The sequence below is a fragment of the Pseudomonas cannabina genome (genome assembly GCF_900100365.1).
Taxonomy (GTDB): Bacteria; Pseudomonadota; Gammaproteobacteria; order Pseudomonadales; family Pseudomonadaceae; genus Aquipseudomonas; species Aquipseudomonas cannabina.
On sequence record NZ_FNKU01000001.1, the window covers coordinates 1 to 115,343 of the forward strand.

The following is a 115,343-nucleotide window of genomic DNA, read 5'->3' on the forward strand; positions in this document are numbered from 1 at the left end:
TGTGTCCGCTGACGCTGCGTTGAAAGACCGAAGTGACAGTCGGGTTATGTTGATGGGATCGCTAGATTCGTTCACGGATGGCAGGGTAGCCGGCCACGGTTACCTCAAGCCAAAAAAACGAAATCTACCTGACCTCGTAGTTACAGAGCCTACTCTTCGCAGGGCGGCGATGATCCTTCAGAAAATAGCGAACCGTTTTCGCGACTATCAACATCGGGTTTCCGTCGCTTGTGTTCAGGTCGGGTACGCGCGCAAGGCTCTCGGTGAGGAAGAAGGCCGGCTAATACGCTCGGTATTTGAAACTAGCAATTGGGCACCCGCTCGGCCAACTCTGGTATTTATCGGTGAGCTAGCAATCGGCCTCACGATCTATGAGCAAACGGCCGACAAAGAGGTCGTCTATATCGACGGTAAGTACCTGCCTGTAAGCGAGGCTAGAAAGCTCAAGCCCGGACTATGGAGCGGAACCAGAGCTGCGCGCTACCGGGTGATTACTGACCGGGCTCCAACTAAACGACTCTGCCTCAGAGCATACAGCCCTTACGCTTTGGTCGATTGGACACAGACTTGGACGGAGCAAAATGCCAGCCTCTCGAAGCAGATCGATGAAATCATACATTCGTTGATTAGCAGCGCTACTTCCCTGGGCCCCAAACTTGCTGAGGCTCATCGAGAGGCAGATTTGGAGCGGAAACGTTGGGAGGAAGAGAGAAGAGTTGCTCGGCTGAAGAATCAGCGCTCACTAGTAATCAAAACTCGGAAAGATGCGTTACACGAGCTCCTAAGGAGACGCTGATTTATTCTAAAGCACAGCTGTTGCCCCCTGATAAATCAAGGCCTCCAGAGCGTTGCAGGGACGAAAAATCGAATAAATCAGCGGCTCCCTAAGCATCATCGAAAAGTGGAGCGCGGATAGTAAGGTTGAGGATTTTTTCGATGACATAATCAATCGTTCAACCGACCTGAGTGATGAGGCTCGATCTCAGCTCATTAATAAGGTTCAGGAAGCAAGAAACCTCATCGGTAGAGTGGACAGTGTCGATGCGCTCATGTCATGGGTATCTCCACCGCCGTTGCTGAGTGAATAACTGACGTCGGGCGTTATGCTAGGGAAGGGCGGTAAAGCCAATCTATGCTGTGATTGAGTCTTTGATTCTCATCACGGTTGTAGTTGAGCAGTCAGCGTGCCGGGCAGTGGCACGGATACCCAGCCCGGCCTTCAGCAACTCTTTCACGCGTTTGTGCAGATCGGCGTCGACCGGGCGGCCCTGATACTTGCCCTCGGCCTTCGCCTTCTCGATCCCCTGCGCCTGGCGTTCGCGTCGCTGCTCATAATCCTTGCGGGCAATTGCGGCCATCATCTCCACCAGCATCGAGTTGATTGCGCCCAGCATCCGTCCGGTGAACTCATCGCCTTTCGTGTCCTGCATCCCCTGGTGGCTGGTCGGCAGATCGAGTGCAACGATGCGCAACCCCTTGGAGTCAATCGCGGCTTTGAGCTTCTTCCAGTCATCCACCGGCAGGCGTGAGAGGCGGTCGATTGATTCCACCAGCAGCACATCACCCTTGCGCGCATCTTTGAGCAGGCGAAGCAGCTCCGGCCGGTCAGCAGCCGCTCCGCTGGCATTCTCCAGGTAGATGCTGGCGATTACCTTATTGTGGTCCGTAGCGAACTGCTCGAGCGATGCCCGTGCGCGGCCAGCGTCCTGCTCGTCGGTCGATGCTCTGAGGTATGCGCGGATGAACATGAAGTGCTTCCCGTATCAGTTTAGATGTCTCACTGATACTGTTGCACTTTGGGTGTAACATATCAAGCGAAAAGACCTAAGGAGACGCTGATTTATTCTAAAACCCAGCTGTTGCCCCCAGATAAATCAAGGCCTCCAGAGCGTTGCAGGGACGAAAAATCGAATAAATCAGCGCCTCCCTAATATGCGAAGATATGCTCGTATCAGCTCAGGCATACCTTTGTTTACACCGCGCTAAGCTTGCCCCGAGGTCCTAGCAAGGTGCCGAACGATTCGGTGTAGCTCTCTCGCATCTGTTTCGTGAAAATCTCGGTCAGCTCGACAACCTCTGGTCCGACCTCTTCGCCGCAGTGGATCACCGCGATAAATCGGCCCATGACGTCAGCGTTCAACTGCGCGCGCTCCCGCCATACATGGGGAGGCGTTTCGGCCTCCATGTTCTTGAAGATTACCGGTACCAGAGCCTGGCTTAGCGCTTCGATCAGTTCCGGCATATTGATATCGCTAATTTTCATCGCTTACCCCTGATAATTTGCATTGCCGGACGATTTCGCTGGAAGTCGCGCAGCATCATCTCGTAGGCACCCTTCATGCCCCGGCTTGCGCCATCGTCAGCCGCTTGCTTCTACTGCTGCGCCATGTTTCCGTCAGCGCCCCCCTGAAAGTAAAAGTTCTGTTCGATCGTTGGCATGCTTACCGACGCGGAAGAGCTGGACGCCTTGGATGTGGATGCAGTACTGCCGACATACCCGCCGTCGGCGTAGCCCTTCTTGTTGGCGTTCATGCGCTCCAGGAAATCACGCGCGCCGGGCTGGCTGACCACTTCTTTTTTCACGACAAACTCGCCGCCATGCACCACGCCTTTTTCTTCGTACTTGCCACCGATGCCAGTAAAGCCGCCATCCGAGAATTCGGTTTTGGAAATGGTCTGGCTTGATCCGGTCATGACACCCTGGCCGAGCGTGGATGCACCACCGGTCATGAATCCGAATGCAGTGCTCAGGAAGCCCGCGGCTGCCTGGCGCAACTGAATGCGGATGAGGTCGGAAACCACACCGTCGGCAAAGTCGCTGAATGACGCTTTGCCGGTCTTCACGAAGTTGATAACCGCGTCCTCCATGTTGCCGAAGGCACGGGTGAACAGTTGGTTTGTCTGTCCTGCGACGTTGCGCGACTGCTCCAGGTAGGTCTGCATTGCTGAACTCGCGCCCAGCGTCCAATCCTGCTCTGCCCGGTCGACGTCGGTGTAATACTGACGCTGCATCGCCAGTCGGCTTTGCAGTGCTGCGTTCAGTGCTGCGGTCTGCTTGGCGTACAGCTCCGGGGTGATCTTGTCTTCGTTGCGCTGCGCTGCGAGAGCATCCAGTTGCGACTGGTACTGCTCCTGAATGCCGAATTGCTCCTGCATCCTGGCGCGCTGCTGGTCGCCCATGACCAGCCCGGAAAGGCTGTTGTTCAGTCCGGTCCGGTCTTTGACGAGCTGGCTATTCAGATTCGCCTGAAAGGAAAACAGCTTTTGGGTTTCCTCGGTGGCCAGCTTGCGCAGTTCGTTTTCTTTCTCCAGCGCCGCGTTCTGCTTCTGCTGTGCGAGGTTCAGATCGGCCATAACCAGAACCTGCTTCTGCGCAGTAGTGAGCGTTTTCTTTTCCTTGAGCTGGGCGATCTCTGTTTCCAGTTCGACCAGCTTCTTCTGCTCGGCACCGATGGACCTGGTTGTGCCGTCCTGTATCAGCAACTCACGGCTTTGCTGCTGCAGGACCGCATAACGCTGCCTGGCGTCATCGAGTAGCTTCGTGCCGGCGTCCTCCTGGAAGGCCTTCGTCTTGCCGGCGTTCTTGTTGACCGTAGAGCTCCCTGTAAGAAGGGCGGCACCGGTCAGGGCCTGCTGTTTCGTCTGTGGCAGCAAAAGCAGGTTTGTGCCCTTGCTCAGAGTGAGCGCTTTGTCTATGACGCGCTGCATCTGGTTTATCTGCTTGTTGGCGCTGGCCTCGGCGGCCTTGGCTGCCTCTTCGTGACTCTTCTTGACCGCTGCAGTCGCGTCCTCTGCTGCCTGCTGCTGGGTGTACAAGGCGACAAGCTGGGCCTTAAGTGCGGCCTGCTGGACCTTGTCCGCCTCCTTGACCGCGCTTTCATACTTTCTCAGAAGGTCGGTTTGCTCGGCCACAATGCTGGATTGAGCGGCCTGCGCCTTGGTCAGCCCCATTTTCTGGGCCAGAAGGGCGGCTTCGGCCTTCGCGTTTGCACCGATCAGGTCGCGTGATTCAGTCAGTTTTGCAATGTACTTTTCCCACTCAGCGACTTGCGCCTTCGTCTGAGAGCCTGAACCGCTCTGACTTATCGTGAGATTCCCAGTGCTTTGCGATATTGCCTTCGTGGCTGCATCGACGGTGCCCAGCTTCGTGGCCAGGTCTGCGGCCGAGGCCGTATTCGTTTGTTGCGTCGCGGCCAGCTCGGCCAGCTTACGAATGAAGTCAGGGGTCGCGTTGCTGTTCGTCTGAATCCATTGCGTGACGCTGTCGAGGCTTCGCTTTCCTGATTCGACCTCGACAATCATGCTGCGGAACTGATCGGCAAACGGCCCGAGGGTGATGCCCCGTTCTACCTTGTAGGCGTAGTCGTCGAGGGCAGATGATGCCTTGTCCAACGCTGCTGCCTGCTGGTCGGCCCAGGTGATTTTTTGCAGGCGCTGCTGCTCAGCCGACAGGGCCTTGTATGCGCTTACCGTCTCGCTGACGGTGGCGTTATGGCTGATCAGTGACTTGGATGCATCGTCAGCTCGATCGCCGACGCTCAGGAATGAGTAGGCAACCGCGCCGGTCATGGCAATCAAGCCGACAGGCCCGGTCAGAAGCCCCAATAAGCCGCGTCCGGCAGCGCTCGCGACAAGCAGCGCCTTGCTGGCCGTCGTCACTGCCGCTGTGGCTGTCTCTGAGGCTCGTATGGCGGCATTGGCGGCCAAGGTGGTCTCAGCTACCCCCGCTGCTGCTGCAGACCTCACGACGTAGGCCTGCTGAATCTCGGCAGACGCAGCGGTCGTGGTGGCTGCCAACTGGATTTCGGCGGCCTGGATCTGCTTGATTATTTTGATTTCGTCGAGCCTCGCTACAGCCATTCTGTTGCGTGCTGCAGCTCGACCCTGTTCGGATATCTGGCTCGACAGCTTGGACACTTCAAGCTCGCGCTCGGCAACCAAAGCCGCTTGTACAGACCTCATATTGTTGAGTTCAGACTCCTGGCGCATCCTGTCTGCAGCCAGCTTTTGTTCTGCTGCTACCAGTTCGGCATTTGCCCGGGCGAGCGTGGCATTTGCGTCGGCCTGCTTTGACTGTGCACTCAGCACCGCCTGTTTCGCTGACTCCGCCTCAGCCTTGTTTGCAGTCAGCGTTGCAGCGGTAGCGCTGTAAAGCGCGGCGGCCTGCTGGATAGAAGCCTTGGTCGACAGTGCTAAATTGGCGATGGCCTGGCCCGTCGACAGAACCAGTCGACCGCCGATGATGTAGGCGAGCGTTTCCGCTGCATTCGACACCCGGGAAAGCATGAGGTAGGTGGCTGACGAGTCGCTGGTCAGCGCATCCATGGACTTGGAAGCGGCAACGAATGCAGATGATATGGTTGCGCTGACACCGCTGGCCTGGTCCATCTTGCCGACCAGCTGCGTGAACGAGTTGTCCAGCGCAGTGATGCTGTTGCCGATCGTCACGGCAGTCCTGGCGAAAAGCTGGTCGACGGCCTGCTGCTGAGCCTGGAGCGCCTTTACAACCGAGTCAGCCGTCAGAAGCCCAGCGGCACCGAGCGTGCGCAGCTCCCCGACGGTCTTACCCATGCCAGCCGCGATAGCCTGCGCCAATGCTGGGGCCTGCTCCATGACACTGTTCAGCTCTTCGCCTCGCAGTGTTCCGGATGCAAACGCCTGCCCGAGCTGCACCAACGCTGCGTTGGCCGACGATGCCGATGCGCCGGAGATGGCCAAGGTTTTGCTGATGGTACCGACGACGCCGGCAACACCTGCCCCGGTCAGTTTCAATTCTTTCTGGTTCGTCGCGATCCGCTGATACAGCTCGGCCGTGGCATTGAGCGGCTGATGGGAGCTTTGCGCGATATCGAACACAGCCTTTTGTGCCGTGGCCAGCTCACCAGCACCATCGGTCACCAGCTTCATGCGGTTCGTGAGGGTGCTGTAGGCCTCGGCTGCGTCGTAAAACGCTTTCGTGCTGACTGCCGCAACAAGCGGTCCAGCCAGGCCAGCGGCCGCCGATGACAGCGAGCGCACGCGCCTTTCGAGCGCTTGAACCTGGGCACCTGCTGACGCGGAATTGCGACCAGTGTCGCTCACTGCCTTGGAAGCTCCGGACAGTACCGGCCCGCTGCGCAGGCCTGCATCATTGAGGGCAATCAGGCCCCGGCGAAGATCGTCTACTTGCTGCTGTGCGCTCCGGCTGTCGACCTCAAGCGCTAAACGGGATGTAAGGGCCATCAGAAGCTCCTGAGCGCGACGTACAGTCCCGCTATGTGTTCTTGCGTAATTAAGCCGGCAGGCGCGTTGGCGACCAAGAAGTAGTCGAAAGATGGGTTGGTTTGCTGGATGTCAGTTTTGAGGTGTTTTAAAAGCATTGGCATAGGCCGTCATGAGCTCGGTGAGCGTCATCTCATGGGGTGGATGCCAACCGACAGCGTCCACTGATAGTTCGCCATGGCCTGATGAGCTAAGTCGTGATTTCATGCAGTGTTAACTGCTCCTGGTGCTCGTTTTGCTTAGGCGTGCACGCCAAGCACCGGCTTGTTTTCAGTCAACGCGATGAGCAAAGCACTCGCCTGAACGTTACCCTGGTCAGCTGCTGAACGAAGACGACTCCAGGCTGCTTTGACTTCTGCACGGGTTGGTTTGGCTTGTTGTCCACGCTGCTTACTGGTTGTTGACATGGATTGTTCCTCTGCTGGCTGGATGAAGCCTTACAGAGTCGACATTAGAGCTAATATGCGCATATAACCAGTATTTTTAGGGTGCACTTAGAGTGATACATAAAACGAGGCAGTAATAGACTAAAAGAACCCCAGAAAGCGGATGGGCGGTGAAATTTTGAAGGGCGTTTTTGTCGCAGTAAGTCGCCGATAGGCAAAGTGATACAGGGGTGAATTTTCGGCTCAGCGGTTCAGCCTCAGATTGAGGTTGGGCGAGGGCCGCCCTAATGGGAGAGAGTTGTTCCGCGCCACGAAACGACAGTACGTGAAATTGTGGCGCGAGATTCTATGAGCTTAGGGAGACGCTGAACAATTAACCCGTTCGCACCGTCCCCATTTCCAAGCCGGTTTTTTTCAACCTGCCGGCCTTATTTTACGTTTCTCGAGCAGATTTCTGCCCTCATTTTGCTGAAAGGCGGGCCAGTCCCGCCTTTCAGACGGATTTATCCTGCCGTCTGTTGTAAATACCGCTTGGCCAGCATCAGATTGGCCAACCCAAACAAACTGAACAACTGCGCTGTATTCTTTTCCAGCCCACGGTAGCGAACCTTGCGATGATTGAAGCGCACCTTGATTACCTGGAAGGGGTGCTCGACCTTGGCACGCAGTTGCGCCTTGGCATATTCAATTTTGCGCTTGACCCGATACAGCACGCTGCCTTCGCCGTGCTGCTTGTAACTGCTTGGCCGTTCTGCAATCGACCAGATAACGTCCCGTTCAGCATGCTCCGGTCGCTTGGCCGCACCGGTGTATCCAGCGTCACCCGAAACATAGGTTTCGTCACCGTGAAGCAACTGGCCAACCTGGGTGACATCCGCCACGTTAGCGGCCGTCCCTACTACGCTGTGCACCAGCCCCGACGTGGCGTCTACACCAATGTGGGCCTTCATCCCAAAGTGCCATTGATTGCCTTTCCTGGCCTGATGCATCTCAGGATCACGCTTGCCTTCTCGGTTCTTGACCGAGGGCGGCGCGGCGATCAGAGTAGCGTCGACGATAGTGCCTTCCTTGAGCAGCAGCCCCCGGCTGGCCAGATGCTGGTTAATCGTTTCAAACAGCAGCCGGGTTAGCTGATGGACTTCCAGCAAGCGGCGAAAACGCAGCAAGGTGGTGGCATCCGGTGCAGACTCGCGACCCAGGTCGATACTCATAAAACCGCGGATGGCCTGGCTGTCGTAGACGGCATCTTCGCAACCTTCATCGGAGAAACCGAAACACTGCTGCACGACGTACATGCGCAACATGCGCGACACCCCTATCGCAGGGCGTCCGCGCTTGCCTGCGGTGTTGCTATAAAACGGCGCCACTTGCGCCTCCAGCAGGGCCCAGGGCACCAACTGTTCAAGGTCAGCCAGGAAGCGATCTCGGCGAGTCTGCTTTTTCTTGCCGGTATATTCGAGTTCGGAGAAGGTCTTCTGCACGCGCGTAACGCTCACGGAGAGGGAGGCTGTTGAAGGAACTTAGTGTGCCAAGGGTGGGGACAGTTGGCTATTTTTGCAGCGCCTCCTTAGCGGCTTGGTGGTTACCACCTTGGTTACCTCCGTGGTAGCCATTACGCCAAACGTTGACAATTGTTGACATATCGCTCGATCTCATAGCATGCCAAAGCTACGTTAGGCCTCATTCATGGGGTGTTTCGCGAATGAATGGTCATTCAACCATTGGAAACAGCTGCAAAAGCGTGGATACCAAGCTGGATACCAGTGCGAGCTGCTTATGTGAATCTGGCCGCGAGCTTCGCATCGACCTCTTGAATGTCAGGTTTTGTCAGGTTCCGCGCGCGGGAAATCGATCTTGACGGACGGTGCTGATCAGGCCTTGGGCTTAGCTGGGTCAACCTGGTGCGACGGAGATATTTGAGTGGCCGGCTCTCGGCTAGATCCTGCGCCAACGTTGCTGCGCACGGTGTGCATGTCGCCACATTCCTTGGCGGCCTGCTCCAGCAACTTCGCTGCTTGAGCAAGATGCCCACGCTCCTCAGCATTCTCCACCATTCGCCCGAGCGCACGCAGGCGATAGGCCCGATTCGCTACTGGAACCTCTGCAATAGCTTCGCGAAAGTTAGCCCGGGTGTCTTCAAATAATGTCACCCAGCGCTTAGCCAGCCCCTTGCTAGAGCGCTTGGTCGGGTCGTTAATCTCGACCTGCTGGCGGGACACAGTCACCCCGAAATTAGTCTTTACGGCCTCAGCGACCTGCGAGGGCGAATCGAAACAAGCCAGCGCCTGGACGATAAAGGTTTTGATTTCGGGAGTCAGCGCGGCCATAGGGTCGATTCTGTCTAGGTTCTGTCAAGAATTGACCGCATGGTCTCGCAGATCATTAGGGAGACGCTGATTTATTCTAAAACCCAGCTGTTGCCCCCAGATAAATCAAGGCCTCCAGAGCGTTGCAGGGACGAAAAATCGAATAAATCAGCGCCTCCTTAGCCCCGCGCCATGCCCGTCTGTCAAGGTTATCGGATCAGCGCATGTAGAACGGCCCAATGCCGCCAAATAGACTTAAGGAGACGCTGATTTATTCTAAAACCCAGCTGTTGCCCCCAGATAAATCAAGGCCTCCAGAGCGTTGCAGGGACGAAAAATCGAATAAATCAGCGCCTCCTTAAGGAATCGTAGCGGAGTGACAGTGAAGCGCTTGATTTCACAATGGCTGGTATATACACGGCAAAACTGAATTCTATACGCGATATCGTGCGGCTTGTGTCTGAGGGGAAGGAGCAGATGCGGGTGCGGGAAGCCGCGCCCGAGCAGAAGGTCAAGAGAAGAGGTCGGTGCTGGTAGCACACGAGCCCGCTCAGTGGCAGGCTCTGACGAGGCAGATTGAAATTACCAACTGCATCCTTTTCTGATATCTGCAAACGCCGCTTCTGCGCCTGAGATGTCAAAGATCGCCGTGACCGGGCTTTCGCTATATGGGGTTACGTTAACGATAAACTTGTCTGACTCCATCATTTCCTTCATAGCCTTGATCGGAGAGCCCGGATAGAAGGTCGAAGTGTTGTCAGTGGATATCTGCCAGGACCTGGTAATGGCCTTGCTTTTGCCTATGCGATAGGTAACGTCTGTGTCGTCAGTACCGATGAATGAAGACCAGTTAACGAAAAGCTCAGTTTTACCGTCGGCACAGCGTGCAAGCATGACCACGCTTTCTACCGACCTGCCCGTGCCGCCTTCAGACCCTAAAGCCGCCGTGTAAACAGGCTTGTCGTTCAAATGGTCGGTCTTGGTGGCGGTGTACCACTTCCCCGAGCCCTCGGTTTTAGTTGGCGTTGTCTTCTCCGCGAGCCCTGCGTCATCGGCAATCTTGTCGAAGCATGCCAGTCGCTGAACGTCGCCTTTTATTGCTGAGCATGCCGCGATTGATGTATCGCTAATCGCCGCGAGCCCTGGCGTAGATGCCGTCATGGCCGAGAGGCAAATCAATCCAGTTATCGCCAAATTACGCACAGTACAACCCTCCATAGATGAAGGGTGATTCTACCTTGCCATCAATTCGTCGCGCACGCCCCTCTTCAAATCTCAGACTCAACGAGCCCGTTAGCAGATTTGATGCAGATCGGTGGTGTGTTGCATGGTCGGCCCCTGGGTTTGTGATGGCCTATGTATATGTGACCGGACTGCCCTGAAAACCTGCATTGCAGTTCATTCGAGGGGAGCGCTTCCGGCCCTCATATGCAAAAGCCAGCTAAGCATCCGTCGGCGCGTGCAGTGGATTTGTAATCAATCATTTGGTTAAGGCCTGTTATCAAGAAGCAAAAATGACATGGGCACACCAGCAAACTTTGAATCGACTGCGACATATCACCACACCCGTGGTTCAGGTACTCACTGCCCAAGCACAACGTCAGGTCGAGGGCGATTTCGCAAGCATGCGATTTCTCAAGCTTTTTTATTTGGGAGATGCTGACGTATGATGTGCTATCACTGAGGCGTACCCTTTATCGCCCACGAACCGAGATGGAATTCGATGAAATTTTCGGAACTGACACTACCGGCGGTGTCATATGTGTTGTAAGGTTGGCCCTGTCATCGCAGACCTGCGTTCCCGGAAGGCAAGCGTTAGGTGCGGTGAAATGAGAACCATTCTCGAGGGGTTTGGTTTCGTGATCAAGGAAGGAAAGACGCCTGGACATAAGGTGTTTTTTTCACCAAGGTCTGAAGGAATTTACGTCCGCAAGCTACAATTGTGGGCATGGAAAGGATTCGATCATCAAGGCCCCCTATGTGGTCAAGGTGATAAGGGTTTTGAGTGATTTTCAGGACCTTCTCGAAAAATTGGAGAGAAATAAATGATTGATGCAAGCAGCTACTCCATCGAAATTCGCAAAGGGAATTTTGAAGGCGAAGAGTGCTTTCAGGCGCGCGTTAAAGAAATTCCTTATTTGGAAGAGTATGCCGATACCCATGAGGAGGCATATGCGCTGGTTATTGATAGTATCGAGCAGACAGCTTTGGAAATGGAAGCGTCGGGCAAAGTAATGCCACCGCCGATTTGTGCCATTGAAGATTATAGCGGCAGGATGACATTGCGTCTTCCAAAGACATTGCATCGCTACCTTACTCATGTCGCTGAAGGCGAAGATGTTAGTTTAAATGCACTAGTGGTTTCTGTGTTGTCCGATTTTCACGGTTTTGACGTCGGTCAAGATTCGGGTAGTAGAGGTTACTATCAAAGTGTCGCAATGAGTTACGCGGTATCGAATGCGCATGTTGAGCGTAAGATTGTGCGACAGTCTTCCCTGCGAGTTGTGGGCGGTAAGAGCTATTCCCCGGCAGAAGCAGCATGAGTAACCACGCGTTTACCAAGGCAATCGCCTCGTTGAAGTTGATTGATGTCTTTATAAAAGACTCTTCTTCTAGCCTTGGTAGTGATTTCGATCCGAAGTTTGATGCTCGTAGTGATCGCTTGAGTTTTCAGACTAAAAATTTTATAACCGCTTCTGCTGTCATAGAGGCGGAGTCGGATAATGGTCCGCTTAAAATGTTTCGAGTTACGTCTGAGCTGGGTGTCAGAATAATTTGCAAGGATGATGCAGCTAAAAAAGATGAGGATATTGAGGTTCTGGCGATTGTAGAAGCTACGATGGAAGCTGATTACGATATCGTAGACTCTACCATTACTGAGGATGAAGAGGCTTTGGATGCATTTGCTCTTAAAAATGTTCCTTATCATGTATGGCCCTATTGGCGTGAATATGTCACATCTCAGCTTCAACGTATGAATATGCCAAAACTGGTGCTTCCAATGCGAATTAGAGCTACGAATGACGAACAACCCTGCTGATGCAGGGTTTTTTTTATTTCTGGTCATCGCCGGGTCAGCCATTCGTTGAGGTCGACACAAGCGGGCGCTCTGCCACGCGCCACGAAATTACACTAGCCCAAATCGTGGCGCGCATGAACGAATCGGTTAGCCGTCCCTCACTGGCGTTCATTCAAGAGCGTTAAGCCCATCGGCATTGAGTCAATGCAGCGTGAGGTGAGGGGATGGTCTTGGCGCGAGCGGTGCGCCAGGCTCGAATAGATCGGGTAGTTGGTCCTCTGGGCATTCCCGAATGAACTGGATCATTGCAGCGTGACAGGCGCGGTAGATCGGCCCGCCAGCGCCCCAATCGTCGCCGTAGCCTGATGAGCTGTCTTCCATTTGTGACAGGTACGCTATGCCTTGCAGGCTTGTGTCGCCATCCTCGGCAGCCTTATGCCGATGGACGGGATTCACGTTCAACAGATCGCACATCCGCTCAAACCCCAGCGCCTCGGCCAAGCCCTCGCGGTCGAAAATAAAAGACTTTCCAAACCCTGACAGGATGGCTCGCGCTCCGGTGCGTTCTACTTCACGGTGCGCAAGAGCTTGCCGCTCGATGTCCGCAATAGCCTGTTTGGCGAATGGCAGGAACGGTTTGAGTTTGTTCGCCTCGCAACGAAAGGCCCGCCGCTCAGCAGTAATGGAATCAAGCCTTTCAGACACGATACGACAGATCCATCGAGTGGTGATGAGCTGGGTGCTGGCGCTGATACCTGGCTTTAGGGCGATGCTGCAAAGCCTCATGAGAACGCTAGATGTCATTGGGGTATCTCCATGGGCGTTTGGTCGTAAGTGATGCGCAGATCGGCACCAGCAGGGCAGTGGCGTCCGGTAGGCATGCTGCAGTTGCGGCAGGTCATGACGTGGTTGACGTACTGGTCTCGGGCACGCCGCCATTCAGGCGAAGCTTTGGCGGCGTGCGTGTAGGTGCGCGCCGATGTTGTTTGGCGGCTATCGCGCTCGATCAGCGTGAGCAGTGGTCGATCCACTGGGCTTTTCGTCGGGTTTGGTCGTGATGCGGCGGCCGGGGGCGGCAGGCCATCCAGCAGACCGGAAAGGAGGCTCATTGCCGGATCTCCCCGGTTTGGCTATGACTCCCATATGTGCCTTTGAAAAAAAATCGGGGGAACGGGGGAAGAGTGGGAACAGCCAATGTTTCCGGGGCTTTCAGAGGGGGTACATGTTCCCCACCCAAAAAACGGGGGACCAGTGATAACCGGATGCGGGGAATGGCTGGTTCTCTTATATTCAAAAACATGTTTGTGTTCCCCCTGTTCCCCATACATTCAATAAGGGGGAACGGCTCAAAGCCCTATAGATACTGGCTGTTCCCCCGTTCCCCCTGTTCCCCAAGAAAATAGGTTCCTGTGAACTCTGGCATTTGCATGCGGTGATAAAGGTGTTGTTCATGCGCTACCACCTTCACCGTCCATGACCTCTGGATCGATCACGTACAGGCGGGCCGAACCTCCACCTGGGATGCGGTATTTCTTCGTCTTGCGGCTTTCACGATCGGTGTCACGTCTGGCAAGCATCCCACCGGCCTCCAGCGCCTTTATCACGCGGCTCAAGCCATGTCCGTGGGCCGCTTCGACAATGGCTGACTTGTTGAACAGGTACAGGCGTTTCCCCACGGACAACTCCCAGTAGCCGGCACGGTTGAACACCTTGGTGTCGGGTACTTGGTCGTTCACGTCCGAGAAGCGGCTTGTGCCGTGCTTATCGATGAAGTCCAGAATGCCAGCCAGGATCTGCCGGTCCTCGGCATTGCCGCTGCCCACCTGATTGAGCCATTCGCCGTATAGCAATTGGCAGTCGGCCAGAGCACTACCGGGCGTCCAAGGGAGCAGGCCATAGGCAATGGCCATCTCGCCTGCCAGAGCAATCACCGCAAAGCGATCTGCTACGCGCCCGGCCTGAGCGTTGTCCTCGATGAATTGCGCTCTGGTTCTGGCGAGGTCTTCCAGCAGGCCGGGCCGATCATCACTGGCGAGAAGATGCTCCACGAATGCGGGGCCTATGTGGCCGTGGTGCGCGCTCACGGCCACGGTGAGTAAGCGGTGGAAGTCGGCGCCCTCCAAGCCATGCAGTTCGTCGAAGGCGCGGTGAGTTCGCGTACCGGCGTTCACGTCGACCATGCGCAGCTCAGCACCAGCGTGCGCCGCATTGCCGCTGATGGCAGCGTGCTCGGACAGAGAGCGCTCGCCACTCGAAAGCGCCAATAGTCGCCAGCTCAGTTTGCCGCGGGCCTCGCGGTCACGGGTCATCGTGCCTTTCCCCTGACCGTTGGCCAACGAGTAGGCCATTTCCTGTACGCGCTTGGGATCTGCGCGCTTGATCTCGTCCAGCGGCAGCATGGTGTCGTTACGGCTGGAGGCCTCGATCTCCAGACCGCCCTTGGTCATGTCCCAACTGGCCGCGAATATCCCGGGGTCGCCCCACACCGAGGAGCCAATCAGCTGCGCCAGCGACTTGCCGCTCGAGCTGTCGCCAACCAGGTGAACACCGCCGCCCAGCACGCCTACCAGGCTGAGCAGGGGGCCAGCCAGTGCGCAGCCGATCGCCAGTGTCAGTACCGGATTACCTTCGCACTTGGCAGCCACCTCGGATTTCCAGCCGTCCAGCTCGCCACGCCGACTGAACAGCACCTGGGCCTTGTTGCTGGCCTGATACCGCACCTTGGCACTCCCCAGCGTTCGTCCGGGCAGTACAAACGCGCCTGACTCATGCCAGCCCGGGCGGCTGGTGGTGGCGAACATCTCATCCGGGCGCTGGTCGAGCAGGTACTCCATGAATGTTCCGCGTTTCTTGAGCGCGATGATGACGCCCATGCCGAACAGCGCACGCCTGGCATCCTCGCCGCTGCCGCCGAACACTTCCATAGCGATGATCCATTCCTTGATACCGCCCTCGGTGGCCAAGCGGAGCAGACGGCCCTCGCTGCCGTCGTCACTGTTGGTCGTGCGGGCAACCACTGTCACCGGTGTAGAAATCCACTCGTCGGTGATAGGGCGGTCACTGGCATCATCTTCGTTCTCTTCCTCGTCGGCACCGCCGCGCTTGAAGCCGTGCCAGTAAACGCCCGGGCGCAGACGCCGGCCTTTCTCGTTGATCACCCACTGCTCATGGACTGCCCAGCACGGTCGGTCTGGTGTGATGCGCTGACTACGCTCCACCTCAAACCCGGCCAGCTCGTCGCAGATCTCGCGCTCGCGCCTTACCGCCTCTTGCAACTGCTCGGAGTCAATCTCGCTCAGGCCTTCACCGCGCTCAAGTTGCACTGCTGCGATTTGCTGAATGATCCGAGAATGCTCCCGCCCACTCTCCAGCGCCTTACGCCGGTATTCGGAGCGATCTGCAGCGGTCAGGCGTCCCGGGAACAAGTCCTTGAACTCCAGGCCTATTGAGACGAGAACATCCTCGGATGAGCAGCCGGCAAAGCAGTGGATCAATGCCCGGCCATCGTCGGTGCTGGACACGCTCAAGGAGGGGGATTTATCCAGGTGCGCCGGACATTTCGCCATGTGACGGTTCTTGCCGGACGGCTTTACACCATCCAGCCGTTGAAGAATCCGGCTGGCCGGGTCATCGCCCACTACGGACAGTTTTGGCTTGGATTTCATTGCAGTTGCTCCCGCGCCGGTACTGCTGCAAAAGCCTGCATGACCTGACCGTTATTGATCGCGTGCCAGTAGGTGAACTCGTCAATCGCTCCAACCTGACGAGCCTCTACGGTGGCGTCAGGGCTACGCATCACAACTCGCCCGCACTCGGCGTCCTCCGCAGTCAGGAAAGGCCCCAGCAGTGGCTTCGGCGCTTTCGCATGAACTACATAAAACAGCTCGTTGGCTTTTTTCAGGCAAGCCGATCCCGTCGATGCAAGTGCATCGTTTTGAAAATTCATGCTGTTAAACCTCTATCGGGCTGACGCTTTGCAGTAGCCGTGTATGACTAAAAAGTTAGTTGTCAGCGATGCCGATCTAACAAAAGTTGGTACTGCGCCATGTAGGTTTTTTGGTCTATCACGCCGCAGTTGCACAGTGTCTGCAAGACGCCGCCCGCTTCGCTGGAGCGGTGCTCCGCAAGGGCGTTCCTGGCTCGTGCCGCCTTCAAGGCGTCCTTGACTGCTTTTTTCGCAAGGCGCTCGCCAGTCCAATAAACATCAAGCCGGGATGGATCGCTGAAATCGACGTCAGCAGCGCCTAACGCGCGATAGCGCAGTCCGTAAAGCGCCAGTTCGGCAAGTTGCTCAGTGCTCAGCCCTTGGAGCGCCGGGTGCTCGGCGTAGAGGTTCATTTGGCACCAGCCTTTGCCTGACGTCTCGGCGTGGCGTCTGCGGCGTGAGCCGACACCCCTGCCACGTTACTGATCAGTGCGCCGAGGCTTTCCAGCATCCAGCCGACATTTATCACTGCATCCGGGCTCAGGCCCGACTCTTCGTTTGATGCCGCACAGGCGAGCAGATTGCCGATACCTGATACCCCGTGCGCAAGGGTTAAAAGTTGGTCATCGGTTGCGCGGATCACGGCGTCGAGATCATCGGCATTCATGGCAGTGATTTCATCTCGTTTGATCAGGAGGTCACACCAGTTCATCGTTTTCATTGGTCGCCACCCGACTGATTCAGGCTCAGATCGATTGCTTTACAGGCGCGCTCAACGTCCCCGAGGTGAACCTCTGCGAGGTACTGGCTGAGATCGGCAAGGCCTTGGATATTTCGTCCATCTTCATGCTCCAGGTCCAGTTGGATGGCCTTGCTCAGGCTCACCATCCAGCGGGTGAACTCCATGCTGCAGGCGAGCTGGAAGGATGCCTCTTCGGCAATGGATTTGAGTTCTTTCGATTTCGAAGTGCTAGCCATGCGAGTCATTACGCCACCTCCTGAACTACGGGAATTTCCGTAATTAGCAGATCGGCCCAAGTCATGGCGGTGTGCTGGGCCACGACGGCGATCACCTTGGCCACGAGTGGCGGAGTGGTCGGGCTGGCGATGACAGCAGAGGCGAGTGCCAGCAGGGTTAGAATTTCCCTGAGGTCTTTGACCAGTTCGGAATCGATGCGGACGTTAGGGATCATTTCGACACCTCCAACGCTTCCAGCTCTTCCCGCCAGTGACGGATATCTGCTTCGGCAATGTCTGCACGGTCCAGCGCCACGGCCGCGCCAAGCTCGGCAACGCGTCCGCTATGAGTGGTCCCGAGACTAGTTTTCAAAGTCCAGAACAGCGACTCTAGTTGACGCAATGTCTCTCGGCACACATCGAGCTGATCAAGTGCGTCGTTGGCAACGTCTGCAGGAGGACGAGAGGCAGTAATCATTGTGCACCCCCAGCATTATCCAGAGCGCGTGCGCGGTCCATGTGGGAGTTGTAGCGGTTGAGTCGTACAGCAAGGGATGAGTTTGCGCGGAGAGCGCTCAAGGCCATGCGGCGGTGGGCAAGTGCGCGAAGTGCGGACGGAATGAGTGCGTGCATAGGTAAAACTCCCGTATCAAGTTGAGAGCTACCACGTTCGCGACCAAACGGATGGGTGGCAGCCGTGCGTAGGTTGGTCGACCGGAGATACAGGAACCCGGCACACCCGAAGGTGTCCTGCGCACAGCCGCCATAACACTGAACTGCGGGCACAAAAAAAGCGCCTGCAATCGTAATGGGGGCGCTGTTGCGCCTGTATTTTCTCGGGCGACCAAACCCGATCGCTGAATTTGCAGCGACGGGCAGACGATACCGAGCATCACGATTGCTTGCAATCTCTGTTATCGACCGCTGGTCGTTAATCGTGAAGGTCAATGTCATATGATCCCTCGATCAGCAGCGCTCCGGCGCCTGTCTCGGAGCCGAGAGGATTTACCCCAGCGACCTTGCGAGGCGTTGCCTGTGACACTGCGAGAGCAACTGCTAGGAGGGTGTAGACAAAATCATGTAGTGAGTCGGCGCGCGAGTATTCGAGCCTCGGCCAACCAAACCCATGCCTCGCTTACCGCAAAAAGGCGATCATGATGCATGATCAGTCGCCGAGCTCTCTCATTCCAGGCATGAGTTCGCTCCACTACCCATCGCTTGGGCATGACCACAAATCCAGTCTGAACAGGCTCCACGGAAAATAGATCGCCTTGTTCAGAGTGCCATTGCCCTGTTCTTCTGTTATTCGGGCCACGGATCACTTGAACATCGATAGCGTGCAGTTGATGGGTGCGCTGTGCCCATTTTCCTGCGTACGCACTATCAACAAAAAGCGTGCTCAGTGACGGATATTTTTCCTTCGAGTACGCCACCGCATCATCCGCCGCGTCACGATCCTGCACGCTTGCAGCACTGATACTGACAGCCAGCAGCAGGCCCAATGTATCGACAATCAGACTTCGTTTACGCCCCTTCACTTTTTTGCCTGCGTCGTAGCCGCTGTCACCGCCTTGAGGAGAACTGCGGGTCGACTGTGAATCCAGGATCGCTGCTGACGGGCTGTCAGCGCGTTCTTCCCGCTCACGCCATTGAGCTCGCAAGCGATCATGCATTTGCTCGAACTTGCCTTGAGCGCTCCACCGGCGGAACGTTTTGTAGACATTGTCCCAATGAGGAAAATCGCGGGGTAGCATTCGCCATGAGCACCCCGTGCGTACGACATAGCAACAGGCTTCCAGCAACGTGCGCCGAGAGTGAAGCGGTGGCACTCCTCGTCCGCCCTGGCTTTCAAACAGGTCGGCGACCAGTGCCCACTCGGTATCTGTCAAGCAACTCGGATATAGCTGCTCCGGCAGTTGGCGGCGGTGGGTTTCATTGTAGCCATAGGCTTTATTAGGTTCAGGTGACTGAAAACTTCCCTTGGCCCGCTGCTTTACACGCGTAATCCCTGCCATTTTCAACGCTTTTGCAAAGGTGTCGGGATGCGCAGTGATACCGGTTTCGGCGAAGAATACGAGCGCCAATTCGGCCTGGCTGGAATAGGGCTGTGCATGAGCGAGTTTCACCAGCACGGGATAGTGCTCGGCGGCAATCGAGCGAGGACGTCCGGTTTTAGGCATGGCTTGAGGGCTATTCAGACAAGGGAGTGAAAGTTTAATTTATTTTGTCTACACCCTCTAAGTATCCTCTGAAAAAGCCCATTTTTTTGGAGAGGAACCGGGCTGGAGCGCCTGTATTTACTGGCTTCGACTTTTGAAGAAAAGGCTTTTTCAGACCTTCCCTAAAGGCGATCACGATTACCGAAAAAAGACTGTTCATTCGAACAGGATTTAAATCAGTCTATATCTGTCTATGCTTACAAAGGAAGGCCCGCATCAGGCCCTATTGCCGAAGTCGCCCTGGATGACCACTCCTTTAGCTTGTCCGTCGAGGTAGTCCGCATACCACTGCATCATGGTCGTGCGCTGCGCCAGGTACTGCGCCTTGTTGTAAACGCCACGGACACCCTGAGGCTTGTGGCTGAGCTGCGCCTCGATATGATCGGCCGGGAAGCCGTGTTCATTGAGTGTGGTGCTCGCAATGTGGCGGAAGCCGTGGCCGGTCTGGCGGCCCTCGTAGCCGATCCGACGCAGCGCCATCAGGAATACGGTATCGCTGCGCGGCTTGGATCGATCGCTGCGTCCAGGGAAGAGCAGGGGGTACGCGCCGGTGATGGGGCGTAGCTCTTCCAACAACTCAATGGCCTGGCGGCAAAGCGGCACTAGGTGCTCTCGACCTTTTTTGCGGCCCTTGCGCTCAACTGGGATGGTCCACAGCTTCTTTTCCAAATCGAACTCGGACCACTGGGCTTCGCGCAGCTCGCTGGGACGCACCGCAAGCAGGGTCAGAAGACGCAAGCCCAACTGTACGTCTCTGGCGTGCGGGTATGACTGGATGGCACGAAGGAGGGCGGGCAACTCTTCGGCCGAGACGTGGGCATAGTTCTCGGCTTTTCCGCTGGAAAGGAACTTGTGGATGCCTTCCAGCGGGTTGTTCACGGCGCGGCCGGTCACTCGAGCCAGATCGTAGACATCCTTGCAATAAGCGCGCACTCGGCTCATCTGCTCAAGAATGCCTTGTTGCTCCAAACCTCGAAGCAGCTCCATCCATTCCATGGACAGGATGCCTATATACCGGCGCTGGCCGAAGGTGGGAAACACATGGCGTTCAAGTGCTCCCATGATTCGCTTCGCCGTTCCTGCGTCCCAGCCGCCGATACGGGATGCATGCCATTCACGGGCCAGTGTCTCAAACGTATCGTTTGCTGCCTGGGCTTCTGCTGCCTTGCGCGCCTGTTTGGTCACCATGGGGTTTCGGCCTTCGGCCGTATCGGCGCGAAGATCTGCAGCCTTTGCTCTGGCCGATGCGCCACTGACCTCGGGGTATCCCCCTAGCCCCAGCCAAGACCACTTGCCGTCTGCTTTTTTATAACGCAGCTGCCAAGACTTTTGTCCGTCCGGCTTCACTCGGAAGTACAGGCCGTTGGCGTCGAGTTCGCGGTACTCCTTCAAGTCCGGCTCAAGGCCTGCAAGAGCGGTGTCGGAGAGCGGTCGGCGCTTGATTTCGGACCGTTTCACGGTTTGTATCCCTTCGGTTCAATTATTTTCAAAGGATACACGCTGGGATACACGGTGGGTAGATATAGGGGGATACAAGGAAAGATAGCCAGAAACAAGAAAGCCCGCACGAGGCGGGCTTCTTGGGGTTGTTTATAGACAGATATAGACGTCTATAAACAGGTACTTGGTGGCTACACAGGGACTTGAACCCCGGACCCCAGCATTATGAATGCTATGCTCTAACCAACTGAGCTATGTAGCCAAGTGGCGCGCATTATTCGCGCTAAGCGGATATGTGTCAAGCGTTGTTGTGAAAAATAATTGCGTGGGATCAACCGGTTAGGCGGAGGCCCTCCTGAAGTCGTCTTTTTCGGGCGTTATCGGAACAGGGCGTTCAGCAGCTCCTGGTCATCGAAGTCGTCTACCATGTCCAGCATATCGTCCATCTCTCGCTGATCTCTGAGCCAGGCTTTCAGGCTTTTCGGATGGGTGAGCGCTTGCAGTTCATCCTGTGTTTCATGAAGGTGTTCCCGTATGACCTTTAGCTGCCTCGCACATTTTGCGTTGACTGTTTTGGGCCTGATGTCTTCATAGGGATCCATCAGGAAGCGTTCCCGGATCATCATTTTTCGATCATGGATCTCGTCTTCCAGTTCTCTGAGTTGCTCGCTCAGAATCCGGTTGAAGTGCTTGAGGCGTTTGTCGGAGAGGGTGTCGATGTGCGTCTGGTCGATTTGCTCGATCTCCATCTGCATCTTTAGCAGCGCCAGCAGGTTGACATTTTCATAAGCTTCGTTCACCCGTTGCATGAGCGCGGTTTTGCGGTCGCGCTCGTCGGTATCCTGCTCTCGGTCCGGGTGCAGCGCGCTGACCAGCTTGCGGTATATTTCACGTAATGACTGGCTGCCCTCTGCCTTTTCCTGCTCACGACGCAGTTCGCTGGCTGACGGTTTTTTTGGCTTCTGGTTGCTCGTTGCTTGCTCGTTCTGTTCCCTCAGCTTCTCTTCAATGTGCGTCGTAATGTCGTCAAGGGAATCCAGATCGATGTCGTCTCCCAGCTCCACGCCCAGCGTTTCTTCCAGTGACGCTTTAAACAGCTCGTCTTGCCGGCGTCGATCCTCGTCGTAATCGCTGCCGGAGTGCTTGAGATAAAGGCGCTTCAGTTCTTCGTCGTGTTCCTCGCCCATCAGCGATATCGTCAGCTCACAGATGATGTCCCGCAGTGTGGCGCGGTCATTCTTGCCCAGCCGAAACTGATCGCTAGCCTGGTCAAGCAGGCGAAGCCTGGTTATCTCGTTCTGAGCCTGCTCTTTGAGCATCGGGACCCATTCTTCAGCCCATAACTGTTCGCAGGTAACCGACGCCTCCAGCCACTGCTGAAAAAGCTTGCGTCGTGTTTCAAGCTTCTCCATCAGCGTGTTGAATTTCTTCTGGCCAGTGCTGAGATGAGGCTTGGAAGGTTGCGCAACGATACGTGGTGATGCGGGTGGGGTAGTCATGACAAGACCTCCTGTAAAGGGCGAGATCGCTATGCAGTAATCGGCAAATTTTCTGAAGTTTACTTTTCTCCGGGCTCTTTAAGGGTGAACAATTTGCCGTCTTGAAAAAGGTGCTGGGTGCTTGAGTGGCGGTCCGGTTCTTGCTTGGATGTTTCCAGAGCGTCAAAGGCTGCGCTATTGACCAGGAAACGAGTGGGTTACCGCGTTTTTCGACCCAATCTGAGGCGACATGTATCGCCATTGAAACAAGAACATGGCATTTTGCTGTCAGTGTTTTTCCAAAAAAAAGCATCGCCTCTGTTTGTTCAGATCCGGCCGGTGTTCACGGGGAGTTGCAGGACATGAACAGTTTTTTGTCGCCGGGCATGCGCCTGATGGGGCGCGTTGGTTTTGCTCGCAAGTTTCAGGTCTTGTTCCTGCTGTTTATTCTGCCGTTGGCGGGTAGCGCCTGGTTTATCACCAAGGACTACCGCAACAAGCTTGAAGTGATCTCGGGCGAGCAGTCAGGCGTGCGGCAACTGCTGGCACTCGATGACCTGAACGTCGAGCTGTCTGCCCAGCGCGACCATGCAGCCCGCTGGAAGGCGGCCGATATTCTTCGCGAACCGACACCCGCTGCCAGAGAAGCAATGGCGGGTGTCGATGCTGGCATCCCGCGTATCACCAAGGCCCTGCAAGGGGTCAACGCAGTGCTGGTCCAAGAGAGTGCCCCGGCTGACACGATGGCCCGCTACAAGGCGTTGCAAGCAGCGGTTACCGGCCTGGACACCGCGTCGTTGCGCACCGTGGGTTGGTGGCCGGACGGCTACGACCGATTCACGACAGTGCTGAATCTGGTGCAGGCGCTGCGTGAGCAGATCGCAATGGACAGCGGTTTGATCCTCGATCCGTGGCTTGAAACCTACATGTTGATGCAGCTCTCCACGCAGCAAGTGCCGGACTTGATCGAGCGCATCGGCCGCTTGTCCAGCGTTGGTCAGACATCCGTCGCTTCGGGGCAGTTCAGCCTGCAAAGCCGTCTGCAAATGCGTGATCTGCGCGGCCGTATCGACGACTCCAAAGAACAGATGAACAAAGCGGCCAGCCTGCTGTTATCCAAACTGCCCGAGCAACTTCAGCCTTGGGCTGACACGTATGCGGGCGTGAAACAGGTGCTGGAAACCGAGCTGAAAGTCATCGATGACGGTGTGTTCGGCGGCAGTATCAAACTCAAGCCGGAAGAGTTCGAGAAAAGCATCGATACCTTGACCAACAGCACGTCGGGCCTGCGTAAGCACTCACTCGAGTCGCTCAATGGACGCCTCGATTATTACCATGAGTCCTCGAACATGGAGTTCATCCCGCTGGCCGTGGTGTTCTGCGTGCTGGTAGCCATGGCGATGTACCTGTTTGCCTGCCTGCAATCCTCCATTCGTAACAGTGCGCGCGGGATCACCACCCTGGCTGAGTCGCTACGTGACGGCAATCTGTGCGTGGAAGTTGCGGTGCAGGGGCGTGACGAGCTTGCTGCCATCAGCAAGGCGCTGAACGTCGCAGTCGTGCAACTGCGTACCAGCCTGCTGGGCGTCAATCAGGAAACTCTGCGGGTAGGCGATGCAGTGCTGACACTGACGGCGCAATCCAGCGGAACGCTCAACGAGGTTGAAGACCAGCAACAACAGATCAGCCAGATTGCCACGGCAGCAACGGAGCTGGCTGCCACCTCTCAAGGCGTGGCCAGAAGCTGTGAGCAGGCCTCGGAGAGCGCTCGTCACACCCGTCATATTGCCGAGCAGAGCAGTCAGGACAGTCAACGCACCACCGACAGCATTCAGCAACTCAACCAGCGCCTGACCGAAACAGCCGCAGCATTGGGGCGAGTCAGCGAGCAGGGGCAGCAAATTCAATCGGTGGTGGATGCCATTCGCGGCATCGCCGAACAGACCAACCTGCTGGCCCTCAATGCGGCCATCGAAGCTGCCCGTGCGGGCGAGCAGGGACGCGGATTCGCCGTGGTGGCCGATGAAGTGCGCAGCCTGTCGCAACGCACTCAGGCGTCGACCGCGCAGATCGCCGGCACAGTCGACAGCTTGCGCTCGACCGTGACCCAAGCCGTGAACCTGATGGAAGCGGCTTGTGGCCAGGCGGTCAACGATGCGCAATCGGTAACCGGGCTCGGCGTTCGTCTGGGCGAAATCGCCACCGCCGTGCAGGGCGTCGCAGATACATTGGCGCAGATATCGACGGCCGTGGAAGAGCAGGCCTCGACGGCCGATGAAGTCAGCAGCAACATCCAGCAAGTCGATCAGGCAGCCGGCCGCTTGCTGGAAGGTGCGCGGGCGGTCAATCAGGCGGCGGATACGCTGAGCCAGGGCAGTCGGGCGTTGAATGACAATACGGCGCGGTTTAGGTTGGGGTGAATAAGTCATTGCTGTTCGGGCTGAAAACCGGCGCGGTTAATCCCGCCGGATTTCGGTTACTACGGGTCTTGAAGCATGAAATTTGTATTGATGAACACGTAATAAATCATTTCGAGACTGACGGAAGTCGTTACACCGCGTAAAATGCATCGTTTTTGCAGGCGAATGGTTTCTTGAGAGCGCAGCTTACCGAAAAACACCGGGCGGACGATGCCTGTCCGCTATCAGTTCGCCCGCGCGTTGCCATTTTAATGTGTACCTATAACGGGGCTGCGTATCTTCGTGAGCAGCTTGACTCCCTCGCGGCTCAGACCTTCACCGACTGGGTTCTGTACGTCTCCGACGATGCGTCGACTGACGACACTCTCGGTATCTTGTCCGACTACCGCGCCCGTTGGGGAGGAGACAGACTTGTCATATTTAATGGGCCCTGCAAAGGCTTCGCAGAGAATTTCATTTCTTTGGTTCAGCGCTCTGAGGTAGAAGCCGATTATTTCGCGTTCAGCGATCAGGATGATGTCTGGTTTAGCGACAAGCTGGAAAGAAGCGTGGCCCGTCTTGAGTCTGTAGACCTTGGCACGCCTGCGCTCTATTGTTCAAGAACCCGGCTGGTCGATGAAGATTTGAAGGTCATTGGGGTTTCGCCGCTGTTTTGTAAGCCGCCGTCTTTTAAAAACGCATTGGTCCAGAGTCTGGCAGGCGCCAATACGATGCTGATCAATCAGGCGGCGCGTGGCTTATTGGTCCAGTTGCCTGAGCACTCTCCGTTGATAGCCCATGACTGGCTGACCTATCTGCTGGTAACGGGGTGCGGAGGCCGGGTTTTTTATGATGCTGAACCCTGTCTTTACTATCGTCAGCACAGCGGCAACTTGATCGGCGCCAATGCGAGTGCTCGTGACCGGCTGGTGCGCTTTCGCAAAATGCTTTCAGGCCGGTTCATAGAGTGGAATGACGCGAACGTGTCGATTCTGAAGGGAATGGAGTGTGTGCTTACCGTGGAAAATCGGGCTGTGTTGACGGATTTTGATAACGGCCGCAGACAGCCTTTCTTTAAGCGCGTATCTACTCTTCGAAAGGCCGGGATCTATCGGCAGACTGTGCAAGGTAATTTGAGTCTGGTGTTGGCCGTGTTTTTGAGGAGAGTTTGAAGGCGGGCTAAGAGGGTGTAGACAAAATAAATTAAACTTTCACTCCCTTGTCTGAATAGCCCTCAAGCCATGCCTAAAACCGGACGTCCTCGCTCGATTGCCGCCGAGCACTATCCCGTGCTGGTGAAACTCGCTCATGCACAGCCCTATTCCAGCCAGGCCGAATTGGCGCTCGTATTCTTCGCCGAAACCGGTATCACTGCGCATCCCGACACCTTTGCAAAAGCGTTGAAAATGGCAGGGATTACGCGTGTAAAGCAGCGGGCCAAGGGAAGTTTTCAGTCACCTGAACCTAATAAAGCCTATGGCTACAATGAAACCCACCGCCGCCAACTGCCGGAGCAGCTATATCCGAGTTGCTTGACAGATACCGAGTGGGCACTGGTCGCCGACCTGTTTGAAAGCCAGGGCGGACGAGGAGTGCCACCGCTTCACTCTCGGCGCACGTTGCTGGAAGCCTGTTGCTATGTCGTACGCACGGGGTGCTCATGGCGAATGCTACCCCGCGATTTTCCTCATTGGGACAATGTCTACAAAACGTTCCGCCGGTGGAGCGCTCAAGGCAAGTTCGAGCAAATGCATGATCGCTTGCGAGCTCAATGGCGTGAGCGGGAAGAACGCGCTGACAGCCCGTCAGCAGCGATCCTGGATTCACAGTCGACCCGCAGTTCTCCTCAAGGCGGTGACAGCGGCTACGACGCAGGCAAAAAAGTGAAGGGGCGTAAACGAAGTCTGATTGTCGATACATTGGGCCTGCTGCTGGCTGTCAGTATCAGTGCTGCAAGCGTGCAGGATCGTGACGCGGCGGATGATGCGGTGGCGTACTCGAAGGAAAAATATCCGTCACTGAGCACGCTTTTTGTTGATAGTGCGTACGCAGGAAAATGGGCACAGCGCACCCATCAACTGCACGCTATCGATGTTCAAGTGATCCGTGGCCCGAATAACAGAAGAACAGGGCAATGGCACTCTGAACAAGGCGATCTATTTTCCGTGGAGCCTGTTCAGACTGGATTTGTGGTCATGCCCAAGCGATGGGTAGTGGAGCGAACTCATGCCTGGAATGAGAGAGCTCGGCGACTGATCATGCATCATGATCGCCTTTTTGCGGTAAGCGAGGCATGGGTTTGGTTGGCCGAGGCTCGAATACTCGCGCGCCGACTCACTACATGATTTTGTCTACACCCTCCTAGGGAGACGCTGAACAATTAACCCGTTCGCACCGTCCCCATTTCCAAGCCGGTTTTTTTCAACCTGCCGGCCTTATTTTACGTTTCTCGAGCAGATTTCTGCCCTCATTTTGCTGAAAGGCGGGCCAGTCCCGCCTTTCAGACGGATTTATCCTGCCGTCTGTTGTAAATACCGCTTGGCCAGCATCAGATTGGCCAACCCAAACAAACTGAACAACTGCGCTGTATTCTTTTCCAGCCCACGGTAGCGAACCTTGCGATGATTGAAGCGCACCTTGATTACCTGGAAGGGGTGCTCGACCTTGGCACGCAGTTGCGCCTTGGCATATTCAATTTTGCGCTTGACCCGATACAGCACGCTGCCTTCGCCGTGCTGCTTGTAACTGCTTGGCCGTTCTGCAATCGACCAGATAACGTCCCGTTCAGCATGCTCCGGTCGCTTGGCCGCACCGGTGTATCCAGCGTCACCCGAAACATAGGTTTCGTCACCGTGAAGCAACTGGCCAACCTGGGTGACATCCGCCACGTTAGCGGCCGTCCCTACTACGCTGTGCACCAGCCCCGACGTGGCGTCTACACCAATGTGGGCCTTCATCCCAAAGTGCCATTGATTGCCTTTCCTGGCCTGATGCATCTCAGGATCACGCTTGCCTTCTCGGTTCTTGACCGAGGGCGGCGCGGCGATCAGAGTAGCGTCGACGATAGTGCCTTCCTTGAGCAGCAGCCCCCGGCTGGCCAGATGCTGGTTAATCGTTTCAAACAGCAGCCGGGTTAGCTGATGGACTTCCAGCAAGCGGCGAAAACGCAGCAAGGTGGTGGCATCCGGTGCAGACTCGCGACCCAGGTCGATACCCATAAAACCGCGGATGGCCTGGCTGTCGTAGACGGCATCTTCGCAACCTTCATCGGAGAAACCGAAACACTGCTGCACGACGTACATGCGCAACATGCGCGACACCCCTATCGCAGGGCGTCCGCGCTTGCCTGCGGTGTTGCTATAAAACGGCGCCACTTGCGCCTCCAGCAGGGCCCAGGGCACCAACTGTTCAAGGTCAGCCAGGAAGCGATCTCGGCGAGTCTGCTTTTTCTTGCCGGTATATTCGAGTTCGGAGAAGGTCTTCTGCACGCGCGTAACGCTCACGGAGAGGGAGGCTGTTGAAGGAACATAGTGTGCCAAGGGTGGGGACAGTTGGCTATTTTTGCAGCGCCTCCCTAAGGGATCTGAGCTCATGCTGTGTTGTGCTTATCCAAGGCCGTACTGTGTACGGCCTTTTTCTGAGCCCTAGTTTGTTGTCGTTCGATCAGGGGCCTTATATATCTGATAGGCAGGGTTTGGAGAAGTTGGGATTGCCTCGAAATGGGAGCGAATGTATTCGTCAACCCAGTGATGCGAGTTTGAAAACCTCAGCTCTTCTCGTCCATCCATCGCCATGTTGAAGACCAGTGCAAAACCTGGGTCAGCTTTTTTTATCCGCTCTATTTCTGCTCGCTGAAAGTCTTCATTACGAGGCGACAGCGCGTAGATCTCCCAGAGTGGCGCGTGCCGGTTCAGCAACGGATAAGCCCCCGGCCAGAAAGGCAGTACAAGTACGGCTCTGCCCGCCGGAGCGTAGCGGTCTGTCAGGTCCCTCAGCAGATTTACCGCTTCGGCAGTGCTGGGGTCCATCGAAAGCGTGGAGCCGGATACGTTGACCGGCACCCAACCGTCTTGAGTCCGAGCCAGTGCTCCTGGTTGCCAGGCTGAAAAAATGAACAGGCTGATGAGGCTGGTCAGTGTTGCCAACGCCCATTTTGAGAACCAAGACTTGCAGGTGGCCAAGATCAGAAAAATACCCAACAGCATGGGGTATATTCCTTGAGCGAGATGACCTACATCAGCTCGGGCAAAAGGGTAGTGAGCGTAAGGAAGTGTTGCGCATGCTACCGCCACAAGTTCGGGACGTACTGCGTTACCCCGGAATCGCTCTTTGAACACCCACCCAAGCGAGCCTGCACCGAAGACTATAAGCCCCACAAAACAGATGCTTATCAGAAACGACCTTGTTTCGATGATAAAGTCGGCAGTACCAAAATCAATCGTCCATGGCCAAGGTATGGGGAGCGGTAGATTCGTATTGCCCTGTTCAAGCATGAAAATAATCGTGTCCATGAATGCAGAAAAATAGCCTGGTATGAGTAGACACATCCCCAATACAGGAAGATACCCAACCACCACTCCTGCTGCCCAGGCCGCGATACCCTCCAAACGATAATTTGCCTTCGGCGCTTTAATAGTCAGCCAGCCCATGGCGAGTAAACTGGCCACCGCGCCGTAAACACCGTGATTTCGGCCAAACACGGCCGCAAGGCCGACGATCATGCCGAGGAGAAAGTATCGTTTAGTAGAGGGATTCAGCAAAAGGTAAGTCAGGCCAGCAACGATGATCATCGAAGTGGACATATCAATGATTTTGTGGCGCGGATACATCCAAGCCATAAGTGCGACCGCCGCGAGGCACAGGTAAGCGAATCTTGCGGCGTGCTGCCTCAGTGCGACGGAGATCGTCCACAGGCCTGCACAGAGGCCTAATAGTTGAAACGCAGCCACTGCTACGCGCAGGGCGATGATTCCCGTATCCCCCATAAGATAAAAGAAACCGGCGGACCAATAGTATCGGCCAGGGTCGTAGGCCATGAAATCTCGAACTGGAATTTCACCTTTGATTATCTGTTGGGCGCCTTACCACAGATAGCCTTCATCCCACAGGTTAAAGCCGTCGTGGCCTTGCCACAGAAAATTTCCTGCCACGAAAATAGCTGCTATAGCAAGGAGCATAAAGCCGTTCGCCAATTTATTTTGTATAGCGTGATTCATGGTTCGTTCCGTGTAATACAGCAATGACGCTCACTATGCCTTCTCAGCGAGCTTGACGGTAGAGGTGCTTTTGTAGGCATGTCTAAAAGACATCAGGCTGCCTCCAGGCATCCCGCCACTGTGATCGTCGGTCCATTCTCCGCTTCTGCCAGCGGCAGATGCAGCGTCAAGGGGGCCGCTACTCAAGCGACTTGGGTCGAGACTAGCCTGGCAAGTTATACTGCGGGCTTTGCAGCGGGAAAATCTGATTATCTGATCGGGCGAGCTTTTTTTAAGTATCAGGCCACGAGGGCATCAAAATCGATGCCTACTTCAGAGCCTCCTTAACGAATATCTAATGGCTGGAGCAGCATGTGACTCATCGTGATAACTCATTTGACCTGATCAGACACGTGGCGGCGTTAGCGGTGTTGGTCAGCCATCACTTCGTACTTTCTGGCTTTCAGGAGCCGATGCTGAAGGGCTATAGCTCTGTGGGCGCAATTGCCGTACTGGCTTTTTTTGCCATATCAGGATTTCTGATCACTCAGAGTTTTTTAAAGACACCCGTTTTTTTCGTGTATATGCAGAAAAGAGCGGCGCGGATATTTCCTGCTTTGATCGTTTGTGCTGCGGTCATGGTCTATATCGCAGGCCCTGTCTTCAGTAAAACAAACGGCATGAGCTACGCCCTTAGTCTGGATGCGCTGTCTGACTTCCTCAAGGTGTCTGCGTTTGGTCGAGCCGAGATCGGTGAAGTCACCCATGATTTCATATTCAAGGATTCATTTAACGGCAGTTTATGGACGTTGAAAATTGAATTTGGCTTTTATGTGGCGCTCGCGTTGGCTTTGTGGGTGATGCGCCACGTTGCCGTGCCCGTTGTGGCCACTGTCTTTTCTGCATTACGGCGTATGTATTTACATTTTCAGCAAGCCCTGTGGCGCCAAAGCTGCTGGTTTACTCAACCTTGGGGATAGCATTTTTTACAGGCTCTTCCACTTATTTCTATAGAGACCTGTTCAGCCGAACTCAAATAAAAATGCTGGTGGGAATGCTTTCTCTGGCGCTTATCCTGGCGTCGCTGGGTACGGAGTGGGTCATGGTGCTGGCCAGCGTGGGTGTGAGCCTGTTAGTGCTGGTGGTCGGAACGTTGCTTAATGATCGGATCATTAAATCACGGTTCGATATTTCTTATGGAATGTACCTCTATGCCTTCCCCGTTCAGCAACTGATGATCAATTTATCCGGGTTAAGCTTTTATGCATCCATGTTGGCCTCTGTCGCAGTGGTCATCGTGCTGGCCACGTTGTCCTGGCATTGGGTCGAGAAGCCAGCGCTGAACTACATGCACCGCAGAACCCGCTCTCGATTGAGCACCACGCCAGCCTGATCCCTTGCTTGGCGTGCCTGATGCTTGGAGAACAATGCCCGGTTCACGACAAACGTCTAAGCATCTTGATCCCGTAATGCGGCCCTGGCGTCACACGTCAGGGCCGCATTCCTGCATGCCTGTTTTGCATAGCGCCCCCCTGCGTGAGAGATAGGCGAACACGCCGAGCGTTGAGCGTGTAGTCGAGCAGCCACGCCGGTATTCGACTACGCCGGCTTCGGTGATGATTGAGGACGTCAGTCTTGAGAGACCAGCGTCGTGTGCGATGTGCGTAACACGCAGTTCTTTTCCCGTGTCACATAAACGCATCTTGTGTTGGCTATGCTTGGCGTTGGGCAATATTTGAAGGATTCGGTGGAAAATCTTCCTGTCGCACAGGGCGCATGCCAGAAATTCGTGCCTCCAGGCTGTCCGCAGATCAGTACCTCGTGGCTGATAAGGGGGCTGGAAAGTTTAATAGCGTTGATAGGGCGTCAGAAGCTAAACCGTCACCGGCAAGTCGTGTAATATACGAAATGTCGAAAGGTATCCTCTGAAAAAGCCCATTTTTTTGGAGAGGAACCGGGCTGGAGCGCCTGTATTTACTGGCTTCGACTTTTGAAGAAAAGGCTTTTTCAGACCTTCCAAAGGAGTGCGAGTGACCGTCTTGCCCTAGGAGCAACGTGGTGTATTCGGAAGAATTTAAAAATATTACGAGGTCATTGAGTCATGCTTAAGCGTCTCCGCCAAGAGAACTCCCTTCAGAAAAGGCAATCTTCTGCTTCCATGGAAAGGCTGCAACAAGAGATGGCCAACAAAGAAGCGGCGTTCACGGCTGCTCTGATTGAGCGAGACACGCATATCCATAATCTGAACCTCACTATTATGGAAATCCAAGGCTCGACCAGCTGGAAAGTAACGTCTCCTCTAAGAAAGCTAGTGGCTGCTATTCGACGCGCAGGCCGTGGCGGACAGGCAACGACGGTACAACACCCTTTGCATGAGGTGCCTCAGCATGTAGTTGACGCCGCCAGGGTAGAAGTCGCTCAGGTGGCGCAGGCCAATTCGTACACGCAGTGGGTCGAAGAATTCGACACGATCGATGATATCGATCGCCTTAGCATGTATGAGGACATGGGGACCTGGAAACTCGAACCGCTGCTGTCTATTATCATGCCGGTTTACAACCCGCCTATCGATATGCTCAGAGAAGCCATCGAAAGTATCAAGACACAAGTCTATTTCAACTGGGAATTGTGCATTGCCGACGATGCTTCGACCGATCCACATGTTCGGTTGTTTCTCGAACACAGCGCCAAGTCGGACCAGAGAATAAAAGTGACCTACCGTGAAGAAAACGGTCACATCTCGAAGGCCAGTAACTCAGCACTCGACAGTGCATCAGGTGAATTCATTGTTCTTATGGACAATGACGATACGCTTCCCGAACATGCTTTGTTTTGGGTTGCCAAGACGATCAATAATCATCCTGATGCGGCGGTTATTTATTCGGATGAAGACAAAATCGACGAGCAGGGCGTCAGGTCGGCACCTTATTTCAAGACTGACTGGAACCCGTACCTGTTCCGCTCGCATAACATGATCAGCCACTTGGGTGTGTACCGCAAAGAACTCGTCGATAAAGTAGGGCGTTTCCGTGTGGGCATGGAAGGGTCTCAGGATTACGACCTGGCCCTTCGTTGCGTTGAGCAAATCGATCCCGCTCAGATCATTCACATTCCTCGCGTCCTCTATCATTGGCGCATGCATGCTGGCAGCACCGCGATGTCTACCGACGAGAAGCCCTATGCGCAAAATGCCGGGCAGAAGGCACTCGACGAACATCTGAAAAGGTCTGGAATAGCCGGGCATGCCGAGTTGCTTGATTTCGGTATGTACCGTGTCCATTACGACCTGCCCGCCGAAAAGCCTCTGGTGAGTCTGATCATACCCACGCGTAACGCTTATGCATTGGTCAAACAATGCATTGAGAGCATTCGTCATAAAACAGTGTATCCGAACTACGAGATCATTCTGGTTGACAATGGGTCTGACGATCCGCAGTCGCTGCAGTATTTCGAAATGATTTCTCATCTTGAAGGTGTGACCGTCATTCGTGACGACGGCGAATTTAATTACTCTGCGCTCAACAACAATGCTGTGGACCATGCCAACGGCGAACTCATAGGGTTGATCAATAACGATATCGAAGTGATCAATCCTGAGTGGCTGTGTGAAATGGTCTCTCTGGCGTTACAGCCAAACGCCGGGGCGATTGGTGCACGCTTGTGGTATCCCGATGAGCGCCTGCAGCATGGCGGCGTGATCATGGGACCGCTGACCCTCGCTGGTCACGCCCACAAAATGCTTCCTAGAGGCCATCATGGTTATTTCGGACGAGCGTCGTTGATACAAGGGATGTCTGCAGTCACCGCCGCGTGCCTCGTCGTCAAGAAGTCGATTTTCCAGGAAGTAGAGGGGTTGAACGCCAAGGACCTGAAAATTGCATTCAACGACGTGGATCTGTGCCTGAAGATAATGCAAGCCGGGTATCAGAATATCTGGACCCCCAATGCAGATCTTTACCACCATGAGTCCGCGACACGTGGTTTTGAAGATACGCCCGAGAAAATCAAAAGGTTCATCAGCGAAGTCGAGTACATGCAGAATAAGTGGAAAGCGATCATCAAGCATGATCCTTACTACAATCCTAATCTCACTTTCTCAGCAGAAGACTTTTCGGTGGCGTTCCCCCCGCGTGTTACAGAGTTAGCGGAGTACAGTCTGTAACTCAGGCACAATGAGTCAGTACTGTGAAGCGGTTGGTCCTTGACTGACCGCTTCACGGTATGACATCTAGGGAAGGTCTGAAAAAGCCTTTTCTTCAAAAGTCGAAGCCAGTAAATACAGGCGCTCCAGCCCGGTTCCTCTCCAAAAAAATGGGCTTTTTCAGAGGATACCTAGAGGGTGTAGACAAAATAAATTAAACTTTCACTCCCTTGTCTGAATAGCCCTCAAGCCATGCCTAAAACCGGACGTCCTCGCTCGATTGCCGCCGAGCACTATCCCGTGCTGGTGAAACTCGCTCATGCACAGCCCTATTCCAGCCAAGCCGAATTGGCGCTCGTATTCTTCGCCGAAACCGGTATCACTGCGCATCCCGGCACCTTTGCAAAAGCGTTGAAAATGGCAGGGATTACGCGTGTAAAGCAGCGGGCCAAGGGAAGTTTTCAGTCACCTGAACCTAATAAAGCCTATGGCTACAATGAAACCCACCGCCGCCAACTGCCGGAGCAGCTATATCCGAGTTGCTTGACAGATACCGAGTGGGCACTGGTCGCCGACCTGTTTGAAAGCCAGGGCGGACGAGGAGTGCCACCGCTTCACTCTCGGCGCACGTTGCTGGAAGCCTGTTGCTATGTCGTACGCACGGGGTGCTCATGGCGAATGCTACCCCGCGATTTTCCTCATTGGGACAATGTCTACAAAACGTTCCGCCGGTGGAGCGCTCAAGGCAAGTTCGAGCAAATGCATGATCGCTTGCGAGCTCAATGGCGTGAGCGGGAAGAACGCGCTGACAGCCCGTCAGCAGCGATCCTGGATTCACAGTCGACCCGCAGTTCTCCTCAAGGCGGTGACAGCGGCTACGACGCAGGCAAAAAAGTGAAGGGGCGTAAACGAAGTCTGATTGTCGATACATTGGGCCTGCTGCTGGCTGTCAGTATCAGTGCTGCAAGCGTGCAGGATCGTGACGCGGCGGATGATGCGGTGGCGTACTCGAAGGAAAAATATCCGTCACTGAGCACGCTTTTTGTTGATAGTGCGTACGCAGGAAAATGGGCACAGCGCACCCATCAACTGCACGCTATCGATGTTCAAGTGATCCGTGGCCCGAATAACAGAAGAACAGGGCAATGGCACTCTGAACAAGGCGATCTATTTTCCGTGGAGCCTGTTCAGACTGGATTTGTGGTCATGCCCAAGCGATGGGTAGTGGAGCGAACTCATGCCTGGAATGAGAGAGCTCGGCGACTGATCATGCATCATGATCGCCTTTTTGCGGTAAGCGAGGCATGGGTTTGGTTGGCCGAGGCTCAAATACTCGCGCGCCGACTCACTACATGATTTTGTCTACACCCTCCTAGGGAGGCGCTGCAAAAATAGCCAACTGTCCCCACCCTTGGCACACTAAGTTCCTTCAACAGCCTCCCTCTCCGTGAGCGTTACGCGCGTGCAGAAGACCTTCTCCGAACTCGAATATACCGGCAAGAAAAAGCAGACTCGCCGAGATCGCTTCCTGGCTGACCTTGAACAGTTGGTGCCCTGGGCCCTGCTGGAGGCGCAAGTGGCGCCGTTTTATAGCAACACCGCAGGCAAGCGCGGACGCCCTGCGATAGGGGTGTCGCGCATGTTGCGCATGTACGTCGTGCAGCAGTGTTTCGGTTTCTCCGATGAAGGTTGCGAAGATGCCGTCTACGACAGCCAGGCCATCCGCGGTTTTATGGGTATCGACCTGGGTCGCGAGTCTGCACCGGATGCCACCACCTTGCTGCGTTTTCGCCGCTTGCTGGAAGTCCATCAGCTAACCCGGCTGCTGTTTGAAACGATTAACCAGCATCTGGCCAGCCGGGGGCTGCTGCTCAAGGAAGGCACTATCGTCGACGCTACTCTGATCGCCGCGCCGCCCTCGGTCAAGAACCGAGAAGGCAAGCGTGATCCTGAGATGCATCAGGCCAGGAAAGGCAATCAATGGCACTTTGGGATGAAGGCCCACATTGGTGTAGACGCCACGTCGGGGCTGGTGCACAGCGTAGTAGGGACGGCCGCTAACGTGGCGGATGTCACCCAGGTTGGCCAGTTGCTTCACGGTGACGAAACCTATGTTTCGGGTGACGCTGGATACACCGGTGCGGCCAAGCGACCGGAGCATGCTGAACGGGACGTTATCTGGTCGATTGCAGAACGGCCAAGCAGTTACAAGCAGCACGGCGAAGGCAGCGTGCTGTATCGGGTCAAGCGCAAAATTGAATATGCCAAGGCGCAACTGCGTGCCAAGGTCGAGCACCCCTTCCAGGTAATCAAGGTGCGCTTCAATCATCGCAAGGTTCGCTACCGTGGGCTGGAAAAGAATACAGCGCAGTTGTTCAGTTTGTTTGGGTTGGCCAATCTGATGCTGGCCAAGCGGTATTTACAACAGACGGCAGGATAAATCCGTCTGAAAGGCGGGACTGGCCCGCCTTTCAGCAAAATGAGGGCAGAAATCTGCTCGAGAAACGTAAAATAAGGCCGGCAGGTTGAAAAAAACCGGCTTGGAAATGGGGACGGTGCGAACGGGTTAATTGTTCAGCGTCTCCCTAGAAGTGGTTGTTGCCTTGCTTAGAGGTTATGGGCGCTTAGGGGTTTCGTCTTTTGCAGCGAAGGCCAGTTTTGAAAGTGTGAACGTAACAGGCAGTGTTAGTGCAATGGCTGCCAGTGGCGCCAATCGCTCGTCGAACTGCAGTTTTTCAACCCAGCACCAGAGTATGACCAGACTCAAGCAATACTGAATGGCATAAATCAACGGCAGCAGCACAACCGATCGCAGGCCCTGATGGCTCTTGAATACGAAGAATCGATTCAGGACATACGCCAACAGAATGCCCGTCACGTATGAAATCGTATAGCTGATTTTATAAGACAGAAACATCAGCAGAACGAGGTAGATTCCGTAGGTCAAGGCGGTATTGAAACCGCCTGACATCAAGAATCGGGCAAAATCCTGCTTCAGGAATTTTGAGACGGCCTGATTCATCATTGAACCGTTATTCTGCGTTTGCGATCAGGGATTTGAACTCTTCGTAGTTACGAATATAGTCCCCGGCATCGTAATAATGCGACGCAAATACAAGCAGCACGGCGTCCTGAGAATAGCGATATTGGATGCCCCACGTCATCGGAGGCAAATGAATGCCCTGATTCGGTTTGTCGAGAATAAACTCTTCACGATTGACACCATCGTCCGCCACCACATGAACCGAGCCCTTTACTGCAACAAGGAACTGGTGACAGATGCGATGCGCGTGTTCGCCTCGGGTTTCGGCCGTTGGAACGTCGTACACGAGGAAATAGCGTTCTGACTTGAAAGGTACCGAACGTTCGAATTCGCCCGCTGACAAGCTTCCGCGAATGTCAGCCACTTCATTCATCGTATGCAGCGTGACGTTCTTCACAGAAGTGCCAGTCACACCAGGTGCAGCAGTTTCCGAACGCGCTTCGCTGCTGGCGTTGACAGGCTTGGCGTCTACATAACCAATGATCTTGACCGGGTTGCCCACCACAATCGCATTGGGTGGCACGGAGCGTGTTACCACAGCACCTGCGCCGACCATTGCATTTATCCCGATGGTGATGCCAGGCAGGATCGTGCAGTTTGCGCCCAGCGAGGCGCCTTTTCTAATGATGGTTCGAGCGAACGTCTGAGGATAGACCTTGCTACGCGGGAACAAATCATTGGTGAAGGTGGCATTGGGGCCGATGAAGACATCGTCTTCAATGGTAATCCCGTCCCACACCTGCACGCCGCACTTCAACGTCACCCGGTTGCCAATGATAACGTCGTTTTCGATGAATACATTGTCACAGACGTTGCATTCACTGCCCAGCTGCGCGCCTGGCAGAATATGTGCGAATGCCCATACTCGCGAATCTTTACCGATATTCTCGGACTCGCACAGGGCGTGGCTGTGAACAAAGAAATCCTTACCGCTGCTCATGTGTTTCTCCAAATCCCTCGATTCTCATCGGAATGGCCAAGGGTCTATTCTTTGTGTTTTCGTAGGTGCGCCATGCGTAGGAACCAACAATTCCCAATCCCAGCAGGTTCAGACAGCCAAGAAAAGTGATGGCCAGCATGATCATCGCATAGCCCGGCACTTCGATTCGGCCTTCGAGCTTGGCAATCAGTGTGAACACGCCAAACAGCGCTGCAAATACCGAGCCGAATGCGCCGACTCGAGTCAGTATCCGAATAGGCATATCCGTAAAGGAAAATACGCTGTCCATCAGGTAATTGACTTTCTTGCGCAGCGTCCACGCGGATGTACCGTGAACTCGCTCCTGTCGGGTGTAGGTCACCACCGCACGGCGGTAGCCCATCCAGAATATTTGAGCGATCAGAGAGCTGTGACGCTCTCCGAGGGTCAACAGAGTGTCCCGGAAGGCTTTGTTGCAGGCGAACATGTCGACGCCGCCTGGAGGTATTTCAGGGATGATATAGCGGCGATAAAGTCCCCAGAAAATCCTTGAGGCAGTGCGTGAGGCCCACGGGTCCTGACGACCTTCTCGCACACCCACCACAACATCCGTATCGCCTCGCATCAGCACGGTGTTCATTTCCAGAACCAGTTCCGGTGGCTCTTGGAGATCCGCGGCCATTACCGCAAAACGGTCGCCTGTTCCATGCTGCAGGCCCGTGCGGATAGCCATGAAGGACCCGAAGTTTCTGGACAACAGGATCAGCTTGGATGTGAACGATTGTGACGGCAGTTGTTCCCGGAGTATTTCGTAACAGCGGTCAGGACTGCCGTCTATCACGAACACGACTTCAAGGTCGTGTCCGAGCTGCTTGTCTAGCGCCGTCACTGCAACGAGCAAATCCGGAAGATTGCTTTCGTTGCGATATACGGGAATGACCAACGTCAGCAAAGTCATATCTCCTTGGAAAAATACGCGGTTACCGCATCGATAACGCGATCAACTTCTTCGTCGCTCAGGCCCGGAAAGCAGGGCAGGGAGATGACGGTATCGCACGTGCGCTCAGTCACGTCCAGAGCCACGGAAGACCGGGCTGTATAGGCGGGCTGCTTGTGATCGGCGATAGGGTAGTGAATATCAGTGCTGACTGATTTCTCTTTGAGCGCAGCGGCAAGTGCAGCTCGATCCTTTGTGCGGATGACATACAGATGGGCGACGAAATCGTCTGATACCGAGGAGGGCAGTTCGATATCGAGCCCGGCAAACGCTTCGTTATAGCGCTTGGCGATCGAGCGACGCTGCTCGTTCCAGGTGTCGAGGTGCGGTAACTTGATGCGCAGGATTGCGGCTTGCATCTCGTCGAGTCGGCTGTTACGGCCGCCCGGAATGGCAATGCGGTACTTCTGATCCCAACCATACTGCCGAAGCTGGCGAATACGTGCTGCCAGAGCATCGTCATCAGTGACAACAGCGCCACCGTCACCGAGCGCACCCAGGTTTTTGGTCGGATAGAAGCTGAAGCAGGCGATGGTGCCGAAGCTGCCCGCTTGCTTGCCGTTGCGCCGCGCGCCATGGGACTGCGCGCAGTCTTCAAGAACCGGAATACCGGCAGCAGATGCGATCTCGACGATCTCTTCGATGTTCGCCAGTTGGCCGTACAAGTGCGTAACGATGATGGCGACCGGTTTTTCCTTGGCGATCACGGCTTGCAGAGACTTTTTGCAAAGCGTCAGCGTCGCTGGATCGACATCGGCATAAACAGGGGTCGCACCCACTGCATGGATGGCGGTGCTGCCATAAAAGCCGGCGTTGGCCACGGCGACAACAGGGTCGCCTACTGCAACGCCGAGACCCTTCAGGGCAAGTTCCAGTGCATCGGAGCCGTTCGCCACGCTGATGCAATACTGTACGCCTACATACGCAGCAAACTCTTCCTCGAACAGTTTTACTTCGTTACCTAACACATACCAGTGGCTGTCCAGCACGGCCTTCAATGGCGTCGCGAAATCGAGCCCGGCGTTAGCTTTGATGGCCGAGAAAAGTGGAATATTTTCCATTGGGGTTTCCATGATCAGTGAGACGAACGGCTGATGGATGCGCATACATCAGGCATTGCGAAAATTTTAAAGGTCGAGCTGACAGTGTACAGCTTCAGATCGCATCTATCCGAGGACGATGTCGAAAGAATATTGCCGTCGTAGCCTGAACGCGCAGCCGCCTTGTTGTTAAGCGCTGCAGCAACATCCGGCCGTTTGTTATCGATTCTTAGCGCACTTACAACTTTACCTGCTTCCACAGCGATCACATATTGCGGTGCACCGTCTGCTTCCTCGATAAAGCTCCAGCCTTTCACCAGCCAGCCATTGGGCGTTTTCCGGATCTCATCCAGGTTACCCACTGTTCCTTTTGGCTCGACCGTCGCTTTGAGAAAGAACTCACCGTTGTTCAGCGCCAGTCGGCTAGTCAGCTGTGCCGGGCTCAGAATCTTCGTTTCCGAAGTTTTGGCCGCGTCGCTTGCCATGACGGCATCTGTCACCGCCATGCCAATGGCTGATTGTCCTATATTGGTCGGGTCCAGAGTATTCGCGCTCCACGCCAGACTGTTTGTCCAGGCCATCCATACCGCCACCGTTACCAGGCACTTCACATGGAAATGACGAACTTTGGCGGTTGACGATGCCACCGCCGCAGAGAAGTAGCTTTTGGTCGCGAGCGCGATGAGGATGCTCAAGAAGGGGATCGTGACAAACAGATACCGGCCCTGGGGTTGTGGCAAGGCGTTCTGTGACGCAAGCATGCTAAGTACCACGATCGAGGGAAACAAACCGAAAATCATGATCAGAGGTAACAGGTAATTCAGATAAAAAACCGATGTTTTGACATGAGCGCGCGCGCGGTACGTCTGGACAGCTGCAGCGATGCACAAGGCAGCGAACAGTGCAGCCGCGATACTGTAATAGGTGGGCGGAAGGTAGATGCTCATCCAGCCGGTTACGGAAAAGTAACTGACCAGTGAAAGGCTGAGCCAGGGCCGAATGGCTTTCATTTCAAAAAAATGCTCAGGGCATCCAATGAAACACGTGCCGTACCCGGCGCTTGGGCTGCCTTTGTGCATCGCCGAAAATTCGATTTGCCCAGAGACGCCCGATATTTCACCAAATTTCATGTACGTCAGTAACAGCATAGGACCGGAAACAATAGCGGCCGCGACGATGAGGGGGACAATACATTTTTTCAGATTCAATTCTGCGAAGTAATGCTGGGCGACGAGGGTCACCGCGACAAAAACCAGTGCAGGCAAGAAGTACAGTTTTGCCATGAACATCAGCCCCAACGCGCCGCCCAGGCAGAGAGCGGCAAGCTTGTCAGGTCTTTTCAAAAAGCCCAGTAATGCGCTCAGCACCAGCGCGACACTCATCAAGCCGTAGGCGTCACTGTTGAAGTACGAAAAAACAAAAGATACCTGAGGGATCAGCGCAACGATGAGCGCACCAAGGGCCGCTGCTCTTTTTGACATCCCTGCCCGGTAGCCAATGCGAAACAGGGCGCCGATGAAGATGGCGCCCATGATCCAGTTGACGCATCGAGCCGCCACGTAGCCAAGCTCATTGGGCAATATCCAGCCCAGACTGTGATAGCTGATCAGAGCACCCAGTACATGAGGAAAGGGCAGCCCGTGATACCAGAATGCTCCGGGTTGCCACGTATAGCCTGAGATCGCCCCGGTAAAAGGCTGACTCGGCTGTGTGGCGTCCGGCAGGGAGTGGAACGCGTTCAGGTATTCCAGCAAAAAGAAGTGCGTGGATTCATCTGGCGCACCATGAAACTTGATGCCAAACGACCAGACGGCCACAACAAAGAAATAGAAAACACCCAGTACCCATTGGTAGCGGGTACTGGTCCAGCCTGCAGAGCTGTTGGAGCGAGTTGCTTCAAACACGGGCGTCCCTCAATGTAATAATCGTTTCCATTGTTTCAGATTCAGCGTTATCAATTATCGGCGTCAAGTCGCTATCCTTGGTGGCCAGGCCAGGCTGAAATCTTCGTAATCCAGGGTCAGGTTCGGGCTATAGGCATAATCCACCTGAATCTGTGGCCACCTGGATTTCATGTAGTGGACTTCTTGCGAAAACCGCGCTTGTTTTTGAGGCGTGTCTTCATGTCCCCGGGTTGCGGACTCATGATGATACAGCTCCGCGAAGGGCGTCCACACATTGAGATAACCCGCTTCTCGAGCCCTCAGGCAGAAGTCAATGTCGTTAAAGGTGACTTTCAGATGTTCTTCGTCAAGCCCACCGAGTTCTTCGAATATCGACTTCTTGATAATAAGACAGGCGGCGGTAACGGCTGAAAACTCCTGGATAAGTTCTGCCCTGCAGAAATAGCCGTGTGCGCCTTTTGACAAGTATTTATGCGAGTGTCCTGCGACGCCCCCCAGGCCCACGATGACACCGCCGTGCTGAAGCCTGTTGTCGGGATACCACAACCGGGCGCCCACGGCACCTACGTTCTCTTGCAGGGCAATCGACACCATTTCACTCAGCCAGTCAGGCGAAATGACCTCAATGTCATTATTGACAAGGCCGATCAGCTCACCCTTGGCAATACGCACTGCCGCGTTATTGAGTGCTGAATAGTTGAAGGGGGCTTCATCGCGCAGCACGCGGATATTTTCTTCCTGATCGAGCTGAGCAAAGTAAGCAAGCGACTCTGGATCGTCAGAGCCATTGTCGACCAGAATGATTTCGTAATGCGCATACGTGGTCAGTCGCTTGATGCTGTCGATGCACTGTTTGACGAGCGTGTGCGCGTTTCGGGTTGGAATCACCAGCGTTACGAGAGGCAGTGAAGCCGGCAGCGTGTAGTGAACACGGTACATGCCCAGAGCGGACAGTTCGGCAGTGCCGATTCCGCCTTCGCGTTGCAGATGCTCATCAAGCGCCTTCACGCCGGCCAGCGCGGCATAGGGCTTTTTATCGCCAGCCATCGCAGTACTGCCGGCATGTATGCGCCAATGATAGAGCACGCGCGGAATGTGGATAATCTGGCTTCGCTGCAGCTTTTCTATACAACGCAGTGCCAGGTCATAATCCTGAGCGCCTTCGAATCCGACTCTGAATTGCCCGACTTCGTTGATCAGATCTCTCCGATAGGCACCGAGGTGGCAGACCATGTTTTGTGAGCGAAACAAAAACTCATTCCAGTCTGACTTGAAGTGGGGCGAACTGCGCGTGCCGTCAGTGCTGATCTTGTCTTCATCAGAATAGATGAGCCCTGCATCCGGGTTTTCACGGATCGTCCGGGCCACCCAGTAAAGGGCATGCCTGGGCAGGAGATCATCGTTATCCATCAGTACAACAAAATCGCCTGTGGCCATTTCAAGGGCCGAGTTGCTGGCTGCCGAGATATGTCCATTGTGTTCACGAAAGACGACCTTGATCCTGTCATCCATTGCATTCAACGACTTCAGATAATCGATCACTTCCTGATCAGTCGAGGCGTCATCGGCCAGGCAAAGTTCCCACCGCGGATACAGTTGTGCGCAAACGCTCTCTACGGCTTCACGCAGCAAATCCAGCGGCGGGTTGTAGACCGGCATGATAATAGAGATAACCGGGCTATCACCCCAGCGTGCTATATCGCCGCTGATGACTTCAATCTTCGCATCATCCAGGGTGTCGTATTTCTCTACCCACAGGGCGTAGTCATTCCGGTTGCCGATGGCGTCACCTTTGGCCCATCGCGCTTGAGCAATTACGCCCGCAAGGCCTCTTGCTCGCCATACCCGGTACGCTTTCCCGGCCGTGCTGAAGAGACCGCCGCCACGTCGGATGATCCGGGGCAGCGAATTGACGGCGCTCCCGGTTCTGCGAAAGGCACTGGCCAGTTTTCTGAGTGGTGACGTTATCCTCCAACTGTGAGAGGACTGCATCGACATGATATGCAGATCCAGGTTGTGAATATGCGTGTCTTTGGCTTCCAGCTCCAGCCGGTGCTTTTCCATCATCTGGACATTTTTGCTTTCAAGCCCTGTCACTTCACGGCGCTGATTCTGTTGCAGCGCCAACGTTTCGGCTTCGAGGCGAGTCAACTCCCGGTGATGGCTTTCTTTCAATGCCAGGTGCTTGGCTTCGAACTCTGTCAATGCGAGGTGATGGCTTTCTTGCATCGCCAGCTGTCTGGCTTCGAGCTCAGTCAGCGTCAGGTGATGATTTTCCTGCAACGTCAGATTGTCGGTCTTGAGCCCCATGACCTCACTGCGGTGCGCTTCCAGTGCCGCCAGGTGTACGCTTTCAGCCTCCATCAGCTTGAGCCGATAACTTTCCTGAATAGCGAGATTTTGTGCTTCGAGTGCCTCCCGTTCTTGCTGATGGGCCTCTTGCATTGCCCGCTTTTCAGCCTCAAGTTCCGCCAGCGCACGACTGTGGCTTTCCTGAAGAGCCGCATTGGCAGCTTCCAGCTCCATTCGCTCACGACTGTGGCTTTCCTGGAGCGTCTCACTGGCGGTTTCCAGTTCTGTCAGTGCCAGGCTGTGGCTTTCCTGAAGCGTCGCATTTGCCGTTTCCAGCTCCATCAGCGCCAGGCGATGACGTTCCTGAGCAGACAGGTTTTCAAGTTCTATATTCGCCAGCGCAAGACGATGATTCTCCTGCTCCGCCAGATTGGCCGCTTCGATTGCTTCGAGGGCCGAGTGTTCTTTCAGGTTCTGATCTGAGGTCGTTTCGAGCGCTTGTTTGAGTTCTTCTTCCTGTTGAACAAGTCTGGCGGCGACCTCACTTTCCGTGAGCAGCGTAAAGGAAATCTGTACTTTGAATGATTTACCTTTGACCATCTTGCGGAGATCGACCGGCAACATCACGTGTGGGTCATCGTTCAGTGCCATGAACAGGGTGCCGTTGGCATCACTTGAAAATGCTGTCACGCCTGCGGCTGTCAGTGGCGACTCGGCGCTGTCATACCATGTCCAGCGTTCTGCGTTCGCGCTATAGATTTTAACGGCGCTGATCGAGAAAGATTGTCGAATGTTTATCGGATCGAAACGTAACGACGCACACCGGGCCGAGGCCGGGACCTCGAAAATGACGGTCTGGAAGCCATCGTGTACCCGTTGCTTCTTCGTTCGATCCTCAGTGAAGCCGCCTTCTGCGTCGCCCAGATAGAGCGTCGCGACTTTAGGCATTTCGTTTATCTGCGAACCGGTTTTCTGGATCGTTGCGTCGGGTGCCCAGTTCAGGAAGCTTGCAGCCTCTCGACCGGTCACTCTTTCCTGAAACAGGGCTTCAAGCGCGGCATATCGATTGAGATCGTCTTCGGTTACCGTGAGGCCAACGCTGTCCAGCAATTGGATAATGAAGTCGCGCCTGCTGATCATGGTCGCAGTCGAGTGGAAAGGGACGGCGTTGGCAATCAGCAGTAAAAGCCCGCGCATCAACAAATGACCGAGTTCGACACCCCCGACCATTTCCCATTCGATATCGATAAGGTGCGGCCGCCCTTCGCTATCCAGAATGATGTTTTGCGCCACTGCATCAATGTAGTGACCGGGCAGGCGCGCTTCCACATGGTCAAGTGCAATCGCATGCCCTTCCGCGGCGAGGAGTTTTTCCAGGCTTTCCACATACAGGGACAGAAACGGCGTAAACGTCGCGACGTTCCAGTCATGTGTTGTGGCGGCCTCAAAGAATTTCAGACTGAGCAGCGAGCCTTTGGCATAACCGTGTGCTTCGGGAAGGATGAAACGGTGTGCATCCTCTGGGCTTTCTGGAAGCGCACCGCTGCTGAGTCGATGGTAGCGGACTTCGATGCCGTCGGGTGTCTCGACGAAAACGGTCGCTTTGCAATACTCGGCATTACGTCCCGTGCTGTAGTGATACGCAAGGATATCCGCCGGCACAACGTGCTCCGGCAAGCATGAGGCCACTACGAGGAAGGAGTTGGCAAGCTCCATACCCAAGTGGTTATCGATGACGACAGGCCAGGCTCTTTCCAGATTGAATGTGGTGTTGACCGGTAATTGCGGGTCTTTTCGGGTGTTCTGGCAAGCCAGCGCAGCCGCATCGAAGTCTTCGGATCTGAAACCTCTTTCGGTGATGATCGAGTTCGGGATCTTGTAATCGGGGTAGGGGGATAGAAAGTCCGACGCCTTGAACCCAGCACGGGCAATAAGCGCCTGAAGCTCTTTTCGACCAAACGTTTTCGGTTGCCGATCTACATAGCGTCCTTCAATGCCATACATCGGGACACCGACGTGATCTTCCGGCGCGCCTGCAAAATATTTCAGGCCCAACTGATTCTCGATGGCGATGAACAGATGGCCGTCAGGTTTCAGCAGTTTTCGAACGCGGTTCAGCATGCCGAAAGCCGGATCAGCATCGGCGCTGAACATGCTGGCATATTCAAGCACCCCGATGAGGGTGACGACATCGAACTGTTGCTCGACTTTCAAGTCGTCAAACCGTTCGGCAAGCACTGTGATGTTGTCCAGATCACGTGTTCTGCTCGCTGCGATAGCAGCGCGGCGCGGGCTGCCTTCCAGAGACAGCACCACGGCTCCGGCTTCGCCAAGATAACGGCTGATTGCGCCGCAACCTGCCCCTATTTCAAGAACTGACTTACCTTTCAAAAGGTGTTCGAACGGGCGGAAGATATTCCCCCGGCTCGACGTCAGGTGATACAGCTTGGGCCAGTCAGTGCAATAGAGCGGAAGCTCACTGGACAGGACTGAGACATCCTGCGCTTCACGCACGATTCTAGCCAATTCGTTTTCGGAATTGTCGCCATCGCTGTAAGCAATGCCCTGATAATCGGAGCGCACCCAGACCCCTGTGCCGGCATCAAGGGAATAGCCGTATCTATCAAGTTCAAACATCGACAATTACCGGTTCAACTTCCATGACGGCACCCAGGTCTATCAGGCCCAGAAGCTTAGGAGTGGGTTCTACGACGAAATGTATGGAGTCATAGCGCCTGTCGTGGGGCACGATGTCTTCGCCTTGCCGGGAGGCGATACCGATGGATATGAAATAATCCCCCGTCGCCAGTGCGTTTTTGAATTTCACTCGGGCCTTTGCCTGGTTGCCAGCACTGCCGATGAGGCCTGTGCCCTCACAATCCTGCAGGTACGTGTTAGTGCCGTAGACGGTCACACCCTCTTTGGTCTTGATCGTAAAACCGATAATCGGGTTGACGACGGTGCGGTTGAACTCCAGTGCCAGATCAAGCACGATTTCCATACCAGACTCGACACTATTAGGGAATTCCTGTCCCGATGCGCTCATATGGAAGTCGAGAAGAGTTGCTGCGCCATCCCCCCAGCGGTATTCATGAGGGTTATAGCCAGGCCGGCTGGCGTACACATCCTCGTCGAACCGTAGCGCAATCTTGTCGGCCTCGACTGGCGCAACTTCCACGCGCTCTGCTTCGGCAAGGTCCAGGCTTTTGTCAGTAATAGGGCTTTTGTCGCGTCCGAACAGAAGATCGGTATAACGATTAATGACCGGACGCGATTCGCCAATCATTTCGATCCGGCTCTTTTCCAGCAAAATGCCACGATTACAGTGGGTGACTACCTGTTCGCTGGAGTGAGTGACCAACAGAATGCTCGTGCCGTTTTCCTTCAATTGCCTCAAACGCTCGAAGCATTTGGCCTGAAACCGGGCATCGCCCACGGAGAGCGCTTCGTCCACAACGAGGATTTCCGGATCGACCTGCGCCTGAACCGCGAAGGCCAGACGCACAGCCATGCCGCTCGAGTAGGATTTGACCGGTTGATCCAGAAATTCGCCGATGTCGGCAAACCCGGCGATTGCGTCAAAACGGGCGTCCACTTCGTCGTGCGTCAGGCCCAACACTGCCGCGTTGAGGTAGACGTTCTCCCGACCGGTGAATTCGGGATTGAAGCCCGAGCCCAGTTCCAGCAACGCCGCGACCCGGCCACGGGTATGAATTTCGCCGATCGTGGGGCTTAAAGTGCCACAAATGATCTGCAACAACGTGGATTTTCCTGAGCCGTTGCGTCCTACGATACCGACTGTCTCACCCTTGGCGACATCAAAGCTGATATCGCGCAACGCCCAGAACTCCTTGCCATACGTAGTGGTCGGTCTACCCGACCAGCGCTGAAGTCTGGGCACAAGGGCCTGTTTCAGGCGGTCGTGGGGTTTGTCGTAAGTGTAAAAACACTTCGAGACGTTTTGTACGCTGATAGCCGGTTGATCAGATGACATCAGCGAATCCTTTACGTGTTTTTTGGAAGAACCAGAACCCCATGGTAGCCATTACTGTGCCAATGACGATGGCGATACCCAGGCTATCCCAATGGGGGAGGTTACCGAACAGCAGCACGCTGCGGCTTTCTTCGATAATGTAGGTGAGCGGGTTCATTTGCAGCCACGGACGATACACTTCAGGAAGCGCCGCCACCGGGTAAAGAACCGGCGAGAGGAACAGCAGAACGGTTGTCAGAACCGTAATGACATGGCCGACATCGCGCAGGTACACACCCAGGGACGCGAGAAACCAGCTGATACCCAGTGTGCCCAGGATGAGCGGCACCAGAATGAGCGGGAACAGTAGCGCGGTCCAGAAGAGTGTGTGCGAGATCAGCAACTGTGCGATCACCAGCACGACCAGGCTGATGCAACTGTGGAAAAGCGCCGAGCCCAAGGTGATGACCGGCAAAATCTCCAGCGGGAAAACTACCTTCTTGACGTAGTTGCTGTTGCTCATCACCAAAGAGGGCGCCCTGTTGGCACATTCCGCAAACAGGCCATGCACAATCATTCCGACGAACAAAAGAATGGCAAAGCCGCCTTTGCCGGTGTCTACACCGACCCAGCGCGCGCTGAAAATTTCGGAAAAAACGAAGGTATAGACTGCGAGCATCAACACCGGATTGAAGAATGACCAGGCCAGGCCCATTACCGACCCGCGATAGCGGCCAATGACTTCGCGTCTGGTCATTTGCGAGATCAATGACCTGTTTGTCCACAGGCTGGCGACCAAACGTACAGGGCCGGCCGAGGGGGTTTTATGAGGGTTCATTAAGCGAACACCTCGGCATCTTCGAAGGTGACGGCTTTCTGGTCTTTAACTGACAGGGAAGGCGCGTCGCTGAGCGGCCACTCAATGTTCACCGTTGGATCGCTCCAGGCGAGGCTGCGTTCATGTTCCGGAGCCCAGTAGTCAGTGGTTTTATAAAGAAACTCGGCACTTTCGGACAACACGACGAAACCGTGAGCAAAGCCTTCCGGAATCCACATCTGTTTTTTGTTTTCGGCGGTGAGGTGCAGGCCCACCCATTTGCCGAATGTCGGTGAGCTTTTGCGCAGATCGACGGCAACATCGAATACTTCGCCTGCGGTCACTCTCACAAGCTTGCCCTGCGGCTGCTGAATTTGATAATGCAAACCGCGAAGAACGCCTTTTACAGAGCGAGAGTGGTTATCCTGGACAAATTTGACCGATCGGCCAACGACCTCTTCGAATGCCTTCTGGTTGAAGCTTTCAAAGAAAAACCCGCGATCGTCACCGAAGGTTTTAGGCTCGAATACGATGACGTCTGGAATGGCGAGGCGTGTTGCATTCATATGTAACGTATCTCCGAAATGCTCATCAGGGCCTGCTCATGCGGCCCTGGCTGGGGCAGGCGTCTATTGAAAGACGCCTGCGCCATGGAATTGGGTGGCGGCAGGGAAAGGCGTTCTGCGATATCTGCGCTCACTGGCGTCGCTGTGGGCCATAGACTGGCCACCTGGGCGGAAAGTGTCTGCGCTGGATAGGAGGTAGGCCTTGTTTACTGCGGGGCGTGGGGCATGCATCGTCTATTTGTAATTTTTCCGAATTAGGTTCCAACGATGAGTCACGCGAGACGTTCATTGCAGGACTGTTTTTACAAAATATAGTGCACTCGGTATCCGACTTGATGGCCACACAGGCAATGCAGGTCATTTTCATCCCTAGCCGGGCGGTACAAGTGACCCTGCCTTTGGGCTCTGGTTCCGTTTACCCGGCTAGCCGACAGGTTGAGCTCTTGATACCGAAAACAAAGGCCTGCACATTAACATATGCCGCTGCTGTAGAACATTCAGCACCCATGAAATTAAGCGATGGCTGCGCACCGCCCGCACTTCATTCAATGCGTGAGCATTGGCATGCAGAGCAATTTAAAGTCTTTATTTTCAAAGCGTTGCGATAGCGTGTGTATGAACGTATGGAGGGCGATTCGCTCTGAATGCGGCGGAGGTGGAGCTAGTGATTATTTCGCCGTTCAGGTTTATTCAACATGGCTGCCAGACAGGCAATAACGAATAAAATCTTGTCCCGAGGTCTTCTGCGGCATTGCCCTGCCTTGAAGGCGAGCTTGAGAAACAGCGACCGTGTGCGCGTTTTATCTCCCACGAAAAGCAGCTCGCTGCCTCCAGTCAGATGGTTAATCAGCAAAACCTGCCCTGCCCACCAACCATCAGCGATTTTTTTCAAGCGCGAGATGAGCGGGGCGAGTCCGGTATTGGCGCCTACCTGATTATCAGCGTGTTGGCGATAGTCCAGGCTGGGTTTCGGGTCAATGAACCATCGAAAGTCATGACTGCGAGCAAATGCATAGCAATACCAGTCATGCAGGCTGACGGCCTGAGCGGCGTCCCAGTGTGAAACGAGCGATGACTTGAAAGCATCGGCGAGTGAGCGGTTCAGCACGTATGTGCAACCAGGACCGGCCGCTTCGAACATGTGGTCCCATCGAACCTGAGGCTGAGCCTTGTCCAGCAATACTCGCTGCCCATCGGGCCAGAAGGCGATGACGTTACTTGAGTAGGCGTCATGCTCGCCAGACACCAGAGTCGATACCGCACGCTCAAGCTTGTCGTGATGCCAGATATCGTCCTGATCGGAGAAAGCAACATAATCAAAAGAAGAGAAGTCGACGTCCCGGATCAAGCGAAAAAAGTTGCGTGACGCTCCGCCAAATCGTCCTGCGGGCGGCAACAGGGTAACGCTTGCGTGGTGCTGCGCATAATCGGCACACCATGCCTCAGTGCCGTCGGTGGAGGTGTCGACACTGATGAACACGCTGACGCAGACATTTGTCTGCTTCAGGAGGGAATCAAGTTGTGCCTCTATCCATGCCATACCGTTATAGGCTGCCAGCAGCACGGCTACCTTTGGAAAAACAGATGACATACTGTTCGCAGCCTTGCGGTATGTGAATAGAGGTTTACAGCGTTAGAACGAGCCCAGATCGAGCAGTTTCTGCAGATACTGCCCGTAGCCGGTTTTCTTCAGCTTCTGTGCTTGCTCACCCAGCTGAGCGGCGGTGATCCAGCCGTTGGTGTAGGCGATCTCTTCCAGGCAGGCCACTTTCCAGCCCTGACGCTGCTCGATGGTATGGACGAAATGGCTCGCTTCCAGCAGTGACTCGTGAGTACCGGTGTCGAGCCACGCAAAGCCACGACCCAGAATCTCTACGGTCAGGCTCTTCTGCTCCAGATAAGCACGGTTTACATCGGTGATTTCCAGTTCGCCGCGCTCGGAAGGCTTGATACTCTTCGCGATTTCGACAACCTGGTTATCGTAGAAGTACAGGCCCGTTACCGCGTAGCTCGACTTCGGTGCTGCAGGCTTCTCTTCGATGCTCAGTGCGCGTCCGGTTTCGTCGAACTCGACAACACCGAAGCGCTCCGGGTCAGAAACGTGATAGCCGAAAACAGTGGCGCCGGTGGTCTGCTGGCTGGCGGAGCGCAGGTTGTCGGAGAAGTGCTGACCATAGAAGATGTTGTCGCCCAGAATCAGGCAGCAAGGGTCTTTGCCGATGAACTCTTCTCCGATGATGAACGCTTGTGCCAGGCCATCCGGAGTAGGTTGCTCAGCGTAAGTCAGCTCAATACCATATTGGCTGCCGTCCCCCAGCAATTTACGGAAGCTAGGCAGATCTTCTGGCGTGGAGATGATCAAGACTTCACGCATACCCGCCAGCATCAGTACGGACAGCGGGTAGAAAATCATTGGTTTGTCGTAGATAGGCAGCATCTGCTTGGATACGCCAAGAGTGAGCGGGTGCAGACGAGTGCCCGAGCCGCCGGCCAGGATGATGCCTTTACGATTGATGGTGGTCATTTATTCAGAGTTTCCATGAGCATTCGGGCTACACCACTTTGCCAGTCAGGCAGGTGCAGCGAAAAATTGTGGCGCAGCTTTTCTGTGTTCAGACGCGAATTCAGAGGGCGTCGCGCGGGTGTCGGGTATTCGGTCGTGCCGATGGGGTTGATCGTTTCTACCGTCAAGGGTTCCCCGTTGGCGCGGGCGAAATCAATAACGTACTGCGCATAGGCATGCCATGACACCTCACCGGCGGGTGCCAGATGATAAATGCCACACAGCTCCGGCCTTGCCAGTGTTTGCTGCAGCGCCGCCGTCGCTATGTCGGCCAGCAACTCAGCACCTGTAGGTGCGCCAATCTGATCGGCAATCACACTGAGCGTCGGGCGGTCTTTTGCAAGCCGCAGCATGGTTTTGGCAAAGTTGTTGCCGCGTGCCGCGTAGACCCAGCTGGTACGGAAGATCAGGTGTTTGCAGCCTGAGGCGACAATAAGTTGCTCACCTTCAAGCTTGGTTGCACCGTAATAGTTGACCGCAGACACCGCGTCGCTTTCTTTCCAGGCAACGCTTCCCGTACCGTCGAAAACGTAGTCGGTCGAGTAATGAACCAGCAGCGCGTCGAGCGTGCGGGCCTCTTCTGCCAGGACCTGACTAGCCAGCGCATTGACCGTGTGGGCGAGCGCTCGCTCGGTTTCGGCCTTGTCGACGGCGGTATAGGCCGCGGCATTGACGATAACCTGGGGCTGAACGCAGCGAATGGTGTTGCGCAAGCCGTCCAGGTCAGACAGATCGCCGGTCAGATCGCCATAGGCCGTTGAAATCGTCTGACGATCAAGGGCAATCACTTCGCCCACTACCGCGAGCGAACGTTGCAGCTCCCAGCCGACCTGGCCGTTTTTTCCCAGCAGAAGAATCTTCATCATTTATCGGCGCGTGCTGTGTAGTTCTTGTCGATCCACTGCTGGTAGCTTCCGCTTTTGACGTGAGCTACCCACTCCGGGTTGTCGAGGTACCACTGCACGGTCTTGCGAATCCCGGATTCGAAGCTTTCTTCCGGCACCCAGCCCAGCTCACGCTGGATCTTGCTGGCGTCGATCGCGTAGCGCAGATCGTGGCCTGGGCGATCCTGAACATAAGTGATCAGGCTTGCATGCGGGAGGTGAGCGGAATCCGGACGCAGTTGATCGAGGAGGGCGCAGACAGCGTGTACCACTTCGAGGTTCTGCTTCTCGTTGTGACCACCGATGTTGTAAGTCTCGCCAATCTTGCCTTCGGTCACGACTTTGTAAAGCGCGCGGGCATGGTCTTCGACATACAGCCAGTCACGCACCTGATCGCCTTTCCCGTAAATGGGCAGCGGCTTGCCTTCCAGCGCGTTGAGGATGATCAGCGGGATCAGCTTCTCGGGGAAATGGCACGGGCCGTAGTTGTTCGAGCAATTGGTTACCAGGGCGGGCAGGCCATAGGTGCGGCTCCAGGCACGTACCAGATGGTCTGAACTGGCTTTGCTGGCCGAGTAGGGCGAGCTTGGCTGGTAAGGGGTTGTTTCAGTGAAGAGATCTTCCGGGCCTTCCAGATCGCCATACACTTCATCGGTCGAAATGTGATGGAAGCGGAAACCGGCCTTGCGCGCTTCGTCCAGCTGATTCCAGTAACCGCGTGCGGCTTCCAGCAGCGTATAGGTGCCGATGATGTTGGTCTGGATAAACTCCGAAGGCCCTGTGATCGAGCGATCGACGTGGGACTCGGCTGCCAGGTGCATGATGGCATCGGGCTGATGCTCTTTGAAAACCCTATCCAGATCTTCACGGTTGCAGATATCGACGTGCTCGAAAGCATAACGCTCGCTTTGATCGGCCGACTGAAGTGATTCAAGGTTACCCGCGTAGGTAAGCTTATCGACGTTGACGACGGAATCGGTTGTATTGGCAATGATGTGCCGAATGACCGCCGAACCGATGAAGCCAGCACCGCCTGTTACTAAGATCTTCAAGAGAGTATCTACCTTGGGTTATGACAAGGCCTTGCCCGGTCCGTGGAAACAATCGCTTATCAGTCGCCGTCTTCGAGACATCTGCTTGCGTTAAACATGAATGTTTAGAGTGGCGTGGATGAGCAATGGTTAAAAACGATATTTTACATAGAAAGATAGACATCCCTATCAAATAATTTGAGGGCGCCTGCAATCGTGCCGCAAGTTTCATCATGGCACTGCGTGAAAAAGCAAAAAGCCCCGGATCAAGGGGCTTTTGCAAGAAGCTGTGGCTGCTGTCGCCGAGGGGCCTCTGGGGGACTGCCTGTGGCTTAGACGTTAATCACACATTAAATAGGAATTTGGAGGTTTTATTTTAATAAAAAATGAATAATATCAATCGCTTGATAGAAAAAAGACAGCGGGGTTGTTGCGTGTTTTTTTTTGAAAATACCCCCATTTATACCCCTACCTTTTTTATATCCATTTGCTTCGCGAAAGCCGACATCCAGCTCCGCTGGCTAACCTGATCTCATGAGCTTCGGAGGATCTATCCCTCCGTGCGTTTCTGCTATTGGCCTACTGTTACCTCCGCTACCGGCAGAAATGGACAGCTCTTTGCCGATTAGGGTGACAAAGCATGCAGGTCAAATCCGATGCAATCGCTAGTAAGGTCGAACGTAGGTGGGCGGCCGTGAATCGCAATTTCGCATGAGTAGCTCGACTCCAGCATCTCCAGCATCTCCAGTGGCTTGCTGGGTAGCAGAAGGCTATGCTCCTGTGAGGTATCGACCGAGTATCGTTCTTTACGCATGGAGGCGCGCCAATGGCACGGATTCGCAAGCTGGAAATACAGAACTTCCGTTCGATCCAACGGCTGAGCTGGTCACCGTCCCCTGGATTCAATTGTCTGATTGGGCCGGGTGACAGCGGAAAGTCTACCATTCTGGATGCCATAGAGCTTTGCATCGGTGCCAAGCGCAGTGCCCCCTTTGGGGACAACGACTTCTACAACCTCAACGTCAATGCGCCTATCATTATCTCGATCACCTTGGGAGATCTGCCCGACGACCTGATCAATCTTGATAGCTACGGCGACTTTTTGCGTGGTTTCGATGCGGTATACGGAGCCATTGAAGACGAGCCAAGGTTTGGCATCGAGACCGTTCTGACTCAACGCTTGATCGTTCATAGCGACCTTGAGCCATTATGGGGGCTCTTCTCAAATCGGTCCGAGCAGCAAGGGCGCGAGCGCAACCTCTCCTGGAAAGATCGATCCCGCATCGCACCTGCACGTATTGGTAGCTTCGCGAACACAAATTTGTCGTGGAGTCGCAACTCGATCCTCAATCGGCTCACTGATGAGCGTCCGGCATTAGGGGAGGCGCTCGCAAATGCTGCCAGGGAGGCGCGAAATAACTTCGGTACTCAAGCGGGTGAGCAGCTTCAACAGCCCCTTCAGATAGTCACGGAAACAGCCACAAACCTTGGCGTCCAAGTGGGTTTATTCGCACAAGCGCTCCTGGATGCGCACTCCGTCTCTATCGGGGATGGTGCAATCGCACTGCACAACGAGCAAGGGATACCGTTGCGCTCCTTAGGTACAGGCTCATCTCGTTTGCTTGTGGCCGGACTTCAACGCCGAGCCGCTGAAGCTGCCTCAATCGCCTTGGTTGATGAGGTGGAATTTGGTCTTGAACCGCACCGCCTGGTTCGATTCATGGATTCTCTCGGAGGTAAGGAGCCGCAGCCGCCACTTCAGGTGTTCCTTACGACCCATTCACCGGTGGCGCTGCGCGAGCTTTCGGGTAATCAACTTTTTGTTGTTCGAGCTCAAATTGGATTCCACGAGGTTCGTCAGGCAGGCATTACCGATGACGTTCAGAGCACTCTTCGAACTGACCCTGAGGCGTTTTTGGCCAAGCGGATCATCGTATGCGAGGGTGCAAGCGAAGTCGGTCTTATGCGAGGGCTCGATCAGTTCTGGGGGTCTCAGAGATTGCCCTCGTTTCTGGCCACTGGAGGCGCATACGTAAACGTGAGCGGAGGAAGCACCGACAACTGTTATCTGCGAGGCAGTGCGTTGTTGAGCTTGGGCTACCAAGTTTTCGTGATCGTTGACGCTGACAAACCGCCAACCCCAGCTGTGCGAGATGCTTTCCACTTTGCAGGTGGGCAATCAGCAACATGGGGGCAAGGTCGTGCGTTGGAGGACGAGCTATTCCTTAGCTTGTCCGATTTGGCGATCGACGTCTTGTTGGCCAAAGCGCTCGAAGTCAGGGGGCGTGACATCGTGGCAGCGCACATCCGCGAGAAGTCGGGAAATGCACTCTTGCTAGACATGATTCAAGCTTCACGACCGGGATTGCCCTATTCGCCATTGACCCGGGGCGTTCTCGGAATTGCTTCACGTATCCGAAAGAACGGTTGGTACAAATCTGTCACCACCTATGAATACATCGCCAAGAACATCATTGGTCCTGACTTACCTAACGCGGACCCAGGCTTCCAAGCGATCATCAACAGAATTAGGGACTGGATTCATGCCGCCTGAAATCAATATTCTGGCGTTCCAAAGGGGCTCTATCACGGCGCCTGCTGGGTGTGGAAAAACGCAGCTCATTGCCGATACCCTGGCGCTGCATACAGGCCCCAAACCTGCGTTGATTTTGACCCACACCAACGCTGGGGTGGCAGCATTACGCGCCAGAATGTCACGAGCGAACATCCCTAAGTAGCCGCTGATTTATTCTAAAATCCAGCTGTTGCCCCCAGATAAATCAAGGCCTCCAGAGCGTTGCCGGGACGAAAAATCGAATAAATCAGCGGCTCCCTAATGCGTCGTATGTAATCGCAACCCTAGATGGCTTCACCATGAAGCTCATCAGTCGGTTTCCGTCGAGAAGCGGGTATGACCCAGCGATTATGCTTTTGGAAGACCCCAGTCATGACTACCCCGCTATTCGAGCTTCCGCGATTTCGCTTCTGAGTGGACGCCATCTTGATAGGGTGCTGCAAGCCAGCTATGCGTATGTGATGGTCGATGAATATCAGGATTGCAATGAAGCACAACATGCGTTCGTTACTTGGTTAGCGCAATCACTCCGCACCTACGTATTGGGCGACCCGATGCAGGCTATCTTCAACTTTGGAGGAAACAGGCTTGTCGATTGGGTTGCTGAGGTGGTCGTTCATTTCCCTCCGATCGGGGCGCTAAGCACCCCTTGGAGGTGGCGCCGAGCGGGTACAGAAGAGTTCGGGAGGTGGCTACTTCAGGCAAGAGGGCTGTTGGAAGCGGGGCAGCCTGTTGACTTGCGTACGGCGCCTGGTGAAGTCAAGTGGGTGCGAATACAGGCTGCTACAGCTGATGCTCAACGACGCGCAGCTGCCCTGGTACGACTTCAGGATGGCGAAACGGCGCTGATAATTGGGGATTCCAGAAACACTGCTGGTCGCCAGCGACTCACGAGCCAAACTGCTGGAGCCACTACCGTCGAGAGCGTCGATCTTCCAGACCTCATATCTTTCTCCAGAACCTTCGTTCCAACTGTAGAGCAGTCGCTGAACCAGCTTGTTAATTTTGCAGCGAGTGCGATGACAGGTGTCGGCGCGGCCGCATTTTTACCTAGGGTTGAGATCATTCGCAGTGGCCGAAATCGCACCGCTCCGACGCCGGCTGAGCACTGCGCGATTGCCTTCCTAGAAACGCCGACACACGGTAGCGCGGCCGATCTTCTGCAATGTCTATCTAGACAACAGGGGGCGCATATATACCGGCCCGAGTTACTGCGCTGTTGCCTGGCAGCGTTGAGAGTTGCGACGACAGGAGGGCAGACCTTGTACGCCGCCGCAGCTCAAATACGCGAAAGAAATCGTATGCTCGGCCGGCCATTGTCACGTCGTGCGGTCGGCAGCACATTGCTGCTCAAAGGCTTGGAAGCTGAGATTGCAGTCATCTTGCAACCCGATGAGATGAACGCTAGGAACCTTTACGTGGCGATGACCCGTGGGGCAAAGCAGCTTCTCATCTGCTCTCAAATTCCTGTCCTTCAGCCCCCAAGATAACCACAAACTTGGAAATGCTGGCTAAAAGGCGCCAGATCGGCAATGAGGTTGGTTAACCCGTTCTGCTCTCGGCATACCGCATGTTCAATGCTGGTTTTAACAATGATCGAAGCGGCACTACAACATGGAGGTCGAACTCGTGAGCATTCGTTTTTCTGCCGAAGGCCCTGCCTTTCCTGAAACCCTTGTAGACGCTCTGCTTGCTGGGGAGGTCGTCTTTTTGTGCGGGGCAGGAGTAAGCGCGCCACAACTGCCAGGCTTCGGCGATTTAGTCCAGCAATGCTTTGACCGACTTAATTTGGTGCAGAGCGGGTCTGAGCTCGCATCATCCGAAGCTGGTCGCTTCGAAGAGGTACTAGGTTCTCTTAGCCGTCGAATCGTCAACCCACGTGATATGACCCGCGCGCTGGTTGATCTCCTGCAGGCACCCACGCCCCCCGACTTCACCAATCACAACACTATCTTGCGATTATCACGAGACCTCGATAACCATCCGTTGATAGTCACCACCAACTTCGACACGATGCTTGAGAAAGCACTCCATAGCGCTGATAGCGTCGTAAACGTTCAGGGACTCAGCTTTGCTGGGCAGGATCTTCCCGCTCCAGGTAGTGCTGATTTTCGTGGAATCATCCACCTACACGGACGGATTGCCGACGATACGGTCGGTTTGCACCAGACACCTCTCGTCGTAACGAGTGCTGATTATGGCGATGCCTACATGCGATCAGGATGGGCGTCGCGCTTTCTGTTCGACCTGTGTCGCTGCAAGACGGTTGTCCTAGTAGGTTATAGCGCTGGGGACGCACCAGTGCGCTACTTTCTGAACGTCTTGGAAGCAGACCGCGAACGTTTTCCAGACTTACGTCCTGTTTATGCTTTAGATGCGATTGAAGCCCGAGACGCTCCGGACGCACGCTGGGAAGCGCTCGCCGTCGAACCTATAGGCTACGAAAAAACTGTGGATGCTGTGACTGGTCGCCGCGGTCATCGAGCGTTATGGGACGACCTCGCCCAGCTGGCTGAGCTTGTAGAGCGCCCCCGTTCGACGAGACAGGCGTGGGCAACGGCAATTCTTTCCCAACCTTACGCATCCATGTCCCCTGCGGAGCTCGACAAGGTTTGCTGGCTGTTCAATGGTAAAAATGATCTGTCTTCGATTGCGATCACCTCAATTCAAGACTCTGCATGGATCGACTTTTTCCTTGAACGCAAGCTTTGGAGCGACGATCAAGCACCTTGGATACTGGCCGCGTGGCTTGCTCTAGATCTCCAGTCTCGAGATCGATACTTGCTAGGGAGGCGCTGATTTATTCGATTTTTCGTCCCTGCAACGCTCTGGAGGCCTTGATTTATCTGGGGGCAACAGCTGGGTTTTAGAATAAATCAGCGTCTCCCTAGGGAGGCGCTGCAAAAATAGCCAACTGTCCCCACCCTTGGCACACTAAGTTCCTTCAACAGCCTCCCTCTCCGTGAGCGTTACGCGCGTGCAGAAGACCTTCTCCGAACTCGAATATACCGGCAAGAAAAAGCAGACTCGCCGAGATCGCTTCCTGGCTGACCTTGAACAGTTGGTGCCCTGGGCCCTGCTGGAGGCGCAAGTGGCGCCGTTTTATAGCAACACCGCAGGCAAGCGCGGACGCCCTGCGATAGGGGTGTCGCGCATGTTGCGCATGTACGTCGTGCAGCAGTGTTTCGGTTTCTCCGATGAAGGTTGCGAAGATGCCGTCTACGACAGCCAGGCCATCCGCGGTTTTATGGGTATCGACCTGGGTCGCGAGTCTGCACCGGATGCCACCACCTTGCTGCGTTTTCGCCGCTTGCTGGAAGTCCATCAGCTAACCCGGCTGCTGTTTGAAACGATTAACCAGCATCTGGCCAGCCGGGGGCTGCTGCTCAAGGAAGGCACTATCGTCGACGCTACTCTGATCGCCGCGCCGCCCTCGGTCAAGAACCGAGAAGGCAAGCGTGATCCTGAGATGCATCAGGCCAGGAAAGGCAATCAATGGCACTTTGGGATGAAGGCCCACATTGGTGTAGACGCCACGTCGGGGCTGGTGCACAGCGTAGTAGGGACGGCCGCTAACGTGGCGGATGTCACCCAGGTTGGCCAGTTGCTTCACGGTGACGAAACCTATGTTTCGGGTGACGCTGGATACACCGGTGCGGCCAAGCGACCGGAGCATGCTGAACGGGACGTTATCTGGTCGATTGCAGAACGGCCAAGCAGTTACAAGCAGCACGGCGAAGGCAGCGTGCTGTATCGGGTCAAGCGCAAAATTGAATATGCCAAGGCGCAACTGCGTGCCAAGGTCGAGCACCCCTTCCAGGTAATCAAGGTGCGCTTCAATCATCGCAAGGTTCGCTACCGTGGGCTGGAAAAGAATACAGCGCAGTTGTTCAGTTTGTTTGGGTTGGCCAATCTGATGCTGGCCAAGCGGTATTTACAACAGACGGCAGGATAAATCCGTCTGAAAGGCGGGACTGGCCCGCCTTTCAGCAAAATGAGGGCAGAAATCTGCTCGAGAAACGTAAAATAAGGCCGGCAGGTTGAAAAAAACCGGCTTGGAAATGGGGACGGTGCGAACGGGTTAATTGTTCAGCGTCTCCTTAGTCAGTCCGGTACGCTTTTCAACCTGTGGCCTACGGAGAATTACAATCGCGTTTGGATCGTTGCTCTGTTCCATGCTCAACCTCACTGAACTGCTATGAACTGTGAGATAACAATAAGCAGGTGGGTCGTTTTGAGAGAGAACGAGTTATCAGGGCTTCTTATTTCTTGGAAAGGATCGCCGGGAAGGCGCGATGGAGGCCGGTCTCGGCATGCTTGCTGTGTGTGAGCGCAGATCGCGTTCCTGATCTCGTTCCTCCAGCCTTTGGAAGCGTTGAAAGAACTCAGTTTCACTATCTATCGATCCAGGACTGGCCGGCAAGGTGAGAAGCTCGTAGGCAGCTTCCCATGCGTTCAGGGACGTCCTGATGGTCATGAGCGATGTGATATGTCTAGACAGAGTTCGTTCAGCGTCCCTCGTGTTGCGGCAGTCCTGAGAGGTAGATTCGGCGAGATATCTTTCAACTACGATTGTTGACCAGCGACGAACGACCTCGCGTAGTAAATGAAAGGTCATGGATCTGCCATCGTTTGGTAGCGCCCGCATCAAGGGGCGAGGCTGTTCAGTTTCGAGCCTAGGGAGCCGCTGATTTATTCGATTTTTCGTCCCTGCAACGCTCTGGAGGCCTTGATTTATCAGGGGGCAACAGCTGTGCTTTAGAATAAATCAGCGTCTCCCTAGGGATTTCACTCTCTCCCTCATCCAGTTGTGGCAGGGGAGGTGGCTGTATTGCGAATGGATCCGCAGCCCGCTGTTCACTGATGCTGTTTTTAAATCCGTATCTGCCGTACCACGTCCGCCAGGCTTTTCGTTCTTCGGCATCACGCCGTGGGTGGGCAACGTATGCCCGCCACTGGGCTCCCAATTGGTTGGTGCCGAGAAGCATTTGTTCCAAGTCATACTGAGAGCGGCCAGCTAATGAGTTTTCAATGTAACGGAGGATCTCCGCCACCAATGGCCCGGGCACTATTCTGTCGCATCTCGAGCGACCCTGATCTCGATAGATTTCTAGGTAGCGCATGCCGTTCTCCAAAATTGCAGCTCTGCCCTCATCCATTCGAGCTCATCCCTTGGGTACGGACCAATTCCAGATATTCGCCCCACGTCTGCATAATTTCACTCCGTTCTTTGAGCAAGAGTGCCTTGTTGTAGGTCGCCCTTACCTTATTGTTTTCCACGTGAGCTAACTGACGCTCAATCGCATCCGGCCTACAGCCATGCTCGTTTGCCCAAGTCGAAAAAGTGGTACGCCAGCAATGTGGGGTGGTTCTCTCACCTAGGTTCATATCCCTCATGGCGTAAGTGAGCCGATTGGGGGTAGTGAAACCTTCACCGCTGCGGTGGGGGAAGAGATAACGGCCGCTACCGGAAATCAGCCGTAGCTCCTCCAGCACGGCAAGGGCACCGGTCGATAGAGGTGAAACGTGATCGCGACGAGCTTTCATTTTCTCTGCCGGACGTCTCCATAGCTTCGCGGTGAAGTCGAACTCGTCCCACTCGGCGTCCGCTGCCTCGCCGGGACGACACGCCGTAAGCGCGATAAGACGAAGGCACAACGCAGTCTCTGGATAACCCCTATAGGATCGCAGCGCTTGATAAAACTGCTTGATCTGGCTTGTGGTCAACACGGCCTTGCTTTGGCAGGTTGGTATCCTGAGGAAGCCTTCCAAACTGGGTACTGGATTGAAATCTGCCAACCCACGCACTACCGCATATTTGAAAATTGCGGATAGGTCGCCTTTGACATGAATAGCCGCCCATGCACCGGAGCTTTTACAAGCTTCCAGTACAGGACGAATTTCTTTTGCAGTGATCTCTGCAATTGGGAGCCCATCGAGCTTGGGGCTGAGATGACGCCTGATCCGTGACTCTTTGCCACGGTAGGAGCCAGGTGTGTATCTCGACTTGACATGCTCAAGGTAAGCAGCCGAAACCTTTGCAAACGAGCTTTCCATGGCTCTTTTACGCTCCGCAGCTGCGTCGATATTGCGCTTCTTGCCGTCTTTTCTGTGTTGCGCTGGGTTGATTCCCAGCTTTGTCAGTTTGCGTGCTGCGTCACGTTCTGAGCGGGCCTCGGCAAGCCCAATCTCTGGGTAAGAACCGATAGCAAAGACATTTTCCTTGCCATCGAGTCGAAATTTCCATCGCCACAGCTTACTACCACTAGGCTGAACCAAAAGAAAAAGCCCGCCGCCATCCCCAAGCTTGTAAGGGGTAGCTGCGGGCTTTGCCGTGCGTACTTTAGCGTCTGTGATTAGGTCTTTAGGCATTTGGGTATCCGTGCTGGATGAGGTAAATACCCCCATCCTAAAATCGTGATACCCCTGATGCTACCCCGCTTTTCTCTAGAACACTATCACCCTCGGTGAACCGCACTGAGCTCTTTTAATTTGGCTTCCCCTTGTAAATAGAGGGTTACAGATCAAATTAAGGTGCGGTACGGTTCACTAGGGTTCAGCAGGAACATTCAGACGTTAAACCTGAAATGCATCACATCACCATCCTTGACGATGTATTCCTTGCCTTCCAGACGCCATTTACCGGCTTCCTTGGCACCGGCTTCACCCTTGAACTGGATGAAATCGTCATAGGCTACGACTTCGGCACGGATGAAGCCTTTTTCGAAGTCGGTATGGATCACGCCAGCGGCCTGAGGGGCGGTAGCACCAACGCGAACGGTCCAGGCGCGGACTTCTTCGACGCCGGCGGTGAAGTAGGTCTGCAGGTGGAGCATTTCGTAGCCTGCGCGAATCACACGGTTCAGGCCGGGTTCTTCAAGGCCCAGGGCTTCGAGGAACATGTCTTTTTCTTCGCCGTCGTCCAGCTCGGCGATTTCTGCTTCGATCTTGTTGCAGACCGGTACCAGCATCGCGCCTTCTTCTTCGGCGATGGCGCGTACGACGTCCAGCAGCGGGTTGTTCTCGAAGCCGTCTTCGGCGACGTTGGCAATGTACATGACCGGCTTGGTGGTCAGCAGGTGAAAGCCACGAATGACGACTTTCTCGTCGTTGCTCATGCTCTTCATCAGGCTGCGCGCAGGCTTGCCTTCGCTGAAGTGGGCAATCAGTTGCTCAAGCAGGCCTTTCTGGACCACTGCGTCCTTGTCGCCGCCCTTGTCGCCGCCCTTGGCGTTGCGTGCGACTTTTTGCAACTGCTTTTCACAGCTGTCGAGGTCGGCGAAGATCAGCTCGAGGTCGATGATCTCGATGTCGCGCTTGGGGTCGACGCTGTTGGAGACGTGAATCACGTTTTCATCTTCGAAGCAGCGCACTACGTGGGCGATGGCATCGGTCTCGCGGATGTTGGCGAGGAATTTGTTGCCCAGGCCTTCACCCTTGGAGGCACCTGCCACGAGGCCGGCGATGTCGACGAACTCCATAGTGGTCGGCAGGATGCGCTTCGGGTTGACGATGGCTGCCAGAGCCGCGAGGCGTGGATCAGGCATCGGCACGATGCCGCTGTTCGGCTCGATGGTGCAGAAGGGGAAGTTCTCGGCCGCAATACCGGATTTGGTCAGGGCGTTGAACAGGGTGGACTTGCCGACGTTAGGCAGGCCGACGATGCCGCAATTGAATCCCATGGTGTTTCCCCTCGAGTGATGTCAGGCCTTCTGGCTGTGCAGGTTTTTCATCGCCCGGTTCCATTCACCGGCGAAGATATCCGGCAGCACGCCGAGGGCAAAATCGATACTGGCGTCCAGTTTTTCCTGTTCGGCGCGTGGCGCTCGACCCAGAACAAAACCGGATACCTTGCTGGCATCGCCCGGATGGCCGATGCCAAGCCGCAAGCGATGAAATGTGTTCTGATTGCCGAGCTGCGCAATGATGTCGCGCAGCCCGTTATGACCGCCGTGGCCGCCGCCCGTTTTGAGTTTGGCAACGCCCGGAGGCAGATCGAGTTCGTCATGTGCCACCAGAATCGACTCCACCGGAATCCGGTAGAAACCGGCGAGTGCCGCGACGGCCTGGCCGCTGCGGTTCATATAGGTGGTGGGGATCAGCAGACGAACATCCTGACCCTGATGCGCGAAGCGTCCGGTCAGGCCAAAGAATTTGCGCTCGGGAACGAGATTGACTCGTTGCGCCGCAGCAATTCGCTCAACGAAAAGAGCCCCTGCGTTATGCCGGGTCTGTTCGTATTCAGCACCTGGATTTCCCAGGCCCACGATCAGTTGTATGGCGGTCACGACAGGGGCTCTTCCTTTGGAGTTGGGGTTAGACCGCTGGCGACAGCGGCAATGGAGGCGAAAATTGCTCATTTACCATGATGTAAACTCCGCGATTCCGCCCGCTTTGCCTGCTATCGCTCGCGGTGTTTCCTGAGCAACTCCGACGTTGCCAAGTAAATGATTACTCGGCAGCGCCTTCTTCACCTTCTTCGGTTTCATCAGCAACGATACGCGGTGCGTGGACGTTGGCGATTGCCAGGTCGTTGCCGTGTGCCAGTGCAACGAACTCGACGCCTTTAGGTGCTTTCAGCTCGGACAGGTGAACGTTGTCACCAACTTCCAGCGCGCCCAGGTCAACTTCAATGAACTCAGGCAGGTCTTTCGGCAGGCAGGTCACTTCCAGTTCAGTGGTAGTGTGCGAAATCTCGCCGCCTTTCTTGACTGGAGCTTCTTCGTTCACGAAGTGGATCGGTACGATTGCGGTCAGTTTCTGACCGGCAATAACGCGCACGAAGTCAGCGTGCATCACGTGACCTTTGGCTGGGTGGCGTTGCAGTGCCTTGATGATGACGTTCTGCTTCTGGCCGCCAACGTTCAGCTCGATGATGTGGCTATAAGCCGCGTCGTTTTCGAGCAGTTTGGCAACTTCTTTGGCCAGCATGCTGATGGACTCAGGGGCTTTGTCGCCACCGTAAACTACAGCTGGAACCAGGCTGGCGAGACGACGCAGGCGGCGGCTCGCACCTTTCCCCAGGTCGGAACGCTGTTCTGCATTCAGGGTAAATTCGTTCATGTTGTATCTCCAAATTAACCACATCCGCCGTTGCGTTTGCGACCAGCGCTAGGACGGTATGGGCAAAAAAGCCCCGCCCTGACCGAATGTCAGGGCGGGGCGCTTTTCGTCAACGGAATGCAGGTCAGGGGCGAACCCTTAACGGAACATTGCGCTGATCGATTCTTCGTTGCTGATGCGGCGAACCGCTTCGGCGACTACCGGGGCAATATCCAGTTGGCGGATACGACCACAGGCTTGAGCTGCGGCGGACAACGGAATGGTGTTGGTCACCACTAGTTCGTCCAGCACGGAATTTTCAATGTTTTCGATCGCCCGACCCGACAGCACAGGGTGTGTGCAGTAGGCAAAGACCTTGGCAGCGCCATGCTCTTTCAGTGCCTTCGCCGCGTGGCACAGAGTGCCTGCGGTATCGACCATGTCGTCAACCAGAATGCAGGTACGCCCTTCAACATCACCGATGATGTGCATCACTTCGGAGTGATTGGCTTTTTCGCGGCGCTTGTCGATGATCCCGAGATCGACGCCCAGAGACTTGGCAACGGCACGTGCACGCACGACGCCACCGATATCCGGGGAAACGATCATCAGGTTTTCAAAGCGCTGGTCTTCAATGTCGTCCACCAGAACAGGGGAGCCGTAGATGTTATCTACCGGAATATCGAAGAAACCCTGAATCTGGTCAGCATGAAGATCAACCGTGAGCACACGGTCGATTCCCACCACGGTCAGCATATCGGCAACGACTTTCGCGCTGATAGCAACACGTGCGGAGCGCGGACGGCGATCCTGGCGGGCATAACCAAAGTAAGGAATCACAGCAGTGATTCGGGACGCTGAGGAGCGGCGGAAGGCATCAGCCATCACGACGAGTTCCATCAGGTTATCGTTCGTCGGAGCGCAGGTCGGCTGAATGATGAAGACGTCTTTACCGCGGACGTTTTCATTAATCTCAGTGCTGATTTCGCCGTCGGAGAATTTTCCAACAGAAACATCACCCAGTGGGATATGCAGCTGACGTACTACACGCCGAGCGAGATCGGGGTTGGCATTCCCCGTAAAGACCATCATCTTGGACACGCGCAGTACCTAGAGGCTGAGGGTAACCTGGATGAGTATAGAAAATGGCAGGGGCGGCTGGATTCGAACCAACGCATGGCAGGATCAAAACCTGCTGCCTTACCGCTTGGCGACGCCCCTGTAATTGAATCAATCGAGTGTTTCGCACTCAATTCCTGTTACAGAATTTGCAGCTTGCGATGCAACATCGAAATGTTACTTCCTTTCGCTACGAACCCCGTAAGGGTCTCTGCAAGAAGGGCCGAGACTTTATCAGCTTTAGCTTTGTTTGGGAAGGCCCCAAACACACAACTTCCAGTTCCGGTTAATTTTGCTTCGGTAAAATTACCTAGCAAATTCAAAGCGTTACGTACTTCTGGGTAACGCCTCTCTACAACCGCTTTACAGTCATTTCGACTGTTTCCCTTGGGAACGGGGCGCACTTTAATGGGCGGCGTGTCGCGTGTCAACAACGGATCTGAAAAAATTTCTGCTGTACTTACAGCGACTTGCGGAACGAGCACTAAATACCAGTGTTCTTCGGGGTTTTCCGGTGTGAGTATTTCACCGATACCCTCGGCAAACGCTGCCCGGCCGCGCACGAATACCGGTACATCGGCACCCAGTGTCAGGCCCAGCGCGGCAAGCCGGTCTTCATCCCAGCCCAGTTGCCACAAATGATTCAGGCCAAGCAGGGTGGTGGCCGCATCCGAACTTCCGCCACCGATGCCGCCACCCATGGGCAGGCGTTTTTCCAGCCAGATGTCCATGCCCAATGTGCAGCCGGACTGTTGTTGCAGTGCGCGCGCCGCCTTGACGATCATGTTGCTGTCATGCGGAACGCCAGGAACCTCGGTCTGCAAACGGATGTCGCCATCCTCGCGAACGGCGAAACCCAGCTCATCACCATGGTCGAGAAACTGAAACAGGGTCTGCAGTTCATGGTAGCCGTCAGGGCGACGACCCAGAATGTGCAGCATCAGGTTCAACTTTGCCGGCGCGGGCAAGACCAGTTGTGGCGTGCGCATGCTCATTGCCCTAATTTGCGAGGCTGCCAGTCCTTGATGACCAGCGTGACGTCGAGGTCCTGGCCGTGCAGCTTGACGCGCTCAGGCAGCCAGTAGCCATTCTGTTCGACGTAGCTGAGGTATTCCACCTGCCAGCCGTCCTGCTCCAGGCTCGACAGGCGGCTATCGCCATCCAGTGTCACGTTGCTTTTGCTGTCCGGGGCGGGCAGGCCGCGAACCCACCACACCAGGTGCGAGACGGGCAGTTTCCAGCCCAATTGCTCCTGCAGCAGCGCTTCCGGCGTCGTGGCTTCGTAACGGCCCTGATTGGCCACTTCAAGCGCCACGGCACCCGGCCGACCGGTCAGGCGTGCCGCGCCGCGACCCAGTGGCCCGGACAGACGAATATCGTAATAGTCCTGACGTTGCAGCCAGAACAAGGTGCCGCTGCCGGAATCCTTCGGTGCGCGAATACCGACCTTGCCGTTGATCTGCCAGCCGTCGAGGCTGCTCAACTGCTGTTTGTGTTCGCGCCATTGCGCGGGGTCACCTTTGCCCTGAACGGCTTCGCGGGAGGTAAGCCCGGCGCAGCCGGTGAGCAGGGCGATAAAGCTAAATACGATTACATGGCGCAAAAACATAACGTCAAAGGTTCTCTGATCCGGTCAAGCGCTGCAGGGTGCTGCGCAGAATAGGGCTGTCGGGTTGTTGTTCCAGGGCCTTGGCCCAGACTTTACGGGCTTCGCGCTGCTCGCCTTTGGCCCAGAGCACTTCACCCAGATGCGCGGCGACTTCATGATCGGGAAAGCGCTCGAGGGCCTGGCGCAGATAACGCTCGGCTGCATCCAGGTTGCCCATGCGATAGTTCACCCAGCCCAAGCTGTCGAGTACCGCCGGGTCATCGGGGTTGATCTTGTGCGCTTTCTCGATCAGTTCCCGGGCTTCGGCGTAGCGGGTCGTGCGATCCGAAAGGGTATAGCCCAGCGCATTCAGCGCCATGGCGTTTTCCGGTTCGCGCTTGATGATGGTCCGCAGGTCTTTTTCCATCTGGGTCAGATCGTTGCGCTTTTCCGCCAGCATGGCCCGCGTATAAAGCAGATTGACGTCGTCCGGGTATTGCTTGAGCGCCTGGCTCAGGACCTGCCAGCCACGATCCAGCTGATCATTGCTGGTCAGCGTTTCGGCTTCGATCAGGTACAGCTGAATTGCGTAATCCGGTTCTTCGGCGCGCGCTTCGGCCAGCCGTTTGGCGGCTTCTGCGCCGTTGCCATTGCTGACCAGAATATCGGCCTGACGCAACTGGGCGGCGAGAAAGTCAGGGCCAGGGCCAACCTGAGCGTACTCGTTGAGCGCGCTTTGCGGGTCGTCGCGCTCTTCGTGAATACGGCCCAGATTCAAATGCGCCGAATCCACATGTGCGCCTCGGGCGATCAGCTCTTCCAGATAACCCGCCGCTTCATCCCAGGCCTTGGCTTCAAGGCAGACCAGTGCCAGCGAGAAGCGCAGTTCGTCGTCATCCGGATACTGTTGCAGAAGGGCCGCGAACTGCACTTTGGCGTCTTCCATGCGGTTCTGTTCGACCAGCATGCGCGCATACGTCAGGCGCAGGCGCTTGTCGTCCGGGTATTTCTTGATGCTTTTTTCCAGCAGCGGCACCGCTTCCTTGCCGCGATTCATGCTTTGCAGCAAGCGTGCGTGCAGCAGGATAGGTGCAACTTCGCCTTCTTTCGGCGGGTTGTCCTCAAGCAGTTTGAGCGACTGCTCGGCGTCGCCGTTCTGTTGCAGCAGCAGCGCCTTGCCGAAAATCAGCTGGCCGTTGTTGGGGTATTTGCCCAGCAACCGGTCGAAACTTTTAAGCAAGCCATTGCGGGTGTCCGGGTCGGTTTCCGCTGCGGACAGGGCCAGGAAATCAAAATGGGTGTCGCCCTGGCCTTGCAGAACCCGCTCCATGTACACCAGCGAGTCGTCGTAACGCCCGGCACGCGCCAGCTGGATGGCGGCGGCACGCTGCGCTTCCAGATTCTTCGGATCGTTTTTTGCCCAGATCAGCGCCGTTTGCAGTGCGGACTGATCTGCGCCCATGTACTCGGCGATCCGGTAGGCTCGCTCGGAGACCCCGGGGTCCTGAGTCTTGATCGCCTGGGTCACGTAGTTGTCCAAGGCGATGTCGAAACGGTTGCGCTGGCCGGCCAGCTCCGCGCTCAGCAGGCTGACCAGCGTCTCCTGAGTGAACGAGCCATAGACCTGAGGCTTGGCCTCAGGTGCGGGAGGTGCATCTTTCTGGGCTGTCACGGGTTGCGACGTGGCGGGGGCCATGGACTGGCAGCCGCCTAGAAAGGCAAGAGCAAGGAACAACGCGGAGGATCTATTCATATATAAGAAGGGCGGCTTACCTGCGGTGAGAGCATCATGACACAAGGCTGTCGGCAAAACCCACAGCCGTCGGAAAAACTGATGCAATGCTGATGTTTGCTGCGTTGTCGGCTTCGAAACGCTGCCGATAACGCGCGACTGTAGTGGGACAATAATATGCGGTGGTTGTTCTGAACCTATCGAAGTAGGACAATTACCGGCTTCACGTCACCACCTGCGACCCTGAATGGCCTTCCTTGCACTCGGTATCAACCATAAGACCGCCTCGGTCGACGTTCGCGAGCGTGTGGCATTTACCCCGGAACAGCTGGTCGAGGCGCTGCAACAGCTCTGTCATCTGACCGAAAGTCGCGAAGCTGCGATTCTTTCGACGTGCAACCGCAGCGAACTGTACATCGAACACGACCACCTTGCGGCTGACAGCATTCTGGCCTGGCTTGCAGATTACCATCACCTCAGCCTGGAAGAATTGCGCGCCAGCGCCTATGTCCATGAGGATGATGCGGCCGTGCGTCACATGATGCGCGTGGCCTCGGGGCTCGACTCGCTGGTATTGGGCGAGCCACAGATTCTCGGGCAGATGAAGTCCGCGTATGCCGTTGCCCGCGAAGCCGGAACGGTCGGGCCGTTGCTCGGTCGCCTGTTTCAGGCCACCTTCAGTGCCGCAAAACAGGTGCGCACCGACACCGCCATCGGCGAAAACCCGGTGTCCGTTGCGTTTGCCGCAGTCAGCCTGGCGAAACAGATTTTCAGCGACCTGCAGCGCAGTCAGGCCTTGTTGATCGGTGCGGGCGAGACCATTACGCTGGTCGCCCGGCATCTGCACGACCTGGGCGTGAAACGCATCGTGGTGGCCAATCGAACGCTGGAGCGCGCCAGCATGCTCGCCGCCGAGTTTGGTGCGCATGCGGTGCTGCTCTCGGATATTCCGGCCGAGCTGGTCAACAGCGACATTGTGATCAGTTCCACCGCCAGTCAGCTGCCGATTCTGGGCAAGGGCGCAGTGGAAAGTGCGCTGAAACTGCGCAAACACAAACCGATTTTCATGGTCGACATCGCTCTACCGCGCGACATCGAGCCGGAAGTCGGCGAGCTGGACGACGTTTACCTGTACAGCGTCGATGATCTGCATGAAGTGGTGGCAGAAAATCTCAAGAGCCGTCAGGGTGCGGCACTGGCCGCCGAACAATTGGTCAGCGTCGGTGCCGAAGATTTCATGTCGCGCCTGCGCGAGCTGGCAGCGGTCGACGTATTACGCGCTTACCGTCAGCAAAGCGAGCGGTTGCGCGACGAAGAACTGAGCAAGGCGCAGCGCATGCTGGCCAACGGCAGCAACGCCGAAGACGTGCTGGTTCAACTGGCGCGTGGCCTGACTAACAAATTGCTGCACGCGCCCAGCGTGCAACTCAAGAAGCTGTCTGCCGAAGGTCGCGTCGACGCGCTGGCCATGGCCCAGGAACTTTTTGCCCTCGGTGAGGGCTCGACGGATAAACCCCCGCAATGAAAGCTTCACTGCTCAATAAGCTGGATGTACTCAGCGACCGTTTCGAGGAACTGACCGCGTTGCTAGGCGACGCGGAAGTCATCAGCGATCAGACACGCTTTCGCGCCTATTCCCGTGAGTACGCCGAGGTGGAGCCGGTTGTCGCGCTCTATAAACAGCTGCTCAAGGTGCAAGCCGATCTCGAGGGCGCACAGGCGCTGTTGAAGGACAGCGATCCGGACATGCGCGAGATGGCGGTCGAGGAAGTCCGCGAAACCAAAGAGCAGTTGGTCGATCTGGAAGCTCAGCTGCAACGCATGCTGCTGCCCAAGGACCCGAACGACGGCCGCAACGTGTTTCTGGAAATTCGCGCCGGCACCGGCGGTGACGAAGCGGCGATCTTCTCCGGCGACCTGTTCCGCATGTACTCGCGGTATGCCGAGCGACGTGGCTGGCGGGTGGAAATACTCTCCGAAAACGAAGGCGAGCATGGCGGTTACAAGGAAGTCATCGCGCGAGTCGAAGGTGACAGTGTTTACGGCAAACTGAAATTCGAGTCCGGCGCGCACCGTGTGCAGCGTGTGCCCGAGACCGAATCCCAGGGGCGTATTCACACCTCCGCCTGTACGGTGGCGGTGCTGCCCGAGCCTGATGAGCAGCAAGCCATCGAGATCAACCCGGCCGACCTGCGCGTCGACACCTATCGTTCGTCGGGGGCCGGTGGTCAGCACGTCAACAAGACCGACTCTGCCATTCGCATTACCCACTTGCCATCGGGTATCGTTGTCGAGTGTCAGGAAGAGCGTTCGCAACACAAGAACAGAGCCCGGGCAATGTCCTGGTTATCTGCCAAACTGAATGATCAGCAGACCAGCGCCGCGGCCAGTGCCATCGCCAGCGAGCGCAAATTGCTTGTCGGGTCTGGTGATCGTTCGGAGCGTATCCGCACCTACAACTTTCCTCAGGGGCGAGTGACGGATCACCGCGTCAATCTGACCCTGTACTCGCTGGATGAAGTTCTGGCGGGCGGAGTCGATGCAGTGATAGAGCCGCTACTCGCTGAATATCAGGCTGATCAACTTGCGGCACTGGGTGATTAAATGACCATCATCGCAAGTGTATTAAGAAGCGCCGAGCTTCCCGATTCACCGACCGCGCGGCTCGATGTCGAGCTGCTGCTTGCCGCAGCGCTGGGCAAGCCGCGCAGTTTTCTGCACACCTGGCCCGAACGGATCGTCAGCACTGAAGCCGCCGTGGCCTTTGCGGGCTATCTGGAGCGACGACGCAAAGGCGAGCCAGTGGCTTACATTCTCGGCCAGCAAGGCTTCTGGAAGCTGGTCCTTGAAGTCGCGCCGCACACTTTGATCCCACGCCCCGAGACTGAAATGCTGGTCGAGGCGGCGCTGGAACTGGTGCCCGCGTTTGCTTCGGCTCAGGTCCTGGATCTGGGTACCGGAACCGGGGCCATCGGTCTGGCCCTGGCCAACGAGCGCAAGCAGTGGAAAGTGACTGCGGTCGACCGCGTAGCGGAAGCCGTTGCGCTGGCCGAGCGCAACCGACAGCGCTTGCACCTGAACAACGCCGAAATCTTCGAAAGCCACTGGTTCAATGGCCTGCAAGGTCGTCAGTTCGATCTGATCATCAGCAACCCGCCTTATATCTCGGACGACGATCCGCATCTGTCGGCCGGTGACGTGCGTTTCGAGCCGAGCAGCGCACTGATTGCCGGTGCCGATGGGCTGGATGATTTGCGGGCGATCATCGAACAGGCACCGGCACACCTGAATACCGAAGGCTGGCTGCTGTTGGAACATGGCTACGATCAGGGCGCCGCAGTACGCGAATTATTGATTCGCCAGGGCTTCGAGCGCATTCAGACCCGCCGCGATCTGGGCGAGCACGAGCGCATCACGTTCGGCTGCAAGCCGTGCTGAGTGATGAGGAGCTGCTGCGTTACAGCCGGCAGATTCTGTTGCAACACGTCGACATCGACGGCCAGCTACGACTCAAACAGAGCCGGGCGCTGGTCGTGGGGGTCGGCGGGCTTGGATCGCCAGTGGCGCTGTATCTGGCGGCTGCCGGGGTGGGCGAGCTGCATCTGGCGGACTTTGATCATGTCGACCTGACCAACCTGCAGCGTCAGATCATCCACGACACGCACAGCATCGGGCTCTCCAAGGTCGATTCGGCCATGGTTCGGCTCAGTGCGATCAATCCCGAAATCACCCTGATTGCCCACCGTACGGCGCTGGATGCCGATTCGCTGAACGCCGCCGTAAGCGCGGTGGATCTGGTGCTCGATTGCTCCGACAACTTTGCCACGCGTGAGGCGGTCAATGCCGCCTGCGTCGCGTCGGACAAACCTTTGGTCAGCGGCGCAGCGATCCGGCTTGAAGGACAGCTTTCAGTCTTCGATCCGCGTCGTGACGACAGCCCTTGCTATCACTGTCTGTACGGCCATGGCAGCGAGGCCGAACTGACCTGCAGTGAAGCTGGCGTGATCGGGCCGCTGGTGGGGCTGGTCGGCAGTCTGCAAGCGCTGGAAGCCTTGAAAATGTTGGCCGGTTTTGGTGAGCCGATGGTCGGCCGCCTGTTATTGATCGATGCACTGACCTCCCGTTTCCGTGAGTTGAAAGTCAAACGCGATCCGGCGTGCAGCGTGTGTGGGGCGGCAAGCGGGCAGGCCGGGCATGCCTGATGTCCACATGACCCATAGCAGCGATGCGCCGGTCGGGGTTTTTGATTCCGGCGTCGGCGGGCTTTCGGTGCTGAATGAAATTCGCCAGTTACTGCCCAACGAGTCGCTGCTGTATCTGGCGGACTGCGGGCATATTCCCTATGGCGAGAAAACGCCCGAATTCATCATCGAGCGCTGCCTGACGATTGCCGGATTTTTCCATGAGCAAGGTGCCAAGGCGCTGGTTGTCGCCTGCAATACCGCCACGGCGGCGGGTGTGGCGCATATCCGTCAGCGCTATCCGGACTGGCCGATCGTGGGCATGGAGCCTGCGGTAAAACCTGCCGCCGAGGCCACGCGCAGTGGGGTGGTCGGCGTACTGGCGACTACCGGGACTTTACAGAGCGCCAGATTCGCTGCGCTGCTGGATCGTTTTGCCAGCGACGTGCGCGTGGTCACTCAGCCATGTCCCGGGTTGGTCGAGCTGATCGAAAGCGGCGATCTGGTCAGCCCGCAGATTCGTGCGCTGTTGTCGCGCTATGTCGAACCCTTGCTGGCGGCGCGCTGCGACACAGTCATTCTGGGGTGCACCCACTATCCGTTTCTCAAACCGCTGCTGCGAGAAATGCTTCCCGAATCGGTCACCCTGATCGATACCGGGGCCGCGGTTGCGCGTCAGTTACAGCGTCTTTTGTCGCGCTCCGGTCTGCTTGCAAGCGGTCCGGCGCGTGAGACTGTGTACTGGTCCAGTGACATACCGGACAATTTCGGAAAAATCCTACCTTTTCTGTCGCAAAGTGCTGGCAATGTGAGAAGCTTCCGTTTGTAAAAAAAACGTGAAAAAAAGGCGTTTCGAGGCTGAACTTACCTTGTGTCGTCGGCTTCTATAGTTGCAGTTATTGAATTTCAACTTTCATACAAACTCATACAATTTAGGACGTTTCTCATGAAGAGACTCTTTTGCCTGGCCGTGCTCTCGGCCCTCATGGCAGGCCAGGCTTCACTGGCGCAGGCCGACGGCGTTGAATTTTCTGTCGGTCAGACCGGCGAGTCCACCATGACGTATCGTCTGGGTGTGCAGTTCGACTGGGATAAAACCTGGCTGCAAAGCGACATCGGCCGTCTGACCGGTTACTGGGACGGCGCTTATACGTACTGGGATGGTAAGGACTACAAGGACAACCACAGCCTGTCGTTCTCCCCGGTTCTGGTGTACGAATTCGGTAACAGCAGCGTCAAGCCTTACGTTGAAGCCGGTATCGGTGTTTCCGTGTTCTCCAACACTCAGGTTGAAGATCGCAAGTTCGGCTCGTCTTTCAACTTCGAAGACCGCATCGGTTTCGGCCTGCGCTTCGCGGGTGGACATGAAGTCGGCATTCGCGCCACTCACTACTCCAACGCCGGCATCAAGCAACCGAACGACGGTATCGAAAGCTACGCCCTGCATTACAAGATGCCGTTCTGATTCAGTTGACTTTCGTGCCAATGCTCCGTGTTAAACACAAGTTCGCTTTTGATTCTGGCCGAAGGCCGTGAGAGCGAGCTTGTTCGCGAAAGGGCCTGTATGATCGCCGAAAATGCATCGTCTGAAGCAATGTCTTCGCGAACACGTTCGCTCCCACGCCCTACGGGCAGAAGCCTGAAAGCCCGGCCTTCGGACTCCTGAGGAGTTGTGTATAACGATGAGCGCGGGAACGAGAGTCATAAGTCAAGTCAGCAGCATTTATCAAAGATAAGCCGTCGCAATTCCTTTGCGTTCATTCAGGCAATCTTCCGCACCGGCCTCGAACTCACGACAGATCAACGGCCGTTTCTCGTAGATCGTGCACATCATGGTGTTACGATCCAGCGCCGCGCACCAGCCGTCATCCAGCCGCAGCATCACTTCGCCACCCCACTCGTCGTTATCGATATAGCGCTCAGGCACGCCCGTGTCGGTGATGAGCATCACTTCCAGTTGGCAGCAGCAGGCTGCGCAGGTCGAGCAGGTGACTTCCGTTTCGCTGTGAATCTCGGCGAGCGGAATAAGTGTGGCGTCCAGAATGGGTCTCCAAGTATCAGGCTGAAGGGCGCGATGTGCGGCGGGCCAGCCATTGCAACAGGGGAAAAACACCTGCCCAGACCAGCCCCAGCAGCAACATGCTCGGCCACACTCCAAGTGGAAGGTGAACCTGCGCCAGTTGCGAGCCGGCATAGTACGACATCGGGCCGCCGATAGCGCCAAGAACGGCTGCACGCCATAACGGTCTGGCGGTCCAGGCCAGGCAGTGATTGAGTGTGGTCGCCATCACCGCCCACAACAACGCCAGCCATAGCGGCAGCACATAGCCGCTGATGCCGAAGTCGAAAACGCCCAGCGTCATCAGCACGCTGTCGAGCACGACGCCGACCAGCGTGACGGTGATCACCAGTCTGCCTTCAGCGGCCCACGAACTGATCCACAAAAAGTGTATGACCAGCACGGCCACGGCGATCAACAGCCAATAGCTGTTACCGCCCAGTACGCAGGCGAACCAGCCGATCTGAAACAGCAGCGCGTTGGCGACAGATTTAAGCATTGAAGCGCCCGAGCAGTGGTTCGCGCAAAGCGTCCGGCTTGGCCAGCAACAGTTGCGCGGTGCCGATGGTTCGCTCCAGAAAGCCACCTTCGCAGTAGCACAGGTAAAACTCCCAGAGCCGCAAGAAATACTCGTCGTAGCCAAGTTCAGTCAGCTTGCCGTGGGCGTTCCTGAAATTGTCGTACCACAAGCGCAGTGTGCGGGCGTAATGCAGGCCGAAGTCTTCCATGTGCAGCAGATTCATATCCGTGTCATTGCCGACGATGTCGAGCATTTTCGCCACCGAGGGCAGGGCGCCACCCGGGAAAATATAACGCTGGATGAAATCCACATTGCGCTTGGCCTGGGTATAGCGCTGCTCGCGAATGGTGATCGCCTGCAGCAGCATCATGCCGTTGCTCTTCAGTAAATGAGCACATTGCTTGAAATACGTCGGCAGAAAACGATGGCCCACCGCCTCGATCATTTCGATGGACACCAGCTTGTCGTATTCACTGGTCAGGTCCCGGTAGTCCGTCAGCAGCAAGGTCACGCGGTCCTGCAGGCCGAGGTCGATGAGCCGTTGCCTGGTGTAAGCGAATTGCTCTTTGGACAGGGTGGTCGTGGTCACCTGGCAGCCGTAATGCTGCGCAGCATAGATGGCCATGCTGCCCCAGCCGGTGCCGATTTCCAGCAGGTGATCCTCGGGTTTCAACGCCAGCTTCTGGCAGATCCGTTCCAGCTTGTTCAGTTGCGCCTGTTCCAGCGTGTCGTTTTCATCGAGAAACTGGGCAGCCGAGTACATCATGGTCGGGTCGAGAAACTGTTCGAACAGCGTATTGCCCAGGTCATAGTGGGCCGCAATGTTTTTCTGCGAGCCCTTGCGGGTGTTGCGGTTGAGCCAGTGCAGGCCATGAATCAACGGCCGGGTCAGGCGCGCCACGCCGCCTTCCATGGCATCAAGCACATCCAGATTGCTGACAAACACTCGCACCACCGCTGTCAGGTCAGGCGTGGTCCAGTAACCATGGATGAACGCCTCACCCGCGCCGATGGAACCGCTGCTGGCGATCATGCCCCAGGCCGCCGAATCCAGAATGTGCACCTCCGCCTGAATCAGCGCGCCGCTCTTGCCGAACACATGGCGTTCGCCTCTTTCGACGACCACCAACTGACCATTGCGCAGACCTGCCAACTGCCGCAAAACGCCGCGGCGCAGGATGTCTGCAGTCAGACCATTGGTCCCCAGATTGGCAGAAAAACTACTGCTACTGCTTTTCATGGTGTGAATCCTTGGGTTGCACGGCGGCGGCACGGTATTCGCCGTCGGCGGCCTGATGGGAAAAAATCGGGATACGTTTGACCAGCAGGCGCACGGCTTGCCAGTAGATAGCCAGGCAGGTTTTTGCCGTCATCCACGGAAACGCCAGCAGGTGACGGTGCAACGTTTTGCGGTTCAGGTCTTGCCGTTTCAGGTTGAGCGTGGCGTCGAACATCTTCAGATCGCCTTGCCAGTCGGCCATGTGCACACCGATCCGCTCGGCGGGCTGGCTGAAACTCATGCGGTACTCGAGATCACGCGGCAGGAACGGTGAAACGTGAAAAGCTTTGGCGACGGCAACGTGTTGATGGCCTTCGCCCGTGGCCGGCAGTACATAAGTGTAACGCTCGCCCCACGGGGTGTTGGTGACTTCGCAAAGGATGGCTGCCAGCGTGCCGTCTGCCTCATGGCAGTAGAAAAAGCTGACCGGGTTGAATGAAAGACCCCAACTGCGTGCCTGGGTCAGCAGGCAGACGCGGCCCAATGGCATGTGCCCCAGCGCTTTGCCGACCCGCTCGCGTGCCGCTTCGATCAGCGGTACGCCGCGTCCGGTCAGTTCCGGCAGATAATCACGCTCGCGGAACGAAAACGCTGCAAACCGTTGGCTTCCTGCCAGCGGCGAAAGCCCAAAAACACGCTCTTGCTCATCCAGGTCCAGATAGAGCAGACCGATGCGATAGGTAAACTCATGCGACCGTGGCGAGAATCGACGGTGGCTGATCCAGCCACTGTAGAGCGCGCTGTTCACAGCGTTTCACCAAACGCCTGAGCCACGCGCAAACCGCTGACGACGCCGTCTTCGTGGAAGCCGTTGGCCCAATAGGCGCCGCAATACCACGTGTTGTCGACGCCGTTGATTTCCTGCCAGCGCGCTTGTGCTGCGATCGCGTCGAGGCTGTATTGCGGATGCGAATAGCGGTAGCGACCAAGAATCTTCGCCGGGTCGATGGCTGCAGTCTGATTCAGGCTGACGCAGAACGTGGTATCGCTGTCGATGCCCTGCAGGATGTTCATGTCATAAGTCACGGCCGCCAGCTGCCCGGCATCGCCGCCAAGGCGATAATTCCAGCTGGCCCAGGCCAGACGGCGGTCGGGCAGCAGACGCGTATCGGTGTGCAACACCACATCGTTTTCGGCATAGCGCAGCGCGCCGAGAATCGATTGTTCGGCGCTCGACGGCTCGGCCAGCAATGCCAGGGCCTGGTCGCTGTGGCAGGCGAACACCACCTTGTCGAAACGCTCGCTGCCCTCGGCGCTATGAACGGTCACGCCTTCGCTGTCGCGTTCGACGCGGGTGACCGGGCAGGACAGGCGAATCCGCTCGCGGAACGACGCCGTCAGGGGCTCGATGTAGCTTCTCGATCCGCCTTCTATCACGCACCATTGCGGGCGGTTGGTCACCGACAGCAAGCCGTGGTTCTTGAAGAAACGCACGAAGAATTGCAGCGGGAAGCCGAGCATTTCCGCCAGCGACATCGACCAGATCGCTGCGCCCATCGGCACGATGTAGTGATCGATGAAGCGCTGCCCGTAAGCGCCTTGTTTCAGGTACTCGCCAAGCGTGGTGTCTGCCGCGATGCGCTTGTTTTCCAGATCCTCTACGGACTGCCGGTTGAAGCGCAGGATATCGCGCAGCATGCCCCAGAACTTCGGCGACAGCAGGTTGCTGCGCTGGGCAAACAGGCTGTTGAGGTTGTTGCCGTTGTATTCGACGCCGCTGCGCGGGTCGTGCACCGAAAAACTCATTTCGGCAGGTTTGAAACCCACGCCCAACTGGCCGAGCAAGCGGATGAAGTTCGGGTAGGTCCAGTCGTTGAAGACGATGAAGCCGGTGTCGATGGCGTAGGCGCGACCTTCGACCTGCACATCGACGGTGTGCGTGTGCCCGCCGATCCAGTCGGACGACTCGAAGACGGTAATTTCATGTTTGCGGTTGAGCAGCCAGGCGCTGGTGAGCCCGGCGATACCGCTACCGATGACGGCGATTTTCATTGAGCGTCCTTAGTACTCGTCTCGTTTCGCGCCATGCGTTTGCCGATGGCGAATCGGGCGCGTACCGGCAGCAGTGCCAGCAAGCGCATGCCGAAAATGAACGCCGCCGGGAAGGCGATTTCCAGTGGGCGTCGGCTACGGTTGAGGTTTTCAGCGATGTGCTGCGCCGCTTTTTTCACCGGCCAGCGCATCGGCATCGGGAAATCGTTCTTTTCCGTCAATGGCGTGTCGACAAAGCCGGGGCTAACCACCGTTACATCAATGTTTTCGCTGGCCAAGTCCAGGCGCAACGCTTCGAACAGGTAGCGCAGCCCGGCTTTCGAGGCGCCGTAGGCTTCGGCACGCGGCAGCGCCAGAAAGGTGACCGCGCTGGCTACGCCGACCAGATGCGGCTGTTTTCCCTGACGCAACAACGGCAGCGCTTCCTGAATGCAGTAACTGCTGGCGAGCAGGTTGGTGCGCACCACGCGTTCGACCATCGCCGCTTCGAAGTTGCGAGCGTCAATGTATTCGCAGGTCCCGGCATTGAGAATCGCGGTATCCAGGGCGCCCCATTCCTGAGCGATGCGGTCGCCCATGGCTTTCACTTGCAGGCCGTCAGCGATATCGCCGGTGACCAGCAATACCTGTTCCGGGTAGAGGGTCGCCAGATTCTGCAACGGTTGCAGGGTTCGGGCGGTCAAGGCCAGCCGATGCCCGGCGTCGAGTAACTCTTTTGCCAAAGCGAGACCGATGCCACTGCTGGCGCCGGTCAACCAGATACGTCGTGCGCCAGGAGTGCTCATCCCAACCTCTTCTTCAGCCAATTGATGACTCGGCCCATGATGGGCAGATGTTCGTAGAGCAGCGCACCGGCATCGAAATAGTCGCGATGCCGGTAAACCTTTTCGTGCCATTTGAGGTGCGAACAGCCCTCGACCCTGATGGTCCGGCCACCGGCCAGGCGCGGGTGCGAGTAGCTCATGGTCCAGACCAGATAGCCTTCGCCGGGACGAACCTCGTCGAAGGCGTGAAAATCGAAATGCAGATCCCGAACGTTGGCGTACAGCTCGGCAAAATAGCGTTGCATGGCGGGCAGGCCATGGATGTCGTGCATCGGGTCGCTGAACGACACGTCTTCGCTGTACAGCTCGGCGACCTGATCAAGGTTGTCCTTGTTCAGTGCGGCAAAGCGCTGGGCGAAACGATGCAGGAAATCAGCCATTTTCGACCCCGGCGGCGGGTACGCGGGTCGGCAGCGCCTTGAACGCTGCCAGCGCGCGGGCGCGGCTCTTGCTCAGATCGACGATAGGCTTGGGGTAATCGGCTACGCCAAACAGCCCGCCCATGGAAGAAGGATCGTGAATCTGCTTTTTGTTCAGGTTCGCCAGCTCCGGCAGCCAGCGCTTGATGAACACGCCCTCGGGGTCGAATCGCTCCGATTGCGATAACGGGTTGAAAATCCGGAAATACGTGGCCGAGTCGGTGCCTGTGGACGAACTCCACTGCCAGCCGCCGTTGTTGGATGCCAGGTCGCCGTCGATCAGGTGGCGCATGAAAAAGCGCTCGCCTTCCCGCCAGTCGATCAGCAGGTTTTTAGTGAGAAACATCGCAACGACCATCCTTAGCCGATTGTGCATCCATCCGGTTTCCAGCAATTGCCGCATGGCTGCGTCGATGATCGGCAGGCCGGTGCGCGCTTCTTGCCACGCCAGCAACTCGTCAGGGGCGTCGCGCCATTTCAGGGCTTCGGTTTCTGGCCTGAAGGCTCGATGACGCGATACACGAGGGTAGCCCACCAGCGTGTGTTTGTAGAACTCTCGCCACAACAGTTCGTTGATCCAGGTCACGGTGCCGACGTCGCCGGTCTCGAATTCCCCATGATTACTGCTCAGGGCGACATGCAGGCACTGGCGCGGCGAAATGACCCCGGCGGCGAGATAGGCCGAAAGCTGGCTGGTGCCGGGTTTGGCCGGGAAGTCGCGTTCGTCCTTGTAGTAGCTGATCTGCTCATCTGCGAAGGCGTCCATGCGGCGCTTGGCCTCGCCTTCGCCAGCGGGCCACAGGGCGCGCAATGTTTGCGACGGCGTGGCAAAACCTTTTACCTGGTCCGGAACCGGATCGCTTGTTATCGACAGCGCTTGCTGGGCCGCAGGCATGCGCACGGGATGCGGCATGGCTTCGTGCAGTCGGGTGTAGCACACCTTTTTGAACTGAGTGAAGACCTGAAAATAGTTGCCGGTCTTGGTCAGGATGCTGCCGGGCTTGAACAGCAACTGATCCAGGTAGCTGTTGACCTGCACGCCGGCTTCCTCAAGCATTTTCTGCACGGCCAGGTCACGCCTGGTTTCGTTGATGCCGTATTCCTCATTGAGGTACAGACCTTCGACCTTGAACTGTTGGCACAGCGTCGACAGCACTTCAGGTGCCTTGTCCCACGTATCGGCCTCGCGAATCAGCAGCGGCACGTTGAGCTTGCCAAGCGCCGCTTCCAGCTCCACCAGATTGCGCAGCCAGAAATCGACTTTGCAGTCGGCGTCGTCGTGACTGCGCCATTGCGCAGGGCTGAGCAGATACACCGCCAGCGTCGGGCCGCGCTCCATGGCGGCGGTCAGGGCCGTGTTGTCGTGAACGCGCAGGTCGCTACGCAGCCAGATCAGTTGCATGAGAAGTCCTTAGCTTAGATAAGTCCGAGCCTGCCGAGCTCGATCTGCGCGCTGAGCGCGTCGTTGGCGAGGGTAAAGCCAGCTATCTCGCTTGCCTGTACGAGCAAATCGGCTTTATGGATCTGTACCGTTGGTCCTCCGAGCACAACCGGGCAGGTAATATTGGCCAGCAGACGCGGTAACTGGGCGACGTTCAGCGCTTTGCTGGAGTACAGCAGGATGCCGCGCGGCTTCAGGTATTCGGCGGCCAGCGCCAGTTCACCGACCGGTAGCGGCCAGTCGAACACTTCCACCGGACAATCAGCGCTGCTGACCAGCCACGCCGCGAGCCACAGATGCGGTTCGAGCGGCAGATCGGACTGATTGACCAGCAGCAACGGGCTGCCACTGAGCTGGCGATTGTTGTGATAGATCCGCGCGCCGAACTTGCTGCGCAGCCAGGAATAGAAAAACGTGCGCTCCAGTTGTGCGCCGAACTTGCCTTGCCAGCGTTGTTCCAGCTCGGCCAGCAGGGGCAGCAACAGTTGTTCACAGAGCGTGCGCGGCGGGTACAGCGCCATGGCCTGATTGAATACGTCATCCACACGACGTTCGGCCAGTTCGCCAATGGCCACCAGCAAGGTCTGACGCAGGGCGTCCCAGTCGTTGGTCGGGGGCAGGGCGTCTGCACGGTTGTCGTCAATCAGGGTTTTGACCTGGCTAACGGACACGCCACGGTTGAGCCAGGTGAGGATCTTCATGACCCGCTGGACGTGTTCGTCCGAGTACAGCCGGTGCCCCTTGGCTGTGCGGTGCGGGACGATCAGGCCATAACGGCGCTCCCAGGCGCGCAGGGTGACGGCGTTGACGCCGGTCTGCCGTGCCACTTCCCGGATCGGCAGCCAGTCGCCTGGCAGCTCAGGATCGGTGTCTGTTTCTGCTTCATTCATGAGTATCAAATCGCATTTCGCAGGCTGAGATTTTCTGGATGGGGTTGCATGTACACCTGAAGCGCCACATACGGGTCCGGGTGTTGGCGAAAATGATGCTTGAGCAAGGTCAGCGGCACGATCAGCGGCACGATGCCTTGATGGTACTGGCTGATCACTTGCTGGATTTCCTGTTTGTCTTCGCTGCTGATGGTCTGCTTGAGGTAACCGCACAGGTGCTGCAAGACATTGGTGTGGGTGCTGCGCGTGGCGCATTTTTTCAGCGCCGCCATCAGCTCGCTGAAATACTGCGGGGCGATCTCGTTCGGATCGCTGCGCCCCATGCTGCCGAGCATTTTGCCCAGTGCCTTGTACTGCACCGGATCGTTGGCCATCAGCTGGTATTTGTAACGCGAATGGAATTCGGTCAGGGCGCGGCGTGTGATGCCGTCTTTCAACAGTTGTTGCCAGGCGGCATAAGCGAACACGCGGGTCACGAAGTTTTCGCGCAACACCGCGTCATTGAGACGGCCGTCCTCCTCGACAGGCAGGTTCGGATGACGCTCGCAAAACGCCTGCGCGTAGATACCGCGCCCGCCGCCATCGACTGGCGCACCGTTTTCACGGTAGACCTTGACCCGCTCAAGACCGCACGATGGGGATTTCTGCATGAAGATATAGCCACAGATATCGCCCAGCTCATCGGCCATCTGTGCGCCGTATTCCGCCAGGGCTTCGGTCACATCCAGGTCGCGATTGACCGTGCCCAGCGCTTTAGGATTCTCGGCATCACCGACCAGCCTGATTGGCTCCCGCGGGATGCCCATGCCGATGGCGACTTCCGGGCACGCCTGGACGAAATCGAAATACTTGCTCAATGCCTGCGTACACAAATGAGATTCCTTGTGTCCGCCATTGAAACGAACTTCGGCACCCATCAGACAGGCACTGATACCGAGTTTGAGTTTTTCGCTTGCAGGCATTGGCATCCGTTACCTCTACAGAAGACTTGTACAGATTAACTGTGCTGTACAACTTGTCCTCATCATAGGGGGATAGGTGTACAAGTCAAATTCTTTGTAGAGGGTTTTAAAGGCTGCTCCCAACGATTCTCATGTCAATGCCAATGCGTTGGCATTATCTGGAATGGGTTGGATAGGTTCCGCATCACATCTGTGCTGCAACACAACGTCATGCCTTGTCCGCAGTCACTGCACATAAAAGAAAGCGCTTTTTTATCACGATGATCACGATGATACTGACGACGCAGAGTGTGACGTAAGTGACGGCTGAGCTCTGGCGCTGATCCGGGGGATGCGAGGCAGGACGCCGAGCAAGCCGCACCGGGCCAAGGATGGCCCGTTGCGGCGGCCCCCGGATCAGTGACAGGGCGAAGGAACCCGACGAAGTCGGGCCGGAAACGGAGCCAGGGGGTTTGGTTACTTTGGCCCCATCAAAGTAACTCGCCGAGGGGCGAAAAGGTGACTCAAGTCGAGCCGGAATCTCACTGATTCGCAGAACTGTGTGACGCAGAGCGTCACGAACTGCGTGCCGACGCGGAGCGTCGGCACGATAGTCACGGGCAGAAGCCGCATTTTTCGGCTCATCCGTCCGTGTGGGTAGCGCCTACTTCCAGCCCATTCGCCACGTATCCGCCTGCTGCAACACCTGCCACGGCAGCCGCTCGCTGCGTTGGGTCAGCACGGCCTGCAATTCGATTTCCAGCACAGTGCCTTCTTCATCCTTGAACAGCTCGGTCACCATGAAGTGTTTTTCGCGATTGACCGGGACGGCTGCTGTCCACTTCGACAGCAGCAATTTGCGTGGATTGATCTGATTCATTGCAGATGTTCCAGCAACCGGCGCGCCGCTTCCTGACCACTCAACCATGCGCCTTCAACCCGGCCTGACAGGCACCAGTCACCGCAGACGTAAATGCCCAGATCGGCGTCCGACAACGCGCCCCATTCGTGCGAGCCCGCAGGCCGCGCGTACAGCCAGCGATGCGCCAGGCTGAACACCGGAGCGGGCATGCTGCAGTCGATCAATTCAGCGAAAGCACCGTGCAAATGCTCGATGACCTGCTCTCTGGATGCGTCGAGATTTTGTCGGCTCCACTGGCTGGTGGCATGCAGCACCCAAGTGTCGAGCGCGTCGTCGCGTTCGGGCTTGCTGCGATTGCGTGCCAGCCAGTCGAGCGGGCTGTCCTGTACGAAACAACCCTGCATGAGCGTTTGCAGAGGCGTCTCGAAGGCCAGCGCGACCGCCCAGGTGGGTTCCATCTTGACGCCTGCGACCACGCTGGCCAGTTTCGGGGCGGCAGCCAGTAACGCCGTCGCCTGAGGGGCAGGGGTGGCGATGATCACATGGCTGAACGGGCCGTGGCTTTTGCCTTCGGCATCCAGCAGGTTCCAGTGTTCTTCGCCGCGAAACACTTCGGTGATCCGGCACGAGAACGACACAGGCAGGTCGCCGCGCATCGCTCGGGTGATGGCGCTCATGCCCGGTTTGCCGACCCAGCGCACTTGTTCGTCGGGAGAGGGGCAGAGCCTGCCGTCGTGAAAGTTATAGAGCGAGGGCGTCCACTCGGCGACATGCCCCTGGGCCTGCCATTGCTTGACGGCAGTGGCGAAGCGTCGATCTCGAGCGGTGAAATACTGTGCACCCATGTCCAGCGAGCCGGCGTCGCTGCGTTTGCTGGACATCCGCCCGCCGCTGCCACGGCTTTTGTCGAACAGGTGCACGTGATGCCCGGCGTCTGTGAGCGCCTGGGCTGCTGAAAGTCCGGCGATACCGGTACCGATGATTGCGATTGGGACAGTCATAGGGGCCTCGTTACCTTGTTTGTACAGACTACGCCGTAGTTAAAACCTGTACAATCTTCCTGTTTGGTATAAGTTGCAGAGGATTTAGCGTCTGTGCAGTGAGTCACATTGCTACCCACAGGGTCGAACCGATCAGTCATTCGGTCGGCACCGCCAAAAGCGGCGACCTGTTCAGGTCTGGCCTATGGTTCAGCGAACAGTTTCTTTTTCCTGACTGGCAAACTGTTTAAAAATAAGACTACCCAATTGTCATGCACGCCACGCGAGGTTACCTGCCATGCACATATTGCTGACCGGTGGTACTGGTTTGATCGGAAGAGCGCTTTGTCGTCTGTGGTCGGCCCAGGGTCATGAGCTGACCGTGTGGAGTCGTCAGCCCGCTGATGTGGCCGAACTGTGCGGCCCGACTGTGCGCGGCATTGCCCGTCTCGACGAGTTGGGCGAGCAGCCGGTGGATGCCATCATCAACTTGGCCGGTGCGCCGATTGCGGACCGACCATGGACGCGCAAGCGCCGACTGTTGTTGTGGGAAAGCCGTATCGGTCTGACCGAGCAAGTGCTGACCTGGTTGAGCAATCGTGCGCAAAAGCCCGCGCTGATGATTTCCGGCTCTGCGGTCGGTTGGTACGGCGACAGCAGCGAGCGCGAGATCGACGAGACTTCGCCGCCCGCCAAGGAAGACTTCGCCAGCCAGCTGTGCAACGCCTGGGAAGAAACCGCGCAACGTGCCGAAGCCCAAGGCGTGCGTGTCGTGTTGCTGCGCACCGGTCTGGTGTTGTCGGACCGTGGCGGTTTTTTGCAACGCCTGCTACCGCCTTTCAAGTTCGGTATGGGCGGCCCGATTGGCAGTGGTCGGCAGTGGATGCCGTGGATTCACATTCAGGATCAAATCGCCGCGATTGATTTTCTGTTGAATCTGAATGAAGCAAAGGGTCCTTATAATGTCTGTGCGCCGTCACCCGTGCGCAATCGCCAGTTTGCCAAGACACTGGCAGGCATTTTGCGTCGGCCTGCCTTCATGCCCATGCCTGCGCTGGCACTGAAAGCGCTGCTGGGCGAATTGTCGGTCTTGCTGTTGGGCGGCCAGCGCGCCCGGCCGGCACGTTTGCAGCAGGCCGGTTTCACCTTTAAATACACCGAACTCGATACCGCCCTGCAGGATTTGCTGGGTCGCCACTGAAAGCCATTGAAATAGGATGTTGCATGACCGATCACGCTTTGTTGCTGGTCAATCTGGGTTCACCTGCTTCTACTCAAGTGGCAGATGTGCGCAGTTACCTGAACCAGTTCCTGATGGACCCGTATGTGATCGACCTGCCATGGCCCGTGCGCAGGCTGCTGGTGTCGTTGATTCTGATCAAACGGCCCGAACAGTCTGCCCATGCCTATGCGTCTATCTGGTGGGACGAAGGTTCGCCGCTGGTGGTGCTGAGCAAGCGTCTTCAGGCTGCGGTGAAAAAGGAGTGGTTGTTCGGGCCGGTAGAGCTGGCGATGCGTTATGGCGAGCCGTCTATTGAAACCGTGCTTACGCGTCTGGCGGAGCAGGGCTTCAAGAAAGTCACCCTGGCCCCTTTGTATCCGCAGTTTGCCGACAGCACGGTGACCACCGTCATCGAGGAAGCCAAGCGCGTCGTGCGCGCCAAATCGCTGAAGATGCAGTTCTCGGTTCTACAGCCCTTCTACGATCAGCCTGAGTATTTGAGTGCACTGGTCGAAAGCGTGCGCCCGCATCTGGAGCAACCTTACGATCACCTCCTGCTGAGTTTTCACGGCTTGCCCGAGCGGCATTTGCACAAGCTCGACCCGACCGGCAAGCACTGCCTCAAGGACGACTGCTGCATGACCGCGCCGGCCGAAGTGCTCGCCACCTGCTACCGCGCGCAGTGCATACAGTCGGCTGCGGCGTTCGCCAAACGCATGGGCATTCCAGATGGCAAATGGTCGGTGTCGTTCCAGTCGCGTCTGGGACGTGCCAAGTGGATCGAACCGTATACCGAAGCGCGCCTGGACGAACTGGCAGCGCAGGGCGTGAAAAAGCTGTTGGTCATGTGCCCTGCGTTCGTGGCGGACTGCATCGAAACGCTGGAAGAAATCGGCGACCGCGGTGCCGAACAGTTCAAGGAAGCGGGCGGCGAGGAGCTGATACTGGTGCCGTGCCTGAACGATGATCCGAACTGGGCAAAAGAACTGAGCCGACTGTGCGAGCGAGCGCCGTTGATGCTGTAACACGCTGCACAGCGTTATACACAAGTGCGCTTTTGATTCTGGCCTGAGGCCGTGGGAGCGACCGGGGTGGCGATCGCATTGTTCGCGAAAGGGCCGGTATAATCGCTGAAAATGTGTCGTCTGAAATATTGTTTTCGCGAGCGAAGCGTCGCCCGGTCCGCTGCCACACAACGCGTTTCTGCCCGGAGGGCGTAGGAGCGGACTTGTCCGCGAAGGGTTGCGAAGCGGCCCTGAAACTGGTCACCTTGGCTGTATCTGGTACACCGAGGCGGCTGGTTTTGCTGCCGGTTCCCGGCAGATCGCGGACAAGTCCGCTCCCACAAAGGCTTGTGTATGACGGCGAGCACGGGGCGCTATCACTGCGCGACGCATCAAGGCAACTGATCATCCGGCTTGTTGTTCTTCCAGCTGTCGTGCCCCGGCAAAATCAGGTTCAGGATGATCGCGGTGACGGCGCACAGGGCGATGCCTTTCAGGCCGAAGTCGTTCGGGCCGTTGCCGGTGCCGATCAGTACGCCGCCAATGCCGAACACCAGCGTTACCGAGACGATTACCAGATTGCGTGCTTCGGCCAGATCGATCTTGTGGCGGATCAGCGTGTTCATGCCCACTGCTGCAATCGAGCCGAACAACAGGCACAGAATCCCGCCCATTACCGGCACGGGAATGCTTTGCAGCAGCGCGCCGAACTTGCCGATGAATGCCAGGGTGATCGCAAAAAACGACGCCCAGATCATGATTTGCGGGTTGTAGTTCTTGGTCAGCATCACCGCGCCAGTGACTTCGGCGTAGGTGGTGTTCGGTGGGCCACCAAACAGGCCGGCGGCTGTGGTGGCAATGCCATCGCCAAACAGCGTGCGGTGCAGGCCAGGCTTTTTCAGGTAGTCGCGTCCGGTCACGCTGCCGACCGCAATTACGCCACCAATGTGCTCGATGGCCGGTGCCAGTGCCACCGGGACGATGAACAGAATCGCCTGCCAGTTGAATTCCGGTGCGGTGAAATGCGGAATGGCCAGCCAGGCCGCGTCGGCGATCTTCTGGGTATCAACCACGCCGAAGTAGAATAACAAAGCAAACCCCACCAGCACACCCGAGATGATCGGCACCAGACGGAAAATGCCTTTACCGAACACCGCCACGATCAAGGTCGTCAGCAATGCAGGCATCGAGATCAGCATGGCGGTCTGATAAGGAATCAGCTGCGCGCCATCCCCTGTCTTGCCCATCGCCATGTTGGCCGCAATCGGCGCCATGGCCAGACCGATCGAGATGATCACCGGCCCGATCACCACCGGCGGCAGCAAACGGTCGATAAACCCTGTGCCTTTGATCTTCACGGCCAGGCCAAGAAAAGTGTAAACGAAGCCCGCTGCCATCACGCCGCCCATGGTCGCGGCGAGGCCGAACTGGCCCTTTGCGAGAATGATCGGGGTGATGAATGCGAAGCTCGAAGCCAGAAACACCGGCACCTGACGGCCCGTGACAATCTGGAACAACAGCGTGCCGAGGCCTGCGGTAAACAGCGCGACGTTAGGATCGAGCCCGGTAATCAACGGCATCAGCACCAGTGCGCCGAACGCCACGAAGAGCATTTGTGCACCGGAAAGGATCGTGCGCCACAGTGGATCGTTGAACTCCTGCTGCGTCATCGGGTTACGCGTCCTTCTGCTTGGTGCCGAAAATCTTGTCACCGGCATCGCCCAGGCCCGGAATGATGTAGCCGTGTTCGTTCAGACGCTCGTCGATGGAGGCGGTGTAGATCATCACATCCGGGTGGGCCTTTTCCACCGCAGCGATACCTTCCGGTGCCGCGACCAGCACCATGGCGCGGATTTCCTTGCAGCCTGCTTTCTTGAGCAGGTCGATGGTCGCAACCATAGAGCTGCCGGTGGCCAGCATCGGGTCAATGATCATGGCCAGACGCTCGTCGATCTCTGGAACCAGCTTCTCCAGATACGTGTGCGCTTGCAGGGTTTCTTCATTGCGGGCCACGCCCACGGCACTGACCTTGGCGCCTGGAATCAGGCTGAGCACGCCGTCGAGCATGCCGATACCGGCGCGCAGGATCGGCACAACGGTAATTTTCTTGCCGGCAATTTTCTCGACCGACACCGTACCGGCCCACCCCTGAATATCGTAGTTTTCCAGGGTAAGGTCAGCCGTCGCTTCATAAGTCAGCAGCGCACCAACTTCCTGAGCCAGCTCACGGAAATTCTTGGTGCTGATGTCGGCGCGGCGCATCAGACCGAGCTTGTGGCGGATCAGCGGGTGACGGATTTCACGAATGGGCATGGGGGAAAGCTCCAGCGGGGCAAAAAATCGGCCTAGGTTAATCTATTCAGCTGTTACTGTCTTAAAGCGCGTGCAGAATTGTCCTGAAGTGTCGACGTTCGCAGCTTTTAGAAGACACTCGCAACGTTAGTCCAGAATCGCTTGCTCTGGCTGGAACGGATGCGTACCTTTGCCCGCTTTTCTTGAACTGCCTTACTGGAGAGCGCCATGTCCGCTGATCTCGAGCATATCCGTCAAATCATGCGCGAAGCTGACTGCCTGTACACCGAGGCGGAAGTCGATGCAGCCATCGCCCGCGTGGGTGCGCAGATCAATGCCGAACTGGCCGATCGCAACCCTGTCGTGTTCTGCGTGATGAACGGTGGCCTGATTTTTTCGGGCAAACTGCTGACTCATCTGAACTTCCCGCTGGAAGCGTCGTACCTGCATGCAACGCGCTATCGCAATGAAACCACGGGCGGCGATCTGTTCTGGAAAGCCAAGCCTGAAGTCTCGTTCATCGACCGCGACGTGCTGATCATCGATGACATCCTCGATGAAGGCCACACCCTGGGCGCGATCATCGACTTCTGCAAACACGCCGGTGCCCGCGCTGTGCACACCGCCGTGCTGATCGATAAAGACCACGACCGCAAGGCCCGCCCGGACCTGAAAGCCAACTACGTAGGCCTGCCGTGCATCGACCGTTACATCTTCGGTTTCGGCATGGACTACAAAGGCTACTGGCGCAATGCTGCTGGCATCTATGCGGTCAAAGGGATGTAAGGCATTCTGACGGCCGCCTCCTGGAAAAGAGCGCGGCCGTCAACTCGCCATTATCTGGAAAACCCAATGAAATTATCGATTCCCGGCGCTCTGGCGTTGGTGCTGTTGTCTGGTCAGGCATTTGCGGCACCGACCGCGCCGGTGTCGGTCAGCCCGATGCACGATCAATACCTGCCACCCGACGACCTGAGCCTGCGTGAAGGTGCGCCGGAGCAGCAACAACTGATGCAGGTCACCGAATACACCATCGTTGCAGGGAATCAGCGGCAGTCCAGCCAGCAGCCGATCCCGGTCACTTCGCCGTTGTCGCTGCGACTCAAGGGCAAGTCGTTGAACAAAGGCGCGTCGATTTCGCAGGTGCTGGTGCATTTTGATGGCGGCGAAAGCAAAAGCCTGAAAAAGCCGACCTACGACGAGGCATCACGCACCCTGACGCTTTATTACCCGCTGTCCCAGTATCGGGTGCTGGTCGACCTGTTGCGCAATGAGAGGGTGTATTGCCAGTACCTGAGCTACGCCAACGGTCACATCTGGGCCGATCTGCATGCCACCTCTGCACATGCGCGTTGAGCCCTGCGCTCGCTGAGGGTTAAACTGCCCGCCCGTGAAAGTGTCTGCGACAAGCTGGAGCCTGTAATGCGTAAAGACAAGAAGCAGTTGATTGGGGATGAGATCGGCGACGAGCAGATCAAGTTGTTCCTCAACTTCGAGCCGTATGATGCTACCTCGCCGTCGCTACACAAACTGATCAAGGCCTACCGTGGCCTGCGCATCAACGATTTCGAGCGCTTTCTGGTGTTCTTCAAGGAAGCCGGCCACGACTTCGATGGCAAAGACGAGCACGGCAACGACTTCATCGCCCTGATCAAGGATCAGCGCAACGCCGATGAATACATCGAACTGATTGAAAAAGCCCGTACGTAATTATCGTGTCAATGCATCGCATTGCCAGAGCTGGACGCAGAGCGTCCGGAACTGCATTCCCACGCGAGCGTGAGGAACGAACGATAGGCGCACCAGAGAACATCTATCGTGCCAATGCTCCGCGTTGGCATGCATTTCGTGACGCTCTGCGTCACACATCTACGCTGCACCGCATGTCCGGGGTTGGACGCAGAGCGTGAGGACGAAAGCTGCAGTCATTTCCGCGCCTGATACGCCTTGCCGTAGTGTTTTTCCAGCCTGGACTGCAACAGCTCCAGCCCGATCGACATGATCCAGTACAGCACTGCCGCAGTGGTCAGCATTTCGATGTAGCGATAGCTGGACCGGCCATACGACTGCGCCAGAAACATCACTTCCCAGACGCCCATCACCGAAATCAGTGACGAGTCCTTGAGCATGGAGATGAACTGGTTGGTGGTCGGCGGAATGATGGTGCGCATGGCTTGGGGCAGGGTGACACGCCAGAAAATCTGCGCCGGGCGCAGCGCCAGGGCCAGCGCGGCTTCCCGTTGGCCGGCCGCAACACCGATGATCCCGGCACGGAAGATCTCGCTCAGGTAAGCCCCGTAGTTGAGCGACAAAGCAATGACTCCTGCCATGATCGCGCCCGGCACGATTCCCACCTGCGGCAAGCCCAGATAGATCAGCAGAATCTGGATCAGCAACGGCGTACCGCGAAAGAACGACGCATAGAAGCTGGCAATGCCAAACGCCACGGCGCTACTGGACAGCCTCGCCAGCGCAGTGACAAAGCCCAGCACCACCGAGACCACAATTGAGCACACCGACACGAACAGCGTCAGTGCCGCGCCTTGCAGGAAACCGTTGGGTGCCAGGTGCAGGCCGATCAGATTGGGCAGTTTGTCGAGAATGATCGACAGCTTCAGGTCGAAACTCAGGAAGAACCCGGCGAACAGCGCAAACATTACCAGCCAGGTCAGGTAAAGCCGCGTGCGGAAGCCGAAGACTCGCTTGAGCAGGCCTTGATTGGCCTGCTGGGGTGGGCTTTGGGGCTCGAAAGAAGTCATTTGCTGATGTCGGCACCGATCCACTTTTCAGACAACTTGCTCAAGGTGCCGTCTTTCTTCAGTTCAGCGAATACTTCACGCACCTTGGCGTCCCATTCCGGATCGTCTTTTTCGATGGCAACGGAGTTGGGTTCTTCATACAGCGTCTCGCCCGCCAGCTTGAAGCGCTTGTCCTGATCCAGACGCGGTTTTGCGGTCACCAGATTGGTGAGGATCGCGTCCAGCCGTTTGCCAGCGCCAAGCCCGAGGTCCTGAAAGGCCACGTTATCGTTATCATAGGGCGCGATCTGCACGTCTTCGAACGGGTACTGCAACGGCTTGTCTTCCGCGCCGTCAATGACCAGGTTCTTGTTCAGGTAACTTTCGTAACTGGAGGCGCTGGTCAGGCCGACTTTCTTGCCGCTCAGGTCCTTGGCCGAATGGATACGGTCGTCCGCTGCGTTGACCACAATCACCGCAGGCGACGCGTAATACTCGACCGGGAAGTTGAAGACTTCGGCGCGGGCTTTGCTCGGGGTCATCGAGCAGACGCAGATGTCGTAACGGCCACTCCAGTGGCCTGCGGCGATCACGTCCCAGGAAGGCGTTTCGAGGCGCAACTTGACCCCGAGCTTCTGCGCCACGACCTTGGCCACGTCCACATCGAAGCCGTCCAGTTCGTTCTTGTCGTTCAGGAAAGAGAAGGGCGGGTAACTTTCCATCAGGACGTTGACCAACTCTTTGTTTTTCTGCACGCGATCCAGCGTGGCGCCGGCCAGAGCTTGAGTGGAGGCAGCCAGAGTGACCAGGCCAATGCCCAGCAGAGCGCGATAATTCACAGATATCCCCTGAAAAAGTGTTTGTAGTTTGATTAAAGGGACGTATTAAATACGTTATACAAGACTGACTCATAATGAGTTTTTTTCATATACATATAAGCAGATCACATATGACCCAAGGCACAACTGTAATTCTCGATGGCGGCATGGGCCGCGAACTACAGCGTCGCGGCGCACCGTTTCGTCAGCCGGAATGGTCGGCGCTGGCGTTGAGTGAAGCGCCCGAGGCGGTCAGTGCGGTACATGCCGCTTACATCGAAAGTGGCGCTCAGGTCATTACCAGCAACAGTTATGCGGTTGTCCCTTTTCATATCGGCGAAGAGCGATTTGCCCGCGAAGGCCAGGCGCTTGCGGCGCTGGCCGGGCGGCTGGCGCGCGAGTCGGCCGATGCGTCGGGCGGTCGCGCGCGCGTAGCCGGTTCAATCCCGCCGCTGTTCGGCTCCTACCGTCCGGACCTGTACAAGCCGGAGCTGGCCGCCAACGTGCTGAAGCCGCTGGTTGCCGGTCTGGCGCCTTATGTCGACCTGTGGCTGGCCGAGACGCAGAGCTGCATCCTCGAAGCACAGACCATCCGCGCCGGTCTGCCTGCTGACGGCAAGCCGTTCTGGCTGTCGTTCACCTTGCAGGACGAAGACACTGACGAGGTTCCGCGCCTGCGTTCCGGCGAACCGGTGGCTGACGCGGCGAAGGCTGCAGCTGCCATGGGCGTTGCGACCCTGCTGTTCAATTGCAGCCAGCCGGAAGTGATCGGCGGTGCGATCGATGCGGCGCGTGATGTGTTCGAATCGTTGGGCGTCGCTATCGCCATCGGTGCCTACGCCAACGCCTTCCCGCCGCAGCCCAAGGATGCCAAGGCCAACGACGGTCTGGACGAATTGCGCGAAGATCTCGACCCGCAGGGTTACCAGCAGTGGGCGGCGGACTGGGTCAAGCGCGGCGCCACGCACATTGGCGGTTGCTGCGGGATTGGCCCGGAACATATCGCAGTGCTGTCCAGAAGTCTCTGACTGACGCGGGCAACAAACGCAGGCAACAAAAAGCCCCGTGACTCAAAAGAGTTCACGGGGCTTTTCAGGAGCAGCGTGTCAGTGGTGCAGCGTTTTCATGCAGCAGGTGTCAGGTCAGGCGAAGGTCTGTTCCTGATTGCTTTTTTCGATCAGTTCCAAAGCCTCGTCGTTCTGGGCGCTGATGCGTTGGTACAGCTGCGCATCGGTCTCCAGAATCTTTTCGCGAGCAGGGAAAATCTCGTTGAGTTTGCCCGCCCATTCAGTGCGGGTTTTTTCCGGGAAACAGCGCTCGAGCAATTCCAGCATGATCGACACCGTCACTGAAGCACCGGGCGAAGCACCCAGCAGCGCGGCCAGCGAGCCATCCTGTGCCGAAACCAACTCGGTGCCGAATTGCAGAACGCCGCCTTTTTTCGCGTCTTTCTTGATGATCTGTACCCGCTGACCGGCAATTTCCAGACGCCAGTCTTCGGCCTTGGCCTGCGGATAGAAGCGACGCAGCGATTCCAGACGTTGCTCCATCGACTGCATTACTTCGCTGACCAGGTACTTGGTCAGGTCCATATTGTCGCGGGCCACGGCGAGCATTGGCTTGATGTTGGCCAGACGCACCGAGAGCGGCAGGTCGAGAAACGAGCCGTGCTTGAGGAACTTGGTGGTGAAACCGGCATAAGGCCCGAACAGCAGGGATTTCTTGCCGTCGACCACGCGCGTGTCGAGGTGCGGCACCGACATCGGCGGCGAACCCACCGCTGCCTGGCTGTAGACCTTGGCCTGGTGGTGCTTGACCACGTCGGGATTGTCGCAACGCAGCCACTGACCACTGACCGGGAAGCCGCCAAAGCCTTTGCTTTCTTCGATGCCCGACATCTGCAGCAGCGGCAATGCCGCGCCACCTGCGCCGAGGAACACGAATTTTGCGTCGATCTCACGCGTGCCGCCGCCGTTCACGTCCTTGACCGCCACGGTCCAGCCAGCACCGTTGCGGGTCAGGCCGGTCACGCGGCTGCGGTACTTGATCTGTGCGTCCGGAGAGCTGGAGAGGTGATTGAGCAATTGATTGGTAAGCGCGCCGAAGTTGACGTCCGTACCGTTCAGCATGCGCGTAGCCGCGATTTTTTCGTCGGCCGGGCGGCCGGGCATCATCAGTGGCATCCACTCAGCCAGCCTAGCCTTGTCTTCGGTGTATTCCATCGAAGAAAACGCGTGATGCTTGCTCATCGCCTCGAAACGGGTCTTCAGGAACGCAATGCCGTTTTCGCCCTGCACGAAGCTCAGGTGCGGGACCGGATTGATGAACGACTTTGCCGAGCCGAACGTGCCCTTGCGCGCCAGATGAGCCCAGAATTGCTTCGAGACTTCGAACTGGGTGTTGATGTGCACGGCTTTCTTGATATCGATGGAGCCATCGGCGGCGGGCGGTGTGTAGTTCAGCTCGCACAGACCGGCGTGACCGGTGCCGGCGTTGTTCCACGGGTTGGAACTCTCCGCAGCGCCGGAATCCATCAGCTCAACGACTTCCAGCTTGAGGCCTGGGTCGAGCTCTTTGAGCAGTACGGCCAGCGTGGCACTCATGATGCCCGCTCCGACCAGTACTACGTCGACTGCTTCGTTATGCGCCATTAACGCGTCTCCAAAATCTGCAGCACCCAATTGACGGCATACGATCCTGAGGCTGATTGCCGGGGGAGCGGGGCGTGGATCAAGGTTGTGCCCTCATTTCCCGGCCAGGATCGCCTGTCCGATTCTTCGCAATTCTTCGCTTCCAACGCGCAGGTCCCGGTCAGGCTCATTCATGGTTCATCAGGCCAGCATAAACGCATTTTCAAGCCCGCACGGCCATTCGACCATCGTCAGGGAGCCCTGTGAGTCACAGGCTCCTGTCGACGGTGTCAGGCTCCGGTGCTGGAGGCGCAGTTGCGATCAGTCCTGTGCAAAAGGGCCGGTTCAGACGCTGATGGTGCATTTACAAACGCGTACCTATTCATTTGCTCGCCACACTCTTGTGAAGTAGTGAAACCCGTTTTTCACGTCCTTTTGGGAACGTGAACTAAACCTCAAAATGGCTGCGATGACAGCGCTGGCAGGTCAGGTGCATAAAGAGTGAGGCGCTGTCAGGCGAGAAAGGTTCGATACGATTCGAGCATTCTGCACCGTTCATCGAGCACACCCGTGCGCAAATGACCTGTGTGGGCGGCTCTCTGTGGGCAGTACGGAGGAGCTAATCCGGGGATTAGCGATGCTGCGAGGCCCGATCAGGAGACGTCCTTATAATCGGGGGAAGATTATAGCGATGAAATGACAGGAATTGATCGGTTTAAATGACTTTTATTCGCCATCGGGTCAGGCGGTGAGCAACGGGCCGCGAGTTGAACGCACGCTATGTTGCGTAACCCGTGCGCTGAAGGGCAGAGGCTGGTTCAGCCAGGTCAGACGTTGCTCGCTCACTTCAACCCACTCGGCGCCGTCCGGACGTTGCGCGCAATGCTTGAACGCACGGCAGATGCCTGCCTGATCAACACGCGCGTAATGGCGAAATTGGCGGCGAGCAGAGAACAAGGACCGGAACAGATTCATGGCGCAGCTCCTGTGACGTGGAAGGCGTCTGGGCAATGTGGGCAAGTCTGCCGCGCCGATGTTACGTCCTGATTACATGGCACTGCTCGAACTACAGGCGGCTTTCGGCAATCCCGCGCTTACCGGTCAGCGGCTACTGGTGGGCGGGTAACGCGCGCCGCTATACTGCTGCACATTCAGTGTCTGGCCCATGGAGAAATGAGCATGCTGCGTCGCATTTTGTTCGGTTTGCTTGCTGTAAGCAGTTTGACGTTGGTGGGCTGCGCCCACAGCCCGCAACAATTGAGCCCCACCCCGAAAATCAATGCTCAGCTCGCGCCGATAGGTCGTGGGCAGCCGGTCGTCGTGCGCGTAGTTGACGGCCGACCAGGCCCAACGCTGGGCACCCGCGGCGGTATGTACCCGGAAACCAGCGCCATCAGCGTCAACGGTGCTGACATCGTTCCGAAATTGCAGGCTCAGGCCGAAGCGGCAGTGCGTCTGCTGGGCTTCACGCCGACCCAGGGCGGCAATGCCCCGCAGTTGACGGTGACTCTTGCGGACTTGAAGTATCAGTCGCCAAAAGAAGGCCTGTACGTGACCGAAGCGACCATCAGCTCGACATTCCGCGCTGATGTGCGCAATAACGGTCGCACCTACAGCGGTCGTTACGCAGCCTCGCTGGACCAGCGTTTCGGCATGGCTCCGAACCAGGAAACCAACACCAAGCTGGTGAGTGACGTGTTGAGCGACGCACTGACTCGCGTCTTCCAGGATGCGACCATCGGTTCGACCCTGTCGCAGTAAGCTTCATCGCCAAATAAAAAAGCCCGGCCCTTGTTGAAGGGGCTGGGCTTTTTGCTTTCTGATGGCCGGCTGGTTGACGGCCGCAGCGGACTCAGGCCGCCTGCTGGTAGAAGTCCAGAAAGCTGAAGCCGGTGTCCTGATCCAGATCCGGCAGATCATGGTGAACATGCCCGCCCAGTGCGCAATAGACCAGCCAGTGGCGGTCCTGAACGTTAAAGGCCAGGCCATCGATCAACTCCTGCTGCTCATCGCTCTGGGCCATGAGATAGAGGCGATCCTGATTTTTTGCATGCAGCATGACAAGCTCCAAAAAGAGTGAAGTCCGTTTTCTTGAGAAGCCACACAATGCAGGCGCTGCGTTACGCTTAGGTGACAGCGGCAGGGTATTTTTTGTGCAGGATGTTTCCGGAAGCATGCATCTTGCGCATCTTGTGGCAGCGAGCCGGGCGACGCTTCGCTTGCTTGCGAAGGCGGTGTTTCAGTCAATGCATTTTGGATGAAGCTCTGCGTCACCGCGCGTTGAGGCGCTCAAGACCGGACGCAGAGCGTCCAGAACGGCGTACCCATGCGGAGCATGGGTACGATAGACATTCTGGCGCAGTTCTTAAAGCGCCAACCCCGCCTTGACGCGGTACTGGTTGCGAACCGGCGTTGCGTATTGCTGGATCAGGAACGGGCGATGCTCGACCGGGACGCCTGCCAAGCGGCTTTCCCATTCGTCTTTAGCGCGCTCCAGTTCGTCGGCCGGGAACAGCGCCTCGGCCTTTGGCACCTCTATCTCAGGATCGGCATCGCTCCATTGCGCGTAAGCCAGGTAATGCACCGGAAACAGGCGATAGCCACCGAGAATCTGCCGGTCCATTTCGATTGCCAGTTGCTTGGTGTCTTCGAAATATTCGGTAATCGGCGGCGCGAAGTTCACGTGTACGCGGCCTTTGTAGCCGGTGATGCCCAGCGCAATGCTGACGTCATCTTCGCCCGGCGTCTTGGCGTAAGAACCTGTGGTGGCGCGGATATACAGCTCACGGGCCTTGGCGCTGTCGCACGGGTCGTATTCATAACTGATCGACACCGGAATCAGGTTCAGCGAGCGAATAACGTCACCAAACGGTTCGTCCTTGCGGCTCATGTGGAACATCTTGAGGATCGCCGACTCGGTACGGTCATCGCCGTCTTTGGCGCGACCCTCGGCCTGGGCGATCCAGATCGACTGGCAGTCTTTGGTGATCGAGTGATTGATGTACGCCGACAGCAGCTGATAAGCCGCCATCTTCTCGCGCCGCCCGGTGATCGAGCGGTGCACGATGAAGCTCTTGTTCAGGCGCATCAGGTCGCTGACAAACGGCTTTTGCAGCAGGTTGTCGCCAATCGCGATGCGCGGTGTAGGCAGGCCGGCGTGGTACACGGCATAGTTGACGAACGCCGGGTCCATCACGATATCGCGATGGTTGGCCAGGAACAGGTAGGCGCAACCGGACTTCAACTGTTCGACGCCGGTGTAGGTCACCCCGTCCGTGGCGCGCTCGATGGTGTGGTCGACGTAATATTCGACCTTGTCCTGCAGGCTCGCGACCGAGTCGATACCGGCGAACTCGCGGCGCAGCTTGCGCGCCAGGGTAGGCTGTAAAACCCAGCCGAAGGCGCTCGCCAGGCGCGGAAAGCGGAATTTGGTCAGAATGGCGAGAAAGGCTTTGTCGCTCAGCAGACGTGCCAGAACGGCCTGGACTTCTGCGTCGTTGTAAGGTCGGATGGCATCGAATTCGCCCATCATGCTCTCTTGTCGGAAACGGATAGGGTAAAAAGAAGACGGATTTGTTAAAACAGCCTTCTGAAGAATGCGGCAATTATACGCATAACTGATCCCGGAGACCGTGATGCAGGAATTAGAGAGTTACGACTGCCCTTATTGCGGCGAACCCGTCGAAGCGGTACTGGACCTTTCCGGAGGCGATCAACAGTACATTGAAGACTGTCCGGTCTGCTGTCGCCCGATTGTTTTCGAGCTGCAGACCGACGGCGACGAGTGGCACCTGGACGTGCGCAGCGAGAACGAGTGATGCAGAAAGTCTACGAGCCGGAAAACCTGCTGGAGGCCGAGCTGCTGCAAGCGATGCTCGCCAGTGAAGGCATCGAGGCGCATCTGGCCGGTCGTGACCTGCTCGGGGCCATGGGCGAGCTGCCGGGGCTGGGGTTGCTGGCGCTCAAGGTAAACGATGCGCAGGTGGTGCGGGCGCGAGAACTGATCACTGCGTACAATAGCGCCTCGCCCGTGTCCGGCGATGAGCCGGATGATTTTCCCGATGTACTTGTGTGCTGAATCAGCACCTTTCGAAAGAGTCTGATCAACCCCCATGTGTGGACGCTACGCCCTGTTTCGCTGGACCCCTGCCTTTGCAGCCTTGCCCGGTTTTCCGGCTGATCAACAGGCGCAATGGAACATCTCGCCAGCCGACTGGGTGTTGATCATGCGCGCCGCTGAAAACGATCAAGGTATCGAGCTGGTGCGCGCCCGCTGGGGGTTGACGCCCGCCTGGCTCACCGACCTGTCGAAAACCCCCGCTCATGCGCGTGCCGAGACCGTGGTCGAACAGCCGATGTTCCGCGATGCGTTCGCCCATCGGCGCTGCCTGCTGCCCGCCAATGGCTTTTATGAGTGGCGCGGCACGGTGCGCAAACGCCCGTTCTGGCTGACGCCGGGCGAGGGCGCGGCACTGTTTTTTGCCGCCATCTGGGAAGCTTACCCGGTGCAGGGGCACACTTACCTGAGCGTGGCCGTTGTCACCCAGGCCGCTGCGACCCAGCGTCGACCGTTGATTCTGGACGCCCAGGGCCAGAAAGACTGGCTGGCTGCCGACACGCCGCTGTCCACGCTGCAGGCCTTGCTCGCCGCCCCGCAAACCACCTTGAGAGAGCGCCCGCTGGCCAATCTGGTCAACGACCCGAAACTTAATGCGCCGGAGTGCCTGACGCCATTGAGTTAAGCGGGCAGACCGGATAAAAATGCCGCCCTGAGCAAATCCGATATCCGGTCTGAAGTACTTCTGATACAAACTGGACATACCTTTGGCAGCCCGTTGCCTCTTGCCCGCCCGCGATAATGATCGGCGGGAGGGCTGGCACAGAAGTCCGCCCCGACAAAGACCGTCTTTATCCACAAGGAGATCCACCATGCGTCAGTCATTTGCCCTCTGTGCCTTGAGCGCTGCATTACTGCTCGGCGGGTGTCAGGCCGTCAACACCACGAGCGGTGATTCAGTGGGCGTTGAGCGCAAGCAGTACATGTTCAGCATGCTCTCTACGGATGAAGTCAACAAAATGTACGCCCAGTCCTATCAGCAGACGGTAGGAGAAGCGACCAGCAAAGGTATGCTCGACACCACCAGTGCAAACGCCAAACGTGTCCACGCAATCGCCGACCGACTGATTGCCCAGGCACCGAAACTGCGGCCTGACTCGGCTCAATGGCAGTGGGAAGTCAATCTGATCAAGAGCGATGAACTGAACGCCAACTGTGGTCCCGGTGGCAAGATCTTCGTGTTTTCCGGTTTGATCGACACCCTCAAACTGACCGACGATGAACTCGCTGCGGTCATGGGCCATGAAATCGCCCATGCCCTGCGCGAGCATGGCCGTGAAGCGATGTCCAAGGCTTATGGCGTCGCGATGGCCAAGCAGGGGGCTGGCGCCTTGTTGGGCTTAGGGCAGGACAGTCTGGCGCTGGCCGATACCGTGGTGAACTACAGCCTGACGCTGCCCATCAGCCGCAGCAACGAAAATGAAGCGGACCTGTTAGGTCTGGAACTTGCTGCACGCGCCGGATACAACCCTAACGCAGCGATCAGCCTGTGGCAGAAAATGAGCCAGAACGCCGGTGGTTCGCAGCCCGAATTCATGAGCACTCACCCCGCTTCGGAAAGTCGCATCTCCTCGTTGCAGGCTGCGATTCCCAAAGTCATGCCGCTGTACCAGAAAGCCGCCAAATCCTGATTGGCTGAAAAGTCCCTGTAGCGCCGCGGCATTGACCGCATCGCTACAGGGCATCATCACACCCAGCCGCTGACCTGCATTGCCTTGTAAACTGCCACCAGCGCCAGCACGAAAAACGCGCAGGCCGCCAGGCGACGGATCAGCGTCAGCGGCAACTTGTCCGCCGCGAAATTACCCGCCAGCACCACTGGCACATTGGCCAGCAACATGCCCAGTGTGGTGCCGATAATGACCAGCCACAGATGAGAATACTGCGCTGCCAGCATCACCGTGGCGATCTGCGTCTTGTCGCCGATCTCAGCAATGAAAAACGTGATCAGAGTGGTCATGAACGGGCCGAACTTACGCGTGGTGCTGGCTTCGTCGTCGTCCATCTTGTCAGGCACCAGCGTCCACAGCGCCGTGGCCGTGAAGCTGGCGGCGAGAATCCAGTGCAGAACGGCATCGGACAGGAAGGTGCTGAACCACGCACCAACCGCGCCGGCCGCCGCATGGTTGGCCAGGGTTGCGGCGACAATGCCGGCGATGATCGGCCAGGGCTTGCGAAAACGGGCGGCGAGAATGAGCGCGAGCAACTGCGTCTTGTCACCGATTTCGGCGAGCGCAACGACAGCGGTAGGGACGAGGAATGATTCCAGCATCAGGGTTCCTGAGGGGCGGGTCGACACGGCTATGACACGTACAGCCTTCCCGCCCCGGGTAAGGTGTTCGTGTCATAGGTCTTGTCAAACCACTGATCCGTCTGAGCGGATTCCGGGTCGCACGTACCATGGTCTGAGGACCAAGTATGTTGATACGTGCCGGACGAGCATGGCGCTCGTGGGAGACTACTCCCCTAGGACGGAGCGGATTCTGCCTCCGCAAAAACGTTTCGGCAAGCGCTTATTTTCAAGAGCGTTTGGCACTGTAAATCTTGAAACCGTTGCCCTGAGCTTTGACGTGGCAGTAGCCCACATGCTCTTCGATGAGTGGCTGATAACGCAGAAAATTGTTCGCCACAAGGCGCAGTTCGCCGCCTGATTTCAGATGTTGGCGGGCTTTTTTCAGCAGGTTTTCTGTTGCCATGTAGTCGGTGTGCACCCCGACATGGAAGGGTGGATTACTCAGAATCGTGTTCAGCCCCATGGGCGCAGCGTCGATGCCGTCGCCGGTCATGACCTGAGCGTCTAGGCCATTGGCTGCCAGCGTCAGGCGTGAGCTGGCGGTGGCGAAAGCATCCACGTCCAGCAGGATGACCTCGTTGTGCGGGTAGCGACGTTTGACCGCCGCGCCGAGCACACCGGCACCGCAACCGAAGTCGAGCAGATTGCCGCTTGGCAGCTTGTCGAGGTTTTCCAGCAGCAGCGCCGAACCGCGATCAAGACGTCCGTGGCTGAATACCCCCGGCAAGCTGACCACCGTGAGCGGGCCGTCCTGCAATTCGATCTGGTACGGTTTGGCGAGGCTTTCCAGTGTGACGGCCTGCGGGGCGTTTTCGACGGTGACCTGCCATAACTGGCAATGCCGAGCGCTGTCGAGTTTGCGTGCGCGGCCAAACGGGCTCAGCTGTTTGGCTGCGGCTTCAACGCCGCCGCGTTTTTCGCCGACCAGAAACAACTCGCGCCCGGCGAGTCGAGAGGCCAGCGCATTGAGCAGGTAATCGGTCAGGTCACGGGCCTTGGGCAGGAACAGCACGGCCGCATCGAAGGCAGTCTGTGGCGCCTCGACGCCGAAATCCACGCGCCCTTCAAAGCGCGCATCCAGCGCCGCCTGATCGCCCGCATGCCAGCACCAGCCGCGCGCATTCGGCAGTTTTCCGAGCAGGTCATCGGCGGGCAGCCCGACCAACAACAGCGAGCCTTGAAACAACTCAGGCTGACGGAGTAACACTTCACTGCGCGGGTCCATGGATGGGCTCCTGAAAAAGCGCGGAGTCTAACATGGCCTCCTTGGGAGCGAGCTTGCTCGCGAAGGAGTCAGTACAGCTCTGGAAAAAGGAGCGTCTGGACCAACGTCTTCGTGAGCAAGCTCACTCCCACAGTGATCTTTATGCACGCCGTGACTGCGGTTTAAGCCCCTTGGAACGTAGGTATGACGCTGTACGCTCCAGCGTCGGAATGCCGGCATCTGTTACGAAGGCATCAGACAGCGTAATCTGCCAGGTCCGTCATCACCCGTTCAGGAGGCCCCACATGTACTGGGCAGAATTTCTTACCGTTGCACTGATCCACCTGCTGGCCGTTGCCAGTCCCGGGCCGGACTTTGCGGTGGTGGTGCGCGAAAGCGTCACCCACGGGCGCAAGGCAGGTACCTGGGCGGCGCTAGGCGTTGGCTCTGCCATTTTCCTGCATGTGGGCTATTCGCTGCTGGGGATCGGGATCATCGTTTCCCAGTCGATCGTGCTGTTCAACGCATTGAAATGGGCGGCGGCCGCGTACTTGCTGTACATCGGCATCAAGGCCTTGCTCGCCAGACCGGCTGCGGCGAGCGACGAAGCGGCGACCACGAAGTTGGTTGGTGAGCACACCGCAAAGGGCGCTTACATCAGTGGCTTCGTCACCAACGGCCTGAACCCCAAAGCGACGCTGTTTTTCCTCTCGCTGTTCACCGTGGTGATCAACCCGCATACGCCATTGCTGGTGCAGGCCGGTTATGGCGTGTATCTGGCGTTGGCCACGGCGGCATGGTTTTGTCTGGTGGCGCGCTTGTTCAGCCAGGCACGGGTTCGTGCCGGTTTTGCGCGCATGGGCCATTGGTTCGATCGAGCCATGGGCGGCGTGTTGGTCGCATTAGGTATCAAACTCGCATTGACCGAAGTTCGCTGAAATTAGTGGGTAGAACGAGGGTTTTACCCACCTGTTTGTCCGCCGACCGTGTCGCGAGGCGCCATTTCTAACGCCGATTTCACGGTATTTGACTGGCAGAGCAGGGCTCTAGCGTCCATATTTCCAGCCTCGCCTGTGGACTTTGAAAAGGGACCCCTATGTTACAGACTCGTGTTCTGCCGCCTGCCGAGGGCGCTCACCGGTACCCTCTGCTGATCAAAAGCCTGCTGTTATCCGGCCGTCGTTATGAAAGGACGCGCGAAATCGTCTACCGGGATGCTGTCCGTTTCACCTACGCGACGCTCAACGAACGCATCTGTCGCTTGGCCAATGCACTGACGGCCGCCGGCGTGAAAGCCGGGGATACCGTGGCGGTGATGGACTGGGACAGCCACCGCTACCTGGAATGCATGTTTGCGATTCCGATGATTGGTGCGGTGATCCATACCGTCAACGTCCGGCTGTCTCCGGAGCAGATCGCCTTCACCATCAATCATGCGGATGACCGCCTGGTGTTGGTGAACAGCGAGTTCGTCGGCTTGTATCAGGCCATGTCCGGACACCTGACCACGGTCGAAAAGACTCTTTTGCTGACCGATCAGCCAGAAAAGACCGCGGAGTTGCCCAATCTGATCGGCGAATACGAAGAATTGCTGGCGGCTGCCAGCCCCGATTACACGTTCGAGGACTTCGACGAAAATTCGGTCGCGACCACTTTTTACACCACGGGCACCACCGGTAACCCCAAGGGTGTCTATTTCACCCATCGGCAACTGGTTCTGCACACCCTGGGCCTGGCGACCATCATAGGTTCCATCGACAGCACCCGGCTGCTGGGCACCGAAGACGTCTACATGCCCATCACGCCGATGTTCCACGTGCATGCCTGGGGCATTCCGTATGCTGCGACCATGCTCGGGCTCAAACAGGTCTATCCCGGCCGCTACGAACCCGAATTGCTGGTCGAATTGTGGCGCAGAGAAAAAGTGACCTTCTCGCATTGCGTGCCGACCATTCTACAAATGCTGCTCAACGCCAAAGGCGCGCAGGGTACCGATTTCGGCGGCTGGAAGATCATCATCGGTGGCAGCGCCCTGACCCGCAGCCTCTATCAGGCGGCCAAGGCCAGGGGCATCCAGCTCACCGCCGCCTACGGCATGTCGGAAACCGGGCCGCTGATTTCTGTGGCGCACATCAACGAAGAACTGAAAGCCGGCAGCGAAGACGAGCGCATTACCTACCGGATCAAGGCCGGTGTTCCCGGCATGCTGGTCGAGGCGGCGATCATCGACCAGCAGGGCAACTTCCTGCCCGCTGACGGCGAAACCCAGGGCGAACTGGTGCTGCGCGCGCCGTGGCTGACCGAAAGCTATGTCGGCGAGCCCGAGAAAGGTGCCGAACTGTGGGCCGGTGGCTGGCTGCACACCGGTGATGTGGCCACGCTGGACAACATGGGCTTCATCGACATTCGTGACCGCATCAAGGATGTGATCAAGACCGGCGGCGAGTGGATTTCGTCACTGGAGCTCGAAGACTTGTGCAGCCGCCATCCGGCTGTGCGCGAAGTGGCGGTGGTCGGTATTGCCGATCCGCAATGGGGCGAGCGGCCGTTTGCCTTGCTGGTGATTCGCGACGGTCATCAGTTCGACGCGCAGCAATTGAAGGAACACCTCAAGCCTTTTGTCGAGCAAGGTCAGATCAACAAGTGGGCGATTCCCAGCCAGATCGCGCTTGTTACTGAAATTCCCAAGACCAGTGTCGGCAAGCTCGATAAAAAACGCATGCGCCTGGACATCGTCGAGTGGCAAAACAGCAACAGCGCGTTTCTCTCCACACTTTGAAGATCGACGCTCGCCGTACCCGTCGGGTACGGCAAGCGTCTGCGCCGCAGGTCCTGCTCTGCGACTTGCCAAATTTCCAGTTTCAGCCATTCTCCACGCCTGAGCTTTTTCGCGCAGCCGCTCGAAAACGAGCGGGCCAGAGGCGTTGGTCCTGCAAATCACCCTTTAGAGGGATCAAGTGACGAAGTCTGCTGGCTATAGTCGCCACAGGGAATGAGACACAGCGGACCTGGCGTGAGCGTTGACCCGATGACTGAAGGTTTTCTGGATCTTCCCACTGCCATAACAATAAAACACACGGAGTAGCATCGATGACTACCACAACCCTGTTCTGGCGGCGGGCAAAGCTGCCTCTGGCCGTGAGTCTTGCTTCGTCACTGGCCGGACCGGCCTTCGGCGTGACCTTTAACGTCGGTGAAATCGAAGGCAGTTTCGATTCTTCGCTGTCGGTGGGCGCCAGCTGGTCGACGGCCAGCCCCAACAAAAACCTGATCGGGGCCAACAACGGCGGGCGTGGTCTGTCGCAGACCTCCGATGACGGTCACTTGAACTTCAAACGTGGGGAGACGTTTTCGAAGATTTTCAAGGGCATTCATGATCTGGAGCTGAAGTACGGCGACTCCGGTGTGTTTCTGCGTGGCAAATACTGGTATGACTTCGAACTCAAGGATGAAAACCGTGAGTTCAAGGACATCAGCGACTCGGGCCGCAAAGAGGGCGCCAAGTCGTCCGGGTTCCAGTTGCTCGATGCTTTCGTCTATCACAACTACGCCATCGCTGATCAGCCCGGCACCGTGCGCTTCGGCAAGCAGGTCATCAGTTGGGGCGAAAGTACCTTCATTCAGGGCGGTATCAACAGCGTCAACCCGGTCGATGTGTCGGCCTTCCGGCGTCCCGGCTCGGAAATCAAGGAAGGTCTGATTCCGGTCAACATGTTCTACGTGTCGCAGAACCTGACCGATAACCTGTCTGCCGAAGGTTTCTACCAGCTGGAATGGGACCAGACCGTCGTCGACAACTGCGGCACCTTCTTCTCGCAGCCGGATGTCATCGCTGATGGCTGTAACAGCAACCTGGCGGTGCTGCGCAGTCGCAGCGGCCTGAACAGTTCGCTGGCCGCCGCCGGTCTGCCAGCAGGCGCGCGCGGGGCAATTTTCAATTCGCTGTCGCAGCAGGGCGTTGTGTTCGGCAATCCGGACGAGGGGGCGGTGGTGCGGCGTGGCGGTGATCGCGATGCGCGCGACAGCGGCCAGTTCGGTTTCGCCATGCGCTACAACTACGAGCCGCTGGACACCGAGTTCGGCGCATACATGATGAACTACCACAGCCGCGCGCCGATTTTCAGCGGACGCGGTGGTTCGGCTGCGTCGTTCAGTCCGCAAGGGCTGGTCGGTTCGCTGGTGCGCAACGGGATTCCGGTCGCCACCGCGACACGACTGGCGCCGACGCTTTTGCCAGTCGTGGTGGCGGGCAACTCCAGTTACTACGTCGAATACCCCGAAGACATCCGCCTGTATGGTCTGAGCTTCTCGACCACCTTGCCTACCGGCACCGCGTGGAGCGGCGAGATCAGCTACCGTCCCAACGCGCCGGTACAGGTCAACACCACCGACATCCTCTACTCGGGCATTTCGCCGCTCAACCCCAACGTGTCGTTGCTGAGCGGACGGCCGAACACCGACCAGCCGGGTTATCGCCGCAAGGAAATCACCCAGCTGCAAACCACGTTCACCCAGTTTTTCGATCAGGTCATGGGCGCAGAGCGTCTGACTCTGGTGGGCGAGGTGGGCTGGACTCACGTCGGCGGTCTCGAAAGCACTTCGAAAATCCGCTACGGCCGCGACCCGGTGTATGGCCCGGGTCCATTGCCGGGCGGCCAGTGCGCAACCCTCAACGCCGGTACGCTGACTGGCGCAGAGCAGAACAACCTGACCCGCTACTGCGAAGACGACGGCTTCACTACCGCCAATTCGTGGGGGTATCGCGGTCGTGCCATCTGGGACTACAACAGCGTGTTCGCCGGCATCAACCTGCGGCCGAGCGTGGCCTGGTCGCATGACGTCAAAGGCTATTCACCTGGCCCGGGCGGTAACTTCGAAGAGGGTCGCAAGGCGGTCAGTCTGGGGGTCGATGCCGAATACCAGAACACCTACACCGCGAACCTTTCCTACACCAACTTCTTCGACGGCAAGTACACCACGGTGGACGACCGGGATTTCGTAGCGCTCAGCTTCGGCATGAACTTCTAAGAGCATGGTTTTCAGGATGACGATGAACATGAAAATAACAAAAGGTCTGTTGCAAGCCAGTGTACTGGGGATGTCGTTGCTGGCGACCGGGGTGATGGCGGCGGTTTCCGAATCCGAAGCGGCAAAGCTGGGCACTTCCCTGACTCCGATGGGGGCAGAAAAGGCCGGTAATGCGGCCAATACGATTTCCGCCTGGAGCCCGATGCCGAAAAATGCCGGCGCGGTCGACAGCAAGGGTTTCCTTGCCAACCCGTACGCCAGTGAAAAACCGCTGTTCATCATCACGGCGGCCAATGTCGAGCAGTACAAGGACAAGCTGGCACCGGGCCAATACGCGATGTTCAAGCGTTATCCGGACAGCTATCGGATTCCGGTGTACCCGACCCATCGCGGTGCCACGGTGCCAGATGCAGTGTTTGCCGCGATCAGGAAAAACGCGACCTCCACCAAACTGGTCGGTGGCGGCAGCGGCCTGGAGAATTTCGACACAGCCATTCCCTTCCCGATTCCGGCCAGCGGCGTCGAAGTCATCTGGAACCACATCACCCGCTACCGCGGCGGCAGTGTGAAGCGGCTGGTCACTCAAGCGACGCCGCAGGCCAATGGCTCGTACAGCCTGGTGTATTTCTCCGATCAGTTCGTGTTCCGCGACAAGATGAGGGATTTCGATCCAAAGAATCCGGGCAACATATTGTTCTACTTCAAGCAGGAAGTGACCGCTCCGGCGCGGCTGGCCGGTGGCGTGCTGCTGGTGCATGAAACCCTGGACCAAGTGGCCGAACCGCGCTCGGCGTGGCTGTATAACGCCGGTCAGCGCCGCGTGCGTCGTGCGCCGCAGGTTTCCTACGACGGCCCCGGTACGGCTTCTGACGGTCTGCGGACTTCCGACAACCTCGACATGTACAACGGCGCCCCGGATCGCTATGACTGGAAACTGATCGGCAAGCAGGAAATGTACATCGCGTCCAACAGCCACAAGCTGGACGACCCAACGCTGAAATACGCCGACATCATCAAGGCCGGTCACATCAACCAGGACCTGACCCGTTATGAACTGCGCCGCGTCTGGCACGTGACCGCGACACTCAAGGAAGGCCAGCGGCATATCTACGCCAAGCGCGACTTCTTCATTGACGAAGACACCTGGCAGGCGGCGGTCATCGACCATTACGACGGGCGCGGCCAGCTGTGGCGGGTCGCCGAAGCGCACTCGGAAAACTACTACGACAAACAAGTGCCGTGGTACGCCGTGGAGACCCTCTACGACCTGCAATCCGGTCGCTACGTGGCCCTTGGCATGAAAAACGAAGAGAAGAGGGCCTACGAGTTCGGTTTCACTGCGGGCACCAGCGACTTCTCGCCCAACGCGTTGCGTCAGGAAGGCGTGCGTTGAAGCCATGAATACACGCGTGTAGCGTCGGTTGATACATACCGCAGACCGATAAGCTGTTGATTCGCATGAAAGCCCCTTGATTGGGGCTTTTTTGCGTCTGTTCATGGGGCTCATAAGCTGTAGGAATTTTGTTATAGTCTTTTCGGTGATGAGCTTTCAACGGTAGAGATTTACCCGCTAGTCTCCGAACATCGCGACGCAGAACCAACGATTCCCACACGAGCCGGCCATGACCGATCTGTCCCGTATGCAAGGGTTTGCAGACAGCGCAACTTCTGCGCTGGAAGGTCGATTCTTTCGTCCACCGCTGCCCGAGGGCTATGTTCCTCGCTTTCGCCTGTGCCAGCGCCTCGACACCGGCCTGAGCGGTCGTTTGTTGCTGGTCTGCGCCCCGGCCGGGTTTGGCAAAAGCTCGTTGGCGGTGGAGTTTTGTCAGGGTTTGCCAAGCCAGTGGCAGAACGTCTGGCTGGGCCTGAGTGCTCGGGACAGTGATCCGGGCCGCTTCCTCGAGCGGGTACTCGCCGGCCTTCAGCAGTTCTTTCCGCAACTGGGCGCCCAGGCCATGGGCCTGCTGAAGATGCGTCAGCGTCATCAGCCGTTTGCGTTCGAAGAATGGCTCGAAGGTTTACTCGACGAATTGGCCATGCACCTGATGCTGAGCAAGCCGCTGTTGCTGGTGCTCGATGACTATCATCTGGCGCAAGGGCAGGTGCTCGATCGCTGTCTGCAGTTTTTCCTCAACCGTCTGCCGGTCGGGCTGGTGGTCATGGTGACCAGCCGGCAGCGGCCGAATTGGCATCTGGCGCGTCTGCGTCTGTCGCGGCAGGTGCTCGAAATCGGCGAGCAGGACCTGCGCCTGACGCCTGCCGAATCCATTGCAGTATTGGACCAGCCAGGTCGCGCGCTCGACAGCGAGACCTTGCAAAGCCTGATCGTGCGCAGCGAAGGCTGGGTGGCGGGGCTGCGTTTCTGGCTGCTCGCGGCCGCCGAAGCGGGCGATGGCAATGCCTTGCCGCAGGCGTTGCGCGGCAGCGAAGTGCTGATTCGCGAGTACCTCCTCGAAGAGGTCATCGACTGTCTGCCCGCCGATGTTCAAGCGTTTCTTTATGACACCGCCTGCCTGGAGCGCTTTTGCGTCGCGCTGTGCGACGCCACCCGTGACAGTCACGACAGCGAAGACATGTTGCGTTACCTGAAAGCGCATCAGGTGTTTCTGGTGCCGCTGGACGAGCAGGGTCACTGGTTTCGTTATCACCACCTGTTTTCCGATCTGTTGCGCGCGCGGCAGGCGTCAGGGCCGCAGCCCACCCGTCTGCACCTCAATGCCTGCCGCTGGTTCAGTGCCCAGGGCCTGCTGGACGAGGCGGTCGAGCACGCCCTGCGCGCCGGGCATCTGGACGTGGCCGCCAATCTGGTGCAGAACCTCTCCGAAGAGCAATTGCTGGCCGAGCAGAATGTCGGCATGTTGCTGCGCTGGAAGATGGACTTGCCGGACGATCTGCTGACCAGCACACCACGCCTGATCGTGCTGTACGCATGGGCGCTGGGGCTGGCCTGTCAGCTGGACGCCGCTGAAGAGCTGGCCAGTCAGTTGAGCCGATTCCTGCCTGCGCCGTCTGCCACCGCACAGAGATCCATGCTCGCCCAATGGCTGGCGCTGAGCGGCATCATTGCTCGCGGGCGTGGCGACAGCGAAAAAACTGAGCGCTGTTGCAGTGAGGCGCTGCTCACGCTGCCGGAAAAACGCTATGGCCAGCGGTTGGTCTGCCTGTCGACGCTGGCCAACCTGGCGATTGCCAACGGGGATCTGTGGCGTGCCAAGGTACTCAACCGGGACGCGCTCGAACTGGCGCAGCGGGTTGCCAATCCGCTGTTCGAGGCGTTGGCGCATTACGACCGGGCCAGAGCGCTGCAAGCGCGTGGCGAAATCATCCGCGCGATGGAAGAAGTGCGTCAGGGGCAGCAGCGACTCAAAGGCTTTTCTAGCGGCAGGCTGTACGCCGTTCGCGCGCGTTTGACGCTGTATGAAGGCTACCTGCTGACGTTGCGCCTGCAGGTCGATGAAGGTCGGGCACTGGTCCTCGCCGGTCTGGCCGAAGCTCGCGCCTGCCGTGACATCAGCGTGCTGATCGGGCATTGCCTGATTGCCACGATGGAGGGCTGTGCCGGTCGCTTTGCCGAGGCGTTTGCGCAGCTTGCCGAAGCCGAGAGGTTGATGCACATCTGGGACGTGCCACCGATTTACTACCTGGGCATGCTTACCCTGGTGAAATGCGAGTTGTGGCTGGCGCAAGGGCGCATCGACCTGGCCGAAGCCTGGCTGCTGCGTTTGACTCACACCTACAACGGTGGCCTTGGCGCTGCGGCCCCGGAGTGTCATCCGCAACTGCCGCAACACGTTGAATTGCAGCGGGCCATGCTCGAGCGCCTGAAAGGCGAGGGTCAGGCCAGCGAACAGCGTTTGCAGGCACTGGAAAAGCGCGCGCAGGAGTTCGGTTCGCAATTGCTGCAACTGATCGCCATGACTCAACAGATCGGATTGTTATTGGGGCAGGCGCGGCAGGATGAGGCGCGGAACCTGTTGCTGCGTTGTTTGCAGGTCGCCGCCGGAGGCGCGCTGTTGCCCTTCAGGGTTTTGCTGGGCGAGCATGCCCGGTGGTTGCACGAACAATTGCTCCAGGCACCACCCGGCACGGTGCGCGATGCCTTGCTGGAAAAACTTCCGCCCTGCACTGCGCCCGCCTTGCCGGAGCCTGCGCATGGCAACGATTGCCTGAGCGTGCGAGAGCTGGGTGTGCTGCAACTGATTGCCCAAGGCTGTTCGAATCAGGAAATCAGCGAGCAACTGTTTATCTCCCTGCACACCGTCAAGACCCACGCCAGTCACATCAACAGCAAGCTGGGCGTTGAGCGGCGGACTCAGGCGGTGGCGAGGGCGAAAATCCTCGGTTTGCTGGGCTGAGAGGGGGCGGGCGATCAGCCTGCCTTGCCTGCCCACAGCGTGTCGATATCGTTCAGACCCCAGTCGGCCGGTAACTCGATTTTCACGATGGCATCACGCTCTACAGAGCCTTCGAGGTCGATAATCTGCGCCGCAAAGGTTTTGCCGGTGTGTGCCGACATGAATACTTTCACTTTCGGCTTGAGCAGCGACTTCTCACTCTGCTCGATCACCACGCCCAGCCGTCCGCTTTCCAGCCGTACCAGTGAGCCAATCGGGTAGATGCCCACGGTTTTGACGAAGCTTTGAAACACGACCTCGTCGAAGTGGCCTTTCCACGAGGCCATTTCGCGAATCGAATGGGCGACGCCCCAGCTTTTTTTGTAGGGCCGGTCGGAGGTAATCGCGTCATACACATCGCACACCGCACCCATTCTGGCAAAGAGGCTGATCTGATCGCCTTCCAGGCCGTGCGGGTAGCCCGAGCCATCGACCTTTTCGTGGTGATGCAGGCAAACGTCCATGACCGCCGGCGCCACCGGCTGGTTTTCCTTGAGGATTTTCAGACCCAGTTCCGGATGGGCTTTCATGACCACAAACTCTTCAGTGGTCAGCCGGCCTGGTTTGTTGAGCACTTCCGGGTCGATCATCATCTTGCCGACATCGTGCATCAACCCTGCCACACCCGCTTCGCGTATCTGTTCATCCGGCATGCCCATGCGTCGGGCGAGCGCGACCATCAGCGCACAGACCGCCACTGAATGCATGTAGGTGTATTCGTCCGAGGTCTTCAGGCGTGACAGGCTGATCAGCGCATGGGGGTGGCGCAGAATCGAGTTGGAGATTTCCTCGACCAGCAGCAGTACATCGTCGACGTCCATGGCCCGTCCCATGCGGGCTTCGGTGAACATGTTCATCACGGCTTCTCTGGCCCGGCCGCAAATGACCCGGGCGCGGAGGATTTCCTTGTCCAGATTTGCCGGAGCGACGTCATGCGATGCCGGCGCAGGCTCGAGTGCTGCAGGTGCTGTGACCGCGCGGTATTTGCTGGTCTCGATCCAGACTTCCCGGGTATCCGACTGCTGAATGCGTTTGAGTACGTCAACGTCTTCAAGCACCACTTCAACCAGACCGATCCAGAACGGGTCGTTGGTCCACGAGCGGCAGAATTTATGAATATGCATGCCGAGGGCGAGTTGGGCGACAGGGATCTTTTTCAACATGCTCAGTCACCCATGCATTGACATGAACGCACGCGGGGGAGAGTAACGGGCGTGCGGCAGATTGCCGGCAGGCACCAGCAGCGTGCAGGGTGTACCGATCGACATGATTTTACCTCACTGACTACAAGGATCATCCCGATCTCGTTATGCCAGTATACGGGCCTGCCAGCGGAAAAATCATGTCTATTTGTTGCGCGTCAAAAACCCGTCAGCTGCCTCGTGACAGTGTCCACGAAACGCG

Annotated in this window: 103 protein-coding genes, 2 tRNA genes, 1 pseudogene and 1 riboswitch; of the genes and pseudogenes, 38 read left to right on the top strand and 68 right to left on the bottom strand. The window is 56.9% G+C overall.

Translation table 11 applies throughout. From position 1 onward, the window contains the following. Positions 1–796: hypothetical protein (locus BLT55_RS33690; RefSeq protein ID WP_208601277.1), on the top strand; the 796-nt coding region annotated here is incomplete at its 5' end. Positions 797–1,130: 334 nt separating this feature from the next. Here the strand turns inward: BLT55_RS33690 and BLT55_RS00015 are convergent. The 7 genes from BLT55_RS00015 to BLT55_RS00040 all read right to left on the bottom strand — a co-directional run bounded on the left by BLT55_RS00015 (position 1,131) and on the right by BLT55_RS00040 (position 10,156). Next, entirely contained in the window at positions 1,131–1,748 is a 618-nt protein-coding gene (locus BLT55_RS00015; RefSeq protein ID WP_054998997.1) for a recombinase family protein, read from the bottom strand. Between the two features lie 224 nt (positions 1,749–1,972). Then, positions 1,973–2,263: a hypothetical protein gene (locus BLT55_RS00020; RefSeq protein ID WP_055001936.1), complete on the bottom strand. Its 291-nt coding sequence runs from the start codon at positions 2,261–2,263 to the stop codon at positions 1,973–1,975. A 110-nt stretch (positions 2,264–2,373) separates the two neighbouring features. Next, positions 2,374–6,222: a phage tail tape measure protein gene (locus BLT55_RS00025; protein ID WP_223862828.1), complete on the bottom strand. Its 3,849-nt coding sequence runs from the start codon at positions 6,220–6,222 to the stop codon at positions 2,374–2,376. A 278-nt stretch (positions 6,223–6,500) separates the two neighbouring features. Further along, positions 6,501–6,668 (bottom strand): hypothetical protein, encoded by a 168-nt coding sequence (locus BLT55_RS33335; RefSeq protein ID WP_164989081.1) that lies wholly within the window; start codon positions 6,666–6,668, stop codon positions 6,501–6,503. Between the two features lie 482 nt (positions 6,669–7,150). Beyond that, positions 7,151–8,128: an IS5 family transposase gene (locus BLT55_RS00030; protein WP_074799822.1), complete on the bottom strand. Its 978-nt coding sequence runs from the start codon at positions 8,126–8,128 to the stop codon at positions 7,151–7,153. Between the two features lie 390 nt (positions 8,129–8,518). Beyond that, entirely contained in the window at positions 8,519–8,974 is a 456-nt protein-coding gene (locus BLT55_RS00035) for a DUF2280 domain-containing protein (protein WP_055001708.1), read from the bottom strand. Positions 8,975–9,535: 561 nt separating this feature from the next. Beyond that, positions 9,536–10,156, bottom strand: a complete 621-nt coding sequence (locus BLT55_RS00040) for a type VI secretion system-associated protein TagO (RefSeq protein WP_223862820.1) — start codon at positions 10,154–10,156, stop codon at positions 9,536–9,538. A gap of 842 nt (positions 10,157–10,998) precedes the next feature. Between BLT55_RS00040 and BLT55_RS00045 the strand changes: the two genes are divergently transcribed. Beyond that, positions 10,999–11,496 (top strand): toxin-antitoxin system HicB family antitoxin, encoded by a 498-nt coding sequence (locus BLT55_RS00045; RefSeq protein ID WP_055001710.1) that lies wholly within the window; start codon positions 10,999–11,001, stop codon positions 11,494–11,496. Continuing rightward, positions 11,493–11,993 carry a hypothetical protein gene (locus BLT55_RS00050; RefSeq protein ID WP_055001711.1) on the top strand — a complete coding sequence of 167 codons (501 nt, stop codon included), beginning with the start codon at positions 11,493–11,495 and terminating at the stop codon, positions 11,991–11,993. Before BLT55_RS00045 ends, BLT55_RS00050 begins: the two co-directional genes overlap by 4 nt. Before the next feature lie 180 nt (positions 11,994–12,173). Here BLT55_RS00050 and BLT55_RS00055 read toward each other — a convergent pair whose 3' ends face one another. From BLT55_RS00055 to BLT55_RS00120, 13 genes are all read right to left on the bottom strand, one after another. Beyond that, the gene (locus BLT55_RS00055) at positions 12,174–12,776 is read right to left on the bottom strand and encodes a hypothetical protein (RefSeq protein WP_055001712.1); all 603 of its coding nucleotides are present in this window, start codon (positions 12,774–12,776) and stop codon (positions 12,174–12,176) included. Continuing rightward, on the bottom strand, positions 12,773–13,081 hold the full coding sequence (locus BLT55_RS00060) for a hypothetical protein (protein ID WP_005753062.1): 309 nt from the start codon (positions 13,079–13,081) through the stop codon (positions 12,773–12,775). The genes BLT55_RS00055 and BLT55_RS00060 overlap by 4 nt, the downstream gene beginning before the upstream one ends. 339 nt (positions 13,082–13,420) lie before the next feature. Then, positions 13,421–15,637: a DUF927 domain-containing protein gene (locus BLT55_RS00065; RefSeq protein ID WP_055001713.1), complete on the bottom strand. Its 2,217-nt coding sequence runs from the start codon at positions 15,635–15,637 to the stop codon at positions 13,421–13,423. After that, the gene (locus tag BLT55_RS00070; protein ID WP_005753058.1) at positions 15,634–15,918 is read right to left on the bottom strand and encodes a hypothetical protein; all 285 of its coding nucleotides are present in this window, start codon (positions 15,916–15,918) and stop codon (positions 15,634–15,636) included. The genes BLT55_RS00065 and BLT55_RS00070 overlap by 4 nt, the downstream gene beginning before the upstream one ends. 62 nt (positions 15,919–15,980) lie before the next feature. Next, a complete protein-coding gene (locus tag BLT55_RS00075; RefSeq protein ID WP_055001714.1) occupies positions 15,981–16,310 on the bottom strand; it encodes a hypothetical protein in 330 nt (109 codons plus the stop codon). Further along, positions 16,307–16,618, bottom strand: coding sequence for a hypothetical protein (locus BLT55_RS00080; protein ID WP_055001715.1), 312 nt, complete (start codon positions 16,616–16,618; stop codon positions 16,307–16,309). Before BLT55_RS00080 ends, BLT55_RS00075 begins: the two co-directional genes overlap by 4 nt. Beyond that, the gene (locus BLT55_RS00085; protein WP_005753055.1) at positions 16,615–16,884 is read right to left on the bottom strand and encodes a hypothetical protein; all 270 of its coding nucleotides are present in this window, start codon (positions 16,882–16,884) and stop codon (positions 16,615–16,617) included. The genes BLT55_RS00080 and BLT55_RS00085 overlap by 4 nt, the downstream gene beginning before the upstream one ends. Beyond that, complete coding sequence (locus tag BLT55_RS00090; protein ID WP_005753054.1) at positions 16,884–17,090, bottom strand: hypothetical protein; 207 nt, start codon at positions 17,088–17,090, stop codon at positions 16,884–16,886. Before BLT55_RS00090 ends, BLT55_RS00085 begins: the two co-directional genes overlap by 1 nt. Further along, positions 17,087–17,332 (bottom strand): hypothetical protein, encoded by a 246-nt coding sequence (locus BLT55_RS00095; RefSeq protein WP_055001716.1) that lies wholly within the window; start codon positions 17,330–17,332, stop codon positions 17,087–17,089. The genes BLT55_RS00090 and BLT55_RS00095 overlap by 4 nt, the downstream gene beginning before the upstream one ends. 598 nt (positions 17,333–17,930) lie before the next feature. Continuing rightward, positions 17,931–19,034: an IS5-like element ISPsy19 family transposase gene (locus BLT55_RS00105; protein ID WP_004663854.1), complete on the bottom strand. Its 1,104-nt coding sequence runs from the start codon at positions 19,032–19,034 to the stop codon at positions 17,931–17,933. Positions 19,035–19,289: 255 nt separating this feature from the next. Beyond that, positions 19,290–20,531 (bottom strand): tyrosine-type recombinase/integrase, encoded by a 1,242-nt coding sequence (locus BLT55_RS00110; RefSeq protein WP_055001225.1) that lies wholly within the window; start codon positions 20,529–20,531, stop codon positions 19,290–19,292. A gap of 167 nt (positions 20,532–20,698) precedes the next feature. Further along, positions 20,699–20,775 (bottom strand) — tRNA-Met (locus tag BLT55_RS00115). A 115-nt stretch (positions 20,776–20,890) separates the two neighbouring features. Next, on the bottom strand, positions 20,891–22,012 hold the full coding sequence (locus tag BLT55_RS00120) for a J domain-containing protein (RefSeq protein ID WP_055001226.1): 1,122 nt from the start codon (positions 22,010–22,012) through the stop codon (positions 20,891–20,893). A 1,379-nt stretch (positions 22,013–23,391) separates the two neighbouring features. Here BLT55_RS00120 and BLT55_RS35090 point away from each other — a divergent pair. From BLT55_RS35090 to BLT55_RS00135, 3 genes are all read left to right on the top strand, one after another. After that, complete coding sequence (locus BLT55_RS35090; RefSeq protein ID WP_375232833.1) at positions 23,392–24,411, top strand: methyl-accepting chemotaxis protein; 1,020 nt, start codon at positions 23,392–23,394, stop codon at positions 24,409–24,411. Positions 24,412–24,584: 173 nt separating this feature from the next. Continuing rightward, positions 24,585–25,562, top strand: a complete 978-nt coding sequence (locus tag BLT55_RS00130; RefSeq protein ID WP_074801232.1) for a glycosyltransferase family 2 protein — start codon at positions 24,585–24,587, stop codon at positions 25,560–25,562. A 69-nt stretch (positions 25,563–25,631) separates the two neighbouring features. Beyond that, positions 25,632–26,735: an IS5-like element ISPsy19 family transposase gene (locus tag BLT55_RS00135; protein ID WP_004663854.1), complete on the top strand. Its 1,104-nt coding sequence runs from the start codon at positions 25,632–25,634 to the stop codon at positions 26,733–26,735. Positions 26,736–26,900: 165 nt separating this feature from the next. Here the strand turns inward: BLT55_RS00135 and BLT55_RS00140 are convergent, their stop codons facing one another. The 3 genes from BLT55_RS00140 to BLT55_RS34370 form a co-directional block, all read right to left on the bottom strand. Further along, positions 26,901–27,878, bottom strand: coding sequence for an IS5 family transposase (locus BLT55_RS00140; RefSeq protein ID WP_007247761.1), 978 nt, complete (start codon positions 27,876–27,878; stop codon positions 26,901–26,903). 156 nt (positions 27,879–28,034) lie between these two features. Next, positions 28,035–29,426, bottom strand: a complete 1,392-nt coding sequence (locus tag BLT55_RS00145) for a hypothetical protein (RefSeq protein ID WP_223862841.1) — start codon at positions 29,424–29,426, stop codon at positions 28,035–28,037. A gap of 45 nt (positions 29,427–29,471) precedes the next feature. Then, the gene (locus BLT55_RS34370; RefSeq protein WP_259641246.1) at positions 29,472–29,606 is read right to left on the bottom strand and encodes a hypothetical protein; all 135 of its coding nucleotides are present in this window, start codon (positions 29,604–29,606) and stop codon (positions 29,472–29,474) included. A 353-nt stretch (positions 29,607–29,959) separates the two neighbouring features. Between BLT55_RS34370 and BLT55_RS33820 the strand changes: the two genes are divergently transcribed. From BLT55_RS33820 to BLT55_RS00165, 5 genes are all read left to right on the top strand, one after another. Continuing rightward, complete coding sequence (locus tag BLT55_RS33820) at positions 29,960–30,565, top strand: acyltransferase family protein (RefSeq protein WP_223862842.1); 606 nt, start codon at positions 29,960–29,962, stop codon at positions 30,563–30,565. Beyond that, positions 30,526–30,978, top strand: coding sequence for an acyltransferase family protein (locus tag BLT55_RS33825; RefSeq protein ID WP_223862843.1), 453 nt, complete (start codon positions 30,526–30,528; stop codon positions 30,976–30,978). The genes BLT55_RS33820 and BLT55_RS33825 overlap by 40 nt, the downstream gene beginning before the upstream one ends. 708 nt (positions 30,979–31,686) lie before the next feature. After that, positions 31,687–33,747, top strand: a complete 2,061-nt coding sequence (locus tag BLT55_RS00155; RefSeq protein WP_055002050.1) for a glycosyltransferase family 2 protein — start codon at positions 31,687–31,689, stop codon at positions 33,745–33,747. Between the two features lie 231 nt (positions 33,748–33,978). Beyond that, on the top strand, positions 33,979–35,082 hold the full coding sequence (locus BLT55_RS00160; protein WP_074799827.1) for an IS5-like element ISPsy19 family transposase: 1,104 nt from the start codon (positions 33,979–33,981) through the stop codon (positions 35,080–35,082). A gap of 106 nt (positions 35,083–35,188) precedes the next feature. Continuing rightward, positions 35,189–36,166 carry an IS5 family transposase gene (locus BLT55_RS00165; RefSeq protein WP_007247761.1) on the top strand — a complete coding sequence of 326 codons (978 nt, stop codon included), beginning with the start codon at positions 35,189–35,191 and terminating at the stop codon, positions 36,164–36,166. A gap of 174 nt (positions 36,167–36,340) precedes the next feature. Here the strand turns inward: BLT55_RS00165 and BLT55_RS00170 are convergent, their stop codons facing one another. The 13 genes from BLT55_RS00170 to rfbB all read right to left on the bottom strand — a co-directional run bounded on the left by BLT55_RS00170 (position 36,341) and on the right by rfbB (position 53,776). Continuing rightward, on the bottom strand, positions 36,341–36,751 hold the full coding sequence (locus BLT55_RS00170) for a GtrA family protein (RefSeq protein WP_054999031.1): 411 nt from the start codon (positions 36,749–36,751) through the stop codon (positions 36,341–36,343). Positions 36,752–36,758: 7 nt separating this feature from the next. Next, on the bottom strand, positions 36,759–37,709 hold the full coding sequence (locus tag BLT55_RS34375; protein WP_054999030.1) for a WxcM-like domain-containing protein: 951 nt from the start codon (positions 37,707–37,709) through the stop codon (positions 36,759–36,761). After that, a complete protein-coding gene (locus tag BLT55_RS00180; protein WP_054999029.1) occupies positions 37,696–38,646 on the bottom strand; it encodes a glycosyltransferase family 2 protein in 951 nt (316 codons plus the stop codon). The genes BLT55_RS34375 and BLT55_RS00180 overlap by 14 nt, the downstream gene beginning before the upstream one ends. After that, the gene (locus BLT55_RS00185; RefSeq protein ID WP_007252550.1) at positions 38,643–39,746 is read right to left on the bottom strand and encodes a DegT/DnrJ/EryC1/StrS family aminotransferase; all 1,104 of its coding nucleotides are present in this window, start codon (positions 39,744–39,746) and stop codon (positions 38,643–38,645) included. The genes BLT55_RS00180 and BLT55_RS00185 overlap by 4 nt, the downstream gene beginning before the upstream one ends. Positions 39,747–39,760: 14 nt before the next feature. Next, positions 39,761–41,629 carry a glycosyltransferase family 39 protein gene (locus tag BLT55_RS00190; protein WP_054999028.1) on the bottom strand — a complete coding sequence of 623 codons (1,869 nt, stop codon included), beginning with the start codon at positions 41,627–41,629 and terminating at the stop codon, positions 39,761–39,763. Between the two features lie 63 nt (positions 41,630–41,692). Beyond that, complete coding sequence (locus BLT55_RS00195) at positions 41,693–46,558, bottom strand: glycosyltransferase (RefSeq protein WP_054999027.1); 4,866 nt, start codon at positions 46,556–46,558, stop codon at positions 41,693–41,695. Beyond that, a complete protein-coding gene (locus tag BLT55_RS00200; protein ID WP_054999026.1) occupies positions 46,551–47,915 on the bottom strand; it encodes an ABC transporter ATP-binding protein in 1,365 nt (454 codons plus the stop codon). Before BLT55_RS00200 ends, BLT55_RS00195 begins: the two co-directional genes overlap by 8 nt. Further along, entirely contained in the window at positions 47,905–48,732 is an 828-nt protein-coding gene (locus tag BLT55_RS00205; RefSeq protein ID WP_054999025.1) for an ABC transporter permease, read from the bottom strand. Before BLT55_RS00205 ends, BLT55_RS00200 begins: the two co-directional genes overlap by 11 nt. Beyond that, positions 48,732–49,277: a dTDP-4-dehydrorhamnose 3,5-epimerase gene (gene rfbC / locus BLT55_RS00210; protein WP_054999024.1), complete on the bottom strand. Its 546-nt coding sequence runs from the start codon at positions 49,275–49,277 to the stop codon at positions 48,732–48,734. The genes BLT55_RS00205 and rfbC overlap by 1 nt, the downstream gene beginning before the upstream one ends. A gap of 661 nt (positions 49,278–49,938) precedes the next feature. Continuing rightward, positions 49,939–50,868 carry a glycosyltransferase family 2 protein gene (locus BLT55_RS00215; RefSeq protein WP_054999023.1) on the bottom strand — a complete coding sequence of 310 codons (930 nt, stop codon included), beginning with the start codon at positions 50,866–50,868 and terminating at the stop codon, positions 49,939–49,941. A 42-nt stretch (positions 50,869–50,910) separates the two neighbouring features. Then, entirely contained in the window at positions 50,911–51,801 is an 891-nt protein-coding gene (rfbA, locus tag BLT55_RS00220) for a glucose-1-phosphate thymidylyltransferase RfbA (RefSeq protein ID WP_007252558.1), read from the bottom strand. After that, positions 51,798–52,703: a dTDP-4-dehydrorhamnose reductase gene (gene rfbD, locus BLT55_RS00225; RefSeq protein WP_054999022.1), complete on the bottom strand. Its 906-nt coding sequence runs from the start codon at positions 52,701–52,703 to the stop codon at positions 51,798–51,800. The genes rfbA and rfbD overlap by 4 nt, the downstream gene beginning before the upstream one ends. Further along, positions 52,703–53,776 carry a dTDP-glucose 4,6-dehydratase gene (gene rfbB / locus BLT55_RS00230; RefSeq protein WP_007252560.1) on the bottom strand — a complete coding sequence of 358 codons (1,074 nt, stop codon included), beginning with the start codon at positions 53,774–53,776 and terminating at the stop codon, positions 52,703–52,705. Before rfbB ends, rfbD begins: the two co-directional genes overlap by 1 nt. A gap of 805 nt (positions 53,777–54,581) precedes the next feature. On the opposite strand from rfbB, the gene BLT55_RS00235 reads away from it, so the two are divergent. The 5 genes and pseudogenes from BLT55_RS00235 to BLT55_RS00250 all read left to right on the top strand — a co-directional run bounded on the left by BLT55_RS00235 (position 54,582) and on the right by BLT55_RS00250 (position 60,285). Further along, positions 54,582–56,309, top strand: a complete 1,728-nt coding sequence (locus tag BLT55_RS00235) for an ATP-dependent nuclease (RefSeq protein ID WP_054999021.1) — start codon at positions 54,582–54,584, stop codon at positions 56,307–56,309. Then, positions 56,299–56,484, top strand: a pseudogene (locus BLT55_RS34615) (UvrD-helicase domain-containing protein); the annotation flags it as partial. The gene BLT55_RS00235 and the pseudogene BLT55_RS34615, both read left to right, overlap by 11 nt. A 145-nt stretch (positions 56,485–56,629) precedes the next feature. After that, on the top strand, positions 56,630–57,820 hold the full coding sequence (locus BLT55_RS00240) for a UvrD-helicase domain-containing protein (RefSeq protein ID WP_054999020.1): 1,191 nt from the start codon (positions 56,630–56,632) through the stop codon (positions 57,818–57,820). Positions 57,821–57,959: 139 nt separating this feature from the next. Further along, on the top strand, positions 57,960–59,129 hold the full coding sequence (locus BLT55_RS00245; RefSeq protein ID WP_183133390.1) for an SIR2 family protein: 1,170 nt from the start codon (positions 57,960–57,962) through the stop codon (positions 59,127–59,129). 178 nt (positions 59,130–59,307) lie between these two features. After that, the gene (locus BLT55_RS00250) at positions 59,308–60,285 is read left to right on the top strand and encodes an IS5 family transposase (protein ID WP_007247761.1); all 978 of its coding nucleotides are present in this window, start codon (positions 59,308–59,310) and stop codon (positions 60,283–60,285) included. Between the two features lie 1,196 nt (positions 60,286–61,481). Here BLT55_RS00250 and BLT55_RS00260 read toward each other — a convergent pair. From BLT55_RS00260 to BLT55_RS00300, 9 genes are all read right to left on the bottom strand, one after another. Then, positions 61,482–62,702 carry a tyrosine-type recombinase/integrase gene (locus BLT55_RS00260; RefSeq protein WP_054998802.1) on the bottom strand — a complete coding sequence of 407 codons (1,221 nt, stop codon included), beginning with the start codon at positions 62,700–62,702 and terminating at the stop codon, positions 61,482–61,484. A 197-nt stretch (positions 62,703–62,899) separates the two neighbouring features. Continuing rightward, positions 62,900–64,012, bottom strand: coding sequence for a redox-regulated ATPase YchF (ychF, locus tag BLT55_RS00265; protein WP_054998803.1), 1,113 nt, complete (start codon positions 64,010–64,012; stop codon positions 62,900–62,902). Positions 64,013–64,033: 21 nt separating this feature from the next. Next, positions 64,034–64,618: an aminoacyl-tRNA hydrolase gene (pth, locus tag BLT55_RS00270; protein ID WP_007252562.1), complete on the bottom strand. Its 585-nt coding sequence runs from the start codon at positions 64,616–64,618 to the stop codon at positions 64,034–64,036. Positions 64,619–64,781: 163 nt separating this feature from the next. Further along, positions 64,782–65,393 (bottom strand): 50S ribosomal protein L25/general stress protein Ctc, encoded by a 612-nt coding sequence (locus tag BLT55_RS00275; protein WP_007252563.1) that lies wholly within the window; start codon positions 65,391–65,393, stop codon positions 64,782–64,784. 138 nt (positions 65,394–65,531) lie between these two features. After that, positions 65,532–66,473, bottom strand: coding sequence for a ribose-phosphate pyrophosphokinase (locus BLT55_RS00280; RefSeq protein ID WP_003317125.1), 942 nt, complete (start codon positions 66,471–66,473; stop codon positions 65,532–65,534). Positions 66,474–66,518: 45 nt separating this feature from the next. Next, a tRNA-Gln gene (locus tag BLT55_RS00285) sits at positions 66,519–66,593 on the bottom strand. A gap of 38 nt (positions 66,594–66,631) precedes the next feature. Further along, positions 66,632–67,480, bottom strand: coding sequence for a 4-(cytidine 5'-diphospho)-2-C-methyl-D-erythritol kinase (ispE, locus tag BLT55_RS00290; protein WP_054998804.1), 849 nt, complete (start codon positions 67,478–67,480; stop codon positions 66,632–66,634). Positions 67,481–67,482: 2 nt separating this feature from the next. After that, a complete protein-coding gene (gene lolB / locus BLT55_RS00295) occupies positions 67,483–68,100 on the bottom strand; it encodes a lipoprotein insertase outer membrane protein LolB (RefSeq protein WP_007252565.1) in 618 nt (205 codons plus the stop codon). A gap of 4 nt (positions 68,101–68,104) precedes the next feature. Beyond that, positions 68,105–69,832, bottom strand: coding sequence for a tetratricopeptide repeat protein (locus tag BLT55_RS00300; RefSeq protein ID WP_074799830.1), 1,728 nt, complete (start codon positions 69,830–69,832; stop codon positions 68,105–68,107). Positions 69,833–70,058: 226 nt separating this feature from the next. Between BLT55_RS00300 and hemA the strand changes: the two genes are divergently transcribed. From hemA to BLT55_RS00330, 6 genes are all read left to right on the top strand, one after another. After that, positions 70,059–71,336: a glutamyl-tRNA reductase gene (hemA, locus tag BLT55_RS00305; protein WP_054998805.1), complete on the top strand. Its 1,278-nt coding sequence runs from the start codon at positions 70,059–70,061 to the stop codon at positions 71,334–71,336. Further along, positions 71,333–72,415 carry a peptide chain release factor 1 gene (prfA, locus tag BLT55_RS00310; RefSeq protein WP_054086461.1) on the top strand — a complete coding sequence of 361 codons (1,083 nt, stop codon included), beginning with the start codon at positions 71,333–71,335 and terminating at the stop codon, positions 72,413–72,415. Before hemA ends, prfA begins: the two co-directional genes overlap by 4 nt. Then, positions 72,416–73,249: a peptide chain release factor N(5)-glutamine methyltransferase gene (prmC, locus tag BLT55_RS00315; protein WP_054998806.1), complete on the top strand. Its 834-nt coding sequence runs from the start codon at positions 72,416–72,418 to the stop codon at positions 73,247–73,249. Next, positions 73,243–74,013 carry a molybdopterin-synthase adenylyltransferase MoeB gene (locus BLT55_RS00320; RefSeq protein WP_162234931.1) on the top strand — a complete coding sequence of 257 codons (771 nt, stop codon included), beginning with the start codon at positions 73,243–73,245 and terminating at the stop codon, positions 74,011–74,013. Before prmC ends, BLT55_RS00320 begins: the two co-directional genes overlap by 7 nt. Next, complete coding sequence (murI, locus tag BLT55_RS00325; RefSeq protein WP_007252572.1) at positions 74,006–74,821, top strand: glutamate racemase; 816 nt, start codon at positions 74,006–74,008, stop codon at positions 74,819–74,821. Before BLT55_RS00320 ends, murI begins: the two co-directional genes overlap by 8 nt. A 117-nt stretch (positions 74,822–74,938) precedes the next feature. Continuing rightward, entirely contained in the window at positions 74,939–75,457 is a 519-nt protein-coding gene (locus BLT55_RS00330) for an acyloxyacyl hydrolase (RefSeq protein WP_054086465.1), read from the top strand. A gap of 261 nt (positions 75,458–75,718) precedes the next feature. Here the strand turns inward: BLT55_RS00330 and BLT55_RS00335 are convergent, their stop codons facing one another. The 12 genes from BLT55_RS00335 to BLT55_RS00395 form a co-directional block, all read right to left on the bottom strand. Next, the gene (locus BLT55_RS00335; protein ID WP_054998816.1) at positions 75,719–76,033 is read right to left on the bottom strand and encodes a YkgJ family cysteine cluster protein; all 315 of its coding nucleotides are present in this window, start codon (positions 76,031–76,033) and stop codon (positions 75,719–75,721) included. A 16-nt stretch (positions 76,034–76,049) separates the two neighbouring features. Further along, positions 76,050–76,550 carry a DUF2878 domain-containing protein gene (locus tag BLT55_RS00340; RefSeq protein ID WP_054998808.1) on the bottom strand — a complete coding sequence of 167 codons (501 nt, stop codon included), beginning with the start codon at positions 76,548–76,550 and terminating at the stop codon, positions 76,050–76,052. Next, positions 76,543–77,811 carry an SAM-dependent methyltransferase gene (locus BLT55_RS00345; protein WP_054998809.1) on the bottom strand — a complete coding sequence of 423 codons (1,269 nt, stop codon included), beginning with the start codon at positions 77,809–77,811 and terminating at the stop codon, positions 76,543–76,545. The genes BLT55_RS00340 and BLT55_RS00345 overlap by 8 nt, the downstream gene beginning before the upstream one ends. Then, a complete protein-coding gene (locus BLT55_RS00350) occupies positions 77,798–78,598 on the bottom strand; it encodes a DUF1365 domain-containing protein (RefSeq protein WP_054998810.1) in 801 nt (266 codons plus the stop codon). Before BLT55_RS00350 ends, BLT55_RS00345 begins: the two co-directional genes overlap by 14 nt. After that, positions 78,595–79,842, bottom strand: a complete 1,248-nt coding sequence (locus BLT55_RS00355) for an NAD(P)/FAD-dependent oxidoreductase (RefSeq protein WP_054998811.1) — start codon at positions 79,840–79,842, stop codon at positions 78,595–78,597. Before BLT55_RS00355 ends, BLT55_RS00350 begins: the two co-directional genes overlap by 4 nt. Further along, positions 79,839–80,627 carry an SDR family NAD(P)-dependent oxidoreductase gene (locus tag BLT55_RS00360; protein ID WP_054998812.1) on the bottom strand — a complete coding sequence of 263 codons (789 nt, stop codon included), beginning with the start codon at positions 80,625–80,627 and terminating at the stop codon, positions 79,839–79,841. The genes BLT55_RS00355 and BLT55_RS00360 overlap by 4 nt, the downstream gene beginning before the upstream one ends. After that, positions 80,624–81,046 carry a nuclear transport factor 2 family protein gene (locus BLT55_RS00365; RefSeq protein WP_054998813.1) on the bottom strand — a complete coding sequence of 141 codons (423 nt, stop codon included), beginning with the start codon at positions 81,044–81,046 and terminating at the stop codon, positions 80,624–80,626. Before BLT55_RS00365 ends, BLT55_RS00360 begins: the two co-directional genes overlap by 4 nt. Beyond that, positions 81,039–82,487: a deoxyribodipyrimidine photo-lyase gene (gene phrB, locus BLT55_RS00370; RefSeq protein WP_054998814.1), complete on the bottom strand. Its 1,449-nt coding sequence runs from the start codon at positions 82,485–82,487 to the stop codon at positions 81,039–81,041. The genes BLT55_RS00365 and phrB overlap by 8 nt, the downstream gene beginning before the upstream one ends. A gap of 14 nt (positions 82,488–82,501) precedes the next feature. Next, positions 82,502–83,416: a MerR family transcriptional regulator gene (locus BLT55_RS00375; RefSeq protein ID WP_007252582.1), complete on the bottom strand. Its 915-nt coding sequence runs from the start codon at positions 83,414–83,416 to the stop codon at positions 82,502–82,504. Positions 83,417–83,421: 5 nt separating this feature from the next. After that, the gene (locus BLT55_RS00380; protein ID WP_054998815.1) at positions 83,422–84,378 is read right to left on the bottom strand and encodes a YbgA family protein; all 957 of its coding nucleotides are present in this window, start codon (positions 84,376–84,378) and stop codon (positions 83,422–83,424) included. Between the two features lie 643 nt (positions 84,379–85,021). Beyond that, on the bottom strand, positions 85,022–85,237 hold the full coding sequence (locus tag BLT55_RS00390; protein ID WP_054086475.1) for a TIGR02450 family Trp-rich protein: 216 nt from the start codon (positions 85,235–85,237) through the stop codon (positions 85,022–85,024). Beyond that, complete coding sequence (locus tag BLT55_RS00395; RefSeq protein ID WP_055000628.1) at positions 85,234–86,220, bottom strand: NAD(P)/FAD-dependent oxidoreductase; 987 nt, start codon at positions 86,218–86,220, stop codon at positions 85,234–85,236. Before BLT55_RS00395 ends, BLT55_RS00390 begins: the two co-directional genes overlap by 4 nt. A 277-nt stretch (positions 86,221–86,497) precedes the next feature. On the opposite strand from BLT55_RS00395, the gene BLT55_RS00400 reads away from it, so the two are divergent. Beyond that, positions 86,498–87,400, top strand: a complete 903-nt coding sequence (locus tag BLT55_RS00400; RefSeq protein ID WP_055000627.1) for a TIGR01777 family oxidoreductase — start codon at positions 86,498–86,500, stop codon at positions 87,398–87,400. Positions 87,401–87,423: 23 nt separating this feature from the next. After that, positions 87,424–88,446: a ferrochelatase gene (gene hemH / locus BLT55_RS00405; RefSeq protein ID WP_007252587.1), complete on the top strand. Its 1,023-nt coding sequence runs from the start codon at positions 87,424–87,426 to the stop codon at positions 88,444–88,446. A gap of 371 nt (positions 88,447–88,817) precedes the next feature. Here hemH and BLT55_RS00415 read toward each other — a convergent pair whose 3' ends face one another. Continuing rightward, positions 88,818–90,095, bottom strand: a complete 1,278-nt coding sequence (locus BLT55_RS00415; protein WP_055000626.1) for a uracil-xanthine permease family protein — start codon at positions 90,093–90,095, stop codon at positions 88,818–88,820. A 4-nt stretch (positions 90,096–90,099) separates the two neighbouring features. Beyond that, the gene (gene upp / locus BLT55_RS00420) at positions 90,100–90,738 is read right to left on the bottom strand and encodes a uracil phosphoribosyltransferase (protein ID WP_002552170.1); all 639 of its coding nucleotides are present in this window, start codon (positions 90,736–90,738) and stop codon (positions 90,100–90,102) included. A 207-nt stretch (positions 90,739–90,945) separates the two neighbouring features. Between upp and BLT55_RS00425 the strand changes: the two genes are divergently transcribed. The 3 genes from BLT55_RS00425 to BLT55_RS00435 all read left to right on the top strand — a co-directional run bounded on the left by BLT55_RS00425 (position 90,946) and on the right by BLT55_RS00435 (position 92,427). Further along, a complete protein-coding gene (locus tag BLT55_RS00425; protein ID WP_054079620.1) occupies positions 90,946–91,503 on the top strand; it encodes a hypoxanthine-guanine phosphoribosyltransferase in 558 nt (185 codons plus the stop codon). A gap of 66 nt (positions 91,504–91,569) precedes the next feature. Next, positions 91,570–92,073, top strand: a complete 504-nt coding sequence (locus BLT55_RS00430) for a hypothetical protein (RefSeq protein ID WP_055000625.1) — start codon at positions 91,570–91,572, stop codon at positions 92,071–92,073. Positions 92,074–92,139: 66 nt separating this feature from the next. Then, a complete protein-coding gene (locus BLT55_RS00435; RefSeq protein ID WP_003318212.1) occupies positions 92,140–92,427 on the top strand; it encodes a PA4642 family protein in 288 nt (95 codons plus the stop codon). Between the two features lie 215 nt (positions 92,428–92,642). Here BLT55_RS00435 and BLT55_RS00445 read toward each other — a convergent pair whose 3' ends face one another. After that, complete coding sequence (locus BLT55_RS00445; RefSeq protein ID WP_055000624.1) at positions 92,643–93,476, bottom strand: amino acid ABC transporter permease; 834 nt, start codon at positions 93,474–93,476, stop codon at positions 92,643–92,645. Beyond that, the gene (locus BLT55_RS00450) at positions 93,473–94,294 is read right to left on the bottom strand and encodes an ABC transporter substrate-binding protein (protein ID WP_055000623.1); all 822 of its coding nucleotides are present in this window, start codon (positions 94,292–94,294) and stop codon (positions 93,473–93,475) included. Before BLT55_RS00450 ends, BLT55_RS00445 begins: the two co-directional genes overlap by 4 nt. Positions 94,295–94,404: 110 nt before the next feature. Here BLT55_RS00450 and BLT55_RS00455 point away from each other — a divergent pair, with 110 nt between their 5' ends. After that, on the top strand, positions 94,405–95,301 hold the full coding sequence (locus BLT55_RS00455) for a homocysteine S-methyltransferase family protein (protein ID WP_055000622.1): 897 nt from the start codon (positions 94,405–94,407) through the stop codon (positions 95,299–95,301). A 114-nt stretch (positions 95,302–95,415) separates the two neighbouring features. Here the strand turns inward: BLT55_RS00455 and mqo are convergent, their stop codons facing one another. After that, positions 95,416–96,924: a malate dehydrogenase (quinone) gene (gene mqo, locus BLT55_RS00460; RefSeq protein ID WP_055000621.1), complete on the bottom strand. Its 1,509-nt coding sequence runs from the start codon at positions 96,922–96,924 to the stop codon at positions 95,416–95,418. A gap of 720 nt (positions 96,925–97,644) precedes the next feature. Beyond that, positions 97,645–97,878: a hypothetical protein gene (locus BLT55_RS00465; protein WP_055000620.1), complete on the bottom strand. Its 234-nt coding sequence runs from the start codon at positions 97,876–97,878 to the stop codon at positions 97,645–97,647. A 204-nt stretch (positions 97,879–98,082) separates the two neighbouring features. Here BLT55_RS00465 and BLT55_RS00470 point away from each other — a divergent pair, with 204 nt between their 5' ends. Further along, positions 98,083–98,664, top strand: a complete 582-nt coding sequence (locus BLT55_RS00470) for a YajG family lipoprotein (RefSeq protein WP_007252597.1) — start codon at positions 98,083–98,085, stop codon at positions 98,662–98,664. 91 nt (positions 98,665–98,755) lie between these two features. On the opposite strand, the gene BLT55_RS00475 is transcribed toward BLT55_RS00470, so the two are convergent. Together BLT55_RS00475 and BLT55_RS00485 are read right to left on the bottom strand one after the other, a co-directional pair. Continuing rightward, positions 98,756–98,962 (bottom strand): hypothetical protein, encoded by a 207-nt coding sequence (locus tag BLT55_RS00475; protein ID WP_007247878.1) that lies wholly within the window; start codon positions 98,960–98,962, stop codon positions 98,756–98,758. A gap of 306 nt (positions 98,963–99,268) precedes the next feature. After that, on the bottom strand, positions 99,269–100,435 hold the full coding sequence (locus tag BLT55_RS00485) for a 1-acyl-sn-glycerol-3-phosphate acyltransferase (RefSeq protein WP_074799832.1): 1,167 nt from the start codon (positions 100,433–100,435) through the stop codon (positions 99,269–99,271). A 103-nt stretch (positions 100,436–100,538) separates the two neighbouring features. Here BLT55_RS00485 and BLT55_RS00490 point away from each other — a divergent pair, with 103 nt between their 5' ends. The 4 genes from BLT55_RS00490 (at position 100,539) to BLT55_RS00505 (ending at position 102,651) form a co-directional block, all read left to right on the top strand. After that, complete coding sequence (locus tag BLT55_RS00490; protein WP_055000617.1) at positions 100,539–100,721, top strand: CPXCG motif-containing cysteine-rich protein; 183 nt, start codon at positions 100,539–100,541, stop codon at positions 100,719–100,721. Then, positions 100,721–100,981: a putative signal transducing protein gene (locus BLT55_RS00495; RefSeq protein ID WP_007252602.1), complete on the top strand. Its 261-nt coding sequence runs from the start codon at positions 100,721–100,723 to the stop codon at positions 100,979–100,981. The genes BLT55_RS00490 and BLT55_RS00495 overlap by 1 nt, the downstream gene beginning before the upstream one ends. Before the next feature lie 34 nt (positions 100,982–101,015). Beyond that, on the top strand, positions 101,016–101,645 hold the full coding sequence (locus tag BLT55_RS00500; protein ID WP_055000616.1) for an SOS response-associated peptidase: 630 nt from the start codon (positions 101,016–101,018) through the stop codon (positions 101,643–101,645). A gap of 187 nt (positions 101,646–101,832) precedes the next feature. After that, positions 101,833–102,651 (top strand): M48 family metallopeptidase, encoded by an 819-nt coding sequence (locus BLT55_RS00505; RefSeq protein ID WP_055000615.1) that lies wholly within the window; start codon positions 101,833–101,835, stop codon positions 102,649–102,651. 56 nt (positions 102,652–102,707) lie between these two features. On the opposite strand, the gene BLT55_RS00510 is transcribed toward BLT55_RS00505, so the two are convergent. Further along, entirely contained in the window at positions 102,708–103,292 is a 585-nt protein-coding gene (locus BLT55_RS00510; RefSeq protein WP_007252605.1) for a TMEM165/GDT1 family protein, read from the bottom strand. A 69-nt stretch (positions 103,293–103,361) separates the two neighbouring features. Continuing rightward, a riboswitch (yybP-ykoY riboswitch) is annotated at positions 103,362–103,500 on the bottom strand. Between the two features lie 39 nt (positions 103,501–103,539). Then, the gene (locus BLT55_RS00515) at positions 103,540–104,538 is read right to left on the bottom strand and encodes a class I SAM-dependent methyltransferase (protein ID WP_055000614.1); all 999 of its coding nucleotides are present in this window, start codon (positions 104,536–104,538) and stop codon (positions 103,540–103,542) included. 284 nt (positions 104,539–104,822) lie between these two features. Between BLT55_RS00515 and BLT55_RS00520 the strand changes: the two genes are divergently transcribed. The 5 genes from BLT55_RS00520 to BLT55_RS00540 all read left to right on the top strand — a co-directional run bounded on the left by BLT55_RS00520 (position 104,823) and on the right by BLT55_RS00540 (position 113,900). Beyond that, positions 104,823–105,455, top strand: coding sequence for a LysE family translocator (locus BLT55_RS00520; protein WP_055000613.1), 633 nt, complete (start codon positions 104,823–104,825; stop codon positions 105,453–105,455). 158 nt (positions 105,456–105,613) lie between these two features. Next, positions 105,614–107,296 (top strand): fatty acid--CoA ligase, encoded by a 1,683-nt coding sequence (locus tag BLT55_RS00525; RefSeq protein ID WP_055000612.1) that lies wholly within the window; start codon positions 105,614–105,616, stop codon positions 107,294–107,296. Positions 107,297–107,607: 311 nt separating this feature from the next. After that, the gene (locus tag BLT55_RS00530; protein ID WP_055000611.1) at positions 107,608–109,545 is read left to right on the top strand and encodes a DUF1302 domain-containing protein; all 1,938 of its coding nucleotides are present in this window, start codon (positions 107,608–107,610) and stop codon (positions 109,543–109,545) included. 28 nt (positions 109,546–109,573) lie between these two features. Then, positions 109,574–110,938 carry a DUF1329 domain-containing protein gene (locus BLT55_RS00535; protein ID WP_055000629.1) on the top strand — a complete coding sequence of 455 codons (1,365 nt, stop codon included), beginning with the start codon at positions 109,574–109,576 and terminating at the stop codon, positions 110,936–110,938. A 229-nt stretch (positions 110,939–111,167) separates the two neighbouring features. Beyond that, the gene (locus tag BLT55_RS00540; protein WP_055000610.1) at positions 111,168–113,900 is read left to right on the top strand and encodes a winged helix-turn-helix domain-containing protein; all 2,733 of its coding nucleotides are present in this window, start codon (positions 111,168–111,170) and stop codon (positions 113,898–113,900) included. Between the two features lie 14 nt (positions 113,901–113,914). On the opposite strand, the gene BLT55_RS00545 is transcribed toward BLT55_RS00540, so the two are convergent. Continuing rightward, positions 113,915–115,102: an HD-GYP domain-containing protein gene (locus BLT55_RS00545; RefSeq protein WP_055000609.1), complete on the bottom strand. Its 1,188-nt coding sequence runs from the start codon at positions 115,100–115,102 to the stop codon at positions 113,915–113,917. Positions 115,103–115,343: the final 241 nt, after the last annotated feature.

What these genes read in the sequence shown, in the direction of transcription:
- BLT55_RS00135 (WP_004663854.1), top strand. Translation starts at nt 25,632, where the DNA reads ATGCCTAAAACCGGACGTCCTCGCTCGATTGCCGCCGAGCACTATCCC.
- BLT55_RS00490 (WP_055000617.1), top strand. Translation starts at nt 100,539, where the DNA reads ATGCAGGAATTAGAGAGTTACGACTGCCCTTATTGCGGCGAACCCGTC.
- BLT55_RS00360 (WP_054998812.1), bottom strand. Translation starts at nt 80,627, where the DNA reads ATGAGCACTCCTGGCGCACGACGTATCTGGTTGACCGGCGCCAGCAGT.
- hemH (WP_007252587.1), top strand. Translation starts at nt 87,424, where the DNA reads ATGACCGATCACGCTTTGTTGCTGGTCAATCTGGGTTCACCTGCTTCT.
- BLT55_RS00155 (WP_055002050.1), top strand. Translation starts at nt 31,687, where the DNA reads ATGCTTAAGCGTCTCCGCCAAGAGAACTCCCTTCAGAAAAGGCAATCT.
- BLT55_RS00330 (WP_054086465.1), top strand. Translation starts at nt 74,939, where the DNA reads ATGAAGAGACTCTTTTGCCTGGCCGTGCTCTCGGCCCTCATGGCAGGC.
- BLT55_RS00095 (WP_055001716.1), bottom strand. Translation starts at nt 17,332, where the DNA reads ATGATTACTGCCTCTCGTCCTCCTGCAGACGTTGCCAACGACGCACTT.
- BLT55_RS00525 (WP_055000612.1), top strand. Translation starts at nt 105,614, where the DNA reads ATGTTACAGACTCGTGTTCTGCCGCCTGCCGAGGGCGCTCACCGGTAC.
- BLT55_RS00540 (WP_055000610.1), top strand. Translation starts at nt 111,168, where the DNA reads ATGACCGATCTGTCCCGTATGCAAGGGTTTGCAGACAGCGCAACTTCT.
- BLT55_RS00160 (WP_074799827.1), top strand. Translation starts at nt 33,979, where the DNA reads ATGCCTAAAACCGGACGTCCTCGCTCGATTGCCGCCGAGCACTATCCC.
- BLT55_RS00090 (WP_005753054.1), bottom strand. Translation starts at nt 17,090, where the DNA reads ATGATCCCTAACGTCCGCATCGATTCCGAACTGGTCAAAGACCTCAGG.
- BLT55_RS00470 (WP_007252597.1), top strand. Translation starts at nt 98,083, where the DNA reads ATGCTGCGTCGCATTTTGTTCGGTTTGCTTGCTGTAAGCAGTTTGACG.
- BLT55_RS00205 (WP_054999025.1), bottom strand. Translation starts at nt 48,732, where the DNA reads ATGAACCCTCATAAAACCCCCTCGGCCGGCCCTGTACGTTTGGTCGCC.
- BLT55_RS00355 (WP_054998811.1), bottom strand. Translation starts at nt 79,842, where the DNA reads ATGAAAATCGCCGTCATCGGTAGCGGTATCGCCGGGCTCACCAGCGCC.
- BLT55_RS00500 (WP_055000616.1), top strand. Translation starts at nt 101,016, where the DNA reads ATGTGTGGACGCTACGCCCTGTTTCGCTGGACCCCTGCCTTTGCAGCC.
- BLT55_RS00260 (WP_054998802.1), bottom strand. Translation starts at nt 62,702, where the DNA reads ATGCCTAAAGACCTAATCACAGACGCTAAAGTACGCACGGCAAAGCCC.
- BLT55_RS00105 (WP_004663854.1), bottom strand. Translation starts at nt 19,034, where the DNA reads ATGCCTAAAACCGGACGTCCTCGCTCGATTGCCGCCGAGCACTATCCC.
- BLT55_RS00345 (WP_054998809.1), bottom strand. Translation starts at nt 77,811, where the DNA reads ATGAAAAGCAGTAGCAGTAGTTTTTCTGCCAATCTGGGGACCAATGGT.
- BLT55_RS00365 (WP_054998813.1), bottom strand. Translation starts at nt 81,046, where the DNA reads ATGGCTGATTTCCTGCATCGTTTCGCCCAGCGCTTTGCCGCACTGAAC.
- BLT55_RS00180 (WP_054999029.1), bottom strand. Translation starts at nt 38,646, where the DNA reads ATGACTTTGCTGACGTTGGTCATTCCCGTATATCGCAACGAAAGCAAT.
- BLT55_RS00085 (WP_005753055.1), bottom strand. Translation starts at nt 16,884, where the DNA reads ATGACTCGCATGGCTAGCACTTCGAAATCGAAAGAACTCAAATCCATT.
- ychF (WP_054998803.1), bottom strand. Translation starts at nt 64,012, where the DNA reads ATGGGATTCAATTGCGGCATCGTCGGCCTGCCTAACGTCGGCAAGTCC.
- BLT55_RS00475 (WP_007247878.1), bottom strand. Translation starts at nt 98,962, where the DNA reads ATGCTGCATGCAAAAAATCAGGATCGCCTCTATCTCATGGCCCAGAGC.
- BLT55_RS00240 (WP_054999020.1), top strand. Translation starts at nt 56,630, where the DNA reads ATGAAGCTCATCAGTCGGTTTCCGTCGAGAAGCGGGTATGACCCAGCG.
- BLT55_RS00080 (WP_055001715.1), bottom strand. Translation starts at nt 16,618, where the DNA reads ATGAAAACGATGAACTGGTGTGACCTCCTGATCAAACGAGATGAAATC.
- prmC (WP_054998806.1), top strand. Translation starts at nt 72,416, where the DNA reads ATGACCATCATCGCAAGTGTATTAAGAAGCGCCGAGCTTCCCGATTCA.
- upp (WP_002552170.1), bottom strand. Translation starts at nt 90,738, where the DNA reads ATGCCCATTCGTGAAATCCGTCACCCGCTGATCCGCCACAAGCTCGGT.
- BLT55_RS00510 (WP_007252605.1), bottom strand. Translation starts at nt 103,292, where the DNA reads ATGCTGGAATCATTCCTCGTCCCTACCGCTGTCGTTGCGCTCGCCGAA.
- BLT55_RS00375 (WP_007252582.1), bottom strand. Translation starts at nt 83,416, where the DNA reads ATGAATGAAGCAGAAACAGACACCGATCCTGAGCTGCCAGGCGACTGG.
- BLT55_RS00530 (WP_055000611.1), top strand. Translation starts at nt 107,608, where the DNA reads ATGACTACCACAACCCTGTTCTGGCGGCGGGCAAAGCTGCCTCTGGCC.
- BLT55_RS00065 (WP_055001713.1), bottom strand. Translation starts at nt 15,637, where the DNA reads ATGAAATCCAAGCCAAAACTGTCCGTAGTGGGCGATGACCCGGCCAGC.
- phrB (WP_054998814.1), bottom strand. Translation starts at nt 82,487, where the DNA reads ATGCAACTGATCTGGCTGCGTAGCGACCTGCGCGTTCACGACAACACG.
- rfbA (WP_007252558.1), bottom strand. Translation starts at nt 51,801, where the DNA reads ATGACCACCATCAATCGTAAAGGCATCATCCTGGCCGGCGGCTCGGGC.
- BLT55_RS34370 (WP_259641246.1), bottom strand. Translation starts at nt 29,606, where the DNA reads ATGAATCACGCTATACAAAATAAATTGGCGAACGGCTTTATGCTCCTT.
- BLT55_RS00425 (WP_054079620.1), top strand. Translation starts at nt 90,946, where the DNA reads ATGTCCGCTGATCTCGAGCATATCCGTCAAATCATGCGCGAAGCTGAC.
- BLT55_RS00435 (WP_003318212.1), top strand. Translation starts at nt 92,140, where the DNA reads ATGCGTAAAGACAAGAAGCAGTTGATTGGGGATGAGATCGGCGACGAG.
- BLT55_RS00215 (WP_054999023.1), bottom strand. Translation starts at nt 50,868, where the DNA reads ATGTCATCTGTTTTTCCAAAGGTAGCCGTGCTGCTGGCAGCCTATAAC.
- BLT55_RS33335 (WP_164989081.1), bottom strand. Translation starts at nt 6,668, where the DNA reads ATGTCAACAACCAGTAAGCAGCGTGGACAACAAGCCAAACCAACCCGT.
- BLT55_RS00050 (WP_055001711.1), top strand. Translation starts at nt 11,493, where the DNA reads ATGAGTAACCACGCGTTTACCAAGGCAATCGCCTCGTTGAAGTTGATT.
- rfbC (WP_054999024.1), bottom strand. Translation starts at nt 49,277, where the DNA reads ATGAATGCAACACGCCTCGCCATTCCAGACGTCATCGTATTCGAGCCT.
- BLT55_RS00390 (WP_054086475.1), bottom strand. Translation starts at nt 85,237, where the DNA reads ATGAATCAGATCAATCCACGCAAATTGCTGCTGTCGAAGTGGACAGCA.
- BLT55_RS00185 (WP_007252550.1), bottom strand. Translation starts at nt 39,746, where the DNA reads ATGGAAAATATTCCACTTTTCTCGGCCATCAAAGCTAACGCCGGGCTC.
- ispE (WP_054998804.1), bottom strand. Translation starts at nt 67,480, where the DNA reads ATGCGCACGCCACAACTGGTCTTGCCCGCGCCGGCAAAGTTGAACCTG.
- BLT55_RS00380 (WP_054998815.1), bottom strand. Translation starts at nt 84,378, where the DNA reads ATGCCTGCAAGCGAAAAACTCAAACTCGGTATCAGTGCCTGTCTGATG.
- mqo (WP_055000621.1), bottom strand. Translation starts at nt 96,924, where the DNA reads ATGGCGCATAACGAAGCAGTCGACGTAGTACTGGTCGGAGCGGGCATC.
- BLT55_RS00275 (WP_007252563.1), bottom strand. Translation starts at nt 65,393, where the DNA reads ATGAACGAATTTACCCTGAATGCAGAACAGCGTTCCGACCTGGGGAAA.
- BLT55_RS00445 (WP_055000624.1), bottom strand. Translation starts at nt 93,476, where the DNA reads ATGACTTCTTTCGAGCCCCAAAGCCCACCCCAGCAGGCCAATCAAGGC.
- BLT55_RS00045 (WP_055001710.1), top strand. Translation starts at nt 10,999, where the DNA reads ATGATTGATGCAAGCAGCTACTCCATCGAAATTCGCAAAGGGAATTTT.
- BLT55_RS00075 (WP_055001714.1), bottom strand. Translation starts at nt 16,310, where the DNA reads ATGAACCTCTACGCCGAGCACCCGGCGCTCCAAGGGCTGAGCACTGAG.
- BLT55_RS00170 (WP_054999031.1), bottom strand. Translation starts at nt 36,751, where the DNA reads ATGATGAATCAGGCCGTCTCAAAATTCCTGAAGCAGGATTTTGCCCGA.
- BLT55_RS00515 (WP_055000614.1), bottom strand. Translation starts at nt 104,538, where the DNA reads ATGGACCCGCGCAGTGAAGTGTTACTCCGTCAGCCTGAGTTGTTTCAA.
- BLT55_RS00025 (WP_223862828.1), bottom strand. Translation starts at nt 6,222, where the DNA reads ATGGCCCTTACATCCCGTTTAGCGCTTGAGGTCGACAGCCGGAGCGCA.
- BLT55_RS00060 (WP_005753062.1), bottom strand. Translation starts at nt 13,081, where the DNA reads ATGAGCCTCCTTTCCGGTCTGCTGGATGGCCTGCCGCCCCCGGCCGCC.
- BLT55_RS00195 (WP_054999027.1), bottom strand. Translation starts at nt 46,558, where the DNA reads ATGTTTGAACTTGATAGATACGGCTATTCCCTTGATGCCGGCACAGGG.
- BLT55_RS00495 (WP_007252602.1), top strand. Translation starts at nt 100,721, where the DNA reads ATGCAGAAAGTCTACGAGCCGGAAAACCTGCTGGAGGCCGAGCTGCTG.
- BLT55_RS00545 (WP_055000609.1), bottom strand. Translation starts at nt 115,102, where the DNA reads ATGTTGAAAAAGATCCCTGTCGCCCAACTCGCCCTCGGCATGCATATT.
- BLT55_RS00120 (WP_055001226.1), bottom strand. Translation starts at nt 22,012, where the DNA reads ATGACTACCCCACCCGCATCACCACGTATCGTTGCGCAACCTTCCAAG.
- BLT55_RS00395 (WP_055000628.1), bottom strand. Translation starts at nt 86,220, where the DNA reads ATGACTGTCCCAATCGCAATCATCGGTACCGGTATCGCCGGACTTTCA.
- rfbD (WP_054999022.1), bottom strand. Translation starts at nt 52,703, where the DNA reads ATGAAGATTCTTCTGCTGGGAAAAAACGGCCAGGTCGGCTGGGAGCTG.
- BLT55_RS00415 (WP_055000626.1), bottom strand. Translation starts at nt 90,095, where the DNA reads ATGACGCAGCAGGAGTTCAACGATCCACTGTGGCGCACGATCCTTTCC.
- hemA (WP_054998805.1), top strand. Translation starts at nt 70,059, where the DNA reads ATGGCCTTCCTTGCACTCGGTATCAACCATAAGACCGCCTCGGTCGAC.
- BLT55_RS00235 (WP_054999021.1), top strand. Translation starts at nt 54,582, where the DNA reads ATGGCACGGATTCGCAAGCTGGAAATACAGAACTTCCGTTCGATCCAA.
- BLT55_RS00035 (WP_055001708.1), bottom strand. Translation starts at nt 8,974, where the DNA reads ATGGCCGCGCTGACTCCCGAAATCAAAACCTTTATCGTCCAGGCGCTG.
- BLT55_RS00505 (WP_055000615.1), top strand. Translation starts at nt 101,833, where the DNA reads ATGCGTCAGTCATTTGCCCTCTGTGCCTTGAGCGCTGCATTACTGCTC.
- BLT55_RS00015 (WP_054998997.1), bottom strand. Translation starts at nt 1,748, where the DNA reads ATGTTCATCCGCGCATACCTCAGAGCATCGACCGACGAGCAGGACGCT.
- prfA (WP_054086461.1), top strand. Translation starts at nt 71,333, where the DNA reads ATGAAAGCTTCACTGCTCAATAAGCTGGATGTACTCAGCGACCGTTTC.
- murI (WP_007252572.1), top strand. Translation starts at nt 74,006, where the DNA reads ATGCCTGATGTCCACATGACCCATAGCAGCGATGCGCCGGTCGGGGTT.
- BLT55_RS00300 (WP_074799830.1), bottom strand. Translation starts at nt 69,832, where the DNA reads ATGAATAGATCCTCCGCGTTGTTCCTTGCTCTTGCCTTTCTAGGCGGC.
- BLT55_RS00020 (WP_055001936.1), bottom strand. Translation starts at nt 2,263, where the DNA reads ATGAAAATTAGCGATATCAATATGCCGGAACTGATCGAAGCGCTAAGC.
- lolB (WP_007252565.1), bottom strand. Translation starts at nt 68,100, where the DNA reads ATGTTTTTGCGCCATGTAATCGTATTTAGCTTTATCGCCCTGCTCACC.
- BLT55_RS00535 (WP_055000629.1), top strand. Translation starts at nt 109,574, where the DNA reads ATGAAAATAACAAAAGGTCTGTTGCAAGCCAGTGTACTGGGGATGTCG.
- BLT55_RS00340 (WP_054998808.1), bottom strand. Translation starts at nt 76,550, where the DNA reads ATGCTTAAATCTGTCGCCAACGCGCTGCTGTTTCAGATCGGCTGGTTC.
- BLT55_RS00465 (WP_055000620.1), bottom strand. Translation starts at nt 97,878, where the DNA reads ATGAATCTGTTCCGGTCCTTGTTCTCTGCTCGCCGCCAATTTCGCCAT.
- BLT55_RS00455 (WP_055000622.1), top strand. Translation starts at nt 94,405, where the DNA reads ATGACCCAAGGCACAACTGTAATTCTCGATGGCGGCATGGGCCGCGAA.
- BLT55_RS00485 (WP_074799832.1), bottom strand. Translation starts at nt 100,435, where the DNA reads ATGATGGGCGAATTCGATGCCATCCGACCTTACAACGACGCAGAAGTC.
- BLT55_RS34375 (WP_054999030.1), bottom strand. Translation starts at nt 37,709, where the DNA reads ATGAGCAGCGGTAAGGATTTCTTTGTTCACAGCCACGCCCTGTGCGAG.
- BLT55_RS00430 (WP_055000625.1), top strand. Translation starts at nt 91,570, where the DNA reads ATGAAATTATCGATTCCCGGCGCTCTGGCGTTGGTGCTGTTGTCTGGT.
- BLT55_RS00400 (WP_055000627.1), top strand. Translation starts at nt 86,498, where the DNA reads ATGCACATATTGCTGACCGGTGGTACTGGTTTGATCGGAAGAGCGCTT.
- BLT55_RS00200 (WP_054999026.1), bottom strand. Translation starts at nt 47,915, where the DNA reads ATGTCATCTGATCAACCGGCTATCAGCGTACAAAACGTCTCGAAGTGT.
- BLT55_RS00520 (WP_055000613.1), top strand. Translation starts at nt 104,823, where the DNA reads ATGTACTGGGCAGAATTTCTTACCGTTGCACTGATCCACCTGCTGGCC.
- BLT55_RS35090 (WP_375232833.1), top strand. Translation starts at nt 23,392, where the DNA reads ATGTACCTGTTTGCCTGCCTGCAATCCTCCATTCGTAACAGTGCGCGC.
- BLT55_RS00055 (WP_055001712.1), bottom strand. Translation starts at nt 12,776, where the DNA reads ATGACATCTAGCGTTCTCATGAGGCTTTGCAGCATCGCCCTAAAGCCA.
- BLT55_RS00145 (WP_223862841.1), bottom strand. Translation starts at nt 29,426, where the DNA reads ATGGCCTACGACCCTGGCCGATACTATTGGTCCGCCGGTTTCTTTTAT.
- BLT55_RS00070 (WP_005753058.1), bottom strand. Translation starts at nt 15,918, where the DNA reads ATGAATTTTCAAAACGATGCACTTGCATCGACGGGATCGGCTTGCCTG.